The organism is Flavobacterium sp. B167r (assembly GCF_056824315.1).
The window spans coordinates 57,672-173,014 of the sequence record NZ_CP124859.1; the positions used below are offsets into that span (position 1 = coordinate 57,672).

Sequence of the window (115,343 nt, forward strand, 5' to 3'; positions counted from 1 at the left end):
TGTTTTGGTTCTTGCCCTATTTTAGACATCAGCATTGAAAACAATGGCAATGTCTTATATTATGGCGAAGATTATAATACTCAAAATGGCTTTTTCGAATCTAAAATTACTAAACCTCAATATAAAGAAATTCAAAATAGATTTAAGAAAGCTGACATAATGAATCTTAAAGACCATTATGAAGCAAACTGGACAGACGATCAAAGGGTTACCATAACATTCATTAAAAACAACAAAATTGTAAAATCGATTAGTGATTATGGAAGACAATCTCCTGAAGCTCTAATTTGGGCATCTATTCCTGTTCGATACTTATACCAACAAATAAAATTGACTCCTCTAAAAAAAGAAAACCTTTTATTTCCAATTTGGAGAATCAGTTTCAAAAAAGGAAACCAGATTTATGATTTGACAAAATCGGAAAGCTATTATTTATTTACAGAGATTTTTAAAGGCAAAGAAACAACTGACGCGTTTGAACACAAATATTATATCGAATTCTGGAATGATCAAGATAAAAAAGAAATAGTTTACACTGACGGAAGATATTTCAAATTCAAAAACAAAACTATTGATATTGATTATAACTTCCTGAAAGAAAACAATTTCATCACAAAATTCAGATCAAAAGGCAAATACGACTAATAAGAGACCAGATAAAACATTTTAAAAAAGAAGCAATATCTTACAAATGGGTAATTTGCAAGATATTTTTTTATCTTTGAAAATCAGATTTTTTAATTTGCATGGCTTTATCTTTAGAGCCTTTAGAAAATAAATACTCATTATGGAACAGAAAATACATCAAGGAAGAAATGTAAAACGTTTTAGAGAAATGCTTAATATAAAGCAGGAAGCATTGGCTTATGATCTGGGAGAAGACTGGAACCAAAAGAAAATTTCTATGCTGGAGCAAAAAGATGTAATTGATGTTAATCTTCTAAAGCAAATTTCAGAAGTATTAAAAATTCCCGTTGAAGCGTTTCAAAGCTTTAACGAAGAGCAGGCAATAAACATTATTTCAAACACATTTCACGATACTCAAGGTTTGATAAATTACAACCCAACTTTTAATAATAATCCAATCGACAAATTGATTCAACTTCACGAAGAAAAAATAGCTTTATACGAGCGTATGTTGAAAGAAAAAGACGAGATGATGCAAAGACTTGAAAAGCTAATTAAATAAATTATTCAGAAAAATTAGTGATTTGTATTCCTGTATCGTCAAAATCATAAAAAAAATAAAAATATATCCCACTGCAAAATAAGTACTTAGAAATATAATTGAAATTAATTTAAAATTCCTTTCAAAAAAGACTTGCGAAGCTGAAATAAGTCCTTATATTTGCACCCTCATTGAAGAAATGAATGACTCGATAGCTCAGTCGGTAGAGCACATCACTTTTAATGATGGGGTCCTGGGTTCGAGCCCCAGTCGGGTCACAAAAGGTCAAGTAATTATTTTACTTGGCCTTTTTTCTTTTTAGGATATTTGAAAATAAAGAACCTATTAGAGATGCCCCTTTAATAATTTATTTTCATATAATAACTCCAGCTGACTTTCGCGCATATCTATCCCCATAACAAAGCCGAGCTTGTTCTTATATGCAATATCCAGCAATTTTAAGAAAGATTCTGCCCGTTCACTATCTTCAAAATGCAAATTTTCTTTATCAAGATAAAGAAGTTCAACATCTTCATGTGTTATCCAATTTGTAATTCCCATTCTATCTTCAGACAAAAAATCATTCAAATCATCAAGTTCATCCATAATATTGGACGCCACTGTTTTGCTAGAAATAGTAAAATTTCGTGAAACCCCTCCTTTGCCCAATCCCAAATACGGATTATAGTCAGCACAAGTCTTAAATAAATAGTATTGCATGAATTCACAAAATTCATAATGCCCGCCTAATTGGCTCAAAAAAAGCTTCTGATTTTCATAACCTACAATTTTATCGAATTCCCTATGAATTTTAAAAGTTGGATCCATGGATTGGGAAATTGAAACAACTCTTTGGATATTCTGTTCAATTAAACTATTCAACTTTTCTTCAGATAAATGAGAAATCCCCCCAGTAGTATAATATCTTAAAAATTCCCGAATAGCTTCAGTTAAATCTCCAATTTCTCCTCTTAACTGCGGAACGACTTCGCTGTAAAATTTCTTATCATCAAACAAATACAAACTGCACCAATATCCCATAGTTAATTTATTTTCTAACGAATGTATAAATAATTTAATCCTCTATTTGTTTTCTATTTGAATTTTAGAATAAAAGAAATAAAAACAGCCCTTTACGACTTATTATGAAAGACTATTTTTTAATTAAATTTTCTGTTTATTATTTTAAAAAGAAATCTTCTTAGAAAACAAAACTTTCTTAAATTCGTTCGCAAATAATTAAACCACTAATCCCAAATTAGTATTATGAAAAACCTACTATTAGCATCATTCATGATGATGACTTGCTCTATCTGGGCACAATCTGCAACGGGCTATTTTGACAAAGCCATGAAAAAAGCTGAAGCCGGAAACACTAAAGGCGCAATTGCCGATTACAACAAAGCCATCAGCATGAATTCTAAATTTGTCGAAGCTTATCAGAACCGAGGTGTCGCAAAGTTCAAATTAAACGATCTGAAAGGCGCTCAAGCTGACTTTAGCAAAACAATCGAATTAGATGACATGAATGCAGATGCTTACACAGGCAGAGCCAATGTTAACTACAAATTGCTAAACTATCAAGGCGCAATTGATGATTGCACGTCTTCTTTAGGTTTAAACCCGAAAGATTATGTTGCTTATAATTTAAGAGGTTTAGCCTACAACAAAATTGGCGACAAGAAAAATTGTTGCAAAGATTTCTCAAAAGCAATCGAATTAGGAAGCCAAAGCGCTTCAAAAAACAGAGCAACTTTCTGCAAATAATAAAAACTTAAAAAACAAAAACAGTCTGTCAAGATTTTTTAATCTTCAGGCTGTTTTCTTTTTTTATCAAAGTAATATATTTCTTAGAAAATAAATACCTGATTTTAGGTAAAAAATATATTATGAATATGTAAACCCCTAATTCTCTATCTTTTTAATTTAGTTTTAATGCCGAATCTAAGATTTTATTTTACATTTGTTGACTTAATCGCGAAAAATGATAAACAATATTAAAACTGTTTTCAGCATTAAAGATCTTGAGAACTTATCTGGAATAAAAGCGCATACCATACGCATCTGGGAAAAGAGATACAACATCCTTGAACCAATGCGAACCGATACCAATATCCGATTTTACAATCTTCAGAACCTACAGAAACTTTTAAATATTACGTTACTGCACGAATACGGCTATAAGATTTCTAAAATCGCAACGTATCCTGAAGAAAAAATACCGCAACTGGTACGCGAAATAATTTCAAAGAAAAACTCTCAAAACTACGCCATCACTTCTTTTAAAATGGCGATGATGAATTTTGACCAAGAATTATTCTTCAATACATTCGATTGGCTTATTACTGAAAAAACGTTTAAAGAAGTTTTTAAAGAACATTTTTTACCTCTTTTAAAAGAGTTGGGATTATTATGGCAATCTGAAACAATTACTCCTGCGAATGAACATTTTATGAGTCATTTAATCAAGCAGAAAATATTGATTTATACAGAAAGTCTTCAAATTAGAAAACCAATCAAAACCGATCGAATTTTTGTTTTATCGCTTCCGCTAAACGAAATTCATCAAATCGGATTATTATACCTGCAATACGAAATACTTGATAAAGGCTATAAAACTATTTATCTAGGAGAAAGCATGCCCATTGAAAACTTACAAGATTTAACCAAACATTTTGAGAACATTACGTTTGTTTCTTTCATGACTGTTCAACCGGACAGAAGCGTAATTAATCAATATGTAAAATCTATGGGACAGAAATTATTGCAGAAAAACAACGAAATCTGGCTTATGGGTAAAATGGTTGAATATATTGATGAGAAAATCTTGACAGACAGAATAAGAGTTTTTGATTCGATGGAAGAAACTATTAACATGCTTTAATTATTTTTGTTTAAGTTTTTCTTATATTTGTTAAACAAATGAGAAAAACTATCCAAATAATAGGCTCAGGCTTCTCTTCTTTAGCAGCCGCATGTTACCTTGCACAACAAGGAAATAAAGTTACTGTTTATGAAAAAAACAGTACAATTGGCGGGCGCGCAAGGCAATTTAAAGAAGATGGTTTCACTTTTGACATGGGACCAAGCTGGTATTGGATGCCAGATGTTTTTGAACGCTTTTTTGAAGATTTCAACAAAAAACCTTCCGATTATTACGAACTGATAAAATTAAATCCAGCCTATCGGGTTTATTTTGGCATGGATGATTTTATCAGCATTTATGATAATCTTGAAGAAATAAAATATACTTTCGAAACCATCGAAAAAGGAAGCGGTCAGAAACTGCAAAACTTTATCGATCAAGCCAAAAGCAATTATGATATTGCAATCAAGGATTTGGTTTATCGCCCAGGAGTTTCTCCGCTTGAATTAATTACAAAGGAAACTGCATTAAAACTCAATCAGTTTTTTAAAAATGTAAGCAATGACATTCGTAAAAATTTCAAGAATGAAAGATTAATTCAGATTCTCGAATTTCCAGTTTTATTTCTTGGAGCAAAACCGACTAAAACGCCTTCATTTTACAATTTTATGAATTACGCCGATTTCGGTCTAGGAACTTGGCATCCTAAAACTGGAATGTTTGATGTCATTCGAGGAATCGAAAAAATGGCGTTAGAACTTGGCGTTACCATCAAAACTAACTCACCGATTGATAAAATAATCGTTGAAAACAAAACCGCAACAGGAATTGTTATTAATGGTGAATTCATAAAAGCTGATATTGTTTTAAGCGGTGCCGATTATCATCATTCTGAAACTTTACTAGAGAAACAACACCGAATGTATTCTGAAAAATATTGGAAAAGCAGAGTTTTTGCTCCATCTTCCCTTCTATTTTTTGTGGGTTTCAATAAAAAAATAGAAAACATTTCGCATCATGCCTTATTTTTTGATGTCGATTTTAATCAGCACGCTGCCGATATTTATGATAATCCAAAATGGCCAAATGCTCCGTTATTCTACGCCAATTTCCCATCCAAAACAGATGCGACTGCAGCACCTGACGGAATGGAATCTGGATTTTTCTTAATTCCGCTTGCACCTGGAATCGAAGATAATGAAACCTTACGAGAAGAATATTTCGAAAAGATACTTACTCGTTTTGAAGAACTTACGCAACAAAAGATAAAAAATAGCATTATCTTTAAGAGATCATTCTGCAAAAATGACTTTGTCGCCGATTACAATGCTTACAAAGGAAATGCTTACGGAATGGCTAATACCCTATTGCAAACGGCTTTTTTAAGACCAAAATTAAAAAGCAAAAAAGTCAAGAATCTATATTTTACAGGACAGTTAACCGTTCCTGGCCCAGGTGTTCCGCCTGCTTTAATTTCAGGAAAACTCGCAGCTGAATTAATTCAAAAATCTTTTAGATCTTAAAAAAATGAAATCACTATTCGACGCCGTTTCTTTCAAATGCAGCAAACTGGTAACCAAAAATTACAGTACTTCATTTTCGCTCGCTGTAAAAATGCTTTCACCAAGCATTCGCGATGCCATTTACAGCATTTACGGATTTGTTCGTTTTGCTGACGAAATTGTAGATTCCTTTCACGATTATGAAAAAGAATATCTTATCGAAGATTTCGAAAAGGAATATTACAAAGCAATGCAATTGGGCATCAGCTTAAATCCAATTTTGAATTCGTTCCAGCACACGGTAAAAGAATATAATATCACCGACGATCTCGTTCAGGCTTTTCTAAAAAGCATGAAAATGGATTTGATAAAATCGAATTATCAAACTCAAACTGAATACATCGATTACATTTACGGTTCGGCCGATGTTGTGGGCTTAATGTGTTTGAAAGTTTTTGTTTCTGGAAAAGAACATAAATACGAACAACTGAAAAACGAGGCCATGCGTTTGGGTTCTGCTTTTCAAAAAGTAAATTTCCTGAGAGATTTAAAAGATGATAATTTGATTTTAAATCGAACTTATTTTCCTGGCATTAATCTGAATAATTTTACCGAAGATTCTAAAAATCAAATCATCAAAGAAATTGAAGAAGATTTTAGAATTGCTTATCAAGGAATTGTAAAACTTCCGATCGAGGCTAAATTCGGAGTTTATACTGCTTATGTTTATTATAAAAAACTGCTCAAGAAATTAAAAAACACACCTTATTACGAAATTGGGAACTCCAGAATTCGGGTTTCTAATTACACAAAAGCAGGACTTTTGGCGCAGTCTTTTGTGACGTATAAATTGAAGTTGGTATAAATTAAGCGTACAGTTTTGTCATTTCGACGAAGGAGAAATCACACTAGCAGATCGACAAAGATTGGTTCTTGATAATACGGAGCTTCTTGTGTGATTTCTCCTTCGTCGAAATGACAAGATTGTGATAATTTTAGACTAAACAACAAAACTCTTTTGAGTCAATCTTTTATAATTTAAAGCTAAACTCAAAACCAATAAAACGATAATTTTAAAATCTCAACATTTATAAAATGATTTCTTTTTTAATCTTTTTAGGCGTTTTTCTTCTCATGGAATGTGTAACGTGGCTTACGCACAAATATGTCATGCACGGTTTTATGTGGTATTTTCACGCCGATCATCACCAACCGAAATACGAAAACACCTTTGAGCGCAACGATATTTTCTTCGTCATTTTTGCCACTCCGAGTATTATTTTATTCTATTTTGGCGTTCAAGGCGGATTCAATTATTTGTTTTTTATTGCCTGCGGAATCACGCTTTACGGCGTTTGTTATTTCCTAATTCACGATGTGTTAATCCATCAGCGTTTTAAATGGTTCAAAAACACCAAAAACAAATACCTCATCGGACTCCGTAAAGCCCATAAAATTCACCATAAACACCTCAACAAAGAACAAGGAGAATGTTTCGGAATGTTGTTCGTACCACTCAAATATTATAAAATGTAGCATTATTTGGGCGTTTTCCACCGCGGCGGATCGGGTGTTCCGTTCCCGCTTTTTTATGTCAGGCAAAAAAGCCTGCCACAAAAAGAGCTCCACTTCACCCCCTAACGCTCACGTATTTCAAGAAAGATTTGTGATTATGAAATTATATAAGATAGTTACCGTACAAAATATCAATGCAAGCGTAGAAGATTGCTGGGATTTTTTCTCAAGTCCGAAAAACCTACAGACCATTACGCTCGACAATATGAATTTCCAAATTCAGGATTACGATGGCAAACGAATGTATCACGGACAGATTATTACCTACACTTTAAAACAGCTATTCGGAATTAAAATGTCTTGGGTTACTGAAATTACAGCTTGCAAAGAAAATGAGTATTTTGTAGACATTCAACAATTCGGACCTTACAAACTTTGGCATCACAAACATTTCTTTGAACCAACACCAGACGGAGGAACCAAAATGACCGACATTGTACATTACGCATTACCATTCGGAATTCTAGGAAGAATCATGAACCGTTTGGTCGTAAAAAACAAACTCAAAAGTATTTTCGATTATAGATTTAATAAAATCGAAGAATTATTTAATTTTAAAAAATAAGCCACAGATTTCACAGATTAACACAGATTAAAATCCTTTTTAATCTGTGTTAATCTGTGGCAAAAAAATATAAAATTTAAACACATAGAATCATAAAATTTGGATTGAGAAAAAAAGACGTTTCACTCAAATAAATACACATAGCTATGTCTTAGAAACTAGTTTCTTTCTAAACTCTTCAAAAGAAAAATAAAATCTATGTTTCTATGTGTTTAAAAAATAAAAACAACAAATGACAAAACAAAAAGTTACTTTATTCTGGCTTAGACGCGATTTGCGATTAGAAGACAATACAGGATTATTTCACGCCTTACAATCTGATTTTCCAGCAATTCCACTTTTCATTTTTGACGAAGATATTTTAGAACATCTTCCAAAAAACGATGCCAGAGTAACTTTCATCTATGATTCACTTGAAAAAATAAATTCAGAATTAAGCAAAATCGATTCTTCCATTTTAATCAAAAAAGGAAAAACAAAAGACGTTTGGAAATCATTGATCGAAGAATTTGACATTCAAAACGTTTTCTTCAATAAAGATTATGAGCCATTTGCTATTAAACGTGATATTGCAATTTCATCTTTATTAAAAGAAAATAGCATCGAATCTTTCTCTTTTAAAGACCACGTAATCTTCGAAGAAAAAGAAATTACAAAAGCAGACGGACTTCCTTATACCGTTTACACACCTTATAAAAATAAATGGCTGGAGAAATATCATCTTTCAGGATCAGCTTCAGAATATGATTCGACTCCATTTCAATCTAATTTCTTTAAAAACAAATTTAAATTTCCAGAATTAGCAGAAATCGGTTTTGAAAGAAGCTCCATAAAAGTACAGCCTCATAACTTAACTCAAATTACGAATTATAAAGAAACTAGAGATTTTCCAGCTTTAGACAGCACTTCTTATCTTTCTCCGCATTTGCGTTTTGGAACGGTAAGCATTCGAAAATTAGTAAACTGGGCAAATAGAAAAAATCAGACTTTTTTGAGCGAATTAATATGGAGAGAATTCTTTATTCAGATTCTGTTCAGTTTTCCGAATTGCGTGAATCATAATTTCAAGTCTAATTACGACGGAATTCAATGGCGAAATAACGAAGAAGATTTCAAACGCTGGTGTTCTGGAACAACCGGATATCCAATGGTCGATGCAGGAATGAGACAATTAAACGAAACGGGTTATATGCACAATCGCGTTCGCATGGTTGTGGCAAGTTTTCTTTGCAAACATTTACTAATCAATTGGCAATGGGGCGAAGCGTATTTCGCAGAAAAGCTTCTAGATTTTGAATTGGCTTCAAACGTAGGTAACTGGCAATGGGCAGCTGGAACAGGTTGCGATGCTGCGCCGTATTTCAGGGTTTTCAATCCTGAAATTCAACAAAAGAAATTTGACGAAAAAGGAGCATACATCCGCAAATGGATTCCTGAATTTGATCTTGGCTATAACGAACCAATGGTTGATCACGCTTTTGCTAGAGATCGTGCGATTGCAACTTATAAAGCGGGAATTATTGCTAAATAAATTCCAATTTGACACAATCTTTGTCTTCCTGAGCGAAGTCGAAGGACCGCATGCTGCATCCATTCTGTGTGTCCTCACTTTGCAGTCCTTCGACTTCGCTCAGGAAGACATACTAGATGTGATCTAAAAATTGAAACAAAAAAAATCCAAATTCCAATCAAGTTAAACATTGGAATTTGGATTTTTAAATATTGGAATTTAAAACCTTAATATTTCAAATAATTTTGAACTACAATTTTAGCTTTCAAATCAAACATTAAATTGTACAAACCAAAGAAAGTACGATTCATGTAAATAAAGTGCTTAGAGCCGCGATTTCCGTTCATTTTTTTCAGATTTGTATCTTCTGAGAAACGTTTTCCTAATTCGGCAATTGCATTGAAGAATTTTTCATCGGCAAAATCGAAAGTTTCGTTTTGAAAAGGTTTCGTGAAAAGTGACAATAAATCATGAAACATTTCGGTGAAATATTCAATTTCTGCTGGCGTATCGTCTTGGCGAAGGATTTCTAATTCGAATAATTTCTCATTAAAAAGCTTTTCGTCTGTAATCACATTTTTATTGATCAATTCGAAATAAGGCGTATAAAACTCTTCTGGAATTTGTTTCATACAACCAAAATCCAACGCAATCAATTGATTCTGATCGTCAACCAAAAAGTTTCCAGGATGCGGATCTGCATGAACTTTTCTCAAAACATGAATTTGATACATGTAAAAATCCCAAAGCGCCTGACCTACTTTATCGCCAATTTCTTGATCGGTATTTTTAGCGGTAAATTCAGAAAGATGAATTCCTGACATCCAATCCATTGTAATGATTTTCTCTGATGAAAATTCTGGATAGTAATTTGGGAAATTGATATTTTCTATTTTACTGCAAGCTTCAACCACTTCCTGACTTTGTTTTAATTCCAACAAATAGTTAGTTTCTTCAATCAGTTTGTCTTCGACTTCCTTAAAATATTTATCAGAATCTTTTCCTTGCAGATTAAACATTCGAATCGCAATTGGTTTTACCAAAGCCAAATCTGACGAAATGCTATTGGCAACTCCAGGATATTGAATTTTAACCGCTAGTTTTTTGTCGTTTTTCTTAGCCAAATGCACTTGACCGATACTTGCCGCGTTTACAGAATTCGGATTGAATTCGTCGAAAATCTCATACGGAGTTTTACCAAAATTACTTTTAAAAGTTTTTAAAACCAAAGGAGCAGAAAGTGGTGGAACAGAAAACTGCGACAAAGAAAATTTCTCCACATAAGCTTGAGGCAGGAAGTTCTTGTCCATACTTAGCATTTGAGCTACTTTTAAGGCACTTCCTTTTAAGCTTTTTAGTCCGTCGTAAATATCTTCTGCATTGTTCTCGTTTAATTTATCACGAGTCAAATCTGGGTTAACCATTTTTTCGGCATAATGCTTTACATAGTTTACGCCAATTTTAGCTCCAGTTTGAACCAATTTTCCCGCTCTTTCAATTTTTGAAGTTGGGATATAGTCAATTGTTTTCATTATCTGCTGTGTACTTTTTCTTTAAACAAAAATTTTCCAAAATCAATTAGATGATTCATCGGCGCAACATTCATCAATTCAAATGAAGCATTAACTGATTTTTCGATAAAAATATCGGTTTTCTCAAAAGCAGGAGATTCATCTTCCATCCAGAATTTAATGGTCATCATTAATTGCAACCACGAAGATTCTTGAATGGCTTTTTCCTGAAATTTTTGAAATCTTTCTTGTTCTAATCTGTAATCGTCGGTTAAAATTTCAGCAACATATTCTTTAAAACTATTTCGTAGCGTTGTCAACTGAACCAGGTTTTTCAACGGGTTTCGGTCAATTTTAAGCGATTGCAAAACATAACTTCTGTTGGCTGTTAGGATTTCGAAGAAAGTAAAATAAAAACTCAGCATTTTATTCTTCATATCATAACCTTGATATTCTTCATTTTTGTGAAGAAGATTCACTGCATTTTCAAAAAACAGTCGGAATATTTCTTTTTCTAAACCTTCTAATGTTCCGAAGAAAGCATAAAACTCAGCTTCAGTAAAATCATTTTCTTTGGCAAAATGATAAACCGATTTTGGTTTTTGACCTTTTTCTAGAACTTCTTCCATATATTTTGAAACGATATCATCTTTGGTAATTACCTTTTTTTTAGTCGTCATGTTATTAAAATTTAGAATTTGCCATAAAGGTAAACATTGTTTAAGTACCTTTACTAATCCTTAAACACTATACACTGTTAAATATATTATAAACTATTATGGCTCAAAATGTTCTATTAACTGGCGGAACTGGTTTCATCGGAAAACATTTAACAGATGTGCTAATCGAAGCAGGCTTTTCTGTATCCATTTTGAGTCGTTCTGATAAAGAAAATACTCCAAGAGTTACTTACTATAAATGGAACATAAAGAAAAACTACATTGATAAAAATGCAATTCTGAATGCCGATTATATTATTCATCTCGCAGGCGAAGGAATAGTTGAGAAAAGATGGAGCAAAAGACGTAAAAAAGCCATTATTGAAAGCCGTGTACAACCGGTAGAAATGATTTATTCTATTTTAGAAAAGAACAATAAAAAACTGGAAGCTTTTGTTTCTGCTTCAGGAATTGGAATTTATGGTGCCGTTACAAGCCATAAAATCTTTACTGAAAACGATCCTCCTGCAAATGACTTTTTAGGCACTACTTGCCAAAAATGGGAAAGTGAAGCAGATAAAATAGGTTCTTTAAACATTCGAACAGTCAAAATTAGAACTGGTATTGTTCTAGGGAAAGATGAAGGTTTCTTAAAAAAATTGACTCCAAGTTTTAAATTTGGTTTTGGAGCAATACTTGGCTCAGGCAAACAATATCTGCCTTGGATTCATATTGAAGATTTATGCCAGATTTATCTGAAAAGTATTAAAGACACAAAATTAGAAGGTCCGTACAACGCTTGTGTAACAGACAATACAACGAATGCCAGATTTTCTAAAACCTTTGCCAAATTATTTGATTACACGATTTGGCTTCCTAAATTGCCACCATTTTTTCTAAAAATTCTTTTAGGCGAAATGAGCATTGCAATCTTAACAGGAACTCGTGTTTCTTCACAAAAAATTCAGGAAACAGGTTTTGAGTTTCAATTTACAGATTTAGAAAAAACCCTAATCAATTGCATGAAGTAAATTTTACTTTAATGTCAACATTGCCTCATCACTGCGTACTACACCTGTCAGTTCTGTGTTGGCCGTTTTTCCAATTTTTCCCGCAATCGTATTTGGAATGTTAATATTAAAATCTGATACAGCAATCGGAAAATCTGAAATGACTTGAATTCCTTCTGGAACCCTTTTTATTAAAGCATTTACAATAATTTCCTTTGATTTTCCGCGTAAATAAAGCTTCCCTTTTATTTGGTATTGTTTTTCAACCTCATTGATATCTTTCAAATCAAATTTTTCAATCTTTCCTTTAAAGACAGCTTTAGGATAACGGTTACTCTGCATATAATTTTCATTGAAATGCTCTTGCATGAGATCCAATTTAAAACGAAAATCTTTGATGATAACAGTACAGATAAAAGTACTTGTTTTAGGCTCTAAAAGTATAGCAACTTGTCTATTTACGGCTCTGACTTCTTCAAACAAAGGAACAGACGCTTCAAAGTTTATTGTCCCAGTATTAGTGAAAAATTTGTCTTGGGCAATGACAGATAAAGCGGTAAAAAGTAAAAATAATAAAGTAGTTGTTTTCATAATCGTCTGCATTTAAACAATTATGTCATTCCATTTTTTTGATTAGAAGAAAATAAAAAACCACATTCTAGTCAATCTGAAAAATCGAACGGCAATACCCAGTGAAAAAATTCCGTAATCAATATAATTACACTTAAAGTTACGGAATTTTTACACGCAAAGTTTTGGAACTTATGCTAAATATTTGTGAATGTTTTTTTGCAGTAAAATGAAAATTGTGAAATGTAAAAATGATTGCTCAATCAACCTTTTACCTCTGTGCAAATCTCAATCAAAAAACCATTTAAATCTCTTACGTACGCCACAACTTGCCCCCATGGTTTTTCTACTGGTTCTGAAACGATGACTGCACCGAAAGAAGTTGCTTTCTGTAAAACTTCAGGCACGTTCTCTGTTATAAAACCAATTTCTATAGCAAAAGGTTTATCTTCTAAACTGCTTTCAACAAAACCATCAGGCAGGTTTTTTGAAGCCAAATTTTTCGAAGCAAATGAAAGTGTCGTTTCTCCCGTAATTAATTCGCCGTAATCATTATCTGGCGTGATAAATTTTCTCGAAAAACCGAATGCATTTTCGTAAAACGAAATAGATTCTTCAACATCTTCAACGTATAAAATAGTATATCCGAACTTGACCATATTTTCTAATATTTAATGTTTTAAATAAATATAAGAAAATTTAGCTAATTTCTAAAAGAACATTATACTTTTCTAGACTTGCCAAATCTTCGATTGAATTGATATTAGCCAATTTTTCGTGTTCTTCAACTTCTTTTCGAACTTCGATATGTTTTATTGCTTTTCTAAAACGGCGTACTTCCTGCAAATTTGATAAGATCAATCCTGGAACCTGAACGCTTTTTCCTTCTTTATCTTTTGCAACCATTGTAAAATAAGATGAATTACAATGTTTGATAACTCCTGTCTGAATGTTTTCTGCTTCTACACGAATTCCGACCACCATAGAACTTCTTCCGACGTAATTTACAGAAGCTTTCATGGTTACTAATTCGCCAACTTCAATTGGTTTAAGAAAGTTCACCGTATCTACAGAAGCAGTAACACAATAATTTCCGCTGAATTTTGATGCCGATGCAAAAGCAATCTGATCTAATAATTGTAAAATATATCCTCCGTGAATTTTCCCGCTAAAGTTGGTATGCGAAGGCAACATTAATTCTGATATGCTAACTTTTGATGATGAAACGGGTTTAAAATCTGTACTCATGTTTTTGTTTTTGGTATTTTTTTGATTAGTTGTATTCTATTCAGTCTTTCTTCTTTCTTCTCTTTAATTTAATAACTCATTTTCATCTGAATTCAGAGCTCTTGCAATAATATTTTCTGGAAGCGACTTCTTTGCCTTTGCTCCCATTTTTTTCAATCTTTCAACGCTCGAAATTAAATTTCCTTTTCCGTCGACCAATTTATTCATGGCGCTTTCGTATTCTGTTTTGGTATCTTTTATTTTATTTCCAATTCGAACTAAATCAGACACAAAACCTTCAAATTTGTCATACAATGCTCCAGCTTGTCTCGCAATCTCTAAGGCGTTTTCTTGTTGCTTTTGATTGGTCCACATACTATCAATTGTTCTTAACGTAGCCAAAAGCGTACTTGGCGTTACAATTACAATATTTCGGTCAAATGCTTTTGTATATAAAGAAGGATCTTCGTTTAAAGCAATTGCAAAAGCAGGCTCCATCGGAATAAAAAGCAAAACAAAATCTGGGCTTTCCATTTGATACAAATCATGATAATTTTTACTGCCCAATTGATCGACGTGCCTTTTTATAGAAATAACGTGTTCTTTAAGAAACTCTATTTTCAAAAGTTCCGATTCTTCGTTTACCCATTTTTCATAAGCCGAAAGCGAAACTTTAGAATCGACAATCATTTTTTTACCGTCAGGGAGGTTAATCACAACATCTGGCAAAACTCGATTTCCTTCGCTATTGGTAAAACTCTGCTGCACTTCGTATTCTCTTCCTTTTTCTAATCCCGATTTTTCTAAAACACGTTCTAGAACCAATTCGCCCCAATTCCCTTGCATTTTGCTGTCGCCTTTTAATGCTTTAGTTAGGTTTAAGGTTTCTTTGCTCATTTGCGCGTTCATTTCGCTCAAACCAATAATCTGCTGACGAAGCGCCGCATGATAATCGATACTTTCTTTATGAGTTTGTTCTACTTTCTGTTCAAACACCAGAATTTTATCCTGCAAAGGCGTCAGGATATTTTTCATGTTTACAGTATTTTGTTCGGTGAACTTTGCCGATTTTTCTTCTAAGATTTTATTGGCAAGGTTTTCAAATTCTTTGGTAAATTTTTCCTGAAGCTCGTTGATTTCGCTTTTTTGTTCTTTATGGCGTTCCCATAAATTTTCAAAATCAACTTCTTTTTTAGAAAGCTGAATGGCCAAACTGTCTTTTTCTGTTCGAATATTTTCTTTCTCAACAATATTTAATTGCAATTGTTTCTGCAAATTATTTTTTTCGTTTTCAAACTGCTCTTTCTGCATTTGCAATTGACCGTTTAAGGCATTTAATCTTTCTTCAGAAATAAGTTTTTCTGACTGAAATTTTGACGTAGAAAGCATTTTTCCTACGTATATACCCACGAAAAGCGCAACAACAAAACCTAATAAAAACGGTATATAATCAGACATAACTAAGTTTATTTTACGTAAAAGTACTCAATAATACGTAGTGCTTAGTTTTTAAAATAGAAATTTCACTAATTCAATCTCAATTCAAACTAAACCAACATTTTATTTTAAAAAAAAACCAACCTCAACGCAACCTTTTTTTGAAACCGTAATCTACTAAGATATAAACCTATTGAAATAATTATGAAAAAATTAATACTTGGCTTATTTGTAGCCTTTGGATTCAGCGCCTGTTCTCTCAATGATGGAAATAACTATGTCGATTGTGGAGCTAATACAATTGTAAATTTTACCGGTTTTCCTTTCTCATGTAACTATAGCGAAAAAACGCAGCAAAGTGTTCCAGCGGCAATTGTTGTTGGATCTCAAGAAAAAATGAATCAATATTTCACAAAACATGCTAACAGCTGCCCAGTTTCAAGTGATCCTAATATTGATTTCACAAAAGAATATTTAGTCGGGATTTTTGCAGGAGCTAAAACTTCAAGCGGTTATGAAATTGTAGTTAGCTCTATTGTAGAAAATAACTGTGAAATCGTTGTGAACTATTACGAAAAAACTCCCGCTACAGGTGAGGTAGTAACCCCAGGCACTACTTATCCTTCTGTTTTTGTTTTGATTCCGAAAACATCAAAAGGAATGATTTTCAATAAAACAACAGAGAATGCAGACCATATTGTTGTTGGTAGTTTCAACAACCAATGTCTAAGTTCAGACTGTCAAAAATTCTATCAAATTAATGATTACAACACTTTGAAATTCTTAAATGTTGCTGCAAACCAATATAATTTTGGACAATACAGATATACTCCAACAATTAAAAGAGGCGAATATACTTTATTATTAAAAAGCGTTCCTGCAGAGATTTTAGCTTTAAAAGGACAGACTAAAACATACGGTTCTCCTGACGCTGCAGATCAAGGTGGAATCTATTTCGAATTGCAGCAAGGAGCAAGCTTAACTAAAATTTATATCGATAATAACGATACTGAAGATCAAAGCGCCGATATAAAACTTTTCAAAAAAACGATTCAAGAAAAAATTACAAGCTTAAAATAATTCAATCATGAAACAACTTTTTTTATCTTTTATTATTTGTTTTCTTTTTACATCAATGATTTCTGTAAACGCTTCTAAAGAAGCCGGAGGATCAATCATAAATACTTGGACTTGGGAAAAATCTATTGGCGGTGCCGATAATCCTTATGTGACAACGCCAAAAACAATTGGATTTACCAAGAAAATTATCTTTACTCAAGACGGAAGGGTTATTACGTATAAAAACGATGTTGAGATAAGAAATAGTACTTATCAGATTGAAAAAGGAAATGGATTTTTTGATCATTCACAGCATGATCTAATTACGTTTGAAGGAAAAACTTACGTGATAGAAAAGCTTGACAATCAAAACTTAACAATTGTAAGCAACAGTCAAGACGGTACTCGAACTATATTTAAAAGATAGTTTTGTAAGCTATTTAAAACTATTTTTGCAGAATTAAATTTGAAACATTTCTTGAAAGACGAGTTAGAAAAATATATCAAACTGTGCATGAAAAATGACAGAGAGGGACAACTGAAAATTTATCAGTTGTTCTCTCCTGTTTTATATGGCATATGTTTGAAATATATGAAGAACGAGGATGATGCGAAAGATGTTTTTCAAGAAGCTTTTGTAATTGCGTTTCAGAAAATAAGCCAATATAAATTTGAAGGGAGTTTTGAAGGATGGCTGAAGCGGATTTTTATAAACAAACTCATCGAAACTTTAAATAAAAAGAAAAAAGAGAGTTTCTTTTTAGACGTTTTTGATCCCGACACCGATTTTGTAGAAGAAGAGGAATTAGAAACCATTCCAGTAGAACAGGAAAAACTGCTGGAGTACATTCGGGATTTACCAGATCAATATCGGACGGTTTTTAACTTGTATGTATTTGAAAAAATGAAACACAAAGAAATCGCCGAACTCTTAAAAATCTCCGAAGGGACATCAAAATCAAACTTAAATCGCGCCAAACATATATTACAAAAGCGAATTTTGAGTATAAAAAATTTTAAAACAGCATGAAGAAGCATAAAATAGAAGATATTTTTTCATCAATGGAAGACTTTTCGAGTGTTCCACCTCCTGAACTATGGGGCCAGATTGAAGAAAAATTAGACAAACCTAAAAAGAAGAAGAGAGTTGTTCTTTGGTGGTCGGCTGCTGCATGCTTATTATTAGGGTTGCTTCTGCCTTCAATTTTACATTTTACTGGTTCGTCTGAAAATTCAAATCTTAACAATGGCGGTTTGGAAAACAGCAATAACAGTATTGTTTTGGATAAAAAAACGAATGACAATCCTAACAACGAAAATTTAGATCAAAAGAAAAATATTGGCAAAACGTCTGATTCTTTAAATCAAAATTCAATAACAAAAAACAAATTCAATACTGAATCTGGAACTCAAACTCAAGAGACTTCTGTAGCAGAGACAAATTCTAAAAACAAAACCAATAAAAAAGATTCTAAATATAGCGCGCCAAGTCGAACAAATACTCCAAATCAATCTGTAGCATTTCAGAATTCTAGTTCATCAGAAGATAAATCAACGGTGAAGTCTTCTAGCAAATCTGTTTTAGGGAATTCAACCAGAAAAAATCAACTAAATACTGAGTCGGGAGTTCAAGTTCAAGAGACTTCTGTAGCACAAACCAGTTCTAAAAATAAGACAAATAATAAAGATTCTAAGTACAGCGCGCCAAGTTTAGCTAATACTCCGAATCAATCTGTAGCATTTCAGAATTATGGTTCATCAAAAGATAAATCGATTGTAAAATCTTCTAGTAAATCTATTTTAGGAAATAATTCGAAAGCTTCGAATAAAACAATTTCTGAAGAACGAATCGCATTTGGTAAAGAAAGTAAATTTAATTCGACAGCAAAAAAACAGCTTTCAAATTCTATTTTTGACGAACAGCTGGCAGTTAAAAACAACAAAAATCTAGCTTTTAACACTCAAAGTTCTTCTGCAAACAGCAGCGCGTATAAATCGAATACACCGCTTTCAGGAAAAAACGAAAATATACGCACGGATAAAGCAGTTATCATAAAAGACGAAGTGAAGCTTAACAATAGTTTGAGCAAAATAGATTCTATGCAGTTGGCTGAACTTCAAAATTTAGAAAAAGGAATTTTGTCTCCAGAAAAGGAAAAAGAAGAAAAAGAGAAAAAAGATAATTTCATTGACAAAAAAGAAAGATGGGCGGTTGCCGTTTTTGCTGGTGTTGCAAGTTCTGAAAATACTAAAAATGAAAAAACTCTAGGCAACGTAAACGATTCTAAACAATCAAACTCTTACGGAGTAAAAACAAAATACAGCATTAATAAAAAATGGGCTGTTGGTTCTGGTTTAAAAATTAATGAATTGGGTCAAAGTGTTGCAAACGTATCGTATGTAAGTGCTAAAAGCAATGCTTTTTTTACTCCCGACAGTTATCCTGTTGCTTCTGCTAATAGTGCACCGACTCAGGAATATCTTTTGATTTCAAATAGTACAAAAGAAGCGATGAAAAGTGAAAACGTGGAAACTGGTAAACTAGATCAAAATTTAAGATATGTGGAGATGCCGCTTGAGGTTTCGTATTCTATTTTTAATAAAAATAAAGCCAGTATTAATTTAAATACAGGAGGTTTTGTTGGTAAATTGATTTCCAACAACGTTAATTTGGATGGACATTCTATCGGAGAAAATATAAATGCAAATGATTACGTTTACGGTTCTACTTTGAGCAGTACGGTTCAATATCGTGTGTACAAAAAAACCAATGTTTTTGTTGAACCGGCGATGAATTATTATATCAATCCATTAAACAGCCAGTCTTTCAATCAGTTCCAATGGGGATTAAATTTTGGTCTGAATGTTTCTTTTTAAAGTGAATTTGCAGTAATTTCAGAAAAACTTTAGAGTTGATTTTTATGGATTTTATTACTGCTTCAGCTGATTTATTATTAAGCAAAGAAATTGTTTTTGACAAAGCCGAGTTACAGCCAGCTTTTTTACAAAAAGAGCCTGAAAGCAAAGAATATAGCGCTTATCGTTTTGTATTAAACAATAAAAATATTTGTTACAGAGAAGCGAAAATTACACCTACCAAAACAGGACAGTTTGTTACTTTATGGAAACGAAATCAAACTGGGATTATTGAACCTTTCGATTATTCTGATACTATTGATTTTGTAATTGTAACCGTTCGAAAAGATCAAAATTGGGGACAATTTATTTTTCCGAAGAAAATATTATTAGAAAAAGGCATTTTTTCTACCCAAAATAAAGAAGGAATTAGAGCGACGAGAGTCTATCCGCCTTGGGATGAAACCACGAGCAAGCAAGCGCAGAAAACTCAGAAATGGCAATTAGATTATTTCTTTCTTTTTACCTATCAGGATAAAATTGATTTAGAGGAATTCAAAAAAATATTTGCATAAAAAAGGCAGTCTTAAAATGACTGCCTTTTGTGTTTTTATGAAAAGTCTATTATTTCTTAATGACTTTATCTTTGAAAATGACTTTATTATTTTCTGTAACCGTATAGAAATAAACTCCAGAAACTAGATTCCCAACAGCCACGACTGCAGTGCTAACTTCAGATTCATTTTTAACGTTAATTGGATTTCCAATTGCACGACCATTAAAATCGTATAATCTAATTTTCAAATCTCTTCCTTGTGTTGTTTTGATATCGAAATTTAAAACATCTGTTGCAGGATTTGGATATGCTTTTACGAAATATTGCTTCTTTCCAAAATCAGGTGTTGAAAGCATGTCTTTTTTTAATTCGAAACGAGCAATAACTGGTCCGTGATCTGAAGTTGTTGTTGTATAATTTGCAATATCATTTCTTGGGTCATAAACCGCAATCGAGTTAGCGATATAATCATCATTCAATTCGCTTGAAATTAAAATATGATCTAAAAATCCTTGTGAACTTAAGAAACTATAAGCTCCAGCGGTACTGATATCGAATGTTAAAGCATTATAATTAGTGGTGTCATCTACAAATTTCTTATAAGACGAAACTGTGTTTGTATTTCCAACCCAAGCTTTTACATCATCATTAAAATCTCCCAAAAGAATTAAATTTGAATCTGGATAATCTGCATCTAATGCATCTTTTAGATAATCAATATCATACTTGCGCTGATTGTATTTTGAAATATCAGTTCCGCTGTTTGCACGTGCATGAAGATCAATCAAGTTAATTTCTTTTGTAACTCCGCCAACATTAGCTTCAACCTGAACCAAATAAGGAAGACGTCCTGATGAGAAAAAACTATCATCATTTTTTTGTGGAGTATCTGTTCCTGGATAGCCTGGTAAAACTAACGTGTTAGCGCGAACTTGATCGTATAAATCTTTAAATAATACTTTAGTGCTTTTTACAGTAGTAGTTTGCGTATTATAAATTACAACCAATTTTTGAGGTGGAAAAAATGGATCTAAAGGCTGAAATGAGTAAGACCAAGAAGTTGAAATTGTCTTATCGAATGTTTTTCCGTTAACGCTAATTTTTTGAATTAAAACGTCTAGTGCCGGCTCATCAGAAACTTCTTGAACTACATAAACGTCTGCGTTTAATTTGTTCATTACTTTTGCCACGTTTTCTATTTGCAATGCGTCATTCGTTGGTCCAAATTCTTTACCCGTTGCGTCTCTAGCATCGGTTCCAAAAAACTCTAAATTATAACTTACTACATCATAAGTATCTTCTTTTAATATTGAAGATCCCGTAAATGATCCAATTTGCTTGCTTAGAGATGTTCCTGTAATGTTTAAAACACCAGAAATAGTTGGCTCTTTTGTAGTTGGAGCAAATCTCGCATAAACAGTTTTTCCTGTTAATGCATCTGCCGAAGGAACAACAATACTTGATGCAAATGAAATATTATCTAATGATAATTCATAAGAAACTGGAGCTTCAATAGTAATATCGCCATAACCTGCCGCATTGAAAACAAAAGACTGACTAGCAGAAACCGAATTTGGACTTACATCTGCAAAATCCAAACGTGGATTAGCATCCACATATTTTGATTCATCGATAATAGCAAAGTCATCAAAAGACCATTCTGCAGCGTTATCTAGTCCGCCAGAAGTAGTTTCGTAAACCCAAGCCAAATAAGTGTGATCTGTTTTATAAGCTGCTAAATTTATAAACTCAGATTTTGCATAACTTCCTGTAGTTTCAGGAAATTTACCGTTTAACGGTGTCCAAGTTGCCGTATTTGGGTTGCTAACTCCGTCATAATTTGTAGAAACCACTAATTTTAAAGATGGCCCATCATAAAATTGACGAGAATAAAACGATAATAATGGAATTTGAGTAAAACCATCTAAGCGTAATCTCGGAGAAATTAGCCAATCTTTACTAGCTCCAGCATCTGAATATCCATTCACTAAAACCGCTCCAGTTCCAGAATTGACATTTCGTGATTGCGTAGTGTGAATCCATTGGTTTAGAGGTCCTGCCTCATTATATTGTGACCATTTGCTGTTTGTAAAAACATCTGGATCGTCAAAATTTTGTACAAAAGGATTTACTCCAAGCGCTGTTAAATTCACTATTTTAGCTACACCTCCAGTTGTTTCATGAGATATTGTACCTGTAAAACTTCCAACTGAAGTTGGTATGATTTTTACATAAAGCGTTTGCGTTGCATTAGCATCAAAATCAGTTGAAACAAATGATAAAGATGAAGTGAATGTCGAATTATCTTTTGAAATAGTAAAACCTCCTGTTGCGGTAACCACTACATTCGCAGTAAGATCTGAAGCTCCTATTTGGTAGCTTTTTGTTAAAGCATCAAAATTTGGTTCAGTCCCTCCCAAATTCAAAGCAGCAACAGATGGAGATATAGCAGGAGGCATCACACTTAGTGTTGTCACGTCTACTTTATTAACCGATGCCTGAATATTCCCAACAACATCTTCTGAGATTGAAAAAACTGAATATGCTGTGTTCAAAGTTAATCCTGTAAAACTTTTTATATATTCTAAATCAGGGTTTGTAACGTCAAAAACTCCTGATTGCAAGGCCGCAGTTCCATTTGAATCTTGTCCTACTTTTATTTGTGCTACCGTTGGTTCTGCACTACCTGCTGGAAGTAAAACATAATATGTTTTTGCAACTTCATCTATTTTATTAATAAAATCGAAACTTAATCCTGAAACATTCGCTGTTTTTGGATACCCCAAGACATTAATTGGCGCAAAAACATCTTGTCTAACATCTATAGCATCAATTGCAAAAGAAGGTCTAGATCCTCCACCTGTATCTTGCCTAGAAACCCATCTAATTTGAACAATAGGCTGATTATTACATTCAACTGGTAAATTAACTTTGATAGTTTTCAAATTTTGAGGGCTATCTTCTGCCAAAATTCGAGAAACTGTATTATTTTCATATAAACTGAGAGGCAATGACGTAAACTCGCCAGATGTGCCAATTCTATATTGTAAAACCATTTCATTTATACGATCAGAATAATTTCCGCTTATAGTCGTCCCATAAGGATTACGAATTGTCATAGCATCGTATTTAACTTGTATAGAAGATTGTCCTGTAGCATCAAATGCAAAAACAATCGCTAAATCTGCACTACCACTATTTAAAAAACCAATCTTTTCATTGTAATTATAAATATTGGCTGTAGCTGTAGCTGCTGTAGCTGTAGTTCCTGCTGCTGGATTAAAGATCAAATTTCTATTGGTAAGAGTTGCACTTGTTTTAAAAGCTGAACTTGGATTACCAGATAAGCTACCCCCTTGAAAACCTTCTGGATATACAGTTGGGCTAGCAATTGCTGCTAAGCTCCCAAAATTTTGTGTATACGGCAATGTTGGCAATGTCTGGGCAAAAAGATCTCCAGAAAAGCAAGCGAAAAAACATAATAGAGCCAAAAAATGGCGCGAAAAGTAATTGTTTTTCATACGTTAAAGAATAGAGTTTTTAGAGTTCAAATTTATTGTCTTTAAAGTTAAGAGAATATTACAAAACCATAAACTTAATGTTTACATATTTTATTAATATAATTCAATAATACACAACATAAAATTAAAGATAATAAAATAAAATCAACACAAAACACACAACAGAAAACATTATTCAAAACATAAAATTTTAAAATCCCTTGTGTTTCCTACAAATACAGCGTGTTTTTTAAACAAAAAAAACAGCAAACTTTCGTTTACTGCTTTTTTCATTTGTCGTGTTATTTACTCTAAAAAATAATTAGACTGCTGTATAACCGCCGTCGGCTATAATATAACTTCCTGTGGTGAAAGAAGATTTTTCAGAACTTAAAAATATTACCAATTCGGCAATTTCTTCCGCTGTTCCTAAACGATTCATTGGAGATTTTGCAGCAACGGCCTGCATCATTTCTTTATTTAAATTATCTTTTAAAAGTGCTGTTTCAATATAACCCGGTCCAACCGCATTGCATCGAATATTTTTCTGCGCATATTCTACTGCAATATTTTTTGTCAAACCAACAACAGCATGCTTAGAAGCCGTATAAGCTGGGCTTAGCGGAGCCGCAACTTGTCCGTGGATTGAAGCAATATTTACGATGCTTCCTCCTCCGTTTTTCTCCATTTGCTCCAATTGATAACGGCAAGCATAAAAAACGCCATTTAAGTTTAATCCTATTACTTTATCCCAAGCCTCAGGTTCATATTCTCCTGTTGGTTTGGCAGGCCCGCCCATTCCCGCATTGTTACAGGCAATATCCAAACGGCCGTATTTTGAAACCGTAACCTCAACCATATGTTTATTGTCACTGGCACTAGACGAGTCTCCTTTTATAAAAAAAGCTTCTCCGCCCTTTTCCTTTATAATATTTACGGTTTCTTCACCGTGGTCTACATTTATATCAGATACTACTACTTTTGCTCCTTCTCGAGCGTAAGCTTCTGCAACTGCACGCCCGATTCCTGAACCGCCGCCAGATACAAAAGCTACTTTATTTTCTAAAAGTGCCATATTTTTTAGGTATTAAATTTGTTCTCTAAATTTACAAAGAACTCAACCGATATTGAAGCTTTCAAATGAGTTTACAAAAACATTAACGCTTACCGCTAATGTTATGTTATTTGACATTAAATTGATTCCGTTTTACAAAAAAAATCGTATTGTCTAATTACTCTTCGTCCAATTTCATATTTCCACGGTCTTCCTGATTATCCGGATGTGAGTTTGGATATCGGTTTGGAGTTATATCCGAATTATGATCTTTATTCTCGACTGTTTTTTTAGCTTCGTCATCTGTGACAACTCCACGGTTTGCATTGGCATTTTTAGAATCGGTTTTTGAAATTTTAGTTTTAATATTCTCATTCTCGTTTCTCGCCCTTTCAACAATCTTTTTATCTCCGTCCTGATCTGTTACCAATTCTCTGTTTAGTTTGGCTTCTTTTAAATCCTTATCGTGCGAAACGTTTTTTCCTTTAGATTCATCTATATTTTTCTGCGTTCCGTTTATCTTTTTTGTTCCTAAATCATTATTTCCCATGACATTTATCTTTTTAGATTTTAATTATAATATTACAAATTCTAGAGGCAAAAAAATTATGACTTACACCTGCTTTTCTTTTATAATTGCCATCTGTTTTTGAATTATTATCTTTAGCTGTATACTAACAACTTGAAAAAAATGAAATCGTAAAAGCCTTAATAGGTTTTAATTTTAGGAAAGAACTATCTTTGCAAAAAATTAAAAAATGCACCGACACTTCATTCTTTTTAAACCTTACGGCTACTTAAGCCAATTTATTTATGAATTAAAAAGAAAGAAAAAGCTTTTGGGCGAATTACACGATTTTCCTGAAGGAACAATGGCAATTGGACGTTTGGATGAAGATTCTGAAGGTTTGCTTTTGTTAACAACCGACGGAAAAGTTAGCGAACAAATAAGAAGCAAAAAAGTAGACAAAGAATATTATGTTCAGGTCGATGGCGTAATTACTCCCGAGGCCATCGAACAATTGCAAAAAGGTGTCGAAATTGGTTTTGACGGCGGAAAGTATAAAACAAAACCTTGTACTGCTTTTATAGTTACCGAAATTCCTGATTTTGGACCAAGAGCCAAAAAAATTAGAGACGAACGCCACGGTCCGACTTCTTGGGCTTCTATTACTGTAAATGAAGGGAAATTTCGCCAAGTTCGAAAAATGACTGCCGCAGTTGGTTTTCCCACACTTCGTCTCGTTCGTGTTCGAATAGGAAACGTATATTTGCAAAACCTAAAAGCAGGTGAAGTACTCGAAGTTGATCAATTTGATAATTAGATAATTAGACAATGTGGCAATTAGTCAATTAGAAAATTTTCCAAACTCATAACTTATAACTCATAACTTATAACTCATAATTCATAACTCAAAAAAGATGTTAAACGTAGTTCTTGTAGAACCAGAAATACCAAATAATACTGGAAATATCGGCAGATTGTGCGTTGGTACAGAAAGCCGTCTTCATTTAATTCACCCATTCGGATTTGTAATTAACGACAAAAATCTGAAACGTTCGGGATTGGATTATTGGGTTCATCTTGATGTTACCGAATATCAAAATGCAGACGAATGGATTACACAGATTCCAGATCATTCTCGCGTATTTTTAATGAGTTCACATTCTGACAAATCATATTTGGAAAATGAATTTCAAGATGGTGACTGGCTCGTTTTTGGAAAAGAAAGCATTGGTTTAAGCAAGGAGTTTATGGAGAGATTCGAAAATCATTTAACGATTCCGATGTCGCCACTTATTCGCAGTTTTAATATTGCTAATTCGGTTGCATTTGTCGTTGGTGAAGCTAAAAGACAAATTGGATTGAAGAAATAATGTCCATCTCCTGCAAGGTTTTCAAAACCTTGTAGGTATTCTACATAAATCAATCAAAAATAATTTCAAACCTACAAGGTTTTGAAAACCTTGCAGGAAAGCGAGAATTCTAATTCACAATAAACTTCCCTTTTTCAGCATCAAAAACAATATGTTCATCTTTGAATAAATTACTGAAACTTCCGTTTGAAATTAAATTACACGGTTGATCTTGAACTATATTTTCTGGTGTCATCATAATCATTTCGTCGCTTAACTGAATCGCCAAATCGATGTCGTGTGTCGAAAATAAAATACATTTTTGAGTTTCCTGAGTCAGTTTTTTTAACAATTTGAATAATGAAACTTTATGAAGCAAATCAAGATGAGTTGTCGGTTCATCCAAAATAATTAATGGCGTATCTTGTGCCAAAGCTCGTGCAATTAATACTTTCTGCAATTGACCATCACTAATCTGAAAATGCTTTTTTGAAGCTAAATGTTCGATTTGAGTCAGACTCATTGCTTCATGAACTTTTGCAATGTCTTCATCTGATAATTTATCTACCCAATTGGTATAAGGCTGACGACCTAAAGCCACCAATTCAAAAACAGACAAATTGCTTGGAGGTAGTTTTTCGGTTAAAACTAAACTAAGATTCTGCGCCAATTCTAAAGGCTGGTAATCTGAAATCTTTTTTTCGTTCAAATAAACATTTCCCGACAATGGTTTCTGAATTCCAGTAATTGTTCTCAGTAAAGTTGACTTCCCTATTCCGTTTGCTCCTATTAAAGTGATTAGTTTTCCTGAAGCTAAATTTAGATTTAAATTCTCAGCAATGGTCGTAACACCTTTCTTGGATTTGTATCCAATGTTTAAATTTGAGGTAGTGAGAATATCTTTCATTTTTTTTTAAGATTCTAAGTTGCTAAGATACTGAGGTTCTAAGTTTTCTTTAGATAAACAAAAATCCTTTTTAATCTGTGGCTAAATAATTTTAAAAATTTCTTTTTCTAACTAAAAGCCAAATGACAACCGGCGCGCCAATTATAGAAGTAACCGCATTTATAGGAAGCGTTACGTCAAAACCTGGCATTTGAGAAACAATATCACAAAACAGCATTATAATTGATCCGAAAAATAAAGTGCTCCAAAATAAAATCGTATGATTGCTCGTCTGAAAAGTCAGTTTTGCAATATGTGGCACTGCTATACCAATAAAAGCTATTGGTCCAGCGAAGGCAGTAATTGCCCCAGATAATATACTGGTCGCAAATATGATTATTAATCTTGATAGCTTAAAATTCAGTCCTAGACTTTTGGCATAATTTTCTCCAAGAAGCAAGGCATTTAGAGGTTTTATGCTTTTGGCACTCAAAAGCAAACCAATTACAACACAAAATGTCAAAATTACAATGTTCGCCCACGAAAGATTTCCTAGATTTCCCATCGACCAAAAAGTAAATTTCTGAAGCTGTTCTGCTGTACTAAAATAACTCAAAACACTAACAATTGATGTTGTAAAACTTCCGAACATTAAACCAATAATAAGAATTGCCATTGTATCGCGTAATTTCTGCGAAACCCATAAAACTAGAAACAAAACTAATATACTCCCTAGTGTAGATGCCAAAACAATTCCGTAAGACGATAAAGCTATTACACTTAAAAATGGAGGCAGAAATCCTGCTCCTAAAATCACAAAAGCAACACCAAGACTTGCTCCAGAACTTAATCCTAAAACATCAGGGCCTGCAAGTGGATTTCGAAACAAAGTCTGCATTAAAAGTCCGCTTATTGAAAGACCTGTTCCAACTAAAACTGCCGTAATTGCTTTTGGCAAACGATAATTAATGATAATATATTCCCAAGTTGATTTTGCCGCATGACCGCCAGTTAAACTCGCAAAAACATCTTTTAGCGGAATTGTAACCGATCCTAAACTAATGCTGGCAAAAAACATTAATAAAAGACCTAAAGCCAAAACAACAAATAAAATGGTATTTCGTGTTTTACTTACCAAAATTAATTCAGTTTAGAAGCAAAAGTAAATTCGTAGCTCGTCAATAAATCAGGGTGAAAAATCTTGATATAATCTTTCAATACCAAATCTGGACGGCTTGGCGCTAATTCATAATAAACCGTTCCGCCTGTTGCCCCAACTTTACCTTCAAAATTGTAAACAGTTTTATTTTTAAAAGCATCAAATTCAGCATAATGCGGATTTGCTTTTTGCAATTCCTCCAAACTTTTAAAAGATCCCGAAGCAATCCAAACATTTGCATCTTTGGCTTTATCCAAAACTTTTTCAAAAGACAAACCTTCGCTTCCAGTTCCTTTCAAATCGGCCCATAAATAATTAGATTGCGCATCTTTCATAAACTCTGCAACCCAGCTATTTCCTTTTGCAACATACCAAACATCCTCATACATAGAACCATATAGAACTTTTGAAGTTGCAGGTTTATCCTTAACCAGTTTTTTTGCCTGATTGTAGCTTTCTACAATTTTATCAAACAATTCTTTTGCTTTTTCTTCTTTTCCGAATAAAGCGCCGTAAAGTTTAATCCATTCTGCTTTTCCTAGCGGAGACTGCTCCATCCAATCGCCTTGAATCAGGACATTTAAACCGCTTTTCTTAAGATTATCCAGCATTGGATTATTGTTGTCAACACCAAATGTTACAATCAACTCTGGAGATAATTCTATTAATTGTTCGATGTTCAATTTCTCGTTTTGTCCAACGTTTTTCACAGAACCTTTATCAATTAACGCTCTGGTTTTTTCTGAAGAAATGTAATCGGTATGCGGAAATCCAACCAATTTATTCTCAACTTCTAACATTTCTAAAAAAGGGATATTCGTTGTTGAGGTCACGACAATACTTTCAAGAGGAACTTTTATAGAGATATATTTATTTAAACTATCTGGAATTTGTGCGTCTTTTTCTTTCAAAATATAAGTAAATTTACCCTTAGCATTTGGCCACGGATTGCTTACATTTACAACCGAATAACCTTCGTTTTTCACAATCGAAAGTCCAGATGCAAATTCAATACTTTCTTTTGTGGGGTTGGCTTTTGCAGGATCTTGCGCTTCATTTTTTTTACATCCAATTAGGATAAGTAGTATAAAAACGACTGGTAATTTATGGAAAATATATTTCATATTTTATGTTTAGTGTGCACACAAAGGTAAATCAATTTCTATTTTTTTTATTTACCTTTATTCGTACAAATTTAAACAAATAGCCTTTTATTTGATGAATGTACCAAAAACAAAAATCTGCTCCAGTTGTGAAACCGCTTTTTTATGTGGCGACACTTCACCTGAAAATAAGTGCTGGTGTAATGATTACCCACCTATTTTCAATCTTTCTGACGGAGGCGATTGCCTTTGTCCTGAGTGTTTTAAGGAGGCTTGCGAAGATAAAATTGATGCTTATGTCGAAACCGTAACTCCCAAAAAGGCTCTTAATAATAAAGCTATGTTTTTGCCTAAAAATGATAATTTAATTGAAGGAATCGACTATTATCTCGAAAATGGAAATTATGTTTTTAAAACTTGGTTTCATTTAAAAAGAGGAACTTGCTGCGGAAATAACTGTCGCCATTGCCCTTATTAAAGTTATGAATTATAAATTATGAGTTATGAGTGTGACTCCTAATTAAATTTATAAATTGCCAAACAAAACTCATAATTCATAACTTATAACTAAATAAAATGCTTTATTTAATCACTGGCGGCGAACGTTCTGGAAAAAGCGGGTACGCTCAGAAACTAGCTTTAGAACTTTCCGACTCTCCTTTATATGTTGCAACTGCCCGAAAATGGGATGATGATTTTCAAAATAGAATCGATCGTCATCAAAAGGAAAGAGACGAACATTGGACCAATATCGAAAAAGAGAAATATTTAAGTGAAATAGATTTTTCTGGGAAAACGGCCTTAATCGACTGTGTAACACTTTGGCTGACTAATTTTTTCATCGATACTAAAAACGATGTAGAACTAAGTTTGGAAGAAGCAAAAAAAGAATTCCTCGCTATTGCTAAACATGAAAATGCAAATATAATTATTGTAACAAATGAAATCGGAATGGGCATTCATGCAGAAACTCATATCGGAAGAAAATTTGTAGAACTACAAGGCTGGATGAATCAATTTCTTGCTGCAAATGCCGATCAAGTTGTATTGATGGTTTCTGGAATTCCAGTAAAAATCAAAGGTTAAATTCCAATATAAAAATTCCAAATTCCAAAGCTATGCTTTATCTTTACTAGAATAATTCCATTTTTGGATTTGGAATTTGGAGTTTAAAAAAATTGGAATTTAAAAAATGAGCCATTTAGACGATATATTAAAATCCCGCCGAGATACACGACATTTTACAGCTGATGAAGTTCCAGATGAAGTAATTCAAAAAGCTTTACAGGCTGGACATTGGGCACCTTCTGTTGGATTAACCGATGCTACACGATATTTTCTAATTAAATCAGACGAGGTTAAAACGTCTATTAAAAAGCTTTTTTTAGATTACAATAAAAAAGCCGAAGAACTTACCGACAATCCTGAACAGAAAGAACTTTACAGATCCCTAAAACTTGAAGCAATCGAAGAAGCTCCAATCGGACTCATCATTGCTTATGATCGTTCGGTTCTGAATCAGTTTACGATTGGAACAATTGGCAGTAATGAAGCCGTAAAATTCAGCACGGTTTGTGCAGCTCAGAATATCTGGCTTTCGCTTACAGAACAAGGCTACGGAATGGGCTGGGTTTCGATTTTAAATTATTATCAGTTTAAAAAAATCCTCGATTTACCCGAAAATATAGAACCGCTAGGTTATTTCTGCATCGGAAAACCAGCGACCAATTATAACAATCAGCCAATGTTACAGCAATTGCATTGGAAACAAAAATCGGAAGCTCCTATTTGTTCTGAAATCAAAGAAATTCATCAAATAAAGGTTCCTGATTTTGATTTAAAATCGGAAAACAAAATCGAGAACAAATCTGATTTCAATACACTTTTACAAGAAAAAATAGATTCCAAAACAAAACCTGTTGGTTCTTTAGGAACGCTAGAATCTTTGGCTTTTCAAATGGCAACGGTTTTTGAAACTTTGAATCCGAAAATTGAAAAACCTAATATTGTTGTTTTTGCAGCCGATCACGGAATTGCAAATCATGGCGTAAGCGATTATCCTCAAGATGTTACACGCCAAATGGTCAATAATTTTCTGGATGGCGGTGCTGCTATAAACGTTTTCTGCAAACAAAACGATATTGAATTGTCTATTGTCGATTCTGGCGTGAATTATGATTTTCCAACAAATGCTAAATTAATCGATGCTAAAATTGCGAAAGGAACTCAATCTTTTTTGCATGTTCCTGCCATGAGCGAATCTGAAGTTCAGCTATGTCTGGATAAAGGAAAATCGATTGTTCAAAATATCGCAAAATCAGGCTCAAATTGTATTGGTTTTGGCGAAATGGGAATTGGAAATACTTCAACTGCTTCTGTTTTAATGAGTGTTTTAACCGGTTTTCCTATTAAAGAATGCATCGGAAAAGGAACTGGTGTTGAAAACGAAAAACTACTTCTAAAACAAAACTTACTCAAAAAAGCAATCGATAATTATTCCGGTCAAGCCGAATTAATGTCACAACTTTCTCATTTTGGAGGTTTTGAAATTCTCCAAATGTCTGGTGCAATGCTTGAAGCTTTCGATAACAAAATGCTGATTCTCGTTGATGGTTTTATTTGTACAGTTGCTTATTTAATTGCATTCAAAATAAATCCGAACATCAAACAAAATGCTGTTTTCTGTCATTGCTCTGCCGAGAAAGCGCATTCAGAATTATTGAAATATCTTGGAGCAAAACCTGTTTTAAATTTAGATTTGCGCTTAGGAGAAGGCACTGGCTGCGCTGTTGCTTTTCCTATTTTAAAATCGGCTGAAGTTTTTTTAAATGAAATGGCTAGTTTTGAAAGCGCGGGAGTGAGTCGTAAATAGTTTTCAGTCGCAATCTCAGTTGACAGTCTAATTCGATAAAATCAAATTATCAATATTTTAAATGAAAAAAGAGCTACACATTTTCTTTACCTGTTTAATGTTTTACACTAGAATTCCATGTCCAAAAAACATTACACACCATCCCGATTATTTAAATAAAGCCACAAGATATTTCCCTTTTATTGGCTGGATTGTTGGGAGTATTTCATTTTTAGCTTTTTATCTTTTTTCATTTTTTCTTTCTATAGAAATTGCTGTAATATTAGCAATTATTGCTTCGATTTTAACTACAGGAGCTTTTCATGAAGACGGATTTGCAGATGTCTGCGATGGTTTTGGTGGAGGTTGGACAAAAGAAAAAATCTTAATGATTATGAAAGACAGTGCCATTGGCGCTTATGGAGCAATCGGATTGGTTTTACTTTTTTTATTGAAATTCAAATTGCTTTCAGAGAACATTTTACTTTTTACTGATAACATTTTTCTCGTTTTCCTCTTATTTATTTCTGCTCATTCTTTAACTCGTTTGGCTGCAATCAGCATTATTTTTACTCATGAGTATTCTCGTGAAGATGCTTCGAGCAAAAGCAAACCAATTGCAAAACAACATACTTGGAAAGAAGTTTTTGGTTCTTTCTTTTTTGGTTTAATTCCGTTAATTGCTTTTTCTTATTTCGATTTGAAATTTCTTCTTGCTGTAATTCCTGTTTTTGTAACGAGATATTTTCTAGCGCGTTATTTTCAAAAATGGATACACGGTTACACTGGAGATTGTCTTGGCGCTACACAGCAAGTTTGCGAAGTTGTATTTTACTTAAGCATTTTATTTTTATGGAAATTTATCTAGTTCGCCACACCGAAACTATCTGCGAAAAAGGAATTTGTTACGGGCAATCTGATGTAAATATTGCCGAACCTTTTGATGAAGTTTTTACCGAAATCATTTCGGAGTTACCTTCAGAGGCAGTTATTTTTTCTAGTCCGTTAAAGCGTTGTGTCCTTTTAGCAAAACACATTCAAGAAAATATTAAAAACATTTCTTATCAGGAAGACGAGCGTTTAAAAGAAATGAATTTTGGCGATTGGGAATTGAAAACTTGGAATGAAATTCCGCCAGAAGAACTCAATCCCTGGATGGAAGATTTTGTGAATATCAAAGCTACAAATGGAGAATCTTTTATCGAATTACACGAAAGAGTGGGGCATTTTTTATCTGAAATCCTTTCAAAAATAAATCAGCCAATCGTAATTGTAGCCCATGCCGGAATCATCAGAAGTATTTTATGCCATCAAAGTTCACTTCCATTAAAAGATGCTTTCAATAATAAAGTCGATTTCGGAGAAGTTATAAAAATCGATTTTTAATGCAAATTATTTATAATTTTTCATGAAACATAAAACAAATTTGAATAATCAACATTTTTAACTTTATCTTTGCAGCAAATTAAGGTTGTGTTTTTAATTTAAAAAATACATTAAAAGGGAATCAAGTAAAATTCTTGAGCTGTACCCGCAACTGTAAGCTAAGTTCGAAAAGAATGCTTTCTGTTAACTACGACCACTGTTCGCCGCGACGAATGGGAAGGTAAACAGCAAGACGCAAGCCAGGAGACCTGCCTTTGTAACAATTATCAAGCTCTCGGGAAAAAGAGTGAAGAAAATTATGACTTTAAAACGACTTATTACTTTTTGTTTATTTGTGATGTGCCAGATTATTTCAGCGCAGAGCGATTCTATTAATAGTCTTAAAGAGGTTTTTGTTTCAGACAAAAATTTAAAAACTTACTCAACTTCACAGTCTGTTTTAAAGCTAAATGATTCTATAATCAATAAAAATGAGGCGCTTTTAACCGATTTATTGAATTTTAATTCGACTTTATATTTTAAGGAATACGGACGCGGAATGCTTTCTACGGTTTCTTTCAGAGGAACAACTTCTTCTCAAACAGCAGTTATTTGGAATGGAATAAACATTAATTCTCAAATGAATGGAAGTACCGATTTTAATACGATTTCGGGTTCCGATTATAATTCAATAAGTGTAAAAGCTGGCGGTGGAAGTGTCATTTACGGAAGCGGAGCAGTTGGAGGAACTGTGCACTTAAATAACGATTTGTTATTTTTTAATCGTTTTGAGAATAATTTAAGACTAGATTACGGTAGTTTTAATACAATTGGGATTAATTATAAAACTTCTATTTCCAATAAAAAATGGAGCGCCCAGATTGGTTTGTCAAAAAACAGCTCGACAAATGATTATAAATATTTAAATCGATATACTTGGAGAGGCGAGCAAAGATGGAACCAAAATGGTCAATATGATATAATTACGTTGAGTGCCAATGCTGGATATAAATTCAACGAAAATCATATTTTAAAACTGTACAGCCAGACTTCAAACACCGACCGCAATACTTCGCTGGTTACAGAATCTGAAACAAAAAGTAAATATGTAAACGGTTTCCATAGAAATTTATTGGAATATGACGGAAGTTTCGGCAAGTTGAAAACCAATTTCAAAACCGCTTACATTTTCGAAAACTATCAATATTTTGCCGATAATGCTTTAAAAAATTATTCGTACGGAAAAACCGAAAACTTGATTACAAAGCTTGATGTTGATTATCATTTATTTAAATCGACACATGTAAACGGAATTGTAGATTATAGCAGAACAAATGGGTACGGAACTAGTTTTGGAAACCATATTCGCGAAATCAGTTCTGCGGCTTTATTGATTAGACAAGATTTTGGCGCTAATTGGAAAAACGAATTAGGCGTTAGAAAAGAATTTACAGATAATTACAAATCGCCTGTTTTATTCAATTTAGGGTCTTCTTATAAATTCAACGATTGGTACAATTTAAAACTGAATGTTTCCAGAAACTTTAGAATTCCAACCTACAATGATTTGTATTGGGATGAAGGAGGAAATCCAAATTTAAAACCTGAAAGTTCTTATCAGGGAGAAATTGGAAATGTCTTTACATTCAAAAACCTGACTTGGACGCAGAATTTTTATTACATGAAAATTACTGATATGTTACAATGGGTTCCCGGCGCAAACGGGATTTGGACTCCGCAAAATCAAGACAAAGTAATTAGTTATGGAACAGAAACCATGCTGGGCTGGAAAAAAAGTTATGGCAAAAACATTTTTGCTGTAAATGCCACTTACGCCTATACGGTTTCGCAAGATGAAGAAACTAAAAATCAGATCTTTTTTGTTCCGTTTCATAAAGCTACAGGATCGGTTTCATATTCTCGAAACAAGATGAGCGCTTATTATCAAGTTCTGTATAACGGATTTGTTTATACGAGAGCTGATAATAATCCTGATGAAATCATTAATGATTATACGATTTCTAACATCGGAATCGATTATGACCTTAAATTTTTAGATTCGTTTAAAGTAGGTTTTCAAGTTTTAAACCTTTTTAATAAAGACTACGAAAGTCTTGAAAACAGACCGATGCCAGGTCGCAATTTCAATGTGTATTTAACCTTAAAATTTTAATATATGAAGTTTAGTAAATTACTCTTAATAGCGCTAAGCATTTCGTTATTTGCTTCTTGTTCAAATGATGATAACGATGGCCCGAAAGGTGCTTACGACAATGGTTTTTTTATTTTGAATGAAGGAAGTTCAGATGCTGGAACGGTATCATTTTCTAGTAATGATTTTAGCATTTTCACAAAAGATGCTTATAAAGCAGAAAATGGAACTGATATACTTGGAAAATTTGTTCAAAATATCTTTTTTGAAGGAGACAAAGCTTATATCATCGCAGGCGGATCAAACGTAATAAGCATTGTAAACCGTTATACTTTTAAGCTAATCGCTAAAGTTGACAGCGGATTGGCTAACCCAAGATATGGTGTTGTGAAAGACGGTAAAGCTTATGTAACGAATGCAAATTCATACGATTCTGTTACAGACGATTATATTGCTGTAATCAACTTGGCAACAAATGTTGTTGAATCTAAAATTACATTAAACACAACTGGAAATAGAATCGTAGAAGAAAGCGGAAAATTATACATTACAGATCCTATGGGGAGTGACAAACTTTCTATTTACAATATCTCTACAAAAACTTTAGAAGATCCAATAACAATTGGTTCTGGTTCAGATTCTATTGAAGAAGAAAACGGAACTCTTTTTATCTTACGTCCTTCTTATACAGAAAGCAGCGAAATTATAAAAGTTAAAATCTCTGACAAATCAGTTTCTAGAATTGAAATTCCAGAATCTCAAGGGGTTGCTGGATATTTAGACATCGAAAATAACCAAGTTTATTATACAGTAGGAAACGCTGTATATTCTATTGCTACTGCTGCAACAACTGCTGCTGCTAACCCGCTTTTCACTGCTACTTCAGATCTTGGATATCTTTATGGATTTGCAGTAAAAGACAACCGCGTTTTCCTTTCAGATGGTGGAAACTTTAAAACAGACAGTAAAGCATATATTTATAACTTCAGCGGAAGTTTATTAAAAGAATTAACTGTTGGTGTAGGTCCAAACGGATTCTACTTTAACGATTAATTTTACCTTTAGAATTAGTTTTTGTTTTTTTTTGGAAAAAAAGGCTTTCAGAAATGAAAGCCTTTTATATTTAAGAATATTTTGTTTTAAAACTTTTTAGGAGCATTTTCAAAATACATTCCGTGTCTTAATCCGTTTAAGATTTTTGAATCTGTCAAATAAGGATGTTCCGGTTCAGAATCATTAAGAATTCTTTTAGCAGAAGAACCCGTAATCTTTGAAATAGCAAGATTAAGAAGTGGCTCAGTAGTTTCTCCTAAAACACCATAATCATCTAAATATTCCCTCTGCAGAAAAGTTGGTTGCAAACCTTGAGCATAATCTCCAAAACCTACAGAATTTGAGATTTTGAAAACCAAAGGCTGCATCGCATATTTATGATTTGGATTGATTCCTTTTTTAGTAAACAAAGTCTCAGAATCATAAATTGTATACGAACCTACATTTTTACCTGTAGTCGTTTCTCCAATCTGAACTACATTTATATATGGTTTTAATCCATTAATAACCAATTCGCTAGCAGATGCTGTACTAGCAGTTGCAATGATATAAACAGTATTTAAGTTTAAGCTGTTCAAAGCTTTCCCATCAACATTATCTACAAATTTGTAGTTCAAACTTTCTAAATCATCGGCAGTCATATCTTTCATCCACTTTGCATTAAACTGTGTTTTTGCAAAAATCTCATTATTATTAAAGTTTCCTTTAATCATACTGGCAAGTTTTACCGCTGAAGACACTGCTCCTCCTCCATTATAACGAAGATCTAAAACTAAATCTGTTACTCCTTGCGTTTTAAAATCTCCAAAAGCTTGATTTAATTTATCGTCGTAACTTGAATAAAAACCATTATACATTAAATAACCAATTTTATGGCTTCCAGAAGAAATCACTTTACTAATAAAAATAGGATTTTCTTCTAAAACCGTTTTAGTCAAGTCAACCGATTTTCCATTTAAATTATAATTACCTCCGTTATAATCTGCAAAGTTTAATGTATAGCTGTCTTTACCGAATAATAATTGTTGATAATTTGAAACAGTCAGTTTTATGCCATCTACACTTGTGAATAAATCACCGCGTTTAATTGCTTTAGTAGAAGCATCTGAATTTGGAATAATGTATCTCACAAAACCAACCACATCATTCGATCCTGAAGCTACACGGCTCAGTCTAAAATCGACACCGTTATTTTTTGTAACGCCACCTAATTCCTGCTCTAAAACAGTATAATCTTCAACAATCCAGCTGAAACGATCAATTGCATCACCGTTAGGATATTTGCTTTCTGGCTTATTCAATAAATCTTCAAATAAGTCTTCGGGATGAGAATATCCTCTTAAAAATTGATTAAAATCTGGCTGCAGATTACGCCCATCGGCTAGATTTGGCACATCTTGCTGCCATAAGTATACTTCATTTAATCCTCTCCAGATAAAATTATTAATCTGCAAATCTGCTGGAGCTGCAACATCATCTTGATCTTCGCAAGACTGAAAAGAAAAAGCGAATAAAAAGAGAAAAACAATACTCTTTAAAGTTGTTTTCATATCGTGTAGGTTATCTATATTCTGAATAAACGTAAAAGTAGTATCTTTAGTTTTAGCTTCGTTAATAAAGCAGTATTTTTTTTACATAAAAAATATTTTCTTTTTTGTTGTAACAAATATAATTGTGCCTCGTCTTGAATATATAAGCTAACGATTAACCATCAGATTAATGAACCAAGTTGTATTTATAGAATTAATAAATCCTTTTAAAGACAAAGTTTTTCGTCTGGCAAAAAGATTGCTTACAAGTACTGAAGAGGCAGAAGATGCTACTCAGGAAGTAATGGTAAAATTGTGGAACAAAAAAGAGAACCTGCAAAGTTATAATAGCGTAGAAGCATTGGCGATGACCATGACCAAAAATTATTGTCTCGATCAGCTGAAGTCTAAAAGAGCTAGCAATCTGCAAATTGTTCATAATAATTTCACTGATCGGCAGCCGCAATTGGATAAAAAACTAGAAGATCAAGATAGCTTAGAGTGGGTTGAAAAAATTATAAATGAAATGCCTGAACAAATGCAATTATTAATTCAGCTTCGGGATGTTGAACAATATGAATTTGAAGAAATAGCCAAAATCGTAAATATGAACGAAACGGCAATACGAGTGGCGCTTTCGAGAGCGAGAAAAAAAATTAGAGAATCAATGACAAATACACACCTTTATGGAACTAAATAAAATAGAAGATATATTAGAAAAATACTTTCAGGGAGAAACTTCTATTGCTGAGGAAAATCAATTAAAAGAATATTTTTCTTCACCGAATGTTGCGCAGCATTTGGAGCAATACAAACCTATGTTTGGATATTTCTCTCAAGCAAAAGAACAAAAATCAACGTATGAAATTCCACTACAATCTAAGAAACGTAACATAGCGTGGTTATCGATTGCGGCATCAGTTGTTGTTTTGCTGGGAATTGGAACCTACTTTTTTATGAGCGAGCAAAAAGAAGCAACTGCAGTGGCTTCTCAAACAGAATTAGGAACCTACGATAATCCCGAAGAAGCTTTAAAAGCAACTCAAAAGGCTTTGGCTTTATTATCAAACAATGTTAATGTTGGTATTGAAAGTGTACAATACATTAACGAATATGAACAATCAAAAAACAAGATTTTTAAACAGTAATTAATTCAAATAAACAAAATGAAAAATTTCATCATAACTTTAGTTTTCGCATTCGTTACAAACGTTTTTTATGCACAAGGTGCGTTTGACAAATTTGATGGTCAAGACGATGTAACTTCTGTAATTGTAAATAAAAAAATGTTCGATTTAATGAGCAAAGTAAAAGTTGATGCTTCTGATAAAGAAACGCAACAATATATTGCTTTAATCAAAAAATTAGATTACTTAAAAGTATTTACAACTAAAAATCCAAAAGTCGAAGCTGACATGAAAGCTTCTGCGGATAAATACATTAAAACTGCTGGTTTAGAAGAATTGATGCGAGTAAACGATAGCGGCAAAAATGTTCGCATAATGGTAAAATCTGGCGCAAGCGATACGCAAATCAAAGAATTACTAATGTTTGTTGACGGTGCAAAAAACGACGAAACGGTTTTATTATCTTTAACGGGTAACTTCGATTTAAACGAAATCTCAGTATTGACAGATAAAATGCAACTTCCTGGAGGAACAGACTTAAAAAAAGCTTCTAAAGGCAAAAAATAACCATGAGAACAAATATTTTCATCTTAGCACTTATAGCCGCACTAACTTTAGGAGGCTGTAATTCTGAACCAACACTGCAAAAATATTTTGTTGAGAATTCGGAGAAAAAAGATTTTATTAGTTTGGATGTTTCACCAAACATTCTGAACGTTGACAAAGCAAATTTATCAGCCGAACAAAATGAAGCTCTAAATTCGTTTGACAAAATGAACATTCTAGCTTTTAAAGCCGATCAAAAGAATCAAGCGGAGTTTGAGACAGAAAGAAACAAAGTAAAAGCCATATTAAAAGATCCGAAATACCAGGAATTAATGAAAATCGGTTCTGGCAAAGACGGCGCCGCTGTAAGCTATGTTGGAAGTGATGAGAATATTAAAGAGTTTGTCATTTTTGCTAATAGAAAAGAAAACGGCTTTGCTGTAGTTCGAGTTCTGGGCGAAAACATGAATCCAAACAACATTATGACTTTAATGTCTGTTTTACAAAAATCTAAAATAGATATGGAACAGCTAAAACCTCTAGAACAATTACTTAAAAAATAATACAATCTTACTTTTCAATCAAGAAAGCTCCAATAAAAATTGGAGCTTTTTTTTATAACATCAACTAAGATTATACTTATTAATTTATTTGGGTTTTCATTTTGCTATTAATCAAATTTAATTACATTTACGAACTGAGATCACCAAAATCTCAAAAATCTAATTTAACCAAAACAATATGATACAAAAAACATCAAATGCCTTTATTGCGGCATCTTGGGTAGCTCTTGGAGCAGGAACAATCGGTTTTATCGTTGGACTTACAAGAGCTGAAATGTTATTAAATGAAAAAGGATACTATTTTACCGTTTTAATGTTCGGTCTATTTGCTGTAGTTTCTTTACAAAAAAGTGTAAGAGATAAACTTGAAAATCTTCCAGTGACAGATATTTATTACGGAATCTGCTGGTTCGGAACATTGCTTTCAATTGTACTTTTAGTTGTAGGATTATGGAATGCTACAATTTTGCCAAGCGAAAAAGGTTTCTACGCATTTGCTTTTTTATTAGCATTGTTTGGAGCTATTTCAGTTCAAAAAAATACCAGAGACAACATGAACTTTGGTCAAGGAGAGTAACATCAAATTGATCTAAAAATAAAAAAAGCTCCAATTTTCATTGGAGCTTTTTTATTTAATTAAACTCCCTCTTTTCTATTAAGAAAAAGCGTTTTTAGTTATTTACAAAAATAAACTCATATTAATAGTTAAAAAAATAAATATTTACTTATAAAATATTCAACCCTATTAATAAATGTATGAATTTATTTATTATTTTTAACACAATTTCAAATCCAATTGCATATTAACTAAAACCGTTTAATTATGAAAAGAAAATTACTATTACTCTTAATTTTTAGTATCAATTCGTATGTTTTTAGTCAGGGAGCCTGTGGAACTCCAGCACCTCTTTCTTCATCCGCAGCAAAGAAAACATATACTGCTTCAGAATTAGCAACTGCACAAAGCGCTTCCTATTGTATAAATGTCTTTTTTCATATTGTAACAGATAATTCTGGAAATGGCGGAATACAAATAAGTCAATTATCTGGTATAATCAATAATTTAAATCAATACTATAATACCCACAACATTTATTTTGTTAATGCTGGTTATGATTTTATTGCAAGTACAAACTATCAACAAATAGGTAACAAAAATGAAGCAGTAAGCCTTGCTCAAACTAATAATCGATCAAATGCTATAAATTATTACATCGTAGATGCCCTTTGGGATTCAATAGCAGGAACTGCAATTAGCATCCCTTCAAACAGATTGGTAATTAGAAAAGATTATGTATTATCTACAATTTCCTCACATGAAATGGGGCACTGTTTAGATTTACTGCATACATTTGAAGGAACGCACCCTAATAGTGAAGGAGGATGTGCTGAAGCCATTAATGGCTCAAATTGCAATTATTGTGGAGATTTGGTTTGTGACACGCCTGCTGATGACGGCTATCAAAATACAAATGGATACAGTCCCGACTTAACAAATATAATGTCATATTATTTACCAGCAGACCATTTCACTACAAATCAGGGCTTGAGAATGAAAAGCGCTATAGCTACTAAGCAAATTTTATCAAACACTTTAAGTAGTAGCTGTGCTATACCAAGTCTTACAGGCAGTACTAAATTCTGCAGTAATACAACTGGGAGCACTTATACATTGCAAAACGGAGGAAGTTCTGTAAGTTGGCAAGTTTCACCTAATTTACAAATTCTATCTTCAAATACTAGTAGCGTAACGGTAAAACCAGCTAATTCTTGGGTACTTAGTGAAGCTGGATATATTGATACTGTACTTCCATATCAAACAATAAGGGATAGCGTATGGATAGGCGTGCCTTATATAAATTACAACAGTAATGAAGATTTCACAATGTGTCGTGATGACAGCAGCACAGAAAACAACTTTTTTAGAGCCACCATCAAAGGTGGAGATAGCACAACAACTTGGGAAGTAGAGAGCATAACAGACAATCATTACGCTACTATGCAAGGTGATGAAATTCTTATTAGCCTAAATTGGGCTCCACCATTTAATTATATTGCTTTTAAAGTTAGAGCAAGTAACAGTTGCGGTTTTTCAGAATGGCTTCAATACTATGTTGTTGTAATAAGTTCTTGCCAAACTGGAGGGTCAAATAGTTTTACAGTATATCCTAATCCAGTTTCTTCAACGTTAAATATTCAGGAAAATCAGGAATCATCGCAGCAAAGAAAAACAAGCAGTGAGATCTTAGAATTAAAACTGTATGACAATTCCGGAGCCCTTAAAAAAGAAGCAATTACAAGCGATGGATCAGAACTCGACATGTCAAATTTAAGAAAAGGATATTACTTTTTACAAATTATAAAAGATGGACATTTAGAGACCCATAAAATCATTAAAAACTAAAAAAAATCTAAATCTCCTTTTATGGATTTGAAAGACTATAAAAAAAGCTCCAATTTACATTGGAGCTTTTCTTTTATAATAAAATCTGAGATTACTTACTCAAATACATTTTTCTTCTAGAGTACAATTCGTAGAATTGATCGTCTTTTAAGTCATCAATAAACAAGATGCTTTCTCCTGTTGACTTCATTTCTGGCCCTAGTGCTTTATTCACATTTGGGAATTTACTGAAAGAGAAAACTGGTTGCTTGATTGCATAACCGTTTAATTGTGGGTTGAAATCAAAATCTGTTACTTTATTGTGACCTAACATTACTTTAGTAGCGTAGTTTACATAAGGTTCTCCGTAAGCTTTTGCAATAAACGGAACCGTTCTAGAAGCTCTTGGGTTTGCCTCAATAATGTAAACCGTATCATCTTTAATCGCAAACTGAATGTTTATCAAACCTACAGTTTTTAAAGCTCTCGCAATTTTGTGCGTGTGATCTTTAATTTGTTGCATTACAAATTCTCCTAAGTTGAAAGGAGGCAATGTCGCATTACTATCTCCAGAGTGAACTCCACAAGGCTCGATGTGCTCCATAATTCCGATGATGTAAACATTTCCATCAGCGTCACAAATTGCATCAGCTTCAGCTTCGATTGCTCCAGCTAAGTAGTGATCTAATAATAATTTATTTCCTGGAATTGCTTTCAACAAATCGATAACGTGCTCTTCAAGCTCTTTTTTGTTGATCACAATCTTCATTCCCTGACCTCCTAATACATAAGAAGGACGAATTAAAAGTGGAAAATCTAAAGTGTCAGCTAATTTTGAAGCTTCGTCAGCCGTTTCAGCGATTCCGAATCTCGGGAAAGGAATATGTAATTCAGTCAATAAGTCAGAGAAACGTCCTCTATCTTCTGCTAAATCAAGTGCGTCAAAACTAGTTCCGATGATTTTTACACCGTATTTAGAAAGTTTATCAGCCAATTTTAAAGCTGTTTGTCCACCTAACTGAACGATTACACCTTCTGGTTTTTCGTGTTGGATGATATCATAAATATGCTCCCAGAAAACTGGTTCAAAGTATAATTTATCAGCCGTATCAAAGTCTGTAGAAACCGTTTCAGGATTACAGTTAATCATGATCGTTTCGTAACCGCATTCTTTTGCCGCTAAAACTCCATGTACACAAGAGTAATCAAACTCGATTCCTTGTCCGATTCTGTTTGGTCCAGAACCTAAAACAATCACTTTCTTTTTATCTGTTACGATACTTTCGTTATCTACAAAACGTTCTCCATTTGCTTTTTCAATTTCAGCTTCGAAAGTTGAGTAGTAATAAGGAGTCTGCGCTTTAAATTCAGCCGCACAAGTATCTACCAATTTAAACACACGGTTGATTTTTTGTTCCATACGTAAAGTGTGAACTTCACTTTCTAAACAATTCATCATGTGTGCCAATTGTCTGTCAGCAAAACCTTTTTGTTTCGCCTCAAGCAATAATTCTTTAGGAAGATCAGAAACTTTGTAGTTTGAAATTTCTTTTTCTAAAGTATAAAGCTCTTCGTATTGTTTTAAGAACCACATATCGATTCTTGTAATTTCGTGAATTGTGCTCAACGGAATTCCCATTGCAATTGCATCGTAAATTACGAAAACACGATCCCAGCTTGCGTGAGTCAGTTTATCGATGATCAATTCGTAATCATTATATCCTTTTCCGTCAGCACCTAAACCATTTCTTTTGATTTCTAAAGATTGAGTTGCTTTATGAAGTGCCTCTTGAAAAGAACGGCCGATTCCCATAACCTCACCTACAGATTTCATCTGAAGTCCTAAAGTTCTGTCTGAACCTTCAAATTTATCGAAGTTCCAACGTGGTATTTTTACGATTACGTAATCTAAAGTTGGTTCAAAAAGAGCCGAAGTAGATTTAGTAATTTGGTTTTGCAATTCATCTAAATTGTATCCTAAAGCTAGTTTAGAAGCAATTTTTGCAATTGGATATCCAGTTGCTTTTGATGCTAAAGCAGAAGAACGAGATACACGAGGGTTAATTTCGATTGCTACGATATCTTCTTTTTCGTCAGGCGAAACCGCAAATTGTACATTACATCCTCCCGCAAAGTTTCCGATGCTTCTCATCATTAAGATAGCGTAGTCACGTAATTTTTGGAAAGTTGTATCTGATAACGTCATTGCTGGCGCTACTGTAATCGAATCTCCAGTGTGGATTCCCATTGGGTCCATGTTTTCGATAGAACAGATAATTACAACATTGTCATTTTTATCTCTCAAAAGCTCTAACTCATATTCTTTCCATCCCATTAAAGCTTTATCAATTAAAACTTCGTGAATTGGAGAAGCTTCAAGTCCGCGAGTTAAAAGCTCATCAAAATCTTCTTTTTTGTAAACCACAGCTGCTCCAGTTCCTCCAAGTGTAAACGAAGGACGAATTACAAGAGGAAAACCAAACTCCTGAGCAATTTCTTTTCCTTCTAAGTAAGAAGTCGCCGTTTTTGCCGGTGCAGTCGGTACATTTATTTTCTGTAAAAGCTGTTTAAACTGCTCTCTGTCCTCAGTAATATTAATTGCATTAACATCAACACCGATTAATCTTACTCCGAAATCCTGCCAAATTCCTTTTTCATCTGCTTCCAGACACAAGTTCAAAGCAGTTTGCCCTCCCATTGTTGGTAAAACAGCATCGATTTGCGGATGTTCCTTAAGAATTTCAATAATCGATTTTGTCGTCAAAGGTTTCAAATAAACATGATCGGCCATAGATGGGTCGGTCATAATTGTCGCTGGATTCGAGTTAATCAAGATAACCTCAATTCCTTCTTCACGAATCGAACGAGCAGATTGAGATCCTGCATAATCAAATTCGCAAGCCTGGCCAATAACAATAGGTCCTGAACCTATAATTAAAACTGATTTTATTGATGTGTCTTTAGGCATTTTTGTATGTATTGTGTAGTTATAAAAGTATTTTAAAAAACTATTCTAGTGTACTAAAAACTAGAAAGTTGAGAAAATTTTTACCGACAAGGTATAAAAAAAGGCGATACTAAAAAAGTAATCGCCTTATGTATGTTTATACAAACATTATTTTTTGTGTCTAGGTTCGCTAGAAACAGTCAATTTATGTCTTCCTTTAGCTCTTCTACGCGCTAGAACTTTTCTTCCATTCGCAGAAGCCATTCTGTCCATAAATCCGTGCTTATTTCTTCTTTTTCTTTTCGATGGTTGAAATGTTCTTTTGCTCATTGCTTTGTATCTTTAAAAATGGTATCTAATTAACTCTTATTTGGTTTTGGATATCGTTGTTCAAAAACCGAGTGCAAATATACAAAGACTTTTTTTTCTCGCAAGCACTTTTATAAAAATATTTTTAATTCCTTTTACTATATTTGCAATCACAAATTTACATTAATTATGTTTCACAAAAATATTAAACTGATTTTGGCCGGACTTCTAGTAGTGGCGGGCATTTGGCAATTTACAGAAAGCAATATCGGAAATGGAATCTTTCTTATATTATTAACTGCAATTCCAATTTTTCTTTATTTTAAAAACGAATTTATCCTTTTAGCTTTCCTTAAATTAAGAAAACAAGACTTTGCAGGGGCTAATAAATGGTTATCATATATCAAAAATCCAGAAGGTGCGTTAGTAAGAAAACAACAAGGGTACTTAAATTATTTACAAGGCATCATGTTATCTCAAACCAATATCAACCAAGCAGAAAAGCATTTCAAAAAAGCAATTGAACTTGGGCTATCAATGGATATGGATTTAGCTGTAGCTAAATTAAACCTTGCTGGAGTTGCAATGTCACGCAGAAGAAAACTTGAAGCGACTAATTTATTAAACGAAGCTAAGAAATTAGATAAACAAGGAATGCTGAAAGAGCAAATCACAATGATGAAAGAACAAATGAAGAAAATCTAAACGATTTTTAATTTTCAATTTTTAAAATCCCAAATTCTAAAAGAGTTTGGGATTTTTTAATTTTAGTTTTCTGATTTTATATTATCATTTTATGTCTTCCTGAGCGAAGTCGAAGGACACGCACGCATAGACAAGCTGAATGGATTAAGCATGAGATCCTTCGACTTCGCTCAGGAGGACAAATTTGTGGTTATTTTTTTTTTATTTTAGAGAATCTTTACGAGGCACAAATTTCACTTCTGAAATTACCATTTTATTAATTTCTCTTAAATCTATTTTTTTATTTGTTTTAAAAAACTGAAGATTGAGCTTAATCTTATCTAATGTTTCTCCAAAATGCCAAAACTGTTTAGGACCAGAAATCCCATAAATTTTGAGTTTTTTAGATTCCTTACCATTCTTTAATACAAACGCATTAGTTTCTCCATCATCAAATATTATATTTTCAAAAGTTTCTTTATTTGGAAAAACAATAGTATCCAATATGGCTTGTATTCTTTCTTTTTGATCTTTATTTAAAACCGCAAACGACGTTTCTTCTTTAATTCCGTAATTACTTACGTAGTAAAGTGTATCAGATGAATTGAATTTTAAATAATATGATTCGTGAATATTCCATTTAAAAAAAGTAAAATCAAAATCTTTCTTTGGAGATTTACATCCAACTAAAATTATAACAAAAACCAAAATGCAGATTCTCATGTTTTTTATTGAATTTCTTTGTGGAACTTTTGCGCGTATCCTTCGACTTCGCTCAGGAAGACAAAACTTTGCGGTTATTTTGGATAAATCTTTGTCAAAGTTTAAAACTTTGACAAAGATCGAAAACTTGAAACCTCAAACTTGAAATTTCAAACTTGAAACTTTTAGTCCTCCAAAATAATAGAAGGCAGATTCTCGTTCAGCCATTTATACTTATTTAAGATCATAATATGGGTTCCTCCTTTTACGATGATACATTTATCAATATACTTTATAGGAAAAACATCGTCATGATCTCCGTGAATATGGACTACATTTTCGTCAATTTGATTTCTATCCCATAGAATTACATTTTCTACAGCCCATTGCAGATAACCTAAATCACGAACAGCTAAAAATTTCTCGTATAACTTAATTCTTTTATTGACTTTTTCGCCAAAAGAAAATTTAGCTAATTTCTCGACATTAAGAATTAATTGCATCGGAATTAGTTTATAAGCTTTTGTGGTCTTCCCTATTTTCATTCTTCTCGGAAATTCCAAATTACTTCTAACACTAGATATAATAATTACTTTTCTAGCTTTTATATGTTTAGAAATTTCCTGCACTAGGATTCCGCCAAAAGAAACTCCGACCAAAACAGGATTTTCGTCTTTTATATTTTTACTAATTCGTAGTGCATAATCTGACAATGATTCTTTTGGATTTGGAATCTCCCATTCTAAAAGATGCACTTCAAAAATAGATTCATCCAATTTTATTCTTTCAAAAATAGATGAACTCGCTGCCAAACCTGGCATAAAATATACTGGAATTTTACTCATAACATTAAAACGAAATTACCATTAGGATATTTATTCTAAAAAATAAAGTTACCTTTTTTAATATCATGACAATCAAATTTTAGGCCTATTTATCAGATCTGAGCAAAAAAAACAAACTTCAAAACAATAGCTTAAAGTTTACAGCTGCAAAAAATAATTTAATATTGAAAATCAAATGATTACCTTTGTATTTCGGAGTATTCCTTGAATTAAAGCCTTATGAAGAATTTTCTTTCAAGATCATTTCGAGTCCCAAATTCACTATTTACCAATAACCTAACAAAAATTACTATGGAAACTTCTGTAATTATGGAAATCAAAGACAACACTTTTGCACGCCAATTTGAAACTGTCATCCCTGAAGGTATGTTAGCAGTTGAGTACTCATTTCAAGAAAAAAAGATCTTTTTAACCAAAATCAACAAGCCCGAGTCATACGAGAACGAGGATATAATCAATACTTTACTTAAAAATATATTAGATTTAAGTTCTGAAAAAAATTACAGAGTAGTTCCTATTCACCCGAAGATTGTTACATTTTTCAAAAAAAATCCTAGATATAAAGAATTACTTCCTCCTGGAATTAGAATCTAAAAATATCCAATAACTCGGAGCCATAATCCTCCAATTACCATATAAATTAAGAGCATAACCAAACCGGTTATAAGGCCTTTGACCCACCAGCTCTTAAGGTCAACGTAGCCGCTCCCGAAAAACACGGGTGCCGGACCATGACCATAATGAGTTAAAGTTCCGTAAAGAGATCCGACAAAACCAAGCATGAATGCTAACAACAACCCCGGAATTCCGAGCGAAACTCCAACACCAAGCAAGGCTGCGTACATTGCTGCAACGTGCGCAGTTGCACTTGCGAAAAGATAATGACTAAAGAAATACACCAATATAATAATCGGAAAAGCCATCTGCCAGCTTAATCCACCGATTTGTGCTTTTACCAAATCACTAAACCACGCTATAAAACCTAATTCGTTTAACGAACTGGCCATCATTACCAAAACAGAAAACCAGACGATGGTGTCCCACGCACCTTTTTCGGCTTTTACGTCTTCCCAAGTTAAAACTGAAGTCAAAAGTAAAATCACTAATCCGATAAAAGCAGTTGTTGTAGCATCGATAGAAAGCAAATCTCCTGTCATCCAGAGAAAAAGAAGAATAAAAAAAGTCAACAGCATCATCCATTCGTTTCTTGTAATTGCCCCCATTTCTTTTAGTTTCTGAGTTGCAATCTGTGGAGCATCGCCCGTTTTTTTTAATTCTGGAGGATAAATTTTATAAAGCACAAACGGAATCACAAAAAAAGCACACAAACCAGGAACAATCGCTGCGGCCGCCCAAGACATCCAGCTGATTTTTATACCTAAATTAAGCGCAAACTTTTGGCACATTGGGTTACTTGCCGTTCCTGTTAAAAACATAGATGAAGCAATTAAATTCATATTATAACTATTCAGAGTCAAATATGCGCCTAATTTTCTGTGCGTTTCAGGTTTGTCAGGCATTGAGCCAAAACTCATCGACATTGATTTCATAATCGGATAGACAATTCCTCCTCCTCTAGCAGTATTACTTGGAACAGCTGGCGCTAAAACCAAATCTGCCAATCCTAAACCATATGCCAGCCCTAGAGAGCTTTTTCCGAATATTTTTATGAATAAAAAAGCAATTCTATTTCCTAGGCCTGTTTTTATAAATCCCCTTGCAATGAAAAACGAAATTCCGATCAGCCAGATTACTTTATCGCCAAACCCTCTTAATGCCAGTGTGATCGATTTTCCAGGATCCCCAGGAGCCAAAACCTGAGACATTGCCGTTAAGGCAATTGCAATCATGCACATAGTTCCCATCGGAGCCGCTTTTAAGATGATTCCTAAAATAGTAGCTACGAAAATGGCAAACAAATGCCACGCTTCTGTCACAACACCTTCCGGAGCCGGAATAAACCAAATGGCAACCAAAACTGCCAGCGTAATTATAGTCTGAGGAATTTTTACTTCTTTCATAAAAAACAAAAATTAAGTGAATTAAATTCTAAGCTGTAACTGAATTAAAAACAGGTTATCATTATAGGTTGATGTATCTGGAATACTTCTATCGAATCTGTCAATTTCAAATCCCATTTCGATACGGCCTGTATACGATTTTCCAAATTCTAAACTGACCATTGGCGTGTAAGTAGTGCGCACATTTGAATTGACCTTGTAACTTGGGTCAAAAGTTTCGTAACGGCAAGAAATTTCAAATGCCGTGAGTTTATTATAATTTATCTCATATCTAAAATTCGGCAGAAAATATATGCCCCGCATTTGATAATCGGCTACATTATCTGTTCGGCTATCAACTGGCAAAGAGTAATACAAATTATGATTTGTTCCTTGCTTATACTCGATCTGCAAATCGAAACTAAGTTTGTCTGTTATTTTAAAATCGCTGGTAATATCAGCTCCTAATGCAAAAACATCTTCTTTAAAAACCTTTCCAAAACCTCCGTTTAAACCTAGATTAATTTTATGCTCTTTTGACAAACCGAAAACCCATCTTGAAGAATATTGTTTCCCGTTGTCTTTATCCATTTCTGCATTTTTCCCATTTCCATTTAGAACAGAAACAGCGTAATTTACTGGAATTTTCCCAAGATCAAAAGCTCCTGTTGCCGATGCTCCAATCTGAAAACTCGTCCATCCGTTTTTTCCAAATTCATAATACTGATTTGAAAAATCAAAAGACTTAATAATATCCGCCGGAACAAGCTCCTCAATACCAAATGCTGGACGAAATTGCCCTCCTGTTAAAGCTATATATTTATTAAAAGTATATTTTCCGTAGGCGTTTTCAAGAACTTTCCCTTTAGGATCAGATTTAAAATCAGCTAAATTGACCAGAATTACAATTTCTGTTGTCTCGCTTAACTTTGTAGTCAATCCGACACGCATTCTTTTTATATCAAAAGAACTTTGAACCGCATCTCCTGTCGAATGATGCATTCCTAAAACGTCTACATTATCCCCGAAACTTTCTAGGTATCTCGCTTGCAGCAGTCCTTTTAATTGAAATTGCGGATATTTTACTTCTTCAATTTCTTTTTTATCAGTTGCTTGATTCACATCTCCTTGGGCATGCAAAAAAAATGGCATTATAAGAAAAAGAAAAACAAATGGCATTAGTAGACTTTTATTCATAGGCTTAAAATAAATGAAACAGTAATGCTAGTAGAGCAATTTAGAAATCAGCTCTTTATTCTTAAGGCAAAAAGTTAACTACTTATTAATCAACGCGAAATAAGAATACTAAAATAACAAAAAAAGATGTTTTATGTAAAAAAAATTGCATTAAAATTTTGTTATAAATATTCCAACAAAAAAAAGGACATAAGAATAAACTTATGTCCTTTAAAATTTATATTGAAAAATATTATTTTTCTATCTCTCTCATAGAATCCATTTTCTTATGCGCTAAGAAACCAGCAACATCTTCAAAATGCTCTTTTACTCTTTTGTTTCCGAATTCAAAAACTTTAGTTGCTAATCCGTCAAGGAAATCACGATCGTGAGAAACCAAGATTAAAGTTCCATCAAAATCCCTTAAAGCATCTTTAATAATATCTTTCGTTTTCATATCCAAGTGATTTGAAGGCTCATCCAGAATTAACAAGTTAACTGGCTCCAACAACAATTTCACCATTGCCAAACGCGTTTTTTCTCCTCCAGAAAGTACTTTTACTTTTTTAGTAATATCGTCTCCCTGAAACATAAACGCCCCTAAAATATTTTTAATCTGCGTTCTAATATCACCAACAGCAATATTATCGATAGTTTCAAAAATCGTAGCATTTTCGTCTAACAATGAAGCCTGATTTTGAGCAAAATATCCAATTTGAGAATTGTGTCCAATTTCTACACTTCCTTCATCAACTCCGATTTCTTTCATGATCGCTTTGATCATTGTTGACTTTCCTTCTCCATTTTTACCAACAAAAGCTACTTTTTGTCCACGCTCTATCACGATATTGGCATCTTTAAAAACCACATGATCGCCATACGATTTAGACATTTCTTTTACAATAACAGGATATTGACCAGAACGTGCAGCAGGCGGAAATTTCAAACGCAAAGCAGAGGTGTCAACTTCATCAACCTGCACGATGTCTAATTTTTCAAGCATTTTTACACGAGACTGAACAGCATCAGTTTTAGAGAAAGTTCCTTTAAAACGATCAATAAAAGCACGGTTTTCAGCAATCATTTTCTGTTGTTCGTCGTATGCTTTTTGCTGATGAATTCTACGATCTTTTCTTAGTTCTAAATAATGAGTATATTTTGCTTTGTAATCGTAAATTCTCCCCATCGTAACTTCGATAGTTCTGTTTGTAATATTATCAACAAACGCTCTATCGTGCGAAATTACCACTACAGCTTTGGCCTGATTCAATAAGAATTCTTCTAACCATTGAATACTTTCAATGTCCATGTGATTCGTAGGCTCATCCAACAAAATCAAATCTGGTTTTCTCAATAAGATTTTTGCCAATTCGATACGCATTCTCCATCCTCCAGAAAATTCAGAAGTCTGACGATTAAAATCCTCACGTTCAAAACCTAAACCAACTAAGATTTTCTCAACTTCAGCTTCGTAGTTAACTTCTTCAATAGCATAAAATTTCTCGCTTAAGTCAGAAACTCTTTCGATCAATTTCATGTATTCGTCACTTTCATAATCGGTACGAACTGTCAATTGTTCATTAATATTATCGATTTCAGCTTTCATTGTAAAAATCTCACTGAAAGCTTTTGACGCTTCTTCCATAACCGTTGCGCCATCTTCAGCAAGCAAATGCTGTGGCAAGTAAGCGATTACAGCTTCTTTTGGAGCAGAAACGTTTCCAGTTGAAGGCTTGTTTGCTCCTGCAATTATCTTTAAAAGTGTAGATTTTCCCGCACCATTTTTACCCATAAGGGCAATTTTATCATTTTCATTAATAGCAAAAGAAACATCGCTAAAAAGTGTAGTTCCGCCAAACTGAACCGAAATATCGTTAACTGTAATCATTTGTTCTTGTTAATTTGTTTAATCGGTTAATCGTTTATCTGACTACCCATTTTTTTCGTGCTGCAAAGATAGATTAATTAGATAATTAGGCAATTTGAAAATTAGATAATTTTGAAAATGTGTCGATTAGATAATTTACTAATTAATAATACGTTAATTCTAATAAACAAAACCTAAATGGTTTTTAACATTTGGAAAATTTAATCTTAACTTGTACTATAATTTAAAATCAGCGAAATATGAGAACGAAATTAAAACTGACCGTTTACTTAATTGCAGGGTTACTATTTGGACTTTCTGCAAATGCACAAAAAACTGTAATTAAAAAAGAAGCTTTACCCGCAAATGCGCAAACTTTTTTAAAGACACATTTCGGATCGAAAAAACCGAGCTATATATTACAAGACAAAGACATTCTTTCTACAGAATACAAAGTAAAATTTAACAATGAGATTGAAATCGAATTTGACAAGAAAGGAAACTGGAAAGAAGTTGATGGAAAAAGTAACAATATTCCAAAATCTATAGTTCCTAAAAAAATCGCTTCTTACATAAAAGAAAATTTCCCAAAAGAAAAAGTAACCAAAATCGAAATCGAAAGTTCTGGTTACGAAACGAAACTTACTAACGGTCTGGAATTAAAATTCAACTTGAAAGAAGATTTTATTAAAATTGACAAATAAGAAAATGTGGCAATTTGATAATGTTACAATTAGAAAATTATCAAAACTCTAAATAAAACAAAACCCGACAGGTTTTTGAAATCTGTCGGGTTTAAAAAAATTATCTAATTTTCAAATTGACTAATTATCTAATTAATCCTTTCTCCATTTTTTAGTTTCTTCGAAAACATGTTCTAAGATCGCCTGTTCCGTTTCATCAAAATCGATATTTCTTCTTGACAAAACCAAACGTGCTGTTTCGAACGCTTTTTTAGTTACGTAAGTTGTAAATCCTGCTGCACCGCCCCAAGAAAAACTTGGAACAAAATTACGAGGAAAACCAGATCCGAAAATATTAGCGCTTACACCAACAACAGTTCCAGTATTAAACATTGTATTGATTCCGCATTTACTGTGATCTCCCATCATCAAACCGCAAAACTGAAGTCCGGTTTTAGCAAAACCTTCTGTTTCGTAGCTCCATAATTTCACTTCTTCGTAATTGTTTTTTAGGTTTGAATTATTAGAATCTGCACCGATATTGCACCATTCTCCTAAAACAGAATCTCCTAAAAATCCTTCGTGTCCTTTGTTTGAATTAGCAAAAAGAACTGAATTTTTCACTTCTCCGCCAATTCTAGATCCAGGTCCGACAGTTGTTGCGCCATAAACTTTGGCTGACATTTTTACCATTGCATTTTCACATAAAGCGAATGGTCCGCGAATTACAGTTCCTTCCATAATTTCGGCATTCTTACCTATATATATAGGTCCGTTTGATGCATTTAAAGTTACAAACTCTAATTTTGCTCCTTCTTCGATAAAAATATTTTCTGGAGCAATTACATTAACGCTTTTAGGAATTGGTTGCGAAGTGCGATCTTCTGTCAAGTATTTAAAATCCTGACGAATTGCCGCATCGTTTTTAGAGAAAATATCCCAAGTATGTTCAATCGTAATAGAATCTTCGTTGTATTGAATAATTTCGTAAGAATCAAAATCGACTTCTTCCTGATTTTCGTTTGCAAAAAATGCAATTACATCTTCACCTTTAAATATTGCTTGGTTTTCTGTTAAATTAGAAACCATCTCTGCAAGAGTATCATTTGGCAGATACGCTGCATTGATCATTACGTTTTCTTCCATTTCAACCATTGGGAATTTTTCCGACAAATATTCCTCAGTTATTGTAGTAGTTGTCGAGCCAAGATATTTTTCCCATTTTTGACGAATGGTCATAATTCCGACTAAAATATCAGCTACTGGTCTAGTAAAAGTAAAAGGTAATAAAGCATTCCGAACGGGGCCGTCGAAAAGAATGTAGTTCATAAATAATTGAGTGTTTATTAAAAATTGATTTGGTTACCTGCCTCAAAGTTACAAATATTTTACTGTTTTAATCAAAAACCACTTTAACGAAAAGTAATATTTGACGCATAAAAAAAGCCTTCCAGAGTTTGGAAGGCTTTTATATAATTTAAAACAGCTATTATTTTTTAGCGTGTTTAGCGTATTTAGTTTTGAATTTATCAATACGTCCTGCAGTATCGATAAGTTTAGATTTACCAGTATAAAAAGGGTGAGATGTTCTAGAAATCTCCATTTTTACAACTGGATACTCAACTCCGTCAACTTCAATTGTTTCTCTTGTATCTGCAGTAGATTTAGTGATAAAAACTTCATCATTAGACATGTCTTTAAATGCAACTAATCTGTAATTTTCTGGGTGAACTCCTTTTTTCATCTTTTCTTTTATTTATTGTTTTAGAGCATTTTTATTTTGAAGCTTTTTCATGGTTAGAAAAAGGTATAAACAAGCATTACTCTTTTTTGTTTAAAAATTTAATTATTTTTGAGTGTGCAAATTTACAATTCTTTTTTAATAAACAAACAGTTAGCCTGCTTTTTTTTAGTTTATTTCGAAAAGCTTTTTTTATATCCGATTATAGTGGGAATTACTATATTTGTGGATTATTTTTAAACCTATCAAATATGATTAATGAAGTTATAAAAAAGAATGGTGTTACGTATGGTGTAATGATCGGAATTGCATCGGCTTTGGTGACCGCTACAATCTATGCTGTTGATTTAAATTTGTTTACAGCTTGGTGGATGGGGATACTAGGAATCGTAATAAGCCTTACAATTAGTATTATTTTACTTTCTAAAACTAAGAAAGAGTTAAATGGAGTTTTTCCTTTCAAAGAAGCTTTTACTACTTATTTTATAGCTGCAGTAATCGGTATTTTGATATCGACAACTTTTAACATTGTATTATTTAATGTAGTTGATCCAGGCGCAAAAGATACTTTGAGCGAAATTATGATTAAATATACTGTTGGAATGATGCAAAAATTTGGCACACCTGCTTCAGCAATTAACGAAACTATTGCTAAAATGAAAGAAAGCAATCCGTATTCTACTATTGAACTATTAAAAGGATCTGTTTTTGCTATCGTTGTTAGCGCAATTTTCGGCTTAATTTTCGCAGCATTTTTTAAAAGCAAATCTACACAAGAATAAAAATATAAATGAATTTATCTATACTTATACCGCTTCTAAACGAGGAGGAATCACTTAAAGAGCTCTATACATGGATCATTAAAGTGATGCAATCTAACAATTACTCTTATGAAATCATTTTTGTAGATGATGGCAGTACAGATAATTCTTGGCAGATTATTGAAGGATTTTCTAACGAAAACCCAAATGTAAAAGGAATTCGTTTCATGAAAAATTTTGGAAAATCTCAAGCTTTACATGCTGGTTTTGCAAAAGCAAAAGGTGATGTTATTATTACAATGGATGCTGACTTGCAAGACAGTCCAGACGAGATTCCTGAATTGTACGAAATGATTACAGCTCATAAATTCGATTTGGTTTCGGGCTGGAAAAAGAAGCGTTATGACTCTGTTGTAGCAAAAAATCTTCCTTCAAAATTATTTAACTGGGCGGCTAGAAAAACTTCTGGTGTTGAGTTAAACGATTTTAACTGCGGATTGAAAGCGTACAAAAACGTCGTAGTAAAAAACATCGAAGTTTCTGGCGAAATGCACCGCTACATTCCTGTTTTGGCTAAAAATGCCGGATTCGGAAAAATTGGTGAAAAGGTAGTAATTCACCAAGCTAGAAAATATGGTGAAACTAAATTCGGAATGGAGCGTTTCATAAACGGTTTCCTAGATTTGATTACGATTTGGTTTTTATCTAGATTCGGAAAAAGACCAATGCACTTATTCGGCGCTATGGGATCTTTAATGTTTATTATCGGATTTTTATCTGCAGGATACATTGGCGTTTCTAAACTATATCATATGTATACTGGAATGAAATATACTTTGGTTACCAACAATCCATGGTTTTATATTGCTTTAACTACTATGATTCTTGGTACTCAATTATTTTTAGCAGGTTTCTTAGGAGAAATTATTCTAAGAACTAAAAGCAATGAAGCACGTTACAAAGTAGCCCGAGAAGTTAATTTTTAACGTAAAGCCATAGCCCTGATGGGAACGGCATCCTTTTGTGGTGGGGTTCACCACAAAAGATATAGTGTACAGCAGGATTAGCTCCTGAAAAAAAACTTATCTTTAATTAAAACTAAAAAAGACATTACATGAATATCGCACCAAATATATTAGACGCTGTAAACGAATGGTTAACACCAACGTTTGATCAGGAAACGCAAGCTGCTGTTAAGGAATTAATGACAACTTCTCCAAAAGAACTTGAAGAGAGTTTTTACAAAAACTTAGAGTTTGGAACTGGCGGAATGCGCGGTGTTATGGGTATTGGAAACAACCGAATCAACAAATATACGCTTGGAAAAAACACTCAGGGATTATCTGATTATATGCATCAAGTTTTTCCAAACGAGCCTTTAAAAGTTGCTATTGCTTATGATTGCCGTCATAATAGTAATACTTTGGCAAAAGTTGTAGCGGATGTTTTCTCTGCAAACGGAATTCAAGTTTATTTGTTTTCTGATTTAAGACCAACTCCAGAATTATCTTTTGCGCTTAAACATTTAAAATGTCAGTGCGGAATCGTTTTAACTGCTTCTCACAATCCACCAGAATACAACGGTTACAAAGTATACTGGCAAGATGGAGGACAAATTGTTCCTCCTCAAGACAAAGAAATTGTCAATGAAATTGAAAACTTAAGCTATGACAAAATCAAATTTAACGCAAACGAAGATTTGATTCAATACATTGATACTGAAATAGACAAAGCATTTATAAAATCGTCTATCGAAAACGCAAGTTTTAATACTCCGGCTGAAGCCAAAGACAATCTTCATGTTGTTTTTACTTCATTGCACGGAACTTCTATAAAATCAATTCCAGATACTTTATCGCAGGCTGGATACAAAAATGTACATATTGTTCCTGAACAAGCTGTTCCAGATGGGAATTTCCCAACAGTAAAATCTCCAAATCCAGAAGAACCAGAAGCTTTGACAATGGCTTTGGCTTTGGCTGACAAAACAAATTCTGACATTGTAGTGGGAACAGACCCTGATTGTGACCGTTTAGGAGTTGCTGTTCGTAACAACGATGGCAAAATGATTTTATTGAACGGAAACCAGACTATGGTTTTAATGACTTCTTTCTTATTGAAACAATGGAAAAAAGCTGGTAAATTAAACGGAAAACAATTCGTTGGTTCAACAATTGTTTCAACACCAATGATGATGGAATTGGCAACAAGCTATGGTGTTGAGTGTAAAGTTGGATTGACTGGTTTCAAATGGATTGCAAAAATGATCAAAGATTTTCCAGAACTTGAATTTATCGGTGGTGGTGAAGAAAGTTTCGGATTTATGGTTGGAGACGCTGTTAGAGACAAAGATGCCGTTGCAGCTACTTTATTAATTTGCGAAGTTGCCGCTCAAGCGAAAGCCGCAGGAAGTTCAGTTTACAAAGAGCTTTTACAACTTTATGTTGAAAATGGTTTCTACAAAGAATATTTAGTTTCATTAACTAAAAAAGGAATGGAAGGCTTACAAGAAATCAACCAAATGATGATTGATTTACGTGAGAATCCTTTAAATGAAGTTAACGGACAAAGAGTTATTATGGTTGAAGATTACCAATCTTCTATTGCATTAAACTTATTAGACGGATCTGAATCGACAATGGATATTCCGAAATCGAATGTATTGATTTATTACACAGAAGACGGGTCTAAAATTTGCGCAAGACCTAGTGGAACTGAACCTAAAATTAAATTTTACATCAGTGTAAATGCTGAAATCGAATCGGTTTCAGATTTTGAGGAAGCAGAGAAATTCTTAGACAGCAAAATACAAAATATCATTGCAGATATGCAATTGAATTAAAAAAACACAAATACAATATTTAAAACCCGATATGTTTCTATTAACTATCGGGTTTTAATGGTAAAAAACACCAAAATGAGTAATTTCAAAAAAATAGTTCCTTTTATATACCCGTATAAAAAATACGCGTTCTTAAACATCTTTTTCAATGTTTTGTACGCACTGTTTAGCACACTTTCGTTCGTTGCGTTAATACCGATGCTTCAGGTTTTATTTGAAAAAGGAAAAAAAATCACAACTGAACCAGTTTATGAAGGCATTTTCAAAATAAAAGATTACGCTGAAGACTATTTGGCTTATTACATAACCACATCGCAGCAAAACAACGAACCAGGTTACGTTCTTTCTGTAATGGTTGCCATCATTATTTCGATCTTTTTACTTAAAAACTTAGCCGATTATTTGGCCATGTTTTTCATCAATTTCCTTCGAAATGGAGTATTAAAAGATATGCGAAATGCATTGTACAAAAAAACACTAGAACTTCCTTTGGCATTTTATTCTGAAAAAAGAAAAGGAGATGTAATTTCTAGAATTTCAGCTGACGTAAATGAGGTGCAAAACTCCTTTTTAGCAATTTTAGAACTTATTGTAAAAGAACCTTTAACGATTATTTTTACAATAACCACTATGCTTATCATCAGTGCTAAACTGACTTTGTTTGTTTTCATTTTCATTCCTGTTTCTGGATATATCATTTCATTAATCGGAAAACAGCTTAAAAAACAATCTACTAAAGCTCAAGAAGAACAAGGAAGATTTCTTTCTACAATTGAAGAAACAATTGGTGGATTGAAAGTTGTAAAAGGTTATAATTCTGAAAATTACTTTAACAAAGTTTTTCAAAATTCAACAGAACGCTTTTTTACTTTATCAAATAGTATTGGAAACCGTCAAAACTTAGCTTCTCCTGCAAGTGAATTTATGGGAATCACTGTAATTGCAATTTTACTTTGGTACGGAGGTCAGATGGTTTTGATTGACAAAACCTTAGAAGGCGCTGCATTTATCGCTTACATGGGATTAGCTTATAACATTCTAACTCCTGCAAAAGCCATTTCTAAAGCTTCTTACGGAGTAAAAAGAGGAAATGCCGCAGCAGAGCGTGTTCTTGAAATTCTAGAGCAAGAAAATACTATTGTTTCTAAAGAAAATGCTATTGAAAAAACAACTTTTGACGACACAATCAGTGTTCAGAATGTAAACTTTAAATATGAAGAAGAAACAGTTCTAAAAGACTTTTCTCTTCAAATTAAAAAAGGACAAACTGTTGCTTTGGTTGGACAATCTGGAAGTGGAAAAAGTACGATCGCCAATTTATTGACTCGTTTTTATGATGTTAACGACGGTTCAATTTCTATCGACGGAATTAACATTAAAGACATGAATCTGCAATCGCTTCGCAGCTTGATGGGATTGGTAACGCAAGACAGTATTTTATTTAATGACACTATTAAAGCAAACATTTCTTTAGGAAAATTAGATGCTACTGATGATGAAATTATTGAAGCGCTTAAAATTGCAAATGCTTTTGAATTTGTAAAAGATCTTCCGCAAGGAATTTATACTAACATCGGAGATAGCGGAAACAAACTTTCTGGAGGACAAAAACAACGTTTATCGATTGCTCGTGCTGTATTGAAAAATCCGCCGATTATGATTTTGGATGAAGCAACATCAGCATTGGATACAGAAAGCGAAAAATTTGTTCAAGTTGCTCTTGAAAATATGATGCAAAACAGAACTTCGATTGTAATTGCACACCGTCTTTCTACTATTCAAAAAGCAGATGTGATTGTGGTTATGCAAAAAGGAAAAATCGTTGAACAAGGAACTCATGAAGAATTGATCGCACTCAACGGAACTTACAATAAATTGGTGACCATGCAGTCTTTCGAATCGTAAGAAAAGAAAACATCAAAGCCAAATAATTCTACACAGATTAAGGAAATATTAAAACTCAGTTTAATTTCTTTAATCTGTGTTTATTTTTATAACTTTAGGTTAGTTAGAGAATAAATCATTTAATCTCACAAAAATGTATCTTAACAACCCAAACATTACGCTCCCCGAAGATCCTAACACCGTAGTTTGGAAATATTTGGACTTATCTAAATTCCTAGATTTACTGCTCTCAAAAAAGCTTTTCATGTCTCGTTCTGACAAATTTGAAGATCAATATGAAGGCACTTTCAGCGAACCTACTTACGAAGAGATTAAAAAGCTCGCCATCGATAATCCTGACTTTTTAAAATACTACAAAACCCAGCGCGAACAGGTCGCCATAAGTAGCTGGCATATTAACGAATATGAATCTTTTGCCATGTGGCAGATTTTCACGCAAAATAGCGAAGGATTAGCGATTCAATCTACAATTGGGAGATTGCAGAAGGCATTAAAACCTGAAAATAATTTTGACCAATATATTGGCGAAGTAAATTACATTGATTATAAAAAAGAATATATTCCGTTTGATGATTTGTTCTTTCCGTTTTTATTTAAACGAAAAAGCTTTCAATACGAACGTGAAGTCCGCATTATTACAGACACTTCCAAAAGCGACATCAAACTAAACGACGGATTAAAAATAAACGTAGACATCAATCAGTTAATTGAGAAAATATACATTCATCCAAAATCCGAAAACTGGTACAAAAAACTGGTAATAGAATTAGTTGAGCGTTTGGATTTTGGTTTTGAAATTGAAAAATCTGATTTGGAAAGTGATATTTTGATTTAAGATGCTAAGATACTAAGTTGCTAAGATTCTAAGTTTTTCTTATTGTGACTTAAATAAAAACCTCGTAGAATAAAATTTCTACGAGGTTTTTTATTTTTCAATCTATCCGAAAGAGAGCTTAGAATCTTAGCAACTTAGTATCTCAGAAGCTTAAATAGGCTTATAAGCTTTAACCTCCCATTTTTTTGAAGCCAAATCTATATAATTGTAATGCAAAACGTCATTTTTATCAAATTGGCCGTTTTGGTTCGTATCTTCAATTGTTCTAAAATACAAACGGTTTTTAGATTCAATTAAACTCCAATCTACCAATTCTTCTAAATCTGCTGAAACTTTTGTGAAATTTTCTCCACTGATATCGCTCAAGTATAAAGTTTTAATATCGCTGGTGTCAATTTTTCCGTCTTTATTAGTATCTGAATCTGTTAGCGTATAAACCATAACATTATTATGCGTTTTATCTGCAACAGTTTTCAAATAAGTAGCCGTTAAAATCAAAACTGGCTTATCAGACAAAGGTCGGATCGAATCTGAATCTACTTTTTGGAATTTTAAATTCTGTAAATATCCTGTAATTTCATATTCGCCTAAATTAGAAATCGTAAAACTCACGTCATTTACACTTGAAGTACCAAATCTAGCTTTAGATCCTCTTTCCAAAACTCTTAAATCTCCAACTGGGTGAATTAAATAATTTGTCCCTTCCAATTGAATTGGCAAATCGGCAATTTCAATTTGAGTTGTATCTGTTTTAGTAATACTTACTTTATTTGAAGCACCGTAGCTTACTTTTGGCTTTTGAACTTCTTCTCGGCAGCTAATTACTGTTCCAACAAGAATTATGGCGATATATTTAAAATACTTTTTCATCTATCAAGATTATATACGATTATCAAATATACTATTTTTGATTGTATTTTTTGTTTTTATTGAATTTTATGACCGAGTACGAAGCATATTAAAGCCTCGCATTTATCTTAACGTTAAAAACCCTCGAAGTCATATAATTTGGAATCGCATATTGATTTTTTGAATACACATCACGAACCCAAGTATTTGTAATCGCGTTTTGATTATTAAATAGATTAAAAATTTCCAGTCCAAGAGACAACTCTTTAAAGTTTTTCAGCCAACCTGTTTTTGTATTCTGCGTACTGCTATCGACAAAAACTTTTGCAAAACCAATATCGGCTCTTCTATAATCATTCAATCTATTTTGATACAAATACGGATCTGAGTATGCTGGTGCACCTCCCGGTAAACCTGTATTATAAACCAAATTCAAATACACTTTCACGCTCGGAATGTTCGGCATATAATCCTGAAACAACATCGCAAATTTCAAACGCTGATCTGTCGGACGAGCAATATATCCTTTGTTTTCATAATTTTCTTCCGTTTTCATATATCCAAAACTTACCCAAGATTCGGTTCCAGGAACAAATTCTCCATTTAATCTAAAATCCAAACCTTGTGCGTATGCTTTTGCATTATTATTGGCAACGTAACGAATACGAACATTATCTATCGAATAAACATTTACATCTGAAAGCGATTTATAATACAATTCTGTCACCCATTTAAAAGGACGGCCCCACATTTTAAAATTATAATCGTTACCCAAAACAACATGGACAGCTTCCTGTGCTTTCACATTCGGATTCACGACTCCTTCCAAATCACGTAATTCACGATAAAACGGCGGCTGATGATACAGTCCTCCAGAAATTCTAAAAACCATATCGCGATCCCAATCTGGTTTTATCGCAAACTGTGCACGTGGACTTACAACGAATTGTGTCTTTCCTTCTTCTGAAGCTCCCGAAACATTCCATCCTTGAAAACGCGCTCCCAAATGATACCAAATCTGATTTGAACCAATTTCCGATTGTTTATTCCACTGTGTATAACCAGAAAATCTATTTATGGTATTAAAATTTGTAGCACGAATATTTTGGTACGGCAAAAGTGGTCCAGCGTAAGGAGTGTAAGGTTCATTATTTCTAGGAAGCCCTAAAGGCGGATTTATAGAAAATCCTGCAGAATCAATGACCTCCCATTCCACTACTCGATCTCGGATTGATTCTCTAGTGTACTTTAAACCAAATTCTAACTGGCTTTCTTTCCAATCTTTAATTCCCTTCAATTCGATATTTGCAATCAAAGCATCTAAATCATTTCGAGCATGATTCAATTGAGAACCAATTCCGCGTGTAAAATCAATGGCAGATGCATTTTCTGGATCTTCGGCACTTACATTTCCTAAACGGTATTGCGCCAAAATATCAAAATGCTCTTTTTCTGTGGTATGAAATAAAGAACCGATTAATTTTAAAGTCAATGTAGGCGAAGCTTTGTAAGTTGTTTTTAAAGCTCCGAAATAAGTGTCATATTGATCTTTTTCTTGTCCGTCATAATAAACCGCAAGTGCCATTGGTTGATCTCCTGTTCCAAAATTAGTCTGACGCACCAAAGGCTCATATGAATATTTATTCTGAGAAATATTTCCTAAAAAGCTCATTTGCCATTTTTCAGAAATGTCATAATTTACATTGGTTTGAATATCAGCAAAAGTCGGTTTGTAATTTGTCTCCGTATCTTGACTATTTACCAAAAGACTGTTATTTCTGTAACGAACTCCAGTTACAGCAGACCATTTTTTATTTTTAGAAACCAAATCAACTGCCGCACTTCCGCCTAGAAAACTTGCTTCAAAAGCAGCTCCAAATTCTTTTGCTTTTCGATACGTAATATCTAAAACAGAAGATAATTTATCTCCAAATTTGGCTTGAAATCCACCAGCAGAAAACTCAACGTTCTGAACTAAATCTGTATTCGTAAAACTCAAACCTTCCTGCTGTCCCGAACGAATTAAAAACGGACGATATACTTCTACTTCATTAACATAAACTAGATTTTCATCATAATTTCCGCCTCGCACCATGTATTGCGAACTTAATTCATTGTTTGAATTAACTCCTGGAAGTGTTTTTAGAATGTTTTCGATTCCAGCATTTGCACCCGGAATTTTCTTTATAGTTTCAGTGTCAACAGATGTAATTCCTTGAACTCGTTTTCTATTTCCAGAAGAAACGAAAACTTCTCCCATTTGCTCCTCAGAATTATTCATAATTGGGTTGAAAACAAAAACTTCATTTGTTTTCAAACTAACTGTCAAACTCATCATTTTTAAGGAAACGTGAGTAAAAATCAAAGAAACTTTTTTGTTTGAAGGAATTACAATTTCATAAAAACCATTTGAATCAGATTGTACAAAAATATCTTGCGAAGAAACATTCACACCCGAAACAGGATGTTTTTCTGCATCTAAAATCAGCCCTTTAATACGAGCATTTTGAGCTAGTGAAATGCAGCTGAAAAATAAAAAGAGAAAAGCGAATGTAAACCTATTTTGATTCAAAGATTTTGAGTTTTATTTTTTTTGACTTCTAAAGAAACGTGTTTCAAAGATAGTAGTATTTCCTACATTATCAACTATCTCCATTTTTAAAACATTTTCACCTTCTGCCAAATACTGATCGTCAAAAGTATGTGTGATTCTTCTAGCTTTATTTTCAAATTCAAACAAAACCCAAGTTCCGTTTAAATAGCCGTTATACGATTTTATGCCAGACAAAGAATCGCTTATTGTGAAGTCAATTTTCTTTTGGTCGCTGATCCATTTTCCTTCAACAGGTTTTGCAATTTTTATAACTGGCGGTATTGTATCTAAAACCAAACCGTACGTTCCCAATATTTTTGCTTTCGCCGTAAAAACATCACCTTTTCTAACAGTTCCGTTATGGCTTGTTCCTTTTCCTATATAGAGTTTATCCCTTAAAGATTCTGGATAAGTGTCGTCTTTTATCGTAATTGTAAAATTAGAATGAACAGGAACCGTATCATCATGAATATAAACTTTGTTGTTTTTCACATCAAAATTCATATTAAAATCTTCATAAAAAGTTCCCGCTGGAAAGAAAACTGACATATTATCTTTTTCAAAATTAGCGTCTCTGTTATATTTTATAAAATACTGCCCATTAGGAGACTCCGCTTCTACAAGTGGCGTCGCAGCATCGAACTCAATTGGAACCGTAATCGAATTCATATTCCCAAAATAATCTGAAACCTCAATTTTGTAATTTGAAATCAAGTTAGGCTCTGCTTTTACAATACCTCGAAGAGAATCTGTTTTGATAATACTTAAAGCAAAAGGCGTTTTCATAAAAAGCTTCTGCACACGCTGTCCAGATTTTTTATATCTATAATAATCGATGAAAGCATTGATATAACGCATCTCATCAAAAGAATAGGTATTAAACTGATAATTATAATTCTGATTTCCGTTTAAAAAAGTCGAAACATTAAAAACACCATTTTTGTTATAAGAAACATCATCAGTATCTACAGCATTGATTCCAAAACCAATTTTTCCATTAGCTTTTACTTTAGAGGCCAAATACGTTCCATCTTTTTGAAGCGCCATATTAACCAACAAAGGCTGTTTTGAAAGATTTACAGTTCCGTTTTCCAAAGGATAAACGTATAAACTAGACAAAGTAGGCTTTTTGGTATCTTTTAAATTTTGATCAAAGCCAAAGAAGATTGGATTAATCACAAATTCTGTTTTAGTATCTCTTATTTCAAAATGAAGGTGTGGTCCTTCCGACGAGCCTGTATTTCCAGAAAGACCAATTATATCCCCTTTTGAAACAGGAAGTTCTCCTGGTTTTGGAAACATTTCAATTTCATATGCCTTTTCCTTGTAATGAGTAGCTTTTACACAATCCAAAATTGGTCCAACCGTTGTTTGTAAGTGTCCATAAACAGAAGTGTAGCCGTTTGGATGCGTAATGTAAATACATTTACCGTTTCCATAAGTCGAAATTTTAATTCGAGAAACATATCCATCGGCGATGGCATGAACAGTTAATCCTTCTCTTTGATTGGTTTTCAAATCAAAACCAGCATGAAAGTGATTGGGTCTTAACTCTCCAAAATTACCAGAAAGTTGCATCGGAATATCAAGTGGCGGACGGAAATAATCTTTAGGATATTGTGTTTGAGCAAACACAGAATTACAAATTAAAAGGGCAAGTACATATAATCTCATAAACAACATTTTTGCTAAGATAAGCAAAAATAAAGCAATAAAAGCAAGAAAAAACTTATAATTTTACAATTAATTGAAATACATCTATTTATCTATTTTAATGTAAAAAAATGGATAAAAAATTGCATTAATAAAAAGGAATATTAACTTTGTATGATTAAGTAATGAATAGGATGTATAATGAGTGTAATTGCAGAAATAATTGATACTCTTGAATATAAAGTCGAAAAGCTTTTTGAGAAATCAAAAGTTTTCGAGCAAAACAATCAAGTATTACGATTAGAATTAGCCAAAGCTGCGCAAATTATCCAGAAACAATCTGAGGAAATGGAAGCTTTGAAAAAGCAAAATGAAACACTTAAGATAGCCAATTCGTTGCTTGGCAGCGACAATAACAAGAGAGAGACAAAGCTTAAAATAAATTCATTAATTCGCGAAATTGATTACTGTATAGCACAACTATCAGATTAATAACATGGACGGAAAGCTTAGAATTAAAATATCAATTGCCGATCGCGTTTACCCTCTTACGGTTGAACCGGCTCAGGAAGAAGGACTTAGAAGTGCTTCTAAAAAAATTGATGTCATGATAAAGCAATTCGAAGAAAATTACGCCGTTCGTGACAAGCAAGATGTTCTAGCAATGTGTGCATTACAATTCGCATCACAAGTAGAACAAAAACAGATTGATAACGCAATCGATGGAGAAGAGACTATCGAAAGAATTAAAAGATTAAATTCGCTTTTAGATCAATATCTCGAAAAATAAACGTTCTTTACAGAAACTAAGATACTGCCTACATTAGTTCACAATTGGTAAACTCAACACTAACAATTTAGAATGAGCAAATCGTCGCTACTATAGTATGCCCTCCATTTGGCTGGGAAACTTGAACAGTGAGTTAGCTCAAAACTTGTCTTTACGAGTTTATACAAGCAATTAATGTAGGCTTTTTTTATATATAAACCCTAATAAACATGGACACCATAACGATCATTATTGGTATTGTGGGTATTGCAGCAGGATTTGCAATAGCTAAAATTATCGAGAAAAGTAATATTTCAAATCTAATCAAAAACGCTAAAAAAGAAGCAGCTTCTATCTTAAAGGATGCTAATTTAGAGGCAGAAAATATCAAAAAAGATAAAATCCTTCAAGCAAAAGAGCGTTTTATCGAACTTAAATCAGAGCATGAACAAGTTATTTTAGCACGCGATAAAAAAGTGGCTGAAGTAGAAAAACGTGTGCGCGATAAAGAATCTCAAGTTTCTAACGAACTTTCTAAAGCTAAAAAAGTAAATGATGAGTTCGAATCTAAAACAGCTGAATACAATAACAAAATTGAGGTTTTAGACAAAAAACAAGCTGAAGTTGATAAACTTCACAAGAGTCAATTGCAACAATTAGAAGTTATCTCTGGTCTTTCTGCTGAAGAAGCAAAAGAGCAATTAGTTGAAGGATTAAAATCTGAAGCAAAAACTAAAGCGATGTCTCATATTCAAGACACAATTGAAGAGGCAAAACTTACAGCACAACAAGAGGCTAAAAAGATTATCATCAATACGATCCAAAGAGTTGGAACTGAAGAAGCGGTTGAAAACTGCGTTTCTGTTTTTAATATTGAATCTGACGATGTAAAAGGACGTATTATCGGACGTGAAGGACGTAACATTAGAGCTCTTGAAGCTGCAACCGGAGTTGAAATCATCGTAGATGATACGCCAGAAGCAATCATTCTTTCTTGTTTTGATCCTGTTCGTAGAGAAATCGCTCGTTTGTCTTTACACAAATTAGTGACAGACGGTCGTATTCACCCTGCAAGAATTGAAGAAGTTGTTGCTAAAACAGCAAAACAAATCGACGATGAAATTATTGAAGTTGGAAAACGTACAGTAATTGACCTAGGAATTCACGGTTTACACCCAGAATTAATTAAAGTAGTGGGTAGAATGAAATACCGTTCTTCTTACGGACAAAACTTATTACAGCACTCAAGAGAGGTTTCTAAACTTTGCGGTATTATGGCTGCAGAATTAGGATTGAACGTAAAATTAGCTAAAAGAGCTGGTTTATTACACGACATTGGAAAAGTGCCCGATACAGAGAGTGATTTACCACACGCCCTTTTAGGTATGCAATGGGCTGAGAAATACGGTGAAAAAGAAGAAGTTTGCAACGCAATTGGAGCTCACCACGATGAGATCGAAATGAAGTCTTTATTATCTCCAATTATTCAAGTTTGTGATGCTATTTCTGGAGCTAGACCAGGTGCAAGACGCCAGGTTTTAGATTCTTACATTCAACGTCTAAAAGATCTTGAAGATGTAGCTTACGGATTCAGCGGTGTTAAAAATGCTTACGCAATCCAAGCTGGTAGAGAGCTTCGTGTAATTGTAGAAAGTGAAAAAGTTTCAGACGACAACGCAGCAAACTTATCTTTCGAAATTTCACAAAAAATTCAAACAGAAATGACTTATCCTGGACAAGTAAAAGTTACAGTTATTAGAGAAACGAGAGCTGTAAATATTGCTAAATAAATCTCTGGAAATATATTAAAAACAAAAGGCTGTCCATTGACAGCCTTTTGTTTTTAATATATTTAGGTTTTACATATCATTAAAAACAATTTTAAAACTTGTTCCCACTCCTACTTCACTTTGTACTTCAACAGTTCCTTTCATCGCTTCAATTTGATTTCTTGTAATATACAATCCAATGCCTCTAGCTTCTTCATGTTTATGAAAGGTTTTATACATTCCAAACAATAAATCACCATAGACATTCAAATCGATTCCAAGGCCATTATCTGTAATCTTCAACGATTTAAAACCTTCTGGCTCAATTGCAAAATCAAAAGTAATTATCGGATTGCGATCGGGATGCCCGTATTTAATTGCGTTTGTTGTAAAATTCAGCAAAACACTTTCCATATACGCCGGATTAAAATTAATCGTCAAATACTTTGGAACATTGTTTATAATCGTCACTTTTCGCTGTTTATCATAACCTTTGATTGTCGAAATCGTCTTTTCGATATACTCACAAAGTTTTAATGGAACAACCGCTATATTAATATTACTCTGCGTTTTTACAATTTGAGTAAGATTAGAAATAGTATCATTGAGATCATTAGAAACGGCGCGCAAATATTCCAGCATTTCTGCTACGGTCTGCTTGTTAACATCAGCATCAATAAGATCCAAAATCGATTTTATATTTCCAGCCTGCGTATTTAAATTATGTGAAACAATGTGCGAAAAATTCAATAATCGACTATTTTGATCACTGTATAATTTCATTGTTTTCAAAAGATCCAGCTCTTTTTCTTTTTGTCCTGAAACATCTGTATGAGTTCCAATTACACGCAAAGGCCTCCCGTTTTCATCTCGTTTGATTACTTTTCCTCGATCTAAAATCCACTTGTAGTTGCCACTAGAAGTCATTACACGATGGTAATTTTCATAAAACGGAATCTTGTTATCAAAATGCTCATGAATGTCTGAATAGTATTTTGGAAGATCATCAGGATGTACAATCTTATCCCAACGCTCTGGATCGTCAATAATATCTGCAGAATCTAGTTCTAAAATTTTAAGAGACAATGAAGAGTAAAAAACACGATTAGTAACCATATCCCAGTCCCAAATTCCAACTGTAGAAGCATCGAGAGCAAATTGAAAACGTTCTTCGGAAATTTTAAGTTTCTCTTCTTTATCTTTTAATTCGGTAATATCCGAAACATGTCCGTAAAAAACTACATTTCCATCTTTTCCAGATTCCGTTTTTGATGAAACCTTAAACCAGCGCATTCCTTTTTTGGGAAGAATAGCGCGAAATTCAATTTCCCAAGGTTTTATTTCTTTTCGAGCTTTTACTAAAGATTGAAAAAAACATTCACGATCCTTCGGAATAATTCGATCGTAAACTATAAACTTTATATCATTATTAAAATCTGTTGCAGAGAGTTCAAATATTTCATCTGCCGATTTACTTACAAGGGGAAAGGTGTAATTATTATTGGCATCAATAACAAATTGAAAAAGTAGGTCGGGCATTTCGGCCAATAATTTTTTATAAAAATTATTTACCTCTAAGCAATCATCATTTCCATACAAATCAAAAACCATATACTACTTTTTTATGTAAATAAGATATTCAGAACTTATTCGGAAAAAGCAAAACAAACTACATTGTTTTAATACTTTTTATTTATTTTAACACAATATTAAGAATTTCAAAAATAAAAAACGCACAATACTGTAAAAAATTACTTTCTAGGATGAAAACTATGCATAACTTCTCTTAAAAAACTGCGATCTAAATGAACATAGATTTCTGTTGTCGTAATCGATTCGTGCCCCAACATTAACTGAATTGATCTCAAATCGGCACCGTTTTCAAGTAAATGTGTTGCAAACGAGTGTCGTAATGTATGAGGACTTATACTTTTTTTAAGCCCATTTTTTTGCGCTAAATCTTTAATAATAGTAAAAACCATAGCACGAGTTAACTGATTTCCTCTTCTATTTAAGAATAAAGTATCTTCGGCTCCTTTTTTAATATTCAGATTACAACGAATGTTATTTCTATAGATATCAATATATTTTTGAGTTAATGCACAGATTGGGACAAATCTCTCCTTATTTCCTTTTCCTGTAATTTTAATGAAACCTTCATCGAAAAAAAGATCTGAAATTTTAAGCGAAACCAATTCAGAAACACGCAAGCCGCAACCATATAAAGTTTCGAGCATAGCTCTATTTCGCTCCCCCTCATTGGTACTTAAGTCGATTGTTTCAATCAAAGTATCAATTTCTTGAAGGGATAAAGTATCGGGTAATTTTCGTCCCGTTTTTGGCGTTTCTATTAATTCTAAAGGATTGTCGTTTCTGTAATCTTCAAAAACCAAGTAATTAAAGAAACTTTTCAGTCCGGAAATAATTCTAGCCTGAGATCTCGGATTTACTTCTTTAGCAACCGCATAAATAAATTGCTGTAATGTCTCATCGGAAATCTTTATTGGCGAAACATCAATCTGATTAGTTTCTAAAAAAAGACACAAACGTTCAATATCAAAGCCATAGTTTTCGATTGTATTTTTAGACAAACCTCTCTCAATCCTCAAATATGACTGATAATCTTTTATATATCTGCTCCAATTCATACTTACAAATAACGTAATTTTTTGGCATAAAAAAACCTCCCGTTATTAGGAAGGTTTTTCGAATATTTTAAAATTCAGATTAGAATTTATAAGCTAGTGAAAGCTGTAAGTTACTGTTTTTTGCGCTATCGTAGTACTCCTCAGAATCATCAATATCATTATCAGAAATTGGAGACAAACCAATAGTATAGCGAAGACCTACAGAGAAATTTTCAGTAAAGCTGTATCCTGCGCCTAAGTTAAATCCAAAATCAGTTGATCTAGTGTAGTCTTTGAAGTCTTCACCGTTTGCTTTAGCTGATAATAAAATTCCAAGTTGAGGACCAGCTTCTACATTAAATTTTTTATCAACTATGTAATACTTTGCTAGCACAGGAATGTTTAAATAATTTAATTTAAGATCTCCATCAGATCCAAAAGGTCCATCAAATTTAGCTCCTTGTGCAGAGTATAAAAGCTCTGGCTGAATATAAAACTTTTCAACTACATGTATTTCAGCTAAACCACCTACATGAAAGCCTACTAGTGTTTTATTATTTTCGACATCTCCTCCAACAACATTTGAAATATTAAGACCTCCTTTTACTCCAAATCTTGTTTGCTGTGCATTTGTAAATGCAAAAGCCATAATTGCAATGGCAGATAAAATAACTTTTTTCATTCTAATTTGTTTTGGGTTAAATTAATTAGGTCAAATATAAAAATATTCTTCATAAATCAACATTAGGAATTTAACAAATAAAATAATAAATTCTATACTAATTGTTAATTTTAAATTAAGCAAATTTGGAAATTAGGAATTTGACGCATAAAAAAAGCCTCCCTAAAAATTAAGGAAGGCTTTCTAAAAACTAACTAACTGTTTTTTTCTTAGAACTTGTACACTACTCCAAATCTTACATCACTTAAATCACTAGCAAGACCGAAAGAGTTTGTTTTATCAGCACCATGTCCACCATTGTTGTTTACACTATATTCTAAACCAGCCCAAGTAGCTTCAATCGCAAAATGGTTAGATAAGAAATAGCTTAATCCTAATCCAACATTAACACCGATTTCATTTGATTTATCTTTTTCAATTTTGTGATTTGTAAAATCAAGACCAGCCTGACCATAAACAGAAAATTGAGAAGCTGGAGTAAAATAATATCTACCAAAAGCCCCAACAGTAAAATCATTTTGTTTTACATCATTCTCTTTAGACGATCCAAAACCTAATTTCCCTCCAATAGCAACATTCTCAGACACTAAAAAGCCTACACTTGGTACAAGTATAAAAGCATTGGATTTAGAATCTCCCGTTTTTTCAGTCCCTACACCAAAAGCTCCAGAAATAAAGGCATCTCCTTTAGCAAATCCTTTGGTTTGTGCATTAGCAAACGAAAAGCCCAATACTGCAATAGCAGCTAAAACAATTTTTTTCATAATTTCTAAATATTAATTTTAATTTATTTGAAAACAAAAATAAGATTAGACTTACAAAAAATAATGTCGCAATAGGTTTAAAAACTATCAAAATACGACAAAAACGATTTGCAATGAGTTATTGAAAATCAGAATTTTAAAAGATTTGAAGAAGATTTCACAACATAAAAACTCACTTTGAATGGGAATTTTATTAATTATTTAATCCAAAATATAATGCAATAAAAAGCCAAATATGTAGTTTTGACCTATAAATAACATTTAAAATACCAATTTTTAAAAACCTTTTTATGAAGAAAATACTTTTAGCAGCTGTTATGTTTCTTGCAACATCAGCGGCAGTACAAGCACAATTACTAAAATTCGGTGTAAAAGCAGGGGTTAACTTTGCAAGTCAACCAGGTGATGCGACCTTAGATGGTGTCGCATTTGACAAAGATGGAATAACTAGTTTTCATGCTGGTGTGGTAGCTGAAGTAAAATTATTAGAAAAATTCTCTATTCAGCCAGAGCTTTTATACTCTACTCAAGGAGCGACTTATAAATTTAAAGATGCTCAGGAAGATTTTAAAAATGAATTAGCTTACTTATCTGTTCCTGTAATGGCAAAAATTTACATGACAAAATCATTAAGTTTAGAGGTTGGTCCACAAGCTTCCTTTTTATTAAATCAAAAAAATGACGTAGATCTTGACGATGCTAAAACATTTGATTTTGCTATTAATGCAGGCTTAGGATTAAAAATTACAGAAAGCATTTTTGTTCAAGGACGCTATAGCTTAGGATTGACAGAAGCTTCTTCTAATGCAGATATCAGAAACTCTGTAATACAACTTTCAGCTGGATTTATGTTCTAAAGAAATAAATAATATCACATACTTTTACAAAAACCGCTCTATTTATTAGTGCGGTTTTTTTTATTTTTACACAGCCAAATGGCAATTGCTAAATTCAATAGCAATGTCAATATTTCAATATAAATAATTTTGAACATGAAAATCTGCATTATCAACGGACCTAATTTGAATCTTTTAGGAAAAAGAGAACCTGAAGTTTACGGAAGCCAAACTTTCGAAGATTATTTTGAAACGTTGAAAGAAAAATTTCCAAACATCGACCTTACCTATTATCAAAGTAATATTGAAGGTGAACTGATTGGAAAAATTCAAGAATGCGGTTTTACTTTTGACGGGATCATTTTGAATGCGGGCGCTTATACCCATACCTCAATTGGTTTAGGAGATGCAATGAAAGCCGTTACAACTCCTGTAATAGAAGTTCACATCTCGAATACTTATGCGAGAGAAAGCTTTAGACATCAATCTTATTTATCTGGAAATGCAAAAGGAGTTATTCTAGGTTTTGGACTTAAAAGTTATGAATTGGCTATTCTGTCATTCTTATAAAATAGTTCTGTTGAATGAAGTCGAGTTCTTACTATTATGGCTTCGACTTCTTTCAGCATGACAAACTATTGCGCAATCCTTACATATTCCTAATTTAGTTTCTTTTAGAATTTAACAAATTATTAATAAGCTCAGATTTAACTTGTTATATTTTTGTAAGACAAGCCACATTACATGAGAAACTTTACTTTATTTGCCTTTCTATTTTTTTCTCTTTCCCACTTTGCCCAAATTAGGGGAACTGTAACAGACGACAAAGGAAATCCGCTTCCTTTTGTTTCAGTTTTTGAAGAAAACACTTACGCAGGAACCACTACAAATGAGCAGGGAAAATATCAGCTGAACGTAAAAGAAATTGGAGGAAATATAATCACCTTTCAATACTTAGGTTATAAAACTCAAAAAATAACCGTCCTGGCGGCAACAAAAATGGTCAATTTAGATGTTAAACTTCAAGAAGAAAGTTTCACTTTAAACGAAGTTATAATCGATCCTAAAAATAATCCAGCAAATGCAATTATAAAAAGTGCAATTGCTAATAAAAAGGAAAACTCAGCTAAAACTGGAAAATATACTGCCGATTTTTATTCGAAAGGAATGTTTAAAGTTAAAGATCTTCCTAAAAAAATTCTGGGCAAAAAAGTAGAACTGGGCGACGACATGGCTTCAAATCTAGATTCTACAGGAACAGGAATTTTATATTTATCGGAAACAATTTCTAAAGTGAGCCATGAAAAACCAAACAAGTTTAAAGAAAACATTATAGCTTCTAAAATCTCTGGAAACAACCGCGGCTACAGTTACAACACAGCAGCATTATCAAATTACGACTTCTACGATAACGCCTTAGATTTTGATGTAAAGCTCATCTCTCCTATTGCAGACAATGCTTTCAATTATTACAAATACAAATTGGAAAGCACTTTTTACGATGCGAACAATCAGCAGATTTACAAAATTAAGGTCATCCCGAAACGTGATAAAGAGCCCGTTTTTGAAGGCTACATTTATATTGTAGATGATAGTTTTGCCATTTATGCCATCGATTTAGACATCAAAGGTTATAGAATGAAAAATGAATTTACAGAAATAATGACTCTAAAACAGAGTTTTAGTTATAATACAAAAAACAAAATCTGGTCTAAAAATGCGCAAACACTTTCTTTTAATGCGGGTATTTTTGGCGTGAAATTCTCCGGAAACTTCAATTATATTTATTCTAATTATGAATTTCCAGAGTCATTTGAAAAGAAAACTTTCGGAAATGAACTGGTAGCTTTTGATCTCAATGCCAATAAAAAAGATGATGCTTTCTGGAATGAAATTCGTCCGATTCCGCTAACTATTGAAGAAAGCAGTGATTACGCAAAAAAAGACAGCTTACAAACCATTAGAAAATCGAAAAAATATACTGATTCTATTGATGCAAAAAATAACAAATTTAAAGTTTGGGATGTTTTAATGGGTTATGATTATAAAAACACTTTCAAGAAATATTCTTTTGATTATAAAGGTTTACTCAATATTACTTCTTTAAGTTTCAATACAGTTCAAGGTTTTAATTTGGATTCTGGTTTTTCTTTTAAGAAATGGAATGAAGAGGAAGGAAAAAACACTTCGATAAGCACCACTTTTAATTATGGATTTTCTGACGAACGTTTTCGTGTAATTGGAGAGTTCAGCCACCGATTTAATAATATCAATTACGCTACAATTTGGGGTTCTGGCGGAACAAAAACAGCTCAGTTTAATAGCGCTGAGCCTATTTCTAAATTGATCAACTCAATAAGTTCTTTGTTTTTTAAAGACAATTATATGAAACTATATAATTTAGAATTTGCTGAAATCAATTATGGACAGGACATTGCAAACGGAATAAATCTTACTGGAAAAGTTGGTTACGAACAGCGAAAACCGCTTTTTAACACCACTGATTATTCTTTCTTTAAAAAAGATGATCTTTATTCATCAAATAATCCTTTGGCACCAAACGATTTTACAACGCCTGCTTTTGACCAGCATCATTTGTTTAAAGCACTTATAACTTCGAGAATCAACTTTGGCAATAAATATATTTCAAGACCCGACGGAAGATTTAATTTTAAGGATGATAAATATCCCACGGTTTATTTAGCTTTCGAAAAGACATTCGCGGCTAGCGAAAAAAAATATGAATATGAAAGAATCGGTGCTTCTGTTCTATACGATTTATCACTTGGGAATAAAGGTCTTTTAGGGACTAATTTTAGAGGAGGAAAATTCTTTAACGCTGAAAATATTTCGTTTATCGATTACAGACATTTCAACGGAAACCAAACTCATATCGGAACAAGCGAACGTTATTTAAATGTTTTCAATTTGATGCCATATTATGCAAATAGTACAAACGATAGTTATTTTGAAATGCATGCAGAATACAATGACACAGGTTTTATTATGAATAAAATTCCGTTATTAAATCTTCTAAAATCTACGATGAATATTGGATTTCATTCATTGGCAATTCCAGACAGAAAACCATATTCTGAATTTACAATCGGCTTAGACAATCTAGGTTTCGGAAAATTCAAGTTATTCCGAATCGATTATGTGCATTCTTACCAAAGTGGAGTACAGCAAAATGGAGTTGTCTTTGGATTGAAGATCTTAAATGCGTTAGACTAAAGGTTCTAAGATTCTGAGTTTCTAAGTTTCTGATCCTTTTGTCTGGCTGAGCGGAGTCGAAGCCCACACAAAGAATTTCAAATAAAAAAATCCGCTTAAATCATAATCTGTTTTCACGCAGATTTTAAAGATTTAAGCGGATTTTTTTTGATTTAATAATTATTCCAAAGGTAAAAACCTTAGCACCTCAGAGCCTTTGTCCCTTTGAACCTTTAACAATGATAATCATCTGGTTCAATATGAATCAGAACATTTCCTAATTGTGGAATTTGCTCTTTTAAAGTATCTTGAAGTTTATGAGATAAATCGTGTCCTTCTTTTACCGAAATTTTAGCAGAAACAATCGCATGAAGATCTACGTGATAACGCATTCCCGCTTTACGAATAAAACACTTTTCTGTTCCTAAAATTCCTGAAACAGTCAAAGCGACAACACGAATTTCTTCGACTAAATCGTCGTTTAAGTTTTCATCCATAATTTCGCCAAGCGCAGGTCTAAAAATTTTATAACTATTATATAAAATAAAGAATGCTGCAAAAAGCGCCGCCCAATCATCAGCAGATTCATAACCTTTTCCCATAACAAGCGCAATCGTAATCCCGATAAATGCTGCAACAGAAGTTATTGCATCACTTCGATGATGCCATGCATCGGCTGCCAAAGCGCTACTATTAGTTTGTTTGCTTCGTTTCATTACTAAACGGAATGAATATTCTTTCCATATTATAATTGCACCTAAAACATACAAAGTCCATGATTTTGGCAAATCGTGCGAAGTTTGGATATTGGCAATACTTTCATAACCAATAATAGTTGCTGAAGTAATTAAAAATCCAACAACCAAAAACGTAATTAAAGGTTCTGCACGACCGTGACCGTAAGGATGATTTTCATCTGGCGGTTTATTCGAATATTTAATTCCGAACAACACCAAAAATGACGAAAATATATCCGTAGTCGACTCAATCGCATCTGCAATTAAGGCATAAGAATTGCCAAAAAAACCTGCTAAACCTTTTATAAGGGCTAAGCAGGTGTTTCCAGCTATACTAAAGTATGTAGCTTTTATAGCTTTTTGTTCGTTTGTCATGTATGACTATTTTTTTTCGCCACGAATTCACGAATTTATATCTTCAAAGATTATCAAAATAATACGTGAATTTGTGGCTAATAACTATGCTCTCACAATTTTGGCTCCAATTGCTCTCAAACGCTCGTCGATACGCTCATATCCACGATCGATTTGCTCAATATTTTGAATTGTGCTAGTTCCTTTTGCAGAAAGCGCCGCAATCAATAATGAGATTCCCGCGCGAATATCTGGAGAAGACATTGTAGTTGCTTTCAATTGAGATTCGAAATTATGTCCCATCACCACAGCTCTGTGCGGATCACATAACATAATTTTTGCTCCCATATCAATTAGTTTATCCACAAAGAATAAACGGCTTTCGAACATTTTTTGGTGAATCAAAACGTCTCCTTTTGCTTGAGTTGCCACAACCAAAACAATACTTAATAAGTCAGGTGTAAATCCTGGCCATGGTGCATCTGCAATTGTTAAGATAGAACCGTCGATATCTGTTTTTACTTCGTATCCGTCTTTGTGAGCAGGAATGTAAATATCGTCATTACGTTTTTCGATTGTAATTCCTAATTTTCTAAAAGTATTTGGAATCAAACCTAAATTTTCCCAACTAACATTTTTGATTGTGATTTCGCTTTTTGTCATAGCCGCAAGACCAATCCAAGAACCGATTTCGATCATATCTGGTAAAATTCTGTGCTCACATCCACCTAAGCTTTCAACACCTTCGATAGTCAATAAGTTTGAACCAACTCCGGTAATTTTAGCTCCCATTGAGTTCAACATTTTACATAACTGTTGCAAATAAGGCTCGCAAGCAGCATTGTAAACAGTAGTTGTTCCTTTTGCTAAAACCGCAGCCATTACAATGTTTGCAGTTCCAGTTACAGAAGCTTCGTCTAAAAGCATATCTGTTCCAGTCAATCCTCCTTCTGGAGATTCTACTCCATAAAAGTGATCTTCTCTGTTATATCTAAATTTTGCTCCAAGATTAATAAAACCTTCAAAGTGTGTATCTAATCTACGGCGACCGATTTTATCTCCACCTGGTTTTGGAATATATCCTTTTCCGAAACGAGCCAAAAGCGGACCAACAATCATAATAGAACCACGAAGCGCTCCACCTTCTTTTTTGAAAGCTTCAGTTTCTAAGTATCCAACATTAACTTCATCAGCTTGAAAAGTAATCGAACCTGGTTCGTTACGTTGAATTTTCACCCCTAAATTACCCAACAAAGTGATTAATTTATTGATGTCTATAATATCAGGAATGTTATTAATTTTTACTTTATCTCCTGTTAGAAGCACGGCACATAAAATTTGTAATGCCTCATTTTTTGCTCCTTGCGGAGTGATTTCTCCTTTTAAAGGAGTTCCTCCTTCGATTTTAAAAATTCCCATAAATTGTTTTTAGGTTCTTTCAAAGTTTCTAAGATTCTGAGATCCTAAGATTCTAAGTGAAAACTTAGCTACTTAGAAGCTTAGCCTCTTAGCAGCTCTTTTTACTTTTGATTATTGTTTTTTTGAAATGTCTTTTTTTGACCGCCTTTATTATTATTGTTTTTGTTATTCTGCATTTTTGGCTGTACACCAGAAGCTATTTTGTTTGACATGCGTTTGTTTGTACGCATTAAATCTGTAGTATTCAACAACTCTTCTGTACTGTGTAACAAATTGATTTTGCCTCCAGATAATTCATATAAATGCTCAAAAATCACATCGTCTTTTACTGTGTCTTTATTCCAGCTTAAAAACGATTTTTTCATGTGATTGGCAATCACCATGATCAACGCAGTTTTCATATCGCCGTCTTCCCATTTATTGGCAACATCAATCATATATTTAATGTTGTTTCCATAAAATCTATATTTTGGAAAGTTCTGCGGATATTGCAAAACATCTGGCTTCAATTCCAAAACTTCTCTTGAAGGAATCGGATATGGCGACTCTACATTCAGTTTAAAATCAGACATAATAAAAAGCTGATCCCAAAGTTTATGCTGAAAATCTGGCACATCACGCAAATGCGGATTCAGACTTCCCATAACCTGAATGATATATTTTGCAGCTTTGTTGCGCGTTTCATCATCTTCAATTGCAGTTGCCTGATCAATCAGTTTTTGCAAATGACGACCGTACTCCGGAATAATTAAACGCTGTCTTTCAGAATTATATTCTAAATTGAAGACAACATCGCCTGCGACTTCTCTTTTATATTTTTCGTTCATAAGTTTATAATGAAACTATACCTTCTATTGTAGAAACTTCTTTGTATTTACTGATCACATCATCCGAGCTGTGCATAGTAACATCTATAGAAACGCTGGTAAATTTGCCAGTTTTCGATTTTGTTGTCTTAATCACCGCTCCCATTCTATCAAAAGCTTTTTCAACACGCTCAACATTATCTGCTACAGAAGGCACAATAAATTTGTACAAGTATTCTGCTGGCCAAGTATTTGCGTTATCAAGCTCCAATTTCAATCTTTCGTAAAATTCGGCTGTATTTTTTTCTTTATCGTTCTCCATTCGTAATTAAAAATAAACGCAAATATACGTTTTTGATTTCAGATTATGATTTTAGATTTTAGATTTTTTGACTCTAAAAATGAGGGTATTTTTTTGCTACGAATTACGCTAATTAACACAAATTATTTGATCCAAAAATTCAATTTCCTTAATTTTAATTAACTTGGCGAATCAAAAAATAAAAAACAGCAAAATTCGCAGCAGAAAAACTTTGCGACTTTGCAAGATTAAAACATTTAAAATGAAAAAACTCCTTTTACTTTTTATCGTTCTTACACTAAATACAATTCAAGCACAAGAAGTCAAAACCCTAACTTATTTCCAAAACGACACTTTAAAACTCAATTTAGATTTATATCTGCCAAAGAAAAAAGCAGGAGAAAAAATCCCGTTGATTCTTTTCGCTTTTGGCGGAGGTTTTTCTGGCGGAGAACGTACAAGCGAGAAAGATTTCGGTTTATTTATGGCAAAAAATGGTTATGCAGTTGCGAGCATTTCGTACAGTTTATACATGAAAGGAAAAGATTTTGGCTGTAAAGGAACTTTAACGGAAAAAATAAAAGCGATTCAGATTGGCGTAAGCGATATGTGGCAAGCGACAGCTTTTATGATCGAAAATGCGGACAAATATAATCTTGATACTTCAAAAATATTTATTTCTGGAATTAGCGCTGGTGCCGAAATTGGTTTTCACGCTTCTTTTTGGGATTATAAATTAATGAATTTATACAAAAGCAATCTTCCAGAAAACTTCCAATACAAAGGTTTTATTGGAGGTTCGGGAGCAATTCAGGATATTAATTTAATTACGAAAGAAAAAGCGATTCCGATGTTATTGGCGCATGGAAACAATGATGACACTGTTCCTTACGCAGCAGGTTCGCACCGATCTTGCCCGACAAATGCTTCTGGCTGGCTTATCCTTTTTGGTTCTTATGCGGTTTACAATCAAATGAATGATTTACATAAAGACATCGAATTGATTACTTTCTGTGGGGGCGGACATGAATTCTCTGGCTATCTTTTCCATCAAGGACAACAATATGTTTTAGATTTTGTGAATGATGTTTTAAATGGTAAAAAATTCCAATCGCATTTGATTATTCCTTCTAATAAAAAAGGGAAAGATTCTGGAAAGTATTTATTTTGTGAGTGATTTGTAAAATATTTTCAGCGTCCTGCAAGGTTTTCAAAACCTTGTAGGTATTATTTTTTCTCGCTTACAATTTACCACTTGAGAAACCTACAAGGTTTTGAAAACCTTGCAGGAGGAAAAACGAAAAATTATTCCAAAAACAAAACCATCTTTCCCCTTAACCCTGATTGAGGCGGTATCCTTTTATGGTGGGGTTCACCATAAAAGATAGAGCCGAAAGCAGGAACTTTGTCTGCTAAAATGCCAAATCTTTCGTTTCTAGTAAATATTCTTTTTAATTATAAATAAGTTTAGGTAAATTTGCGCTTTATTTTTAGAATAGTGCAAAAAGAAATTATTGTCTTGCTTGGCGGACCTGGTACTGGAAAATCGACTCTTATTAACGAATTAGTAGCTCGTGGCTTTTGCTGCTATCCTGAAATCTCTAGACAGGTGACCATGAAAGCGCAAGAAGAAGGCATTGAACAATTGTTCTTAGAACAGCCTCTTTTGTTTAGCGAAATGTTATTGGAAGGACGTATTGAACAATATAAAAATGCTCTTGAAGAGCCTGATAATCTAGTTTTTATCGACAGAGGAATTCCAGATGTTGTGGCTTATATGGATTATATTGGCGACGAATATCCGAAAGGTTTTGTTCAAGCTTGCGAGGATTATAAATATTCTAAAACTTTTATTCTGCCGCCTTGGGAAGAAATTTATAAAAGTGATGCGGAGCGTTATGAAAATTTCGAGCAGGCCGTAAAAATTCAGGAACATCTTATTGAAACCTATAAAAAATACGGTTACGAACTGATTGAAGTTCCAAAAGATACAGTTGAAAACAGAATTCTTTATATCTTAGACAAAATTTAGCAGCATGGTTTAAAGTTGCAAAACTAGAAACTGTTTTTCTAAATTTTTAACTTTAAAACAAAAGCAATGCTCGGAGCGCAGGATATTCTTCTAAAATACTGGAAACACGACAGTTTTAGACCGTTGCAAAAAGAAATTATAGATTCTGTTCTTGAAGGACAGGATACTTTTGCCGTACTTCCGACGGGAGGCGGAAAATCAATTTGCTTTCAAGTCCCCGCGATGATGCAGGAAGGAATCTGCCTCGTAATTTCTCCTTTGATTGCCTTGATGAAGGATCAGGTGATGAATCTGCAGAAAAGAAATATCAAAGCAATTGCTCTTACTGGCGGAATTCATACTGAAGAATTGATCGATCTTTTGGACAATTGCCAATACGGAAATTACAAATTCTTATATCTATCGCCAGAAAGATTACAGTCTGACTGGATTCTAGAACGTATTAAAAACCTGCCAATCAATTTAATTGCCATTGACGAAGCGCATTGTGTTTCGCAATGGGGGCATGATTTTAGGCCTGCATATCTTAAAATTTCGGAACTAAAGAAATACTTTTCTAAAATTCCGTTTTTAGCTTTGACCGCAACAGCAACTCCAAGAGTTATTGAAGATATCAGAACACAATTAGAATTAAAAAATCCTAGACATTTTCAGCAGTCATTTGAGCGAAAAAATATTGCTTATATGGTTTTTGAAGTTGAAGACAAACTATACCGTACCGAACAAATTCTCAAAAAAAATCCGCAACCTTCAATTATATATGTGCGAAATCGCAAAGGGTGTTTAAACATGTCTTCGCAATTGCAATCATTAGGTTTTACTTCAACATATTATCACGGCGGACTTTCGTCTAAAGAAAAAGACAAAAACATGCAGTTGTGGATGTCGGAGCAGGCGCAAGTTATCGTTGCTACGAATGCTTTCGGAATGGGAATTGACAAAGACAATGTAAAAACGGTTATTCATACACAGCTTCCAGAAAACTTAGAAAATTATTATCAAGAATCTGGACGTGCAGGGCGAAATGGCGCAAAGGCTTTTTCAGTTTTGCTTTATAATAACTCAGACGCCATTCAGACCGAACAGCAGTTTTTAAATATTCTTCCTGATAAGAAGTTTCTAAAAACGATGTATATAAAACTTTGCAACTACTTTCAGATTGCTTATGGGGAAGGTTTAGACGAATCTTTTGCTTTTAAACTGAATCATTTTTGCAATAAATATGAGTTCCCTACTTTAAAAACATATAATGCTTTGCAGTTTTTAAACCAGCAGGGAATTATTACGATGTCTCAGGAATTTTCAGAAAAAATCAGTGCGCAATTTTTAATCGAATCTAAAGAAGTCATTCGATATATGAGCCTGAATCAAAATGACGAAGAAATTATATTAGCGATTTTAAGAACTTATCCTGGCATTTATGAGGTTAAAGCGAATCTAAATTTAGCTTTACTTGCAAAAAAATCAAACCGAACAGAAGAACAGATTGTTGCTGTTTTAGAAAAACTGAAAGAAAAAGAAATAATTGAATATAAATCTAAAAATAACGATGCTACTATTTTATTTAATGAAGTTCGCGAAGACGATCATACTATAAATAGAGTTTCGAAATATTTGGAAAAACAGAATGAGGTTAAAAAAGAGCAGCTTTTATCTGTTTTACATTATATAAAAGAAAATAAAACCTGCAAAAACAGATTAGTTTTAGGCTATTTTGGAGAAGAAGCCAAAGAAAACTGCGGCATCTGTTCGTACTGCATTACACAAAAAGGAAAAATTACCGAAGCCGATTCAATTGCAGACAAGATTTTGTCTTTATTGAAAACAGCTTCTTTGAGTTCGAGAGAAATTGAAAACCAGATAAAAATGGATACCAAAGATATTTTATCTGTTCTTCAGGAATTACTCGAAAACAATCATATTACTATACAACCGAATAATAAATACACTTTAAAATCATAATGGAGAAATTGAGAATTATATTTATGGGAACTCCAGAATTTGCCGTTGGCATTTTGGACACCATTATCAAAAATAACTATGAAGTTGTTGGCGTAATTACTGCTGCAGACAAACCGGCAGGACGCGGACAAAAAATAAAATATTCGGCAGTAAAAGAATATGCACTTGCCAACAATCTAACTTTATTACAACCAACGAATTTAAAAGATGAAAGTTTCTTAGCAGAATTAAAAGCCCTAAACGCCAATTTGCAAATTGTTGTTGCTTTTAGAATGTTACCAAAAGTTGTTTGGGAAATGCCAAGCTTAGGAACCTTCAACCTTCACGCTTCATTGCTTCCTAATTACCGTGGAGCTGCTCCTATCAACTGGGCGATTATTAACGGTGAAACTAAAACCGGGGTCACTACTTTCTTTATTGATGATAAAATTGATACTGGTGCAATGATTTTAAATTCAGAAATCAGTATCGAGCCCGAAGAAACTGCAGGACAATTACACGATCGTTTAATGCATTTAGGAAGTACAACTGTAATCGATACTTTAAAGATTATTGAAAACGGAAATGTTACTACAACAATTCAAGAAGACAACGACGATATTAAAACGGCATACAAATTAAACAAAGAAAACTGTAAAATTGATTGGACAAAATCTGGAGCAGAAATCAACAATCTGATTCGAGGTTTAAGTACGTATCCTGCTTCTTGGTGCTTCTTGAAAGACCAAAATGAAGAACTGAATATTAAAATTTACGAAGCCAAACTAGTCTCAGAATCACATTCTTATGAGATTGGAAAGTTAATTAGCAGTAAAAAAGAAATAAAGATTGCAATAAAAGGCGGCTTTATTCAGTTATTAAGTCTACAATTTCCGGGAAAAAAGAGAATGCTTGCTTCAGAATTATTAAATGGAGTAAGTTTTTCCGAAGCTGCAAAAGTGTATTAAGCTCAGTAAAACAGGGGTTTGTACCTATTTTTCATCGATAAACAACATTGTTTATGAACAAAAAAAGCAAGTTATTAACAATTTTTACTAAAAACAATGAAAACACTTGCACGCAACGGATTTCCTACTAAATTTGTGTATTAACAATTTTTTTTAACCAACAATTAATAACTAATTATTATGAACAAATCAGAATTAATCGATGCTATCGCTGCTGATGCAGGAATCACAAAAGCTGCGGCAAAATTAGCTTTAGAGTCATTTTTAGGTAATGTAGGAACTACTTTGAAAAAAGGAGGAAGAGTTTCATTAGTAGGTTTTGGATCTTGGTCAGTTTCTTCAAGAGCTGCTAGAGATGGTAGAAACCCTCAAACAGGAAAAACTATTAAGATTGCAGCTAAAAACGTTGTAAAATTCAAAGCTGGAGCTGAATTAGAAGGTGCAGTGAACTAAGTAAGAAAGTTCTCTAAACTAATAATATAATTAAAACCTTCCATCTGGAAGGTTTTTTTATGCGGTTTAACGATTTTTTTTGTGATTTTAATTTTTTTATGACTAAATTTAATAAAAATTGTAACCGTATGATTTCAGAAAAATTAAAAAAAGGACACCTGCTTATTGCCGAGCCTTCAATAATTGGAGATTTATCTTTTAACAGATCGGTAATTTTATTAGCAGACCATAACAAGGAAGGATCAATAGGTTTTATAATCAACAAGCCATTAAAATACACTATTAATGACTTGATACCTGAAATTGATGCTAACTTTAAGATATACAACGGAGGCCCTGTAGAACAAGACAACCTTTATTTTATTCACAATATTCCTGAGTTAATTCCAAACAGTGTGGAAATCTCAAACGGAATTTATTGGGGAGGTGATTTTGAATCCACAAAAGATCTAATAAACAACGGAGCTATTAGTAAAAATAATATTCGTTTTTTCTTAGGCTATACTGGTTGGGAAGAAAATCAGCTTGAGAATGAGATGCAAGGAAACTCTTGGATTATTGCTGATAATAATTATAAAAATAAAATTATCGGAAAATCTACCACTCATTTTTGGAAAGAGCAGATTATTGAGCTTGGCGGTGATTATCTTATTTGGTCTAACGCACCAGAAAATCCATATCTGAATTAATTTTCAGTTATGGATTCATTTAGTTTCTGCACTAATAAATGAGCTAGATTCGTTGTAAACTCCTTTTTTCGATATTTAGTTATCGGCTGTATTCCCATGATCACATTTGTTAGAAATAATTCGTCAGCTTTTTGAAGATCAAATGGCGAAATTATTTCTTCTGACACTTCTATGCCTTCGACCTTTTTAGAAAGCGCTAAAATTTGCTTACGCATAATTCCATTCAAAGCTCCTTCTGAAACTGGAGGTGTAATAAGCTTTTTGCCTATTAGCATAAAAATATTTCCTTGAAGCGCCTCGACAACATTTTTACTATCATTCAGTAAGATACAGTTGGCAAGGTCGTTTTCGTGCGCATAAATACTTCCTGTAATATTAATGATTTTATTGGTCGTTTTAAGAGACGATAATAATTGTTTTGTTACATAGAAGTCTTTGTACAAATCAACTTCATATTCGTTTGAATTTATACTATAAAAAGTACTTTCAAGTGGAGTTGCATTGATTAAAAATGAAATATCATTAGTTTTTGGAAGATATAAACCGCCATCATTTCTAAAAACGGTAATTCTTGCACGTGCTGAAGCAGTGATTCCTTGTTCTTTTACCAAGTTTAGAATTTGCTCTTCAAAATATTCCATTGTAAAATTCATCGGAATCATCATTCTCACTACTCGCATAGAAGCCATTAGTCTAAAATAATGATCCTCAAGAAACAAGATTTTTCCGTTGATAATTTTTACTGTTTCAAAGATACCGTCTCCGTATAAAAAAGCGCGATTTTGAGTTAATATTGTATCTTCTTGCGCTATGTTTCCGTTAAAATTAATCATAAAAAAACCCTGAATTTTGTTCAGGGCAAATATAAGGTATAAAATAGACTTTTACTAAACAGATCCTATAAGATGTTTTAGGTCTGAGATCTGATTCTCCCACAATTGTTTAGCTTCACCTAATTCCTCTTTATCGGCAAAATCTACCACCATAAGCGATACATCTTTAGTTAATTCATCAACTAAAATATGAAGTTCAAAAAAGTACTCAGTATCCTTACTGCTTTCGTCAACCCATTTAAATTTTACTTTTTCGCCAGATTTTTTTGAAGCTAAGCGAGCTTTTTCTTGCGAATCATTCCAGATGAAAGTAAAAAATTCACCTCTCGAATTCACATTGTCAGCAAACCATTCTTGCAAACCTGACGGCGTTGATATATATTGATACAATAGTTGTGGCGAAGAATTAATCGGAAACTCTATTTCGTAACGTATTTTTGAATCCATGTGCTACTTTAATTTTTTTCGAAATATAAGAATATATGTCCAAAAACAATGCATTTTTAAAAATATTTTTTTTTCTTCATTTTATGCTTGCACGCTTTAATATTATTTCTATCTTTGCACCCGCAATCAGGAATTCATGATAGCAGTCCAGGCGAGGTAGCTCAGTTGGTTAGAGCGCAGGATTCATAACCCTGAGGTCACGGGTTCAACTCCCGTCCTCGCTACAAGGTAAAACACCACTTTTTTTTAAAGTGGTGTTTTTTTTTGTTAAAAATAATTTAGAAAAATGGAAGAGTTTGTAGTTTATATCTTGTTCTCTGAAAAATTCAATAAAAATTATACTGGATTTACTTCTAACTTAATTGAACGTTTTAAATCTCATAATTTACTTGCTATAAAAGGCCATACTGTAAAATACAGACCTTGGAAAGTAATTCATATAGAATTTTTCAATTCTAAAATTGAAGCCATTAAAAGAGAAAAATATTTAAAAACTGGAATTGGAAGAGAATTTATTAAAGACCTCATCAATTCGCTTTAAGATCAGGATTCTTATCCGCCGCGGCGGACACGGGTTCAACTCCCGTCCTCGCTACTTAGAAAGCAAAACCCTTAAACAGAAAAGTTTAAGGGTTTTTTATTTGATTATTCTTTTTGAACAAGAATTCTTTAGTAAAAAAATCTTTTTTTAAATACTAAAAAACAAGAAAATAACCATTGATAACTACCATTAAAATAGTTATTTTGCAAAGGTAATTTACGAACATATGGATATAGTTAAATTTAAGATCACATCAAAAACGATAAAAGTCGAAGTGCGCAATTCGAATAATTATATTTTTAATTTTAATACTGCTTTAGAAATTGATAAAGCAGATCGCGAGGTTTTATTAAAGCTATATAATGCCTTAGATCTTCTTTTTAAGAAAGAAGCTACGATCGAAAACAAAAACTATATTTCGCCAAATCAGACCAATATATTAGATCAAATTTCTGCTGCAGATTTAGAGAAAGAAAACCAATAGCTGTTTTTTTTGCTCTTCTTTATATTTTAGAAGAATGCTAAAAGTCCTTGAATAAAAAATATTCAGGGACTTTCTTTTTACAATTATTCCTGCTATCGTCAAAAAACAGTAATTTTAATCTGCATCTCTAAAAAATATTTTTCTGTATCTGTACCCAAATCGAATGGAATGAACTTGTAAAATCTAATTTAGAAAATTGGGCAGAATAATAAAAATAGCATTTAATCGAATTATGAAAAATAATGACCAAGTAGAAATAGTCACTTATAACTCTAAGTATCAAAAAAGCTTTAAGGACTTAAATATAGAATGGATTTCGAATTATTTTGAAGTTGAACCAAATGATGTAAAAGCGCTCGATCACGCCGAAGATTACATTATAAACAAGGGTGGCGAAATTTTTTCAGCTATTTTAAATAATGAGGTTTTAGGCGTTTGCGCTTTAATTAAAAGTGACGGAAAAAATTATGATTACGAATTAGCCAAAATGGCTGTAAGTCCGAAAGCACAAGGAAAAGGAGTTGGATTATTATTAGCCGAATCTGCAATAAAATGGGCGTCAGAAAAAGGAGCTTCAAAAATTTATCTGGAAAGCAATACCAAACTGAAACCAGCCATTAAATTGTATGAAAAACTGGGTTTTATAGAAATTAATGGCATTTCTTCGCCTTATAACAGAGTTGATATTCAAATGATGCTTACTATTTAGAAAACTAGAATTCCTCGATAAATTATAAAAAAGTAAACTCTTAAACATTTTGTTTAAGAGTTTTTATTTAAGACAAGCTGTAACATTTCTCCAATAAAAACGTCAAATCTAAAATTTAATTACGGTTCTTTGCAACTTATTACATTTGCGATTTGCCATTGCCAAATTTCAAATACAATAATATTGACACCAATGAGTTTAGACTAGGAAATTAGTCGCGATATTTTCGTTATGGACAATAAAAAGTTTATTTTAAGTTTAAAAAAAGGTAATGAAGCCGCTTTCAAAGAAGTGTACTTCAGCTACTACGATAAACTGATAAATATTGCCAAGCGATTTCATTCTTCTGTATTTACTCCTGAAGATTTTGTTCAGGAAACTTTCATACGACTATACAATAAAAGAGAACTTCTTAACGAAGATGTTTTGTTCGACAAACAGATTTTTGTTATCTGCAAGAACATCATTCTTAACCATGTTAATAGAGAAAACAAAATAGTACAGCTTGATCCTAGTCAAGTTGACATGCCGGAAGAAGAATCAGATTCAGGAATTTTTGAAGAAAGACAAGAAAAACTACAAAATTTCATTAATCAGCTTCCAGAGCAGCAACAAAAAATCTTCACTTTACACAAACTGGAAAACCTTAGCTATAAGGAGATTGCAGAGTTAACAGATCTTTCTGAGAAAACTATTGCCAATCATATTTATCTCGCCAGTAAATTTATTCGAAAAAAAATCGAAAACCATTAGGAACTTTTTAGTTCTCGTTTGTTATACTAAAAAACAAGAACTAAAATGCACATTGAAGCTTACAAAACTAATGTCAAAACAAAGAAAGACGCAAGTTTACTTGTAGCTCTTTTGCAGTTTGTTATTTCTGATTGCATCATAAATTTTGATCGCCAAGGACGTGAAAACATCCTTAAAATTGAAACCAATCGCGATATTGAAGAAATGGTTTGCCGTGTTTTTAGCAAACAAGGATTTCATTGTCAAATTATTTAATAACTAGAAAAGATGGATCAGGAGAAATTTGACGAGGAATTTAAAAAATTATGGGAAGAGTCTCCCCTTTCTCATTCCGAAGACGAAAAAGAAGCTTCGTGGGAACAATTTCATGCTAAAACATTTCCGGAGAAGAAAAGAAAACTTAAGCCTTGGCACCTTTATGCAGCGGCTTCGGTATTGCTTTTCACACTTATTGGAACTGGATTTTATTTTAACGGAAAACCTTCTGCTGAAAATTTAGTTCTTTCTGAAAATGTAATCGAAAATACAACCTCAACGATAAAATATGTCATTTTACCAGATAGTTCAAAGGTAGAATTGGCTCCGAATTCTAAAATTATTTACGGAAACGATTTTGCTTTAAATAGAAAAATTAAAATGGATGGTGAAGCATATTTTAAAGTTAAAAAAGACAAACAGCATCCTTTTCAGGTTTTCTGCGATGAAACTACAACTACGGTTTTAGGAACTTCTTTTACGGTGAAAGAATCTGAAAACGAAGAAATCACTGTGGAACTTTTTGAAGGAAGCGTTCAGATGAATGTAAAGGGACAAAACCAAAAATGGATTTTGAAACCGGGAGAAAAATTTACGTATGGAAACCAAACGGCTTCAGTAAAAGAATTCAGCCGATTTGTAGATTTTGATAATGAAGAACTTTCTGCCATAAGCCATTACATCGAAGAAAATTATGGCTACAAAGTGATTCTTCCGAAAGAAAATCACGATCAGAAAATTACCATTCGAATCAATAAAAAAGAAGATTTAAAAACGATTCTACAATTACTATCAGAAATGTACAACCTAAACTTTGAAATAAATGAAGATTTAAAGCAGATTACTTTTCAATGAAAACAAAAAAGGATGTAAGCCGCGAAACTCCACATCCTCCTAATGTTCAGGATAACATTAAGTTATCTATTTAATAATATTCAAAAATACAAAATTTCATGAAGCATATAATTTCAGCATGCTTTTTTTTATTCAGTTTGTGTATGTCTGCTCAAAGCGTTACCATAACTGTAGATCAAAATGTAACTTTAAAAGAATTCTTCAAACAGATTGAAAATCAAACCGATTTTAAATTTGCTTTTACAGATCAAATTGATACCAACAAAAAGTATTTTAATCAAAAACATACTTTTAATAATATTGAAATCAGCAAGATAATTACAGAATTAAACCAAACTTCTTCTGTACAATTTTCTATAGTGGGCAACAATATTTTCGTTAAACAGAAAGGTCAAACTCAGAAACCTGCCAAAAAAAAAAGCAAGCTAACCGGTCACGTTCTTGATGATGAAAGACAGCCTGTTATTGGCGCTAATATTTATGTCAAAGAACTGGAAACTGGTGTTGTAACAGATGCCAACGGAAAATACAGCATTGATGTTCCAAATGGAAGTTATACCGTTCAGGTGAGTTATGTTGGTTTTAAAAATGAAGAAAAAAGAGTTTCTGTTTCTGATGATACTAAAGTCAATTTCAATATCGATTCTGACAGCCAGCAATTGGGAGAAGTTATTGTAATGAACAACAAAGCGGTTGACATTAAAACAACACAAATGAGTGTTAACAAGCTTTCGATGCAGGAAATCAAAAAAATTCCAGTTGCAATGGGAGAACCAGATCCTTTAAAATCGATTTTGACTTTGCCTGGAGTTACCAATGCTGGTGAAGCCTCTTCGGGTTTTAATGTTCGCGGTGGTGCAGCCGATCAGAATTTGATTCTTTTAGATGGTGCTCCTGTTTATGCAGATTCACATATGTTCGGATTCTTTTCTATTTTTAATGCTGATATTGTTAGCGGTTTAGATTTATACAAAGGAGGAATTCCGTCAAAATTTGGAGGACGTGTTTCTTCTGTTTTAGATGTGACGCAGCAAACTGGAGATTTTGAAGAATATAAAGTAAATGGAGGAATCGGGATTATTTCGAGCCGTCTTTTAGTTCAAGGTCCATTGCAAAAAGAAAAAGGTTCTTTTATTCTTTCGGGGCGTGCTTCATATGCACACTTGTTTATGAAATTGGCTGATAATAATAACTCAGCTATGTTTTATGATTTGAATGCCAAATTAAACTATCGTTTTAATGCTAAGAATAGTTTGTCTTTTTCTGGTTATTTTGGAAATGATGTATTTGATATTAATGACCGTTTTGCAAGTACTTACGGAAGTACAATGGGCATTTTAAGTTGGAAACATAAATTTTCTGATCGTTTAAACAGCAACTTGTCTACTTTTTACAGCGATTACAGATTTAATCTTGAAATTCCTGTTGAAAGTTTTAAATGGGAAAGCAACATTCAGAGCTACGGATTGAAATACAATTGGAATTTCCAACAATCTGAGAAATTCAAAATCAATTATGGCGTTGATGGGTTGTATTACAATTTCAACCCTGGAGTTGTAAAACCAACTTCTTCAGATTCGCAGTTTAATTATAAGCAACTGGATAAAAAGTATGCTTTAGAAGCATCTGCTTTTGTTGATTTTGAAAATCAAATTACAGAAAAACTGACTTTCCGTTATGGGCTTCGCTACAGCATGTTTTACCGTTTAGGAGACGAGACGATCAGCACTTACGAAAATGGTCAGTCTGTAGTCTATAATCCGTTATACAATATTTACGAAGAAGGAACTCCAAACGGAAGCATCACTTACGGAAAAGGAAAAACCATCAGCAAATTTGATAATCTTGAACCGAGAGCTGCCTTGTCTTATGCCTTTAACGACGAAACTTCTATAAAAGCGAGTTACAACAGAATGGCGCAGTACATTCATATTTTATCAAACACGCAGTCTCCTTTGCCAATGAGCATCTGGACACCAAGCGGACCTTTTACAAAACCTCAGCTTTTGGATCAGTATGCTATGGGTTATTTCAGAAACTTTAGAGATGGAGATTACTCTTTAGAAACCGAATTATTTTATAAAAATGTTCAAAATCGTATTGACTATATTGACGGTGCTGATGTTTTGGCTAACAATAATATTGAGCAAGTTATTTTAAACGGAAAAGCTAGATCTTATGGTTTAGAATTATTGTTTAGAAAAAATACTGGAGTTTTCACAGGATGGGTTTCTTATACTTTATCTAGAGCAGAACAAAAAACACCAGGAAGAACTCCTGAAGAGCCAGGAATTGCAAACGGCGATTGGTATTTATCTGGTTATGATAAAATGCATAATTTGAGTATTGTAGGAAGTTATGAATTGAATCCGAAATGGTCTTTCAATGGTAATTTCACTTTACAATCTGGTCAACCAGTAACGTATCCAAATAGTTATTATGAAATGGGCGGAATCCATATTCCGAATTATTCTTTGAGAAACGACAACAGATTGCCTCTTTTCCATCATCTTGACCTTGCGGCGACTTATACGCCAAAACCAGATAAAAAGAAAGGATGGCAAAGCTATTGGGTATTCAGTCTTTACAATGTTTACAACAGAAAAAATGCTGCTTCTATGAGTTTTACAACCAATGAAGATACGGGAGCAAATGAAACCAGAAGACTTTCGATTTTCGGAATTGTTCCTGGAGTTTCTTATAATTTTAAATTTTAATGCTATGAATAAATTGAAAAAATATATGGTAATGAACAGAGCACTGGCATTAATAAGTCTTCTTTTTGTTTTTTCTTTCGCTTCATGCGAAGATGTTGTTAATCTAGATTTGCCAACTGGCGAAACCAAACTGGTAATCGATGCCGAAATTATCTGGAAAAAAGGAACTGACGGAAAGGAACAAACCATAAAAATTAATAAAACAGCTCCTTATTACAGTGGTTCTACACCAAAAGTTTCGGGCGCACAAGTACGAATAGAAAACAGTAATGGAGATGTTTTTACCTTTAACGAAACCGAAGCTGGAGTTTATAAATGCACCAATTTTGTTCCTGTAATTGATGCCGATTATAAATTATTTATTGATGCCGAAGGACAAAGTTTCACAGCGGTTGAAAAGCTGACTTCTGTAACTCCAATAAATAAAATTGAGCAGAAAATTGTTCCTGATTTTGGCGGAGAAGATGTAATTGAACTTACTTACTATTATAACGATCCCGCAGATCAAATCAATTTTTACGTAACCGATTATCAAAGCGAATTCTTGATTTATCCAGAATATCAAATCACAAATGATGAATTTTATAACGGAAACGAAATCAGCACAAGATATTCTGATGAAGACAAAATGAAACCTGGAAATACCGTTACAATTACACATAGAGGCGTTTCTAAAAATTTCTATAATTACTGGAACTTAATTCTGGAAGCTTCAAGCTCAAATCCGTTTTCTGTTCCTCCTGGAAATATTCGAGGAAATATTGTCAATACAACCGATGCTAATAATTTTGCTTTGGGTTATTTTAGACTTTGCGAAGCTGATCAGGTTCCTTACTTAGTGCAATAAAATAATTTTGTATAAATAGAAAACCCCTTAAAAAATAATTTTAAGGGGTTTTCTATTTTAGTTTCTGTTATTTCTACTTAAAAAGTATCTTTTTTTCACCATATGCGAAAGAAGCAAAACCTGATTTAATCAAATCGTTCTTTGTACTTTTTAAATAGCGTATTCATAATTAAAAGTACAATTCCGACTCCTAATAAAACCAAAGCCCTAATTAAGAAATCTGCATTGGATAAGTCAAAAAACATGAGTCGTATAACGCAAATTCCGACCAAAGACAATGACACATATCGGAAATATTTTTCTTTAAGAAGAATGCCTAAAATCAACAATCCTAGAGATTCTAATATCCAGAAGAAAGTTAAGATTCCTTTATCGAATGTGAGGAACAAAAATAAACCAATACTAAAAGTAGCTGGATAAATAATGATGCTGTTTCTAAATTTAAAATCTTCAATATACTTATAGACAATAAAAACATATAATGCCAGTAAAGCAAAGATAATCAGGTATACAAATTCAAATTTAGCTTCAAAATAATTAAAACTTACAAAAGCCAAATGAAAGTTCGCCAATAAATAATACCCAATACTGATTTCCTTTTTGTTTCCTATTTTTTTATAATAAAGAATAATATTTACAATCGCAGTCGAAGCCCAAAACACCGGAAGCCATTTATGCTCTAACTGCGCAAACATAATGATGGAAAGCCAAAGATTAACGACAATCTGATAATCTACTTTCAATTCTTTTATAAAATCTTTTTTCTTGATAAAAATAGCCAAGACAATCAATAAAGCAACGCTTAATAGTTGTAATGCCCAATCGATCCAAGTAAAATCATTTAGATTTTTGATACTGTAAAAAGCAGAAACTAAAATCGGTAAAAGCGCAATAATTAAAACCGATTCTGGAGCTAAATTTACTTTTTTGTATAAAATCAAACCGAAATTTAAGATTGCCAAAAGCATAAATATCGGAGCTAAATAAGCTATTTCTACTTGAATGAATAATAAAGCTATAATCCATAGATTTTGAACAATCGGTAAAACTGAAATAAACATTTTACCTTCTTCTTTAGTACTTTTTACCTGTAAATAATAATAAATTACCGACATTAAAACACATAAGGTTTGAATACTGTAAAGTATAATTTTGCCATCGACATCATGAATGGCTTGATATATACTTAAAGCGATTGTTACTATTAATAATACAAACGAATAAATGTTGTAACGCTTGAATTTTTCGATTTTCTGAAAAATCCAAAAAGTCAATATAGCCAAACCTCCTAAATATATTGGAAGATAATTAATCTCAATACAAGAGAAACCAAAAATTAAAGCATTAAAAAGTATTAGCTCACAATTTAGCGTATGGAAACTTCCCCATCCAGAAATCACTTCGTTTGACTTGTTTCTTATTTTATTGGCAAACAAAATATAAACTTCAAAAGCAGAAAGTCCTAAAGCAATCAATCCGATTTCGATATTATTTAAAAATTGAGTGTTGTATAAAAACAAAGCGTTTCCGAATATTAAGAAAGCAGCACAAAAAAGATACAGCAGAACTTGATTGTCTGAAGAAAGCGTTTTTCTTTTAAATTGAATCCAAAGAAATTCATGATTTAATAAAGCAATTCCAATCCAAGGTAAAATTTGAACAACATTTCCTAAAAACAAGTATTTATAAGAGAGCGAAACTAACAAAGCATTTGCGCCAATTATACCGATTGTTTTAATGATACTTTTATCTGTGTAGAATTCTTTTACAAACCAGTTCGTTATGATTACAGAAACAATTCCTAAAGCATAAAAAATATCCGAATTAGATTTTGATTCTGTAACAATTAATACCACTCCTACTACAATCGCGATGTTTAAAAAAGTAAATCTTCCTAAATCAAATGTGCTTGTCTTGAATTTGAATCGCAAAAGGCACCATAACAAAGCAATAAACACAAGCGGATAATAGAACGAAACTTCGATCGTATGATACCAACTTATAAAAAAGAACATTGAAAACAGAATAGAGAGAATTCCGTTTAAACTCAAATCTTTCTTTAAAACAAAAGCATCTGTTTCTAAAAACTCTTTTCTTGCAACACAAAAAACAGAAACTAACAAAGTTGCCAATGTCATCACAATTAAAGAAGCAAAGACATTTGTAATGCTCGTTTGTATTGAGGACGTATTAATATGTAAAATAAAGAAGCCCAAAATAAATATTCCTAAAACATGATTGATTCCTAAAAATATTTTATGCAATAAAACTTCCTTGCTCTTGTAAACAATAATTAGACAGGTAACAACTAAGAAATACAGTCCGCATGCGATAATATCGTAACCTACTTTCCAATCATTAAGCATGAAAATGGTTAAGGCAAAAAGCACAAAAGAAACCATTCCGTCAAGATGATAAAGCCAGAAAATCTTTTTCTTTCTTGCAAAAAGTGTTGCAAAAAGACAAAGAATACCCGCTACAAGCAAAACAAAAATCTTGATTCTGCTTCCAGTTGAATGTAAAACCAAACCTAAAGCAAATAAAATCCAATTGGTTAAATGTGTTGCAAAAGCAGTTTTATCGAATCTTGTATTAGCATAAATACTTCTGTATTGCATATACATACAACTTACCGAAACCAAAACAATACCGATTATGGCAAAGATGTTTTGAGAATTACTTAACGCATTTGTGCCTTGTGTAAACCAAATATCAAATAGTATAAAACCAGAAATAACAATTAGTAAATGATATTCCCATTTTTCTTTGTACGATAAAATAATTCCCGCTGTTGCAGTGAGTGACGCTAATAAAAATGTGATTAAAAGTTTTTCCGGAATTACGCAAAGAATTAAAATACTTAAAATCGTATGAAGCGATAAAAAGGTTTGCTGCTTAATAATATATCCGACATATAAATTAATTCCAATTCCCAATCCGATAAGCGAATACGCAAGCGGAATATTATCTAAAAAGGTAAGCGCCGGAATCTGAGATGCACCAAAACAGCCAAATAAGAATAAACTTGCTCCAGCACTACGAAGCCAAAGTCCTGTTTTAAACCATTTTTCTTTTTTCTTTAAAAAATAATAGGATCCAACTAAAATTCCAGCGTACAGCCAAAGAATTAAAACACGGAACATTGGCGAAACTTTCAAGGCTGTATAAATACTCAGATAGCCAATTCCTAAAACCATAATGGCTGTTCCAAGAATTCCTGTCCAATTTTCAGCAAATTGCTGTTCTAATTTTTTCATTAAAACATAAAGAGCGCTTTCTGGATAATCTTGCTCTTCTTCAAGTTCTTTCGAATTATCGTCTACAACCTCTGTATTTATAGGAAGTGTTTCAAAATTTTCTACAAATTGAGGAGTTTCGTTTACTTCAATTTCGTTATACGAATCAGCAGTAATAGCATCTGAAACTAATACTGGTTTTTCTGAAATTTCTTCTGCTACAATATTATTTTCTAGAGAAATATCTTCAATAAAAGATACAGCATCTGGTATAATTAAAGGTATATTTTCGGGTATTGGCTCAGCAATTATTTCAACTTCATCTTTTACAGAAGTCAAATTTTCAGGTTTGAAATCAGGTTGTGTAAGCTGATTTTTTATTTCTTCAATTTCCTTTTTTAAGGTTTTATAGTCTTCCTTAATCTTTGTAAAAGAAGAATCTAAAAAATCATTTTCCTTCTTTAATTTCGAAAAATTATTAAATAAAATGACAACACAGGCAATTAATGATAAAAGAATAAAATTCTCCATAGGCTAGATTTTGAATCCGCTAATGTAAGAATTGTAATCTTAATTTAACATTCTAAATAAAATAGTTTTGTTATAAAACAAAAAATCAAAAAACATGCGTATTTAATGGCTTAAGCGCCAATGCTTCCATTTGATTTATCAATCTGATACACAAAATTCAATTTTGGTTTTTCTCCAAAATAAGCGACTTCTTCTTCCGCTATTTTTTTTGCTCCAACCCTTGAAATTGCAATTTGCGAACGGATATTCTCTGCTCCAATATGAAATCTAACTTTAGAAACATATTCAAAAAGATAATCCAACATTGTCTTTTTTACACTTAGATTAAAACCTTTTCCCCAACAAGAAACAGCATAAAAAGTGTAACCAATGAAAATACAATCTTCTTCTTTATTGAAATCGTAAAATCTTGTACTTCCGACAACTTCACCAGTTTCTTTATTTATAATTTTAAAAGCGCCTTTGCTTTGCATTGCACCTTCAAAAAACTTTTCAAAAACTTCTTTTTTCCATCGATCTTTGTTCGGATGCTGTTCCCAAATTTTAGGATCGGAAGCTACTTGGTATAATGCATCAAAATCTTTTTCTTCTAAAGGAGATAGAATGCAAAGATTGTTTTCTAAAATGGGTTGTAAATTAAAATTCATCTTTCTTATTTTTATAATACTAATTCTTCAAAAATTGGATCTTCCAAAAGCGAAGCGTACAGAGATTCTATAGCTTTTTTAGAACCGTGTATTTGCCATTCTAAAACAACGTGATCGAGATTACGGCGTTGAGTTAAAAGCTTCGATTTTATACCATAAGTTGAAAAAAATTCTTTACATCTTGCGTGACCCGCATCGGAACGCTTAAAAGTTATTCGTAGCGTTTTGTACTCATTGATGAGGTCAATTTTATCTTGAAGAACCGTTAGAAGAGTTAAAATCAAAAGAATCATAAGCGCCGCACAAGCCGAAGCAAAGTAATAACCCGCTCCTACGCCCATACTCACAGCCGCTACCGACCAAATTGTCGCTGCAGTTGTAATGCCCGAGACATGACTATCTGATCTAAAGATTACTCCTGCGCAAAGAAAACCCAGACCTGTTACGATATTAGAAGCAATACGATCTGGATTTCCTGGTCCGCCGATCCATTCAGACATTAAAGTAAAAAAACAAGCTCCGACAGAAATCATTATTGTGGTGCGAAGTCCAGCAGCTTTTCCTCTGTATTCTCTTTCGGCTCCTATTAAAGCTCCCCAAAATGCTGCTAAAAGCAATTTTATAATAATTTCTATATCCATGAGAATCGTTTACTATTTATCTAATTAAACTCGTTGGGTGAAATATACACTGATGGAACAGATACTCTGCTTTATTAATCAAACGTTCCTAAGGAGCGTAAAATCGTAATTCAAATTTGATTCTACCGACAAGACATTCCTACGGAATGAATTATTTCTAAAAAACCTAAATTCCAATAACTTCCTCTTCAATCAATCCTAAAATTTTACCGTAGGCAATTGCCGCTTTATGAACCTGAACCGTCCAATCTTCGGCAGCATTATCATCGGCTCCGTCTGAAATGTATTTTAAACTTAAAAATGGAATATTTTCTTTCATGGCGATCATCGCTAAAGCGTAAGCTTCCATATCAACAACATTATATGCATCAGAAAAATGTCCCATTTCGAAGTTGTCTCCTGTTCCGCAAATTCCTTCTGAAAGATTATCCATCAATAAACCGTATTCTAAAACTAGAGGCAAACCAGAAAGTGGCGTTTCGTATAATGCAAATCCCAAACCTTGAACATCCATGTCTCTTTGTACAAATTTGGTGCAACAGATTACATCTCCTTTTTGAAAACAGCTGCTTCCTGCCGATCCTAGATTTATAATTATAGAAGGCCTTTTCTTTAGAATCGCTTTTGTCAATTCGTAAGCGGCGTTTACTTTACCAATTCCTGTAATTAGGGTATTGTGACCTTTAAAAACTTCTGCGGCTTCAGATTCTAATGCAAAGCAGAATAATATATCTTCAACAGCAAATGACGCCGTTTGGTTAATTTGTATCATGCGTATTTATTTTCGGTTTACAAAAATACGCTTAAAAATTTACGTAGCTCTAACCTTAATTTAAAATCCAAAAAACACGTTAAAATCTGTTTTCTATGCTAATTTTTATTTTATAAAAAATACATTTGCGAGAACCCGTAAAAGAATCAAATCTTTAAAAAACCAGAAAGGAAAACTGAATGGATAATGAAAAATTTATTTTCTGTCTAGAAGGCGTTCGAGATATAGAGGATCACACTCCGACCAATGTGGTAAAATGTCTAGAAGAATTGGCTATTGACCAAGGTATTTCGAGCATTCATAAAACTTGCGATACAATTGAGGGTTTAGAAGAAAGTTTGAATATCTTACTCTATGAAGATCATAATTTTAAAGATTATGAAATCATTTATCTTGCGATGCCTGGTCAGGAAAATAATATCTGCCTTCATGATTATTATTACAGCTTAGAAGAAATTGCGGAACTTTTTGAAGGTAAAATGAAAGGTAAAATTATTCATTTTGCGAATCTTAAAATTTTAGATTTAAACGAAGATGAAGCGCAGTATTTTCTAGATATCACTGGTGCAAGGGCAATTTCAGGATATGGCTCGACTTATAATAAAATTGCCAGCTGCAGTACTATTGACAAAGCTTTTTTTAGCCTGTATCAGGAAAATGACAATCTGATTGAAGTGGTTGAGGATCTTTATGCTAAACATTACAATCTTTGCAAATTGCTTGATTTTAGATTATATTATTAAAAATGAAAAAGCAAGCAGAGAAAATAAAAACCTACGAACCAAAAGGATTTCGAGAGAAGTTTTTAGGAGAAGACAATCCTATCCATTTACTTTTCAAATCGAATTCTGACCATTTTTTCTGTCTTGAAATTGAGGAAATCATGCATATGCAGCATCCTGTTCCACCTTCAAAACATTCGTGTCATACCTTAATTTTTATTTCGTCAGGACAGCATGTTATGAAATTAGGCTATCAAGAATATACAACCACCGATCATGAAATAATCATGATTCCGGCAGGTCAGATTTTCTCGCTTGATAATGTCAAGAATATTCATAGCGGTTATATCTGCCAGTTTCATCCTGATGTCTTAATTAGGAGATACGGGAGCCGCGAATTGCTTAATGAATTTGATTTTCTAAAAATTTCGGGAAATCCTAAAATCAAAGTGGGGCCAGAAGATCTTACCGCTGTAACAAATATCTTGGAGCGATTGAAAAAGGAATATTCCGAAACAGCCTTCACTGATTTAAATATAGTGCAATCGTACTTAATTACTTTGTTTTATGAAATGAATAAACATGCTGTAAAACCTTCTAAAAGCATTTCGGCTGCAGAAGCAATTACAGCAAAATTTAAAGAACTGATTCACGACCAAATTAAAACCCAGCATCAAGTTAACTACTACTCTTCCTTACTTAATGTCACTCCAAACCATTTGAATAAATGTGTGAAAACAGTTACGGGAAAATCTGCTGTAAAATGGATTGATGACAACATATTATTAGAAGCCAAATATTTACTATTTCAAACGACGCTTTCTGTAGGCGAAATTGCAACTAAAGTAGGTTTTGAAGATCAATCTTACTTTAGTAGATTTTTTAAAAAAGCTGAAGGAATTTCTCCTATTAGATATAGAAAAATGATTGATAAATCCTAATCATGGATTATAGAATCCTAACAAATATGTAGGTGTTTTTCAGAAATTTGCTTCCTCAAAAATGCAAATTATGATTTATGTTTTTAAAACTTCCGTTGATAATCAGACCAAATTCGAATCGGCTTCTGCATTGTTAAATCAATTATTGCCACAATCTCAGTGGAATTTTGATCTTGAAGACTGCGATAATATTTTACGAGTAGATAGCGAATTGAATGTTACTGAATTACTTCAAAACAATACCCTTTTCGATTGTATCGAATTAGAATAAAACTTTACACGCCTTTTAATTTTTTAATGGAATCAAAATTATACCAAAACCGAACTTTTGAAACAATCGATTATTCGGAACAAAGCTTAGCCAATACTGAATTTGTAAACTGCGAATTCATTAACTGCAATTTTTCTAAAAGTGATTTAAGTAATAATGACTTTCTTGATTGCAGTTTTAAAAATTGCAATCTTTCTTTAGCGACTTTGCGAAATACTGGATTGAAAAACATTAAATTCATCGGCTGTAAATTAATGGGTTTGGACTTTAGCGCGTGCAATAGTTTTTTATTTTCGATGAATTTTCAAGATTGCATTTTAGACTATTCTACTTTCATTTTTAAAAAACTAAAGAAGACCAATTTCATAGATTGCTTTTTAAAAGAAACCGATTTCTCGAATACCGATTTATCTTTAGCAGTTTTCAAAAACTGTGAACTTTCTGGTGCCACTTTCGTGGAATGCATTCTGGAGAAAACCGATTTTAGAACTTCAAGAAATTATGCTTTTGATCCGTCAGAAAATAAAATTAAAGGAACAAAAGTTTCACATACAGCACTTGCAGGTTTACTTCAAAAATTTGATTTATCCATCGAATGATTTATTAGTATTCAGTCGCAGTCTCAGTAACCAGCTGGTTCTGTGACTGAATACTGAGACTGCGACTGAAAACTAAAAAAGCGGGATTGCAAACTAAATTGCATCCCGCTTTTCCTATTTAATCAACCACGATTTTTATTTTAACCAACGCGGATCTCCAATATTATTGTCAATCAATGTTTGGTTTTGAACTTTAAAGTTACCTGTGGTAGCATCCACAAACTGAGGATTTGCTGTTGCTCCACTTGCATCAACTTTGTTTAAAGGAATAGTCGCATCCATAAAACTTGCTGCAGTATAGTAATAATTTTTACTAAATGTAGGAGCTTCTGTAGTTGCCTGATTCGTATAAATAGCTGATGTTGAAACAATCAATGTGTTCATTACAGTAGAACTATTATCTGCAAATCTTACATACAAAATTCTTTTTGGCGCTACTGTATTTGAAACATTATAAAGCGTACAGTTTTGTATTAAAGTTGTAGTTTTTAATCCAGTACCAGAGAAGCCTCCTCCAGCAGTAAGAACTGCGTCTACCCTAACAAAATCACGTCCAGTAGAACAAGAATCGAATGTGCTGTTTTTTAGTACTATACTTGCAACATATGTAATTCTAAAATCAATAAAATCAGCTCCTGCGTTTGTATTTACTGACTTAACAATACTGTTATCAACCGTAAATGAAGTTACTTTTGAATTTGACGCATTCGCCGCAATTAAAGCACGTGTATAATCATGAATGTAAGATTTGGTGATTAAAATATCTCCATAATTAGAAGAAGCTCCTGAAACAGTTACAACTGCTGCATTAGTTAATCCAGCTCCATATAATTCTAAATCTACCAATGAAAGGTTAACAAGTCCTGCATTTACCGTAAATTTCACATTCAATTTTGGTTTATCCTCTGGTCTTACACCTCTAATGATAAGCGATTTGTTTAAAACCACCTCGCCCGTTGTCTGATAAATACCTGGCATAAGCAACAATCTAGATCCTGCTGTCGCCAACGCTATTTTAGCATTTAAATCATCTCCCGGATTTACTACAATACCATTTGTAAGATCAACACCACTTGTAAAATTTAATGTTCCTCTTGTTTTGGTTCCATTCTTTAAAGTAACTGCATAGTCTCTTTCCGGGGTTAAACCAGTAACAATTGCTACCCCAGCCACTTTCTCATCTGCTGTTATGGTATGCGTTAAATCACCAGGTTGAAGCGATATATGAGTTACATTACTATTAGGTGTCCATCTCAAAGTAACAGATGTACCTTGAATTTCTTCATCCTTAATTGGGAAGAAAATCTGTTCAGATAATGTTGTTGCTGTTGCAATTGACCATTTAGAATCTTCAAGACCAGCTGCACTTACCGCTTTAACCCTAATAGAATAAGTAGTTTCTCCTTCTAAAGCTACCTGTATTGGCAGTTGACTAGGTGAAACATTCAATGTTTTAAAAATAGTCTTGAACTCTGGATCATCTGGACTAAACTCTACCACGTAATGATCTGGATTTTCGTCTGCTTTAACGTCCCAGTTTAGTTCGACTGTAGTTGAATTTCTAACAATGGCTTTAAGTCCAATCGGAGAAAATTCTCTTGTATTTCCTATACCGTCTAACAACTCTTCATTATAACTTTCGCAACCCGAAATTGTAATTGCTAGCAATAATATGGTTATTAGTCCTCTAAATATATTTTTTGTGTTCATCATAATAACTTATTAATTTATTAAAGATTTTAATAACCAAAATCATTTTTTAACTGGCCGTTACTTCCATCAAGGAATACTTGCCATATTGGCCAGAATTGTCTGTTATCAGGATTAACCCCTGCTTTGTACAATGAATTTATCTTGGCATCCGCAGAAGTTCCTGTCCATGACCATTCAAAAGATGTATATGTAGCTCCCGGATTTGTAGTTTCTCCTCTATTTAACCCATAAATATCTAAGCTTACATTATCTGATTTATATTTAAAGTATAAAGTTGCAGGCACATCAGCATATTCACCAGTACGAGCTGATAAGTTTGCCATTTTTTCTTTTGCTTTATCTAAGTTTGTTTTAAGCAAATTCCAACGAATAAGTGCTTGTTTACGCTCCATTTCTCCAGTAAACTCAAATTTATTTTCTTCAACAAGAGCATTAAACATTGCTTCTTTGCTAGTTAAATTATTTACATAGTTCTCAACTTTCGCAGTCTGATCATCTGAAGAAAATGATCTTCTTCTAATTTCTTTTAAATAAGGCATCGCCGCACCAGGACCTTCTAATTCGTTTGCTGTTTCAGCCGCAATAAGAAGCACTTCTGCATAACGCATGTACATTTTATTAACACCATCATCATTATCTGAAGTAACTCTACGTGTCATCCATTCGTAACGATATTTACCAAAACACCATGTATCTAATCCTGCTAACTCTTGCTTAGCAATAGGATAAGGAGTTGCAGCTGCTGCAGTACCCCATTTGTAAGGCACACATGTAACATCTCTACGCAAATCTGTTTGATCATAATCATAGAAAACAAATGGTAAAGGACCTGCTGCACCTCCACGGTTTGCACCATTTTGCTGGAATTGATCGCTTGCAGAAGTATGTTTTACTGCAAACGTAAACAACATACGGCCACGACCATCAGCAAAAGGAAGTTCCCAAAGAGATTCTCCTCCTGCAGTAGTAATTTCTTGATTATATTTTCTCCATAATCCTTCAAAAGTAGATTCTAAATGAGCAGAACCACTTTCAATCACTTCACGAGATTCTTTTAATGCCAATGCATACATGTTAGCAACTGAAAGTTCCGGATCATTACTTCTTCTTACTCCATCAGGATATTGTTGATAACCGCTTGCTACTAAAGCCAAACGTGCTCTAAATGCTTTAACAAATGCTTTATTTACATGTTCTACTGTGCTTGTATAAGAAGTTGCATTTGGCCACGCAACCAAAGTAGAAGCTTCTCCTAAGTCTGCAATTAATTGTTTGTAAATTACATCTCTACTTGTTTTAGGCAAATACAGAGTTGCTGTCGTAATAGGTTCAAACCTAGCAGGAACATCTCCCCATGCTTTAAGTAAGTCAGCGTAGTAAATTGCTCTTAGTGTTAAAGCTTCTCCTAACAACTGTCCCATTTCTGTTCCTGGTTTAGGATCTCCATATTGACGCATACCTGTAATACAAACATTCGCACGTTCGATACCTGAAAACATCATTGAATAAGCATTATTAGTTGTATTCATCTCTGTATTACTTGGCTTCGCATCGTAAACAGCTAGATCCGCTTTATCACCTGCTGTCTGAGACGTATTATACCACTCTGTATCTGTATTTAATCCATAATATGGTAAAAATCTTCCTCTATAAGAGTTAGTTTCAGCAAATGGCACTTTAATTCCATCAACAGCTCCTTTTGCAAGTGCAGGTTCAGAAAAGATTAAAGCTGGATCTAATGTTGATGGCGCATCTGTATCTAAATAGTCATCTTCAAACTGCTGGCAAGAACTAAATAAACTCGAAATAATTAGTCCCGCTATTATTATTTTATGTTTCATTTTGTGATAATTTAAAATTAGAAATTAAGATTCATTCCAAAAATCATTTGTCTGCTTCTTGGATAAGGGCTTGAATCAACCCCAGGTGTAAGCGGGTTTTTTCTTCTTGTTGAAACTTCAGGATCTGAGCCTGAGTAGTTAGTCCAAACAAAAACATTGCTTGCCGTCAAATAGAATCTTAATTTAGAAATTCCAAGTTTAGATGTAAACGTTTCAGGAGTTGTATATCCTAATGTTAAAGTATTTAGTCTTAAAAATGATGCGTCTTCAACTGCCCAATCTGTAAATACAGCAGTTCTCATATATGGAGACCACATAGTTGTATTAGCATTAAGAGCTGCTAGAGCTTCAGGATTATCCATTACCAATTGACCTGTCGCTGGATCAAAATTTGTCCATCTTTTTCCATCTGCCATAGTAGAATTTAAATTTTTATATTCGCTTGAAGCATTTGCTGTAGAAAATTCAATTTTATCAGCATTGTATACATCATTACCAATACTCCAGTTAAAAGCTGCCATTAAATCAAACCCATAAGCATTTCCGTTGATGATAAAACCTCCTGAACTTTTTGGGTTATAATTACCAACTATTACATTATCGTTTACATCAACTTTACCATCTCCATTAACATCTTTCAATTTCATATCCCCTGGTTTAAGAGCACTTCCATCTCCAACGAGTGAAGTTGATGTATTAACTACACCGCTTTTTAAAACATACTTGCCTCCGACAAAATCAAAATCTGAAACTTCATATCTTCCATCGTTTTTATAACCATACATAGCCCCTAATGAAGAACCTACAGCTACTAGATAATCATTTGATATTTGTGAAGAAGCCCATCCAGTTGCTTGTCCAAAATTATTCATAACACCCAATGAGTTAATACGATTTTTGTTTACTGACATATTGAATGAAAAATTCAAACCGTATTTCGCTTTTTCAATAGCTACAACATTTAAAGTCGCTTCGAAACCTGTATTTTGTGTTTCTCCCATATTACGGTATTGATAATCATATCCAGATCCAGGAACTGGGAAATTAATTAACAAATCGCTTGTAATATTTTTATAGACATCGAAATTACCGCTTAAACGATTTTTGAAAAATCCGAAATCTAAACCAAGATTCTGAGTTACCGTAGTTTCCCATTTCAATTCTGGATTAGGCATTGTTTTTGAAGGCGCCCAAACACTTGTAACCCCATTTATCCATGTTGTTGGCGTAGATTGAAAAATCTGGATTTGCTGTCCAACAGGAATATTATTATTTCCTGCTTCACCATAACTAGCTCTTACTTTTAAAAGATTGATCCAAGTTTTATTTTTCAAGAAATTCTCTTCTGAGATTTTCCATCCAGCTGCAAAAGCTGGGAAATATCCCCAACGATTTCCTTCTAAGAATTTACTAGAACCATCTGCACGGAAAGTCGCCGAGAAGATGTAACGATTTTTGTAATCATAATTAGCACGTCCGAAGAATGATAATAATCTATCATCTGGATTATAGTAGTTGTCCACGGCTTGTGGAGTTCCTTGACTTGTAAGTGTTTTTGCTTTCTCAAAATCAAAGAAAGTAGGATATCCATGAATAGTAGTCGTTACAGTATTTGAAGTGTATGAAATGCTTTCTTGACCAAGAAGAGCGCTCAAATGGTGGTCATCACCCATTATTTTTTTGAAATCGTAATTCAATGTATTAGCATTTCTAAAACGTTTTTCTTTATTATCGCTCATAATCATAGCAGGCATATCCTGCAAAGTTGCTGCTGGCGAGTTAGCTACGTAATAAGTCGTTAGTCCATAAAAACGATAATCTAAATTGTTAAAATTATCAAGACCTAAATCTACTTTCAATTTCAAATTATCTACAATTTCCCAACCAAAACTTCCTAACATATTAAAGTTTTTACGAAACTGCTGACGATCATTATCTGAAACAGATTTAAAAGGATTTACCAATAAATCAGATCCATCTCCAGCAACATCTTCTGAAGTTAAACCTGCAACAGGAAGCGGTGTATACCCAACAATTGTACGCATACGAGAATCTGCTGAAGATTTCTCATTTTGCTCATTTACCCCACCACCATCAATCTCTGTATCTGAATAACGCATAGTAAAACCAACATCCACCTTATCACTTAATTTGCTTTTTAAAGCTAACGACAGGTTATTTCTTTTATAGTCAGAACCTATCATGATTGCCTTTTCATCATAATGAGCATAATTGAAATTGTAATTAAGCTTATCTGTTCCGCCTCTAATTCCTAAATCACGGCTTTGCACCTCACCTCTACGTCCAAAAATTTGCTTTTGCCAATCATCTCCCTTTAATCCTTTGTACATGTCATGATCTTCCCAGTTTCCAAAATACTTAGTGTATGAATCTGGATTAGAAGCTACTTTTGTTCCTGTTTGAGAAAGCATAGCATATTCGTATTGCCACTTCGTATAATCTTCAGGTGACAAAACATCAATTTGATTAGCCATCGTTTTCATACCATAGAACATATTGAAATTTACTGCCATTTTTCCGTCTTTTCCGCTTTTTGTTGTAATAAGAATTACCCCATTTGCACCACGTGATCCGTAGATTGCAGTTGAAGCAGCATCTTTTAAAACAGTCATAGAATCAATATCAGATGAAGAAATATCGTTCATGTTATTGATAGGGAATCCATCAACAATAATTAATGGCGAAGCATCTTGAGTAAGTGAACCACCTCCACGAACTCTAATTCTAATATCTGCATCTGGAGAACCCTCTGAAGCAGCTACCTGAACACCCGCAATACGACCTGTTAAAGCTTCTGCAACGTTTGCCACTGGCACTTTTTTCAAATCTGCACCTGAAATAGTAGAAACAGCTCCCGTCAAATCAGATTTTTTAGATGTTCCGTATCCGATTACAACAACTTCATTTAAGCTATTGGAATCTTCAGACATCGTTGCATTTACTTTCGTTTTTCCTTCAGTTGAAACGTCAATGTTTTTGAATCCAATAAAAGAGAAAGTTAGTACCGCTTTTGGGTTGGTAAGTTTTAGTTTGTAATGACCGTCAAAATCGGTAGAAGTTCCGTTCTTAGTTCCTTTTTCTAAGACGTTTACCCCAGGAAGAGAAAGTCCCGCTGCATCCTTCACGGTTCCCTCTATCGTTGTGCCCTGTGCGTGTACTTGACTACCGATCAATAAGCACAGTAAGAAAACAAGTTTAAAGCAAAAATTTGCCCCTTTGTTTAATAGTTCTTTAAAGTTCATGGTTGATTGTTTAAGTTATTAAAGTTTTTCTTTTGGTTTAAGTGGTTTTTTGTGGTTACTTTCAATTCATTTCTAGGTTAATATTTATGATTTTATTTTAACAATACTTTATTTATGTCTTCGTTTAAGCTTCATTCCTGCTCTATTTCTCCTTCTCTTTACTTAATCGATTTCGAACAACGAAATAAAAGTTGTAATCGATTACACAAACATAGATATTTTTTTTAAACGAAAAATAAAATTTCATAAAAATTTCATAAAAAAAATTACATATTAAAAATTTTATTGGTTTTTTATGTGACATATATAATTTATATCAATATAAAATATTAAAAATATTATTATCAAACCATCATTTGATTCACTTTTTACAAAAAAAACAATCGATTACATGAATATTAATTACGAAATTATTAGGTGTTATTTTTACACTTAAAAAGTTAAATCGATCCTAAAAAAAATCAAAAAAAGAAAAAAGAAGCAGTTAATTTTAAAATGTATTTTCTGACTAGAAAAGCATAAAGAGGAATTAATAATCAATATTGTTTGAATTTAAGGCACAAAAAAAAAGCCCTTAAACAAACGTTAAGGGCCTAGAAATTAAATCTAATTTTTTTTAAATACGCTGCAATTTCAATTGCTTTTGATGTAACTTCATCAATATGAATGTAATAATCATTCCGATTATAGACATTACAACTCCTATAAGGTTTGGAGACGAATAACTAAATCCAGCAGCCAAAGGCAATCCCCCAAGAAAAGCTCCTAAAGCATTCCCAATATTAAAACTTCCTTGAAGCGAAGCAGAAGCGATCATTTCTGCTCCTTTTGCTGTACGAATCATCAACATCTGAATTGGCGCAATAACTGAGAACGAAATAGCTCCCGTTAAGAAAGTCAGAAATAAAGACATATATTGATTGAATGAGAAGAAATAAACCAAAACTAAATCAATAGACATTACAAGCAGTAAAGCTAGAGTCGTTGGCGCTGGCGAAAAACGGTCTGCTAATTTTCCTCCTACGAAATTACCAACCACCATTCCTAAACCTGCTAGAATCAAGATTGAAGAAACGTCTTCTGGAGAAAATTTAGAAACATTAATTAATAAAGGAGCAATATAGCTGATCCAAGCAAAAAGACCTCCAAAACCAATTGCTGTGATTCCGATGATCAACCACGCTTCTGTTTTCTTAAAAAATTGAAGCTGTGTCTTCATGTTGACACTTTCACCTTTTTCAAGATTTGGCATCCATAAATAAATAGCCAAAAAAGTAAATAATCCAACAATAGCAATTAACACGAAAGTATATCGCCAAATAAAATGGTGACCTATATATGTACCAATCGGCACGCCTATTAAGTTCGCAATGGTTAAACCGGCAAACATTATAGAGATTGCTTGCGCTTCTTTTCCTTTGTCTGCCAAACGGCTTGCGACTACTGCTCCCACTCCAAAGAATGCTCCGTGCGGCAATCCAGATAAAAATCGAGAAGCAAATAAAATATTATAATCGGGAGCTATAATTGACAATGCATTAAAAACCGCCAACATTAAAGCTAAAATTAAAAGCATTTTTTTAGGCGCATAATTTCTTCCTGCGATTACTAATAAAGGTGCTCCAATAACAACTCCAAGTGCATAAGACGAAATTAAATATCCCGCCACAGGAATTGAAACTTTCATATCTGAAGCAATATCTGGGAGTAATCCCATCATTACAAATTCTGTAATTCCAATAGTTAACCCTCCTAAAGAGAGTGCAATAAGACTTTTTTTCATTTTGATTTAATGTAGAAAGGAATAGATTTCTACTAGGCAAAATTAACACCATTGGCCTTAAAAAAAGTTGTAAATTTGTGATATAAAATTGTACATTTAAGTTATGCCGAAACTAAATCAGTTTAAAACGCTTGTTCTTGATGAATTTGAAGAAGAGAAATTTCATCTTCCTCCGCATACGCATACGTATTACGAAATCATCTATATAAAGAAAGGAAGCGGCATTCATCACTTAAACAATAATCTGCTTCCATATAAAGCCGGAGACTTATTTGTGATTTCGCCAGACGACGAACATTATTTTGATATAAAGAAAAGTACGCGATTCATTTTCATCAAATTCACTGATAATTATTTCAATTCGAAACAAAATCTGACTTGCGATGAATTTCTTGTGAATACTCCTGAAAGTTTCATGCGAGATAAAATCTTAAAAGAAACCGTTTTAAAGTTTGACGAACCATGTAAAACGATTTTAAAAAACACAGTCGAAAATATCGTAACCTACAATAAATATATTGATGTCACTTCTTCTCCAATTGTTTTCTATCAGATTCTTTCGATTTTTGGTTTGATTAAAGAAACAATCCGATGCATGAATCTGCAGATGCAATCGACGCATTTGGATACGGAACAAATTGCGAATTACATTCATCAAAATATTTACCAGCCAAAATTGGTTCAGGTAAAAGTGATTGCAGAACATTTTAATATTGCTCAAACCTATTTTAGCGCTTATTTCAAAAGAACTTTTAGTATCAGCTATCGCGAATACATTCATAATTTGAGAACGACTTTAATCGAAAAAAGATTTCACAACAATCAATTGCCAATTAAACAGATTGCGTACGAATTTGGTTTTACAGACGAAAGTCATTTAACCAATTATTTCAAGAAACGCAAAAACATGAAACCGACCGATTTTAAAAAACTGTAGTTATTGAAATCTTAAAAAGTAATTTCCTCAAACATTTTTAGCTAAATTTGTATCTCAAAACAATTTCTTTGAAAAAGAAAATCCACATAATACTGCTTTTTATAACGCTTAGTTTCTTTTTGAATCCGAGTTATACTTCTGCATGCAATATGGGACATCACAAAGAAATTGCTTCTAAAGAAGAAAATAGCTGTTCTAAAAAATGCTGCGAAAAGAAAACTTCAAAACAAGAAAAGCACAATTGTGATGGAAAATGCCGTCATTCTGGATGTACAACCTCAGCATTGCAATTTGTTATTTTGACTTCAAACGATCTTGATTTACAAAATGATGTTTTTAATTTTTCTTTAAAAAACACGATTTCATCTTACAGTAATTCTACCATTTCTTCTGGATTTACTTCTATTTGGCTCAAGCCAAAAATATAATTATCGTATTTACAACAGCCCATATTGGGTCTTTTTTGAAACGAAATTTTTTAATTAATTTTAAAGGAAATTAAATCCTTTACCAAATATTATACACAATGAAAAAATCAATTATAGCTTTAGCAACATTACTTACTGTATTATTCAGTGCAAATAACATTCAGGCAAATACAGTAAAATTACAATCAGGAACAACAGAAATCGCTGATGCAAGTCAGCTTCAATCTGTTTATGATTCTTATTTTAATGTGAAAGATGCGCTTATTAAAAGTGACAGCAAATTGACTTCGGCGAAAGCCACAGCTCTACTGACAGCGATTTCTGCAGTAAAAATGGACAAACTAAAAAGCAACGAACATACCGTTTGGATGAAAGTAGTAAAAAAACTAACTGCCGATGCTAAAAGTATTTCGTCTACAACAGATCTTAAAAAACAACGTGAGACTTTTAAATCTTTATCTAAAAGCACTTACGATTTAATAAAAGTTTCTAATCCGGAACAGCCAATCTACAAGCAATATTGCCCAATGGCAGACGCTGATTGGTTAAGCAAAGAAAAAGCAGTTAAGAATCCATATTACGGTTCTTCGATGCTGACTTGCGGAAACGTGGTAGAAACGATCAAA

At 33.0% G+C, this 115,343-nt stretch carries 109 protein-coding genes, 2 tRNA genes and 1 riboswitch (2 of these 112 cut by a window edge); of the genes, 67 read left to right on the forward strand and 44 right to left on the reverse strand.

Going from position 1 to position 115,343, the window contains the following annotated elements:
* From QLQ96_RS00290 to QLQ96_RS00300, 3 genes are all read left to right on the forward strand, one after another.
* Nucleotides 1-645 carry the 3' portion of a DUF6438 domain-containing protein gene (locus tag QLQ96_RS00290; protein ID WP_482493706.1) on the forward strand. It extends 498 nt beyond the left edge of the window, so 645 of the gene's 1,143 nt are visible here — the last part of the coding sequence; the start codon falls outside the window, past its left edge; the stop codon is at nt 643-645.
* Between the two features lie 142 nt (nt 646-787).
* Complete coding sequence (locus QLQ96_RS00295; RefSeq protein WP_482493708.1) at nt 788-1,189, forward strand: helix-turn-helix domain-containing protein; 402 nt, start codon at nt 788-790, stop codon at nt 1,187-1,189.
* 184 nt (nt 1,190-1,373) lie between these two features.
* Nucleotides 1,374-1,446, forward strand: a tRNA-Lys gene (locus tag QLQ96_RS00300).
* Between the two features lie 67 nt (nt 1,447-1,513).
* Here the strand turns inward: QLQ96_RS00300 and QLQ96_RS00305 are convergent.
* Entirely contained in the window at nt 1,514-2,209 is a 696-nt protein-coding gene (locus QLQ96_RS00305; protein WP_482493709.1) for a hypothetical protein, read from the reverse strand.
* Between the two features lie 225 nt (nt 2,210-2,434).
* Here QLQ96_RS00305 and QLQ96_RS00310 point away from each other — a divergent pair, with 225 nt between their 5' ends.
* From QLQ96_RS00310 to QLQ96_RS00340, 7 genes are all read left to right on the forward strand, one after another.
* On the forward strand, nt 2,435-2,935 hold the full coding sequence (locus QLQ96_RS00310) for a tetratricopeptide repeat protein (protein WP_482493711.1): 501 nt from the start codon (nt 2,435-2,437) through the stop codon (nt 2,933-2,935).
* Between the two features lie 217 nt (nt 2,936-3,152).
* Nucleotides 3,153-4,052 carry a MerR family transcriptional regulator gene (locus QLQ96_RS00315; protein WP_482493713.1) on the forward strand — a complete coding sequence of 300 codons (900 nt, stop codon included), beginning with the start codon at nt 3,153-3,155 and terminating at the stop codon, nt 4,050-4,052.
* Between the two features lie 38 nt (nt 4,053-4,090).
* Nucleotides 4,091-5,557, forward strand: a complete 1,467-nt coding sequence (locus QLQ96_RS00320) for a phytoene desaturase family protein (protein ID WP_482493715.1) — start codon at nt 4,091-4,093, stop codon at nt 5,555-5,557.
* A 4-nt stretch (nt 5,558-5,561) separates the two neighbouring features.
* Entirely contained in the window at nt 5,562-6,401 is an 840-nt protein-coding gene (locus tag QLQ96_RS00325; RefSeq protein WP_482493717.1) for a phytoene/squalene synthase family protein, read from the forward strand.
* A gap of 230 nt (nt 6,402-6,631) precedes the next feature.
* Nucleotides 6,632-7,072 carry a sterol desaturase family protein gene (locus QLQ96_RS00330; protein ID WP_482493719.1) on the forward strand — a complete coding sequence of 147 codons (441 nt, stop codon included), beginning with the start codon at nt 6,632-6,634 and terminating at the stop codon, nt 7,070-7,072.
* A gap of 136 nt (nt 7,073-7,208) precedes the next feature.
* Entirely contained in the window at nt 7,209-7,676 is a 468-nt protein-coding gene (locus QLQ96_RS00335; RefSeq protein WP_482493721.1) for an SRPBCC family protein, read from the forward strand.
* Nucleotides 7,677-7,908: 232 nt separating this feature from the next.
* A complete protein-coding gene (locus QLQ96_RS00340) occupies nt 7,909-9,207 on the forward strand; it encodes a cryptochrome/photolyase family protein (protein WP_482493723.1) in 1,299 nt (432 codons plus the stop codon).
* Nucleotides 9,208-9,413: 206 nt separating this feature from the next.
* Here the strand turns inward: QLQ96_RS00340 and QLQ96_RS00345 are convergent, their stop codons facing one another.
* Together QLQ96_RS00345 and QLQ96_RS00350 are read right to left on the reverse strand one after the other, a co-directional pair.
* Nucleotides 9,414-10,718, reverse strand: a complete 1,305-nt coding sequence (locus QLQ96_RS00345) for an ABC1 kinase family protein (protein ID WP_482493725.1) — start codon at nt 10,716-10,718, stop codon at nt 9,414-9,416.
* The gene (locus tag QLQ96_RS00350) at nt 10,718-11,377 is read right to left on the reverse strand and encodes a TetR family transcriptional regulator C-terminal domain-containing protein (RefSeq protein WP_482493727.1); all 660 of its coding nucleotides are present in this window, start codon (nt 11,375-11,377) and stop codon (nt 10,718-10,720) included. Before QLQ96_RS00350 ends, QLQ96_RS00345 begins: the two co-directional genes overlap by 1 nt.
* A 98-nt stretch (nt 11,378-11,475) precedes the next feature.
* On the opposite strand from QLQ96_RS00350, the gene QLQ96_RS00355 reads away from it, so the two are divergent.
* Nucleotides 11,476-12,387: a TIGR01777 family oxidoreductase gene (locus QLQ96_RS00355; RefSeq protein ID WP_482493729.1), complete on the forward strand. Its 912-nt coding sequence runs from the start codon at nt 11,476-11,478 to the stop codon at nt 12,385-12,387.
* A 3-nt stretch (nt 12,388-12,390) separates the two neighbouring features.
* Here QLQ96_RS00355 and QLQ96_RS00360 read toward each other — a convergent pair whose 3' ends face one another.
* The 4 genes from QLQ96_RS00360 to QLQ96_RS00375 all read right to left on the reverse strand — a co-directional run bounded on the left by QLQ96_RS00360 (nt 12,391) and on the right by QLQ96_RS00375 (nt 15,621).
* Nucleotides 12,391-12,957 (reverse strand): YceI family protein, encoded by a 567-nt coding sequence (locus QLQ96_RS00360; RefSeq protein ID WP_482493731.1) that lies wholly within the window; start codon nt 12,955-12,957, stop codon nt 12,391-12,393.
* A 242-nt stretch (nt 12,958-13,199) separates the two neighbouring features.
* On the reverse strand, nt 13,200-13,595 hold the full coding sequence (locus tag QLQ96_RS00365) for a VOC family protein (RefSeq protein ID WP_482493733.1): 396 nt from the start codon (nt 13,593-13,595) through the stop codon (nt 13,200-13,202).
* Between the two features lie 40 nt (nt 13,596-13,635).
* Nucleotides 13,636-14,184: an acyl-CoA thioesterase gene (locus tag QLQ96_RS00370; RefSeq protein WP_095929541.1), complete on the reverse strand. Its 549-nt coding sequence runs from the start codon at nt 14,182-14,184 to the stop codon at nt 13,636-13,638.
* Nucleotides 14,185-14,247: 63 nt separating this feature from the next.
* Complete coding sequence (locus tag QLQ96_RS00375; protein ID WP_482493734.1) at nt 14,248-15,621, reverse strand: DNA recombination protein RmuC; 1,374 nt, start codon at nt 15,619-15,621, stop codon at nt 14,248-14,250.
* Between the two features lie 183 nt (nt 15,622-15,804).
* On the opposite strand from QLQ96_RS00375, the gene QLQ96_RS00380 reads away from it, so the two are divergent.
* From QLQ96_RS00380 to QLQ96_RS00400, 5 genes are all read left to right on the forward strand, one after another.
* A complete protein-coding gene (locus QLQ96_RS00380; protein ID WP_482493736.1) occupies nt 15,805-16,680 on the forward strand; it encodes a protease complex subunit PrcB family protein in 876 nt (291 codons plus the stop codon).
* 7 nt (nt 16,681-16,687) lie between these two features.
* A complete protein-coding gene (locus QLQ96_RS00385; RefSeq protein ID WP_482493737.1) occupies nt 16,688-17,086 on the forward strand; it encodes a hypothetical protein in 399 nt (132 codons plus the stop codon).
* Between the two features lie 87 nt (nt 17,087-17,173).
* Complete coding sequence (locus QLQ96_RS00390) at nt 17,174-17,689, forward strand: RNA polymerase sigma factor (protein WP_482493739.1); 516 nt, start codon at nt 17,174-17,176, stop codon at nt 17,687-17,689.
* The gene (locus QLQ96_RS00395) at nt 17,686-19,536 is read left to right on the forward strand and encodes a hypothetical protein (protein ID WP_482493743.1); all 1,851 of its coding nucleotides are present in this window, start codon (nt 17,686-17,688) and stop codon (nt 19,534-19,536) included. The genes QLQ96_RS00390 and QLQ96_RS00395 overlap by 4 nt, the downstream gene beginning before the upstream one ends.
* 44 nt (nt 19,537-19,580) lie before the next feature.
* Entirely contained in the window at nt 19,581-20,090 is a 510-nt protein-coding gene (locus QLQ96_RS00400) for a MepB family protein (RefSeq protein WP_482493745.1), read from the forward strand.
* 49 nt (nt 20,091-20,139) lie between these two features.
* Here the strand turns inward: QLQ96_RS00400 and QLQ96_RS00405 are convergent, their stop codons facing one another.
* The 3 genes from QLQ96_RS00405 to QLQ96_RS00415 form a co-directional block, all read right to left on the reverse strand.
* Nucleotides 20,140-23,592 carry a choice-of-anchor J domain-containing protein gene (locus QLQ96_RS00405; protein ID WP_482493747.1) on the reverse strand — a complete coding sequence of 1,151 codons (3,453 nt, stop codon included), beginning with the start codon at nt 23,590-23,592 and terminating at the stop codon, nt 20,140-20,142.
* Between the two features lie 301 nt (nt 23,593-23,893).
* Nucleotides 23,894-24,646: an SDR family NAD(P)-dependent oxidoreductase gene (locus QLQ96_RS00410; protein ID WP_482493749.1), complete on the reverse strand. Its 753-nt coding sequence runs from the start codon at nt 24,644-24,646 to the stop codon at nt 23,894-23,896.
* Nucleotides 24,647-24,803: 157 nt separating this feature from the next.
* Entirely contained in the window at nt 24,804-25,175 is a 372-nt protein-coding gene (locus QLQ96_RS00415) for a hypothetical protein (protein WP_482493750.1), read from the reverse strand.
* A gap of 208 nt (nt 25,176-25,383) precedes the next feature.
* On the opposite strand from QLQ96_RS00415, the gene QLQ96_RS00420 reads away from it, so the two are divergent.
* On the forward strand, nt 25,384-25,950 hold the full coding sequence (locus QLQ96_RS00420) for a pseudouridine synthase (protein ID WP_482493752.1): 567 nt from the start codon (nt 25,384-25,386) through the stop codon (nt 25,948-25,950).
* Nucleotides 25,951-26,047: 97 nt separating this feature from the next.
* Nucleotides 26,048-26,503: a tRNA (cytidine(34)-2'-O)-methyltransferase gene (locus QLQ96_RS00425; RefSeq protein WP_482493754.1), complete on the forward strand. Its 456-nt coding sequence runs from the start codon at nt 26,048-26,050 to the stop codon at nt 26,501-26,503.
* Nucleotides 26,504-26,612: 109 nt separating this feature from the next.
* Here the strand turns inward: QLQ96_RS00425 and QLQ96_RS00430 are convergent, their stop codons facing one another.
* The 3 genes from QLQ96_RS00430 to QLQ96_RS00440 form a co-directional block, all read right to left on the reverse strand.
* Nucleotides 26,613-27,389, reverse strand: a complete 777-nt coding sequence (locus QLQ96_RS00430) for an ABC transporter ATP-binding protein (RefSeq protein ID WP_482493755.1) — start codon at nt 27,387-27,389, stop codon at nt 26,613-26,615.
* Nucleotides 27,390-27,480: 91 nt separating this feature from the next.
* Nucleotides 27,481-28,506 (reverse strand): FecCD family ABC transporter permease, encoded by a 1,026-nt coding sequence (locus QLQ96_RS00435; protein WP_482493757.1) that lies wholly within the window; start codon nt 28,504-28,506, stop codon nt 27,481-27,483.
* A gap of 2 nt (nt 28,507-28,508) precedes the next feature.
* Nucleotides 28,509-29,651 carry an ABC transporter substrate-binding protein gene (locus tag QLQ96_RS00440; RefSeq protein WP_482493759.1) on the reverse strand — a complete coding sequence of 381 codons (1,143 nt, stop codon included), beginning with the start codon at nt 29,649-29,651 and terminating at the stop codon, nt 28,509-28,511.
* 94 nt (nt 29,652-29,745) lie between these two features.
* Here QLQ96_RS00440 and QLQ96_RS00445 point away from each other — a divergent pair, with 94 nt between their 5' ends.
* The 7 genes from QLQ96_RS00445 to QLQ96_RS00475 all read left to right on the forward strand — a co-directional run bounded on the left by QLQ96_RS00445 (nt 29,746) and on the right by QLQ96_RS00475 (nt 37,051).
* Nucleotides 29,746-30,108 carry a C1orf53 family protein gene (locus QLQ96_RS00445; RefSeq protein WP_482493761.1) on the forward strand — a complete coding sequence of 121 codons (363 nt, stop codon included), beginning with the start codon at nt 29,746-29,748 and terminating at the stop codon, nt 30,106-30,108.
* A 98-nt stretch (nt 30,109-30,206) separates the two neighbouring features.
* Complete coding sequence (gene cobU, locus QLQ96_RS00450; protein ID WP_482493763.1) at nt 30,207-30,716, forward strand: bifunctional adenosylcobinamide kinase/adenosylcobinamide-phosphate guanylyltransferase; 510 nt, start codon at nt 30,207-30,209, stop codon at nt 30,714-30,716.
* A gap of 106 nt (nt 30,717-30,822) precedes the next feature.
* Nucleotides 30,823-32,502 (forward strand): nicotinate-nucleotide--dimethylbenzimidazole phosphoribosyltransferase, encoded by a 1,680-nt coding sequence (cobT, locus tag QLQ96_RS00455; protein WP_482493767.1) that lies wholly within the window; start codon nt 30,823-30,825, stop codon nt 32,500-32,502.
* Nucleotides 32,503-32,563: 61 nt separating this feature from the next.
* Nucleotides 32,564-33,349 (forward strand): adenosylcobinamide-GDP ribazoletransferase, encoded by a 786-nt coding sequence (locus QLQ96_RS00460; RefSeq protein ID WP_482493769.1) that lies wholly within the window; start codon nt 32,564-32,566, stop codon nt 33,347-33,349.
* Complete coding sequence (cobC, locus tag QLQ96_RS00465; protein ID WP_482493772.1) at nt 33,334-33,867, forward strand: alpha-ribazole phosphatase; 534 nt, start codon at nt 33,334-33,336, stop codon at nt 33,865-33,867. Before QLQ96_RS00460 ends, cobC begins: the two co-directional genes overlap by 16 nt.
* A 65-nt stretch (nt 33,868-33,932) precedes the next feature.
* Nucleotides 33,933-34,137: riboswitch (cobalamin riboswitch) on the forward strand.
* 28 nt (nt 34,138-34,165) lie between these two features.
* Nucleotides 34,166-36,019: a TonB-dependent receptor plug domain-containing protein gene (locus QLQ96_RS00470; protein WP_482493773.1), complete on the forward strand. Its 1,854-nt coding sequence runs from the start codon at nt 34,166-34,168 to the stop codon at nt 36,017-36,019.
* Between the two features lie 3 nt (nt 36,020-36,022).
* Entirely contained in the window at nt 36,023-37,051 is a 1,029-nt protein-coding gene (locus QLQ96_RS00475) for a YncE family protein (RefSeq protein WP_482493774.1), read from the forward strand.
* A gap of 86 nt (nt 37,052-37,137) precedes the next feature.
* Here QLQ96_RS00475 and QLQ96_RS00480 read toward each other — a convergent pair whose 3' ends face one another.
* Nucleotides 37,138-38,601 (reverse strand): S41 family peptidase, encoded by a 1,464-nt coding sequence (locus QLQ96_RS00480; RefSeq protein ID WP_482493775.1) that lies wholly within the window; start codon nt 38,599-38,601, stop codon nt 37,138-37,140.
* Between the two features lie 169 nt (nt 38,602-38,770).
* Here QLQ96_RS00480 and QLQ96_RS00485 point away from each other — a divergent pair, with 169 nt between their 5' ends.
* The 6 genes from QLQ96_RS00485 to QLQ96_RS00510 all read left to right on the forward strand — a co-directional run bounded on the left by QLQ96_RS00485 (nt 38,771) and on the right by QLQ96_RS00510 (nt 43,220).
* Nucleotides 38,771-39,280, forward strand: a complete 510-nt coding sequence (locus QLQ96_RS00485; RefSeq protein WP_308068871.1) for an RNA polymerase sigma factor — start codon at nt 38,771-38,773, stop codon at nt 39,278-39,280.
* Nucleotides 39,267-39,728, forward strand: a complete 462-nt coding sequence (locus tag QLQ96_RS00490; RefSeq protein WP_482493777.1) for a hypothetical protein — start codon at nt 39,267-39,269, stop codon at nt 39,726-39,728. Before QLQ96_RS00485 ends, QLQ96_RS00490 begins: the two co-directional genes overlap by 14 nt.
* Before the next feature lie 18 nt (nt 39,729-39,746).
* Nucleotides 39,747-40,274, forward strand: coding sequence for a DUF4252 domain-containing protein (locus tag QLQ96_RS00495; protein WP_482493779.1), 528 nt, complete (start codon nt 39,747-39,749; stop codon nt 40,272-40,274).
* Between the two features lie 2 nt (nt 40,275-40,276).
* Nucleotides 40,277-40,816, forward strand: a complete 540-nt coding sequence (locus QLQ96_RS00500) for a DUF4252 domain-containing protein (protein WP_482493780.1) — start codon at nt 40,277-40,279, stop codon at nt 40,814-40,816.
* Between the two features lie 178 nt (nt 40,817-40,994).
* Nucleotides 40,995-41,393: an inner membrane protein YiaA gene (gene yiaA, locus QLQ96_RS00505; protein WP_379692813.1), complete on the forward strand. Its 399-nt coding sequence runs from the start codon at nt 40,995-40,997 to the stop codon at nt 41,391-41,393.
* A gap of 246 nt (nt 41,394-41,639) precedes the next feature.
* Nucleotides 41,640-43,220, forward strand: coding sequence for a zinc-dependent metalloprotease (locus QLQ96_RS00510; protein WP_482493782.1), 1,581 nt, complete (start codon nt 41,640-41,642; stop codon nt 43,218-43,220).
* A gap of 91 nt (nt 43,221-43,311) precedes the next feature.
* Here QLQ96_RS00510 and carB read toward each other — a convergent pair whose 3' ends face one another.
* Nucleotides 43,312-46,167 carry a carbamoyl-phosphate synthase large subunit gene (gene carB / locus QLQ96_RS00515; RefSeq protein ID WP_482493784.1) on the reverse strand — a complete coding sequence of 952 codons (2,856 nt, stop codon included), beginning with the start codon at nt 46,165-46,167 and terminating at the stop codon, nt 43,312-43,314.
* Nucleotides 46,168-46,314: 147 nt separating this feature from the next.
* The gene (rpmH, locus tag QLQ96_RS00520) at nt 46,315-46,476 is read right to left on the reverse strand and encodes a 50S ribosomal protein L34 (protein WP_008464848.1); all 162 of its coding nucleotides are present in this window, start codon (nt 46,474-46,476) and stop codon (nt 46,315-46,317) included.
* Between the two features lie 168 nt (nt 46,477-46,644).
* Here rpmH and QLQ96_RS00525 point away from each other — a divergent pair, with 168 nt between their 5' ends.
* Nucleotides 46,645-47,160 (forward strand): DUF2892 domain-containing protein, encoded by a 516-nt coding sequence (locus QLQ96_RS00525; protein ID WP_198858193.1) that lies wholly within the window; start codon nt 46,645-46,647, stop codon nt 47,158-47,160.
* A 201-nt stretch (nt 47,161-47,361) separates the two neighbouring features.
* Here QLQ96_RS00525 and QLQ96_RS00530 read toward each other — a convergent pair whose 3' ends face one another.
* Together QLQ96_RS00530 and QLQ96_RS00535 are read right to left on the reverse strand one after the other, a co-directional pair.
* Nucleotides 47,362-47,862: a hypothetical protein gene (locus QLQ96_RS00530; protein ID WP_482493786.1), complete on the reverse strand. Its 501-nt coding sequence runs from the start codon at nt 47,860-47,862 to the stop codon at nt 47,362-47,364.
* Between the two features lie 164 nt (nt 47,863-48,026).
* On the reverse strand, nt 48,027-48,686 hold the full coding sequence (locus QLQ96_RS00535) for an alpha/beta hydrolase family protein (protein ID WP_482493788.1): 660 nt from the start codon (nt 48,684-48,686) through the stop codon (nt 48,027-48,029).
* 309 nt (nt 48,687-48,995) lie between these two features.
* Here QLQ96_RS00535 and QLQ96_RS00540 point away from each other — a divergent pair, with 309 nt between their 5' ends.
* Nucleotides 48,996-49,280 (forward strand): GNAT family N-acetyltransferase, encoded by a 285-nt coding sequence (locus QLQ96_RS00540; protein ID WP_482496899.1) that lies wholly within the window; start codon nt 48,996-48,998, stop codon nt 49,278-49,280.
* On the opposite strand, the gene QLQ96_RS00545 is transcribed toward QLQ96_RS00540, so the two are convergent.
* The 3 genes from QLQ96_RS00545 to QLQ96_RS00555 form a co-directional block, all read right to left on the reverse strand.
* On the reverse strand, nt 49,277-50,707 hold the full coding sequence (locus QLQ96_RS00545) for an anion permease (protein ID WP_482493790.1): 1,431 nt from the start codon (nt 50,705-50,707) through the stop codon (nt 49,277-49,279). The genes QLQ96_RS00540 and QLQ96_RS00545 overlap by 4 nt on opposite strands.
* A gap of 21 nt (nt 50,708-50,728) precedes the next feature.
* The gene (locus QLQ96_RS00550; protein WP_482493792.1) at nt 50,729-51,865 is read right to left on the reverse strand and encodes a porin; all 1,137 of its coding nucleotides are present in this window, start codon (nt 51,863-51,865) and stop codon (nt 50,729-50,731) included.
* A gap of 250 nt (nt 51,866-52,115) precedes the next feature.
* The gene (locus QLQ96_RS00555; RefSeq protein ID WP_482493794.1) at nt 52,116-53,750 is read right to left on the reverse strand and encodes an ABC-F family ATP-binding cassette domain-containing protein; all 1,635 of its coding nucleotides are present in this window, start codon (nt 53,748-53,750) and stop codon (nt 52,116-52,118) included.
* A gap of 239 nt (nt 53,751-53,989) precedes the next feature.
* Between QLQ96_RS00555 and QLQ96_RS00560 the strand changes: the two genes are divergently transcribed.
* The gene (locus QLQ96_RS00560; protein ID WP_482493797.1) at nt 53,990-54,433 is read left to right on the forward strand and encodes a PepSY-like domain-containing protein; all 444 of its coding nucleotides are present in this window, start codon (nt 53,990-53,992) and stop codon (nt 54,431-54,433) included.
* Nucleotides 54,434-54,565: 132 nt separating this feature from the next.
* Here the strand turns inward: QLQ96_RS00560 and QLQ96_RS00565 are convergent, their stop codons facing one another.
* Together QLQ96_RS00565 and QLQ96_RS00570 are read right to left on the reverse strand one after the other, a co-directional pair.
* On the reverse strand, nt 54,566-55,741 hold the full coding sequence (locus QLQ96_RS00565) for a GlmU family protein (RefSeq protein WP_482493799.1): 1,176 nt from the start codon (nt 55,739-55,741) through the stop codon (nt 54,566-54,568).
* Nucleotides 55,742-55,901: 160 nt separating this feature from the next.
* Nucleotides 55,902-56,156, reverse strand: a complete 255-nt coding sequence (locus tag QLQ96_RS00570; RefSeq protein ID WP_482493801.1) for a type B 50S ribosomal protein L31 — start codon at nt 56,154-56,156, stop codon at nt 55,902-55,904.
* 248 nt (nt 56,157-56,404) lie between these two features.
* Here QLQ96_RS00570 and QLQ96_RS00575 point away from each other — a divergent pair, with 248 nt between their 5' ends.
* The 5 genes from QLQ96_RS00575 (at nt 56,405) to QLQ96_RS00595 (ending at nt 62,496) form a co-directional block, all read left to right on the forward strand.
* Nucleotides 56,405-56,935 (forward strand): DUF4199 domain-containing protein, encoded by a 531-nt coding sequence (locus QLQ96_RS00575; protein WP_482493803.1) that lies wholly within the window; start codon nt 56,405-56,407, stop codon nt 56,933-56,935.
* Between the two features lie 8 nt (nt 56,936-56,943).
* A complete protein-coding gene (locus QLQ96_RS00580) occupies nt 56,944-57,900 on the forward strand; it encodes a glycosyltransferase family 2 protein (protein ID WP_482493805.1) in 957 nt (318 codons plus the stop codon).
* A 128-nt stretch (nt 57,901-58,028) separates the two neighbouring features.
* On the forward strand, nt 58,029-59,756 hold the full coding sequence (locus QLQ96_RS00585) for a phospho-sugar mutase (protein WP_482493807.1): 1,728 nt from the start codon (nt 58,029-58,031) through the stop codon (nt 59,754-59,756).
* A gap of 75 nt (nt 59,757-59,831) precedes the next feature.
* On the forward strand, nt 59,832-61,661 hold the full coding sequence (locus tag QLQ96_RS00590) for an ABC transporter ATP-binding protein (RefSeq protein WP_482493808.1): 1,830 nt from the start codon (nt 59,832-59,834) through the stop codon (nt 61,659-61,661).
* A gap of 133 nt (nt 61,662-61,794) precedes the next feature.
* Complete coding sequence (locus tag QLQ96_RS00595; RefSeq protein ID WP_379692843.1) at nt 61,795-62,496, forward strand: DUF2971 domain-containing protein; 702 nt, start codon at nt 61,795-61,797, stop codon at nt 62,494-62,496.
* Nucleotides 62,497-62,646: 150 nt separating this feature from the next.
* Here the strand turns inward: QLQ96_RS00595 and QLQ96_RS00600 are convergent, their stop codons facing one another.
* The 3 genes from QLQ96_RS00600 to QLQ96_RS00610 all read right to left on the reverse strand — a co-directional run bounded on the left by QLQ96_RS00600 (nt 62,647) and on the right by QLQ96_RS00610 (nt 67,612).
* Nucleotides 62,647-63,366: a hypothetical protein gene (locus QLQ96_RS00600; RefSeq protein WP_482493810.1), complete on the reverse strand. Its 720-nt coding sequence runs from the start codon at nt 63,364-63,366 to the stop codon at nt 62,647-62,649.
* Between the two features lie 88 nt (nt 63,367-63,454).
* Nucleotides 63,455-65,917 carry a TonB-dependent receptor plug domain-containing protein gene (locus tag QLQ96_RS00605; RefSeq protein WP_482493812.1) on the reverse strand — a complete coding sequence of 821 codons (2,463 nt, stop codon included), beginning with the start codon at nt 65,915-65,917 and terminating at the stop codon, nt 63,455-63,457.
* A 12-nt stretch (nt 65,918-65,929) separates the two neighbouring features.
* Nucleotides 65,930-67,612: a M23 family metallopeptidase gene (locus QLQ96_RS00610; RefSeq protein ID WP_482493814.1), complete on the reverse strand. Its 1,683-nt coding sequence runs from the start codon at nt 67,610-67,612 to the stop codon at nt 65,930-65,932.
* A 180-nt stretch (nt 67,613-67,792) separates the two neighbouring features.
* On the opposite strand from QLQ96_RS00610, the gene QLQ96_RS00615 reads away from it, so the two are divergent.
* From QLQ96_RS00615 to rny, 3 genes are all read left to right on the forward strand, one after another.
* Nucleotides 67,793-68,083, forward strand: coding sequence for a hypothetical protein (locus tag QLQ96_RS00615; RefSeq protein WP_482493816.1), 291 nt, complete (start codon nt 67,793-67,795; stop codon nt 68,081-68,083).
* 4 nt (nt 68,084-68,087) lie between these two features.
* Nucleotides 68,088-68,381 (forward strand): cell division protein ZapA, encoded by a 294-nt coding sequence (locus tag QLQ96_RS00620; RefSeq protein ID WP_482493818.1) that lies wholly within the window; start codon nt 68,088-68,090, stop codon nt 68,379-68,381.
* 209 nt (nt 68,382-68,590) lie between these two features.
* A complete protein-coding gene (gene rny, locus QLQ96_RS00625) occupies nt 68,591-70,150 on the forward strand; it encodes a ribonuclease Y (protein ID WP_482493820.1) in 1,560 nt (519 codons plus the stop codon).
* Between the two features lie 69 nt (nt 70,151-70,219).
* On the opposite strand, the gene QLQ96_RS00630 is transcribed toward rny, so the two are convergent.
* From QLQ96_RS00630 to QLQ96_RS00645, 4 genes are all read right to left on the reverse strand, one after another.
* Entirely contained in the window at nt 70,220-71,668 is a 1,449-nt protein-coding gene (locus QLQ96_RS00630; RefSeq protein ID WP_482493822.1) for a PAS domain-containing sensor histidine kinase, read from the reverse strand.
* Nucleotides 71,669-71,880: 212 nt separating this feature from the next.
* On the reverse strand, nt 71,881-72,777 hold the full coding sequence (gene xerD / locus QLQ96_RS00635) for a site-specific tyrosine recombinase XerD (protein WP_482493824.1): 897 nt from the start codon (nt 72,775-72,777) through the stop codon (nt 71,881-71,883).
* A 79-nt stretch (nt 72,778-72,856) separates the two neighbouring features.
* Nucleotides 72,857-73,438 carry a porin family protein gene (locus tag QLQ96_RS00640; protein WP_482493826.1) on the reverse strand — a complete coding sequence of 194 codons (582 nt, stop codon included), beginning with the start codon at nt 73,436-73,438 and terminating at the stop codon, nt 72,857-72,859.
* 209 nt (nt 73,439-73,647) lie between these two features.
* On the reverse strand, nt 73,648-74,202 hold the full coding sequence (locus QLQ96_RS00645) for an outer membrane beta-barrel protein (RefSeq protein ID WP_482493828.1): 555 nt from the start codon (nt 74,200-74,202) through the stop codon (nt 73,648-73,650).
* Nucleotides 74,203-74,492: 290 nt separating this feature from the next.
* Between QLQ96_RS00645 and QLQ96_RS00650 the strand changes: the two genes are divergently transcribed.
* From QLQ96_RS00650 to QLQ96_RS00660, 3 genes are all read left to right on the forward strand, one after another.
* Complete coding sequence (locus tag QLQ96_RS00650; protein WP_482493830.1) at nt 74,493-75,059, forward strand: porin family protein; 567 nt, start codon at nt 74,493-74,495, stop codon at nt 75,057-75,059.
* A gap of 135 nt (nt 75,060-75,194) precedes the next feature.
* Entirely contained in the window at nt 75,195-75,608 is a 414-nt protein-coding gene (gene aroQ / locus QLQ96_RS00655) for a type II 3-dehydroquinate dehydratase (protein ID WP_482493831.1), read from the forward strand.
* 174 nt (nt 75,609-75,782) lie between these two features.
* The gene (locus QLQ96_RS00660) at nt 75,783-78,272 is read left to right on the forward strand and encodes a DUF5686 and carboxypeptidase regulatory-like domain-containing protein (RefSeq protein ID WP_482493832.1); all 2,490 of its coding nucleotides are present in this window, start codon (nt 75,783-75,785) and stop codon (nt 78,270-78,272) included.
* A gap of 212 nt (nt 78,273-78,484) precedes the next feature.
* Here the strand turns inward: QLQ96_RS00660 and QLQ96_RS00665 are convergent, their stop codons facing one another.
* From QLQ96_RS00665 to QLQ96_RS00680, 4 genes are all read right to left on the reverse strand, one after another.
* Nucleotides 78,485-79,363, reverse strand: coding sequence for a cation diffusion facilitator family transporter (locus QLQ96_RS00665; RefSeq protein ID WP_482493833.1), 879 nt, complete (start codon nt 79,361-79,363; stop codon nt 78,485-78,487).
* An 84-nt stretch (nt 79,364-79,447) separates the two neighbouring features.
* Nucleotides 79,448-80,761, reverse strand: a complete 1,314-nt coding sequence (gene murA / locus QLQ96_RS00670) for a UDP-N-acetylglucosamine 1-carboxyvinyltransferase (protein ID WP_155103512.1) — start codon at nt 80,759-80,761, stop codon at nt 79,448-79,450.
* Between the two features lie 101 nt (nt 80,762-80,862).
* Nucleotides 80,863-81,588, reverse strand: coding sequence for a DUF4290 domain-containing protein (locus tag QLQ96_RS00675; protein WP_482493836.1), 726 nt, complete (start codon nt 81,586-81,588; stop codon nt 80,863-80,865).
* A gap of 4 nt (nt 81,589-81,592) precedes the next feature.
* Nucleotides 81,593-81,889, reverse strand: a complete 297-nt coding sequence (locus QLQ96_RS00680; RefSeq protein ID WP_179008199.1) for a DUF493 family protein — start codon at nt 81,887-81,889, stop codon at nt 81,593-81,595.
* Between the two features lie 241 nt (nt 81,890-82,130).
* Between QLQ96_RS00680 and QLQ96_RS00685 the strand changes: the two genes are divergently transcribed.
* The 6 genes from QLQ96_RS00685 to QLQ96_RS00710 all read left to right on the forward strand — a co-directional run bounded on the left by QLQ96_RS00685 (nt 82,131) and on the right by QLQ96_RS00710 (nt 87,951).
* Nucleotides 82,131-83,045, forward strand: coding sequence for an alpha/beta hydrolase family protein (locus QLQ96_RS00685; protein WP_482493838.1), 915 nt, complete (start codon nt 82,131-82,133; stop codon nt 83,043-83,045).
* 321 nt (nt 83,046-83,366) lie between these two features.
* Nucleotides 83,367-83,900, forward strand: a complete 534-nt coding sequence (locus QLQ96_RS00690) for an AAA family ATPase (protein ID WP_482493840.1) — start codon at nt 83,367-83,369, stop codon at nt 83,898-83,900.
* Between the two features lie 66 nt (nt 83,901-83,966).
* Complete coding sequence (locus QLQ96_RS00695) at nt 83,967-85,862, forward strand: RecQ family ATP-dependent DNA helicase (protein WP_482493842.1); 1,896 nt, start codon at nt 83,967-83,969, stop codon at nt 85,860-85,862.
* Complete coding sequence (gene fmt, locus QLQ96_RS00700) at nt 85,862-86,809, forward strand: methionyl-tRNA formyltransferase (protein WP_482493844.1); 948 nt, start codon at nt 85,862-85,864, stop codon at nt 86,807-86,809. The genes QLQ96_RS00695 and fmt overlap by 1 nt, the downstream gene beginning before the upstream one ends.
* 180 nt (nt 86,810-86,989) lie before the next feature.
* The gene (locus QLQ96_RS00705; protein ID WP_008464760.1) at nt 86,990-87,262 is read left to right on the forward strand and encodes an HU family DNA-binding protein; all 273 of its coding nucleotides are present in this window, start codon (nt 86,990-86,992) and stop codon (nt 87,260-87,262) included.
* Nucleotides 87,263-87,390: 128 nt separating this feature from the next.
* A complete protein-coding gene (locus QLQ96_RS00710) occupies nt 87,391-87,951 on the forward strand; it encodes a YqgE/AlgH family protein (RefSeq protein WP_482493847.1) in 561 nt (186 codons plus the stop codon).
* Here the strand turns inward: QLQ96_RS00710 and QLQ96_RS00715 are convergent.
* Entirely contained in the window at nt 87,948-88,784 is an 837-nt protein-coding gene (locus tag QLQ96_RS00715; RefSeq protein WP_482493849.1) for an aminotransferase class IV, read from the reverse strand. The two genes, QLQ96_RS00710 and QLQ96_RS00715, sit on opposite strands and share 4 nt — an antisense overlap.
* Before the next feature lie 54 nt (nt 88,785-88,838).
* Nucleotides 88,839-89,231, reverse strand: coding sequence for an START-like domain-containing protein (locus tag QLQ96_RS00720; protein ID WP_111285785.1), 393 nt, complete (start codon nt 89,229-89,231; stop codon nt 88,839-88,841).
* Between the two features lie 150 nt (nt 89,232-89,381).
* Between QLQ96_RS00720 and QLQ96_RS00725 the strand changes: the two genes are divergently transcribed.
* The 9 genes from QLQ96_RS00725 to QLQ96_RS00765 all read left to right on the forward strand — a co-directional run bounded on the left by QLQ96_RS00725 (nt 89,382) and on the right by QLQ96_RS00765 (nt 96,392).
* A tRNA-Met gene (locus tag QLQ96_RS00725) sits at nt 89,382-89,455 on the forward strand.
* Between the two features lie 62 nt (nt 89,456-89,517).
* Nucleotides 89,518-89,772: a GIY-YIG nuclease family protein gene (locus QLQ96_RS00730; RefSeq protein WP_482493851.1), complete on the forward strand. Its 255-nt coding sequence runs from the start codon at nt 89,518-89,520 to the stop codon at nt 89,770-89,772.
* 226 nt (nt 89,773-89,998) lie between these two features.
* Nucleotides 89,999-90,256, forward strand: a complete 258-nt coding sequence (locus QLQ96_RS00735; protein WP_482493853.1) for a hypothetical protein — start codon at nt 89,999-90,001, stop codon at nt 90,254-90,256.
* Nucleotides 90,257-90,488: 232 nt separating this feature from the next.
* Entirely contained in the window at nt 90,489-90,965 is a 477-nt protein-coding gene (locus QLQ96_RS00740; RefSeq protein WP_482493855.1) for a GNAT family N-acetyltransferase, read from the forward strand.
* Between the two features lie 231 nt (nt 90,966-91,196).
* The gene (locus QLQ96_RS00745; protein ID WP_482493857.1) at nt 91,197-91,718 is read left to right on the forward strand and encodes an RNA polymerase sigma factor; all 522 of its coding nucleotides are present in this window, start codon (nt 91,197-91,199) and stop codon (nt 91,716-91,718) included.
* A 45-nt stretch (nt 91,719-91,763) separates the two neighbouring features.
* Entirely contained in the window at nt 91,764-91,973 is a 210-nt protein-coding gene (locus QLQ96_RS00750) for a hypothetical protein (RefSeq protein ID WP_482493859.1), read from the forward strand.
* A gap of 12 nt (nt 91,974-91,985) precedes the next feature.
* Nucleotides 91,986-92,828 (forward strand): FecR family protein, encoded by an 843-nt coding sequence (locus QLQ96_RS00755; RefSeq protein ID WP_482493861.1) that lies wholly within the window; start codon nt 91,986-91,988, stop codon nt 92,826-92,828.
* Nucleotides 92,829-92,926: 98 nt separating this feature from the next.
* On the forward strand, nt 92,927-95,545 hold the full coding sequence (locus tag QLQ96_RS00760) for a TonB-dependent receptor (RefSeq protein WP_482493863.1): 2,619 nt from the start codon (nt 92,927-92,929) through the stop codon (nt 95,543-95,545).
* Nucleotides 95,546-95,549: 4 nt separating this feature from the next.
* Entirely contained in the window at nt 95,550-96,392 is an 843-nt protein-coding gene (locus QLQ96_RS00765; protein WP_482493865.1) for a DUF4249 domain-containing protein, read from the forward strand.
* Between the two features lie 125 nt (nt 96,393-96,517).
* On the opposite strand, the gene QLQ96_RS00770 is transcribed toward QLQ96_RS00765, so the two are convergent.
* The 4 genes from QLQ96_RS00770 to QLQ96_RS00785 form a co-directional block, all read right to left on the reverse strand.
* Nucleotides 96,518-100,159 (reverse strand): hypothetical protein, encoded by a 3,642-nt coding sequence (locus tag QLQ96_RS00770; protein WP_482493866.1) that lies wholly within the window; start codon nt 100,157-100,159, stop codon nt 96,518-96,520.
* 110 nt (nt 100,160-100,269) lie between these two features.
* Nucleotides 100,270-100,806, reverse strand: coding sequence for a GNAT family N-acetyltransferase (locus QLQ96_RS00775; protein ID WP_482493868.1), 537 nt, complete (start codon nt 100,804-100,806; stop codon nt 100,270-100,272).
* Nucleotides 100,807-100,817: 11 nt separating this feature from the next.
* The gene (locus tag QLQ96_RS00780) at nt 100,818-101,447 is read right to left on the reverse strand and encodes an MgtC/SapB family protein (RefSeq protein ID WP_482493870.1); all 630 of its coding nucleotides are present in this window, start codon (nt 101,445-101,447) and stop codon (nt 100,818-100,820) included.
* Between the two features lie 166 nt (nt 101,448-101,613).
* Entirely contained in the window at nt 101,614-102,219 is a 606-nt protein-coding gene (locus tag QLQ96_RS00785; protein WP_482493872.1) for a 5'-methylthioadenosine/S-adenosylhomocysteine nucleosidase family protein, read from the reverse strand.
* Nucleotides 102,220-102,398: 179 nt separating this feature from the next.
* Here QLQ96_RS00785 and QLQ96_RS00790 point away from each other — a divergent pair, with 179 nt between their 5' ends.
* The 4 genes from QLQ96_RS00790 (at nt 102,399) to QLQ96_RS00805 (ending at nt 104,752) form a co-directional block, all read left to right on the forward strand.
* The gene (locus QLQ96_RS00790) at nt 102,399-102,962 is read left to right on the forward strand and encodes a DUF6642 family protein (RefSeq protein WP_482493874.1); all 564 of its coding nucleotides are present in this window, start codon (nt 102,399-102,401) and stop codon (nt 102,960-102,962) included.
* Nucleotides 102,963-102,964: 2 nt separating this feature from the next.
* Entirely contained in the window at nt 102,965-103,882 is a 918-nt protein-coding gene (locus QLQ96_RS00795; RefSeq protein WP_482493876.1) for a helix-turn-helix domain-containing protein, read from the forward strand.
* A gap of 70 nt (nt 103,883-103,952) precedes the next feature.
* Complete coding sequence (locus QLQ96_RS00800; protein ID WP_482493877.1) at nt 103,953-104,153, forward strand: hypothetical protein; 201 nt, start codon at nt 103,953-103,955, stop codon at nt 104,151-104,153.
* Entirely contained in the window at nt 104,135-104,752 is a 618-nt protein-coding gene (locus QLQ96_RS00805) for a pentapeptide repeat-containing protein (RefSeq protein WP_482493879.1), read from the forward strand. The genes QLQ96_RS00800 and QLQ96_RS00805 overlap by 19 nt, the downstream gene beginning before the upstream one ends.
* Before the next feature lie 135 nt (nt 104,753-104,887).
* Here QLQ96_RS00805 and QLQ96_RS00810 read toward each other — a convergent pair whose 3' ends face one another.
* The 4 genes from QLQ96_RS00810 to QLQ96_RS00825 all read right to left on the reverse strand — a co-directional run bounded on the left by QLQ96_RS00810 (nt 104,888) and on the right by QLQ96_RS00825 (nt 113,352).
* Entirely contained in the window at nt 104,888-106,465 is a 1,578-nt protein-coding gene (locus QLQ96_RS00810; RefSeq protein WP_482493880.1) for a DUF5123 domain-containing protein, read from the reverse strand.
* 26 nt (nt 106,466-106,491) lie between these two features.
* Nucleotides 106,492-108,306, reverse strand: coding sequence for a RagB/SusD family nutrient uptake outer membrane protein (locus QLQ96_RS00815; RefSeq protein ID WP_482493882.1), 1,815 nt, complete (start codon nt 108,304-108,306; stop codon nt 106,492-106,494).
* 17 nt (nt 108,307-108,323) lie between these two features.
* Nucleotides 108,324-111,569 (reverse strand): SusC/RagA family TonB-linked outer membrane protein, encoded by a 3,246-nt coding sequence (locus QLQ96_RS00820; protein WP_482493884.1) that lies wholly within the window; start codon nt 111,567-111,569, stop codon nt 108,324-108,326.
* Nucleotides 111,570-112,185: 616 nt separating this feature from the next.
* A complete protein-coding gene (locus tag QLQ96_RS00825) occupies nt 112,186-113,352 on the reverse strand; it encodes an MFS transporter (RefSeq protein WP_482493886.1) in 1,167 nt (388 codons plus the stop codon).
* A gap of 103 nt (nt 113,353-113,455) precedes the next feature.
* On the opposite strand from QLQ96_RS00825, the gene QLQ96_RS00830 reads away from it, so the two are divergent.
* The 3 genes from QLQ96_RS00830 to QLQ96_RS00840 all read left to right on the forward strand — a co-directional run.
* Nucleotides 113,456-114,289 (forward strand): AraC family transcriptional regulator, encoded by an 834-nt coding sequence (locus tag QLQ96_RS00830; RefSeq protein WP_482493888.1) that lies wholly within the window; start codon nt 113,456-113,458, stop codon nt 114,287-114,289.
* A 68-nt stretch (nt 114,290-114,357) separates the two neighbouring features.
* Nucleotides 114,358-114,717 carry a hypothetical protein gene (locus QLQ96_RS00835; RefSeq protein WP_482493890.1) on the forward strand — a complete coding sequence of 120 codons (360 nt, stop codon included), beginning with the start codon at nt 114,358-114,360 and terminating at the stop codon, nt 114,715-114,717.
* A gap of 98 nt (nt 114,718-114,815) precedes the next feature.
* Nucleotides 114,816-115,343, forward strand: partial view of a DUF3347 domain-containing protein gene (locus QLQ96_RS00840; protein WP_482493891.1) — the 5' portion only. It continues 3 nt past the right edge of the window; the window shows 528 of its 531 coding nt (coding positions 1-528); it begins with the start codon at nt 114,816-114,818; its stop codon lies off the right edge, out of view.

Bases quoted from the DNA above. Each gene is read 5' to 3' on its own strand.
- QLQ96_RS00525 (WP_198858193.1), top strand. From the start codon at position 46,645: ATGTTTCACAAAAATATTAAACTGATTTTGGCCGGACTTCTAGTAGTG.
- QLQ96_RS00320 (WP_482493715.1), top strand. From the start codon at position 4,091: ATGAGAAAAACTATCCAAATAATAGGCTCAGGCTTCTCTTCTTTAGCA.
- QLQ96_RS00405 (WP_482493747.1), bottom strand. From the start codon at position 23,592: ATGAAAAACAATTACTTTTCGCGCCATTTTTTGGCTCTATTATGTTTT.
- QLQ96_RS00820 (WP_482493884.1), bottom strand. From the start codon at position 111,569: ATGAACTTTAAAGAACTATTAAACAAAGGGGCAAATTTTTGCTTTAAA.
- QLQ96_RS00550 (WP_482493792.1), bottom strand. From the start codon at position 51,865: ATGCCATTTGTTTTTCTTTTTCTTATAATGCCATTTTTTTTGCATGCC.
- QLQ96_RS00665 (WP_482493833.1), bottom strand. From the start codon at position 79,363: ATGACAAACGAACAAAAAGCTATAAAAGCTACATACTTTAGTATAGCT.
- QLQ96_RS00785 (WP_482493872.1), bottom strand. From the start codon at position 102,219: ATGATACAAATTAACCAAACGGCGTCATTTGCTGTTGAAGATATATTA.
- QLQ96_RS00310 (WP_482493711.1), top strand. From the start codon at position 2,435: ATGAAAAACCTACTATTAGCATCATTCATGATGATGACTTGCTCTATC.
- QLQ96_RS00545 (WP_482493790.1), bottom strand. From the start codon at position 50,707: ATGAAAGAAGTAAAAATTCCTCAGACTATAATTACGCTGGCAGTTTTG.
- QLQ96_RS00540 (WP_482496899.1), top strand. From the start codon at position 48,996: ATGGAAATCAAAGACAACACTTTTGCACGCCAATTTGAAACTGTCATC.
- QLQ96_RS00675 (WP_482493836.1), bottom strand. From the start codon at position 81,588: ATGAACGAAAAATATAAAAGAGAAGTCGCAGGCGATGTTGTCTTCAAT.
- QLQ96_RS00420 (WP_482493752.1), top strand. From the start codon at position 25,384: ATGCACCGACACTTCATTCTTTTTAAACCTTACGGCTACTTAAGCCAA.
- QLQ96_RS00330 (WP_482493719.1), top strand. From the start codon at position 6,632: ATGATTTCTTTTTTAATCTTTTTAGGCGTTTTTCTTCTCATGGAATGT.
- QLQ96_RS00395 (WP_482493743.1), top strand. From the start codon at position 17,686: ATGAAGAAGCATAAAATAGAAGATATTTTTTCATCAATGGAAGACTTT.
- QLQ96_RS00640 (WP_482493826.1), bottom strand. From the start codon at position 73,438: ATGAAAAAAGTTATTTTATCTGCCATTGCAATTATGGCTTTTGCATTT.
- murA (WP_155103512.1), bottom strand. From the start codon at position 80,761: ATGGGAATTTTTAAAATCGAAGGAGGAACTCCTTTAAAAGGAGAAATC.
- QLQ96_RS00315 (WP_482493713.1), top strand. From the start codon at position 3,153: ATGATAAACAATATTAAAACTGTTTTCAGCATTAAAGATCTTGAGAAC.
- QLQ96_RS00720 (WP_111285785.1), bottom strand. From the start codon at position 89,231: ATGGATTCAAAAATACGTTACGAAATAGAGTTTCCGATTAATTCTTCG.
- QLQ96_RS00680 (WP_179008199.1), bottom strand. From the start codon at position 81,889: ATGGAGAACGATAAAGAAAAAAATACAGCCGAATTTTACGAAAGATTG.
- QLQ96_RS00800 (WP_482493877.1), top strand. From the start codon at position 103,953: ATGATTTATGTTTTTAAAACTTCCGTTGATAATCAGACCAAATTCGAA.
- QLQ96_RS00355 (WP_482493729.1), top strand. From the start codon at position 11,476: ATGGCTCAAAATGTTCTATTAACTGGCGGAACTGGTTTCATCGGAAAA.
- QLQ96_RS00650 (WP_482493830.1), top strand. From the start codon at position 74,493: ATGAAGAAAATACTTTTAGCAGCTGTTATGTTTCTTGCAACATCAGCG.
- QLQ96_RS00495 (WP_482493779.1), top strand. From the start codon at position 39,747: ATGAAAAATTTCATCATAACTTTAGTTTTCGCATTCGTTACAAACGTT.
- QLQ96_RS00380 (WP_482493736.1), top strand. From the start codon at position 15,805: ATGAAAAAATTAATACTTGGCTTATTTGTAGCCTTTGGATTCAGCGCC.
- QLQ96_RS00775 (WP_482493868.1), bottom strand. From the start codon at position 100,806: ATGAATTTTAATTTACAACCCATTTTAGAAAACAATCTTTGCATTCTA.
- QLQ96_RS00445 (WP_482493761.1), top strand. From the start codon at position 29,746: ATGAATGTACCAAAAACAAAAATCTGCTCCAGTTGTGAAACCGCTTTT.
- QLQ96_RS00385 (WP_482493737.1), top strand. From the start codon at position 16,688: ATGAAACAACTTTTTTTATCTTTTATTATTTGTTTTCTTTTTACATCA.
- QLQ96_RS00685 (WP_482493838.1), top strand. From the start codon at position 82,131: ATGAAAAAACTCCTTTTACTTTTTATCGTTCTTACACTAAATACAATT.
- QLQ96_RS00770 (WP_482493866.1), bottom strand. From the start codon at position 100,159: ATGGAGAATTTTATTCTTTTATCATTAATTGCCTGTGTTGTCATTTTA.
- QLQ96_RS00715 (WP_482493849.1), bottom strand. From the start codon at position 88,784: ATGATTAATTTTAACGGAAACATAGCGCAAGAAGATACAATATTAACT.
- yiaA (WP_379692813.1), top strand. From the start codon at position 40,995: ATGATACAAAAAACATCAAATGCCTTTATTGCGGCATCTTGGGTAGCT.
- QLQ96_RS00815 (WP_482493882.1), bottom strand. From the start codon at position 108,306: ATGAAACATAAAATAATAATAGCGGGACTAATTATTTCGAGTTTATTT.
- QLQ96_RS00365 (WP_482493733.1), bottom strand. From the start codon at position 13,595: ATGGTCAAGTTCGGATATACTATTTTATACGTTGAAGATGTTGAAGAA.
- QLQ96_RS00735 (WP_482493853.1), top strand. From the start codon at position 89,999: ATGGATATAGTTAAATTTAAGATCACATCAAAAACGATAAAAGTCGAA.
- QLQ96_RS00370 (WP_095929541.1), bottom strand. From the start codon at position 14,184: ATGAGTACAGATTTTAAACCCGTTTCATCATCAAAAGTTAGCATATCA.
- QLQ96_RS00760 (WP_482493863.1), top strand. From the start codon at position 92,927: ATGAAGCATATAATTTCAGCATGCTTTTTTTTATTCAGTTTGTGTATG.
- QLQ96_RS00810 (WP_482493880.1), bottom strand. From the start codon at position 106,465: ATGATGAACACAAAAAATATATTTAGAGGACTAATAACCATATTATTG.
- QLQ96_RS00645 (WP_482493828.1), bottom strand. From the start codon at position 74,202: ATGAAAAAAATTGTTTTAGCTGCTATTGCAGTATTGGGCTTTTCGTTT.
- QLQ96_RS00595 (WP_379692843.1), top strand. From the start codon at position 61,795: ATGTATCTTAACAACCCAAACATTACGCTCCCCGAAGATCCTAACACC.
- QLQ96_RS00530 (WP_482493786.1), bottom strand. From the start codon at position 47,862: ATGAGAATCTGCATTTTGGTTTTTGTTATAATTTTAGTTGGATGTAAA.
- QLQ96_RS00600 (WP_482493810.1), bottom strand. From the start codon at position 63,366: ATGAAAAAGTATTTTAAATATATCGCCATAATTCTTGTTGGAACAGTA.
- QLQ96_RS00510 (WP_482493782.1), top strand. From the start codon at position 41,640: ATGAAAAGAAAATTACTATTACTCTTAATTTTTAGTATCAATTCGTAT.
- QLQ96_RS00560 (WP_482493797.1), top strand. From the start codon at position 53,990: ATGAGAACGAAATTAAAACTGACCGTTTACTTAATTGCAGGGTTACTA.
- QLQ96_RS00610 (WP_482493814.1), bottom strand. From the start codon at position 67,612: ATGAGATTATATGTACTTGCCCTTTTAATTTGTAATTCTGTGTTTGCT.
- QLQ96_RS00710 (WP_482493847.1), top strand. From the start codon at position 87,391: ATGATTTCAGAAAAATTAAAAAAAGGACACCTGCTTATTGCCGAGCCT.
- QLQ96_RS00430 (WP_482493755.1), bottom strand. From the start codon at position 27,389: ATGAAAGATATTCTCACTACCTCAAATTTAAACATTGGATACAAATCC.
- QLQ96_RS00695 (WP_482493842.1), top strand. From the start codon at position 83,967: ATGCTCGGAGCGCAGGATATTCTTCTAAAATACTGGAAACACGACAGT.
- aroQ (WP_482493831.1), top strand. From the start codon at position 75,195: ATGAAAATCTGCATTATCAACGGACCTAATTTGAATCTTTTAGGAAAA.
- xerD (WP_482493824.1), bottom strand. From the start codon at position 72,777: ATGAATTGGAGCAGATATATAAAAGATTATCAGTCATATTTGAGGATT.
- QLQ96_RS00585 (WP_482493807.1), top strand. From the start codon at position 58,029: ATGAATATCGCACCAAATATATTAGACGCTGTAAACGAATGGTTAACA.
- QLQ96_RS00535 (WP_482493788.1), bottom strand. From the start codon at position 48,686: ATGAGTAAAATTCCAGTATATTTTATGCCAGGTTTGGCAGCGAGTTCA.
- QLQ96_RS00485 (WP_308068871.1), top strand. From the start codon at position 38,771: ATGAACCAAGTTGTATTTATAGAATTAATAAATCCTTTTAAAGACAAA.
- QLQ96_RS00750 (WP_482493859.1), top strand. From the start codon at position 91,764: ATGCACATTGAAGCTTACAAAACTAATGTCAAAACAAAGAAAGACGCA.
- QLQ96_RS00830 (WP_482493888.1), top strand. From the start codon at position 113,456: ATGCCGAAACTAAATCAGTTTAAAACGCTTGTTCTTGATGAATTTGAA.
- QLQ96_RS00570 (WP_482493801.1), bottom strand. From the start codon at position 56,156: ATGAAAAAAGGAGTTCACCCAGAAAATTACAGATTAGTTGCATTTAAA.
- QLQ96_RS00555 (WP_482493794.1), bottom strand. From the start codon at position 53,750: ATGATTACAGTTAACGATATTTCGGTTCAGTTTGGCGGAACTACACTT.
- QLQ96_RS00440 (WP_482493759.1), bottom strand. From the start codon at position 29,651: ATGAAATATATTTTCCATAAATTACCAGTCGTTTTTATACTACTTATC.
- QLQ96_RS00740 (WP_482493855.1), top strand. From the start codon at position 90,489: ATGAAAAATAATGACCAAGTAGAAATAGTCACTTATAACTCTAAGTAT.
- QLQ96_RS00390 (WP_482493739.1), top strand. From the start codon at position 17,174: ATGAAAAATGACAGAGAGGGACAACTGAAAATTTATCAGTTGTTCTCT.
- QLQ96_RS00780 (WP_482493870.1), bottom strand. From the start codon at position 101,447: ATGGATATAGAAATTATTATAAAATTGCTTTTAGCAGCATTTTGGGGA.
- QLQ96_RS00305 (WP_482493709.1), bottom strand. From the start codon at position 2,209: ATGGGATATTGGTGCAGTTTGTATTTGTTTGATGATAAGAAATTTTAC.
- QLQ96_RS00825 (WP_482493886.1), bottom strand. From the start codon at position 113,352: ATGAAAAAAAGTCTTATTGCACTCTCTTTAGGAGGGTTAACTATTGGA.
- cobT (WP_482493767.1), top strand. From the start codon at position 30,823: ATGAGCCATTTAGACGATATATTAAAATCCCGCCGAGATACACGACAT.
- fmt (WP_482493844.1), top strand. From the start codon at position 85,862: ATGGAGAAATTGAGAATTATATTTATGGGAACTCCAGAATTTGCCGTT.
- QLQ96_RS00475 (WP_482493774.1), top strand. From the start codon at position 36,023: ATGAAGTTTAGTAAATTACTCTTAATAGCGCTAAGCATTTCGTTATTT.
- QLQ96_RS00755 (WP_482493861.1), top strand. From the start codon at position 91,986: ATGGATCAGGAGAAATTTGACGAGGAATTTAAAAAATTATGGGAAGAG.
- QLQ96_RS00295 (WP_482493708.1), top strand. From the start codon at position 788: ATGGAACAGAAAATACATCAAGGAAGAAATGTAAAACGTTTTAGAGAA.
- QLQ96_RS00350 (WP_482493727.1), bottom strand. From the start codon at position 11,377: ATGACGACTAAAAAAAAGGTAATTACCAAAGATGATATCGTTTCAAAA.
- QLQ96_RS00335 (WP_482493721.1), top strand. From the start codon at position 7,209: ATGAAATTATATAAGATAGTTACCGTACAAAATATCAATGCAAGCGTA.
- QLQ96_RS00460 (WP_482493769.1), top strand. From the start codon at position 32,564: ATGAAAAAAGAGCTACACATTTTCTTTACCTGTTTAATGTTTTACACT.
- QLQ96_RS00795 (WP_482493876.1), top strand. From the start codon at position 102,965: ATGAAAAAGCAAGCAGAGAAAATAAAAACCTACGAACCAAAAGGATTT.
- QLQ96_RS00415 (WP_482493750.1), bottom strand. From the start codon at position 25,175: ATGGGAAATAATGATTTAGGAACAAAAAAGATAAACGGAACGCAGAAA.
- QLQ96_RS00660 (WP_482493832.1), top strand. From the start codon at position 75,783: ATGAGAAACTTTACTTTATTTGCCTTTCTATTTTTTTCTCTTTCCCAC.
- QLQ96_RS00630 (WP_482493822.1), bottom strand. From the start codon at position 71,668: ATGCCCGACCTACTTTTTCAATTTGTTATTGATGCCAATAATAATTAC.
- QLQ96_RS00705 (WP_008464760.1), top strand. From the start codon at position 86,990: ATGAACAAATCAGAATTAATCGATGCTATCGCTGCTGATGCAGGAATC.
- QLQ96_RS00620 (WP_482493818.1), top strand. From the start codon at position 68,088: ATGGACGGAAAGCTTAGAATTAAAATATCAATTGCCGATCGCGTTTAC.
- QLQ96_RS00375 (WP_482493734.1), bottom strand. From the start codon at position 15,621: ATGTCTGATTATATACCGTTTTTATTAGGTTTTGTTGTTGCGCTTTTC.
- QLQ96_RS00745 (WP_482493857.1), top strand. From the start codon at position 91,197: ATGGACAATAAAAAGTTTATTTTAAGTTTAAAAAAAGGTAATGAAGCC.
- QLQ96_RS00565 (WP_482493799.1), bottom strand. From the start codon at position 55,741: ATGAACTACATTCTTTTCGACGGCCCCGTTCGGAATGCTTTATTACCT.
- cobU (WP_482493763.1), top strand. From the start codon at position 30,207: ATGCTTTATTTAATCACTGGCGGCGAACGTTCTGGAAAAAGCGGGTAC.
- QLQ96_RS00360 (WP_482493731.1), bottom strand. From the start codon at position 12,957: ATGAAAACAACTACTTTATTATTTTTACTTTTTACCGCTTTATCTGTC.
- QLQ96_RS00400 (WP_482493745.1), top strand. From the start codon at position 19,581: ATGGATTTTATTACTGCTTCAGCTGATTTATTATTAAGCAAAGAAATT.
- QLQ96_RS00765 (WP_482493865.1), top strand. From the start codon at position 95,550: ATGAATAAATTGAAAAAATATATGGTAATGAACAGAGCACTGGCATTA.
- QLQ96_RS00615 (WP_482493816.1), top strand. From the start codon at position 67,793: ATGAGTGTAATTGCAGAAATAATTGATACTCTTGAATATAAAGTCGAA.
- QLQ96_RS00790 (WP_482493874.1), top strand. From the start codon at position 102,399: ATGGATAATGAAAAATTTATTTTCTGTCTAGAAGGCGTTCGAGATATA.
- QLQ96_RS00590 (WP_482493808.1), top strand. From the start codon at position 59,832: ATGAGTAATTTCAAAAAAATAGTTCCTTTTATATACCCGTATAAAAAA.
- QLQ96_RS00340 (WP_482493723.1), top strand. From the start codon at position 7,909: ATGACAAAACAAAAAGTTACTTTATTCTGGCTTAGACGCGATTTGCGA.
- QLQ96_RS00345 (WP_482493725.1), bottom strand. From the start codon at position 10,718: ATGAAAACAATTGACTATATCCCAACTTCAAAAATTGAAAGAGCGGGA.
- QLQ96_RS00500 (WP_482493780.1), top strand. From the start codon at position 40,277: ATGAGAACAAATATTTTCATCTTAGCACTTATAGCCGCACTAACTTTA.
- QLQ96_RS00425 (WP_482493754.1), top strand. From the start codon at position 26,048: ATGTTAAACGTAGTTCTTGTAGAACCAGAAATACCAAATAATACTGGA.
- QLQ96_RS00470 (WP_482493773.1), top strand. From the start codon at position 34,166: ATGACTTTAAAACGACTTATTACTTTTTGTTTATTTGTGATGTGCCAG.
- QLQ96_RS00410 (WP_482493749.1), bottom strand. From the start codon at position 24,646: ATGGCACTTTTAGAAAATAAAGTAGCTTTTGTATCTGGCGGCGGTTCA.
- QLQ96_RS00575 (WP_482493803.1), top strand. From the start codon at position 56,405: ATGATTAATGAAGTTATAAAAAAGAATGGTGTTACGTATGGTGTAATG.
- cobC (WP_482493772.1), top strand. From the start codon at position 33,334: ATGGAAATTTATCTAGTTCGCCACACCGAAACTATCTGCGAAAAAGGA.
- QLQ96_RS00580 (WP_482493805.1), top strand. From the start codon at position 56,944: ATGAATTTATCTATACTTATACCGCTTCTAAACGAGGAGGAATCACTT.
- QLQ96_RS00490 (WP_482493777.1), top strand. From the start codon at position 39,267: ATGGAACTAAATAAAATAGAAGATATATTAGAAAAATACTTTCAGGGA.
- rpmH (WP_008464848.1), bottom strand. From the start codon at position 46,476: ATGAGCAAAAGAACATTTCAACCATCGAAAAGAAAAAGAAGAAATAAG.
- QLQ96_RS00730 (WP_482493851.1), top strand. From the start codon at position 89,518: ATGGAAGAGTTTGTAGTTTATATCTTGTTCTCTGAAAAATTCAATAAA.
- QLQ96_RS00325 (WP_482493717.1), top strand. From the start codon at position 5,562: ATGAAATCACTATTCGACGCCGTTTCTTTCAAATGCAGCAAACTGGTA.
- carB (WP_482493784.1), bottom strand. From the start codon at position 46,167: ATGCCTAAAGACACATCAATAAAATCAGTTTTAATTATAGGTTCAGGA.
- rny (WP_482493820.1), top strand. From the start codon at position 68,591: ATGGACACCATAACGATCATTATTGGTATTGTGGGTATTGCAGCAGGA.
- QLQ96_RS00480 (WP_482493775.1), bottom strand. From the start codon at position 38,601: ATGAAAACAACTTTAAAGAGTATTGTTTTTCTCTTTTTATTCGCTTTT.